This window comes from Oceanimonas sp. CAM02 (genome assembly GCF_032842915.1).
Lineage (GTDB): Bacteria > Pseudomonadota > Gammaproteobacteria > Enterobacterales > Aeromonadaceae > Oceanimonas > Oceanimonas smirnovii.
The window spans coordinates 1-112,587 of sequence record NZ_JAWJBK010000030.1 but is presented as its reverse complement, the minus strand read 5'-3'; the positions used below and the strand labels follow the sequence as shown (position 1 = coordinate 112,587).

Genomic DNA, 112,587 nt, shown 5'->3' with positions numbered 1-112,587 from the left:
CCAGACTTTCCAGCTGCCAGTTATCCAGCCAGGCCCGAAACGGCTTGGCAATAACGCCGGCCTGATGATCAGCACGAACCACATCAGTCCCCCTCGCAAAGCGCTCGGCCGCCCTGTGCTGCTCGCCCCGAGACAGCGCCATGTGCGCCATCCAGATCTGCTGTGCCGCCCAGGGGCTGTCCGGCGTTGCTGTGTTTACAGGCTGCTGCGCCTGACGAAACAAGGTCCACTGCAACCCCAGGGGCTCGCCCCGCTCGTCTTCAAGATTGGCCGTGAGATACCACCACTCAATACGAAACCCTGTGTGCGGGCCGTGATCGGCAGGAAAATTCAGGGACATGCCGGCATGGGCCTGGGTATATCCCTCGCTGGCTGCTCCCAGACCGGCAAAGCCGGCATCATTGGCAGTGGTCTCCCTGCCGGCATCGCAGCCGTTCACAATCAATAACCCGCACAGCAGGAAGAGGGTAGCTGCGGCTTTAGCCGGCAGAGCCTGGGCAACAGGCTTGAAATACTTCATGAGTTTTCTTCCTCCGCCAGCAGCGCCACCAGCACAGCCATCATCAGGGTCACCGCCATTTCGCCGGGAAACAGATGCAGTGGCAGCCGCCAGCCAAAAGCCGCGACATTAATACCCCACACCAGACAAGCGGTAATGGCTATCCCCAGCGGAATAGCCAGCAGCCCGGTAGTCAGCGCCAGGCCGGCAAGCTGGGCCAGCTGAACCGCCAGCAACCGGTGCCGGGACACCCCAAAAGCCTGAATGGTGGCCAGACGCCGGCGCAAGGCCCCTGCCTGGGCCAGCAGGGTGGCCAGCAGTGCCAGTGCCGCCACCGCCAGAGTGAGCGCATTCAGCGCCCTGGTAATGGCAAAAGTGCGCTCAAAAATGGTGGTGGCGGTCTGTTTCACTGCTCGCTGATCCTGCACTGTTACATTAAAACGCTCGCTCAGTTGCCGGCGTGGTGGACCGGCCCGGGCACCGGGCGCAAGCACGATACCCATGGCCTCAGGCGGCACGCCAAACCACTGCTGCACCTGCGCCGTGGTCAGCACCAGCTCACCTCTCGGGTTACCGTAGTCCGGGTAAATGCCTGCCACCGTTACCGTTTTTATACCGCCGGGCACCGCCATGGTCAGCCGGTCGCCGGTTGTAATGCCTTCACGCCGGGCCAGCTGCTCGTTAATAAAGGCCCCTCCCCGTTGCAAACCCTGCCAGGCGGCCTGACGCTGCTCAGGCGACAGCAGAGGCCAGCGGGCCACCAGCACCGGTGCCGGCGGTCACTTCAAGCAATTCGGTCTCGGCACGGGCGGTGGTGAGAATGGTCTGCACCTCGGGCCGCTGGCCAAGCCAGGCATGAATGCGCTCAAACTCCGCTGCCGGCAAGCAGCAGTCCGCCCAGCGTGACACCCATACCGCCCAGCCAGTAATGCCAGGGCAGGCTGAGTCCGGCACTGACATTGGCGTCATACAGACTTTGCAGGGTGGCCGCCACGTCCGGCTGCAGACGGCCGGCCAGCCAGACCCCACTCACCAGCCCTGCCACCGCGCCGAGCAGCCCCAGCAGCAACAGCTCCAGTGCCAGCAGGCCGGTTAAGCTGCGGCAAGGCACCCCCAGCGCCCGCAGGGTGCGCAATAAGCCCAACCGCTGCTCCAGCGCCAGCCCCAGCGCCGCCTGCACAATAAACAGCCCCACCACCAGCGCCAGCAGCGCCATGGCGGTGAGATTAAGATGAAAGCTTTGGGTCAGCTCGCCGGGGCCGGGCCTTGTGATCTGCCTGAAACCGGCCGGTACCTGCTCAAAACGGCCAATCAGGGCGGTAATCTTATCCCCGGCCTGCAGTAACTGCGCCGCAATGGCCATGTCCATCACCGCCATATTGGGCGGCAGCCCGGAGTCCGCGACCATGGGCGGCAACACAGTGCCATTTTGCAGCCTGGCCACCTCACCCAGCTGCACCTGGGTATCTGGTGCCAGCCGCACTTGCCAGGGCGGCGCAATAAAGTTCTGCAACTGCCCCTCTGTGCTGCCAAGGCTGCTGCCGGACGGCAGAGTGAAAGGATCAATACCCACCAGGGTAAGCCGAACGCCGCTGTCGGTGACGCGCTCTCCTTCCAGCAGCGGCGACATCAGCACCCCGGCCCGGCGCAGTGCCACAAAGTCATCATGAGTGAGTGGCGCGCCGTTATCCCGCTCCAGCCGCACCAGACTGCCGCCCAGCAGTGCCTCGGCGCGGGCGTAATTATCCTTCGCCGAGGCGTTAATAGCCTGCACCCCGCTCCACAGCCCCCCCGCTACCCAGAGCCCCAGCAGCAGCATGGCCAGCTGCCCCGGATGACGCCGGTAATGAGACAACAGAGTAGCCAGCACCACTCGAATCATGATGCGGTGCTCCCAGGTACAAGCCTGCCGTGATGCAGGGTTAAACATCTGTTCAGCGGCGCGGCCATTTTAGGGCTGTGAGTCACCATCAGCAGGCTGCTGCCGCTTTCCGCCACCAGCGTCAGCAGCAGCGCCAGCACGGCATCGGCGGTGGTTTCATCCAGATTGCCGGTGGGCTCATCCGCCAGTAACAACGCCGGGCGGGACGCCAGTGCCCGGCCGATAGCCAGCTGCTGCTGCTGACCGCCGGAAAGCTGCTCGGGGTAATCATGCTCGCGCCCGCTCAGCCCCAGACGCGCCAGCAGGTGCGCCGACCAAACCGGATCTACCCTTCCCGCCAGCCGGGCCTGCAGCCGAAGGTTGTCGGCCACGTTCAAACTTGGCACCAGATGAAACTGCTGAAACACCAGCCCCAGACTGGTGCGTCTCAGGGCGGCCCGGCCTGAGTCATGCAGACCGGCCAGCGAAGTGCCGCCAATAACCACCTCGCCCCGATCGGGCACATCCAGCCCCGCCGCCAGATGCAGCAGCGTCGATTTGCCGCTGCCCGACTCCCCCATCAACGCCAGACTTTCGCCGGCGGCAAGGTTCAGATCCACCCCCTGCAACACGGCCAGCGGCCCCTGAGGCGTGGCATAACATTTGTGCACACGGCGAAATTCCAGCATGGCTCCCTCCCTGTGTGGCTTAACATACTGAAAGGACGAACCTGGCCGCCCTTTCAGTTACAATCCTGACTTTACATCATCAAGGAGAACACTGAATGTTGGTCAAGCTGTTACGCAATGGAGTGGGTGGCATTGTTCAGGTGGGTGATCTGCTTACCCGCCCCGCCAAAATGAAGCGCGCCCCCGAGGCGCAGCAAGAAGTAAATGAAGCCTGCCAGCAACTGGCGCTCTATCAGCTGCCCCGCTGCCCGTTCTGTATCAAGGTGCGCCGGAACATGCACAAGCTGAATCTGCCCATTGAAAAACGCAATGTACATCCCGGCTCTCCCCACAGAGACGAACTGCAGGCCGGCGGCGGCCGGGTAAAATCTCCCTGCCTGCGCATTGAGGAAAACGGCGAAACCCAGTGGATGTATGAGTCGAACGACATTATCGCCTATTTGCAGCAGCGCTTTGGGTAAGCTTTCTTGAATCCATGCAAGCTTGCCGGTAGCAGTAGCCTTCTGGGGAAATATCGGACGCATCCAGCCGGCAGTGTTTGCAGATGCCTGGGCGTTTGGGCTGAGTGGGGGCGCTGATTCTGACCGGAGCGACTTGTCTTGGTCTGGCAATGGGCGGGAACTGAGGCGACTGTGGTTGCTGCGGTTGCGGCTTTGGTTTCTGTTGCGGTTGTTGCTGCTGGTATCTTTGACGCAACTCGGCATCGCGCTTTTTTTTCGCCTCCCGCTCCGCTCGCATTTTTTTAGCCCGCGGATGATACAGCCAGTGCAGGCATTTGGGGTGAGTGCTCATGATTTGCAGCAGCCAGCCAATGCTGTTGAGCGAGCCCGGTTTTTCTGCTTTGAACATCAGCGTTGCAAACACCCCATAGTCGACCGCCAGCACGCCGGTACAGCCATAACGCTCGGTATAGTCCGCCAGCCAGGGCGGCGGTGCGGTTGCACAGGTGCCCGCCGGCGGCAGGTAAATGCCAAGCCTGTATCTGGCGTCATTCCCCACCTGATATAGCGCCGTGGGCCCTTCTGCCGGGCCGGATGACGGAACATGGCTCACCGCCAGGGTTTTGCCCGTGCACACCGGCTTGTGAAAATCATCAATGCGCAGCGCCGGCGTGCTGAGCAAGTTAATCCGGTCCAGTTTGTCCAGCAACATCAGGCGAATGCTGGTCTCAAAGGCAAAGGCGCAATCCCGTTCGCTGCCCTTGTGGTGGCTGAAATGATGGGCTTTATGCTGGCCCTTTCGTGCTATCAGCACACCATGGCAACTGGGGCAATGGCACTGGCAACCAAGGCCGCTTTCCACCTCTTCCGCAGAGACGATTTGCTGATCGGCATCCCTGATGGCGAAGGGAATTAAGGTTTTTCCTGACATGGCGGCACTCATCCGTATGCAACAACCGATATGCAGCCAGTGTGGCATGGGTTGGTGCCCATGGCGAACAAGAAGAGTAAGCAAGGTTACCGCTACGCGGCAAGATTTTCTCGCAGTACTCCGTGTGAAAGGAAACATTTCAAGCATTCTTTTTACAAGCTGGTTAGCTTCACGCTTGCAACGTGTACGGAGAGAACGTTGGAGTTTTTTACGCTTGCCAGAAGGAAGAAGATAAGTTTTTCTGAGGTACCAGATCCCGTGTCGGGACAGCATAAGTTGACATAACTCATCAATAAAAATCAGTCGTTTAGTACAAAAATTACACCCATAAGTTGACATAAAATTTACTCATAAACCGACATAAAGTGACATGGATCTCTATACCGCCCACTCTCGAGGTGTAAATTAACCATATCACTCACCTGACGGTTCAGCCTTCATATCAGGTGTTCAGCTGTATAACATGCCTCATGCTGAACATATGTTATTCAGGCGGCTTACTGCACTGACATCAGGGGACTTGTCCGAATGGAAACGTTCCTCTGGCTATCATCAGCGGTCGCTGGTAGAGACGGCAATATCCCGTTACAAACAGCTGGTGAGCCCCGAGCTCAGCCTGCGTAACTACAATGGCTAGGTCGGCGAAATCCTGGCTGGCGTGAAGGTCATGAACAAAGTCATAGGACTCAGTATGCCTGTTCGCCAGCCGGTCAATTAAGGGCGCCAAGCCCGGTAGGGACAGGCTGCTCCGACTCTGATTAACAACGCCGATCAACTGCGCCTATCAGGATACCTGACACAGAGAAATGTAAGCCAATCGACTCAAATTATGGAATAAACAAAGTGTACGTAATTTTTCTACTAGGGATGGGCCCGGTATCCAATATGACAAGTGGTTCTATAACTGTTTCGAGACCTCGGCCACAACCAAATAATTCCGGTATGTACACTGAGCCCCCGCACAGCGTACAAACCTTGTATATCCGAACGTCGCTTTTAGCCCTGATATAAGCATATACCGACCTGACACCTCAAATACCGAGCCCTATCACTCTGTTGCACTATTTAATGAAGCGGACTTGCTCGTAGATTTTTTCTAGCACCGGTTTTTTCTTCTCGTTGAAGCGGGCCTTGTTCTGCTCGAAGATGTTATTGCCCTTGGTGTCGATGGAGATGATCAGCGGGCCGAATTCCTTGACACGATTGACCCACAGCGTTTCCGGCATGCCCAGATCCTGCCATTCAGCACGCTCTATGGCCTCGACCTTGGTGGCCGCCACCACGGCGCAGCCGCCGGGGAACACCGCGTGCACCGCCTTGTGCTCGAGGCAGCCCTGGGCCGTCTCCTCGCCCATGCCGCCCTTGCCGACAATCAGCTTGACGCCGGTCTGCTCGATAAAGGCCTTCTCGAACTTCTCCATGCGCATGCTGGTGGTGGGGCCGATGGACACCATCTCAAAGCCGCCGTCTTCCTTTTCCCGGACGATGGGGCCGGCATGGAAAATGGCGCCGCCCTTCAGATCGACCGGCAGCTCGCGCTTGAGCTCGATCAGCCGCCGGTGCGCCACATCACGGCAGGTTACCAACTGACCGGTCAGGTACACCACGTCGCCCACGTTGAGGGACTCGAGATCTTCGTCTCTGATGGGGGTAGTCAGTACTTTTTTCATAACACAACTCCTTGATGTGACAAGACTTCATACGACAGGTCGGCATTGAAGCGAATGGTGCCGCGACGGTGCGCCCAGCAGCCGGTGGACACCGCCACCCCGATAGTGGAAGGATGGCGAGCGGAGGACTCGATGTTGACCCCCATTACGCTGGTGTTGCCGGTCAGGCCCTGGGGACCGATGCCGATCTCGTTGAGGCCGTCGGTCAGCAGCTCTTCCATCAGCGCGGCGTTGTCGTTGGCGTTCTTGCTGCCCACCGGACGCAGTATGGCCTTCTTGGACAGCCGCGCCGCCGTTTCCACCGAGGTGGACACCCCGACGCCGACCAGCAAGGGCGGGCAGGCATTGATTCCGCGGGAGGTGATCACATCGAACACGAACTCGGCCACGCCTTCATATCCCTGACCGGGCATCAATACCTTGGCAGATCCGGGAAGGGTGCAGCCGCCACCGGCCATATACACTTCAATGGTCGCGCTGTCATCGCCGGGTACGATATCCCAGTCCAGCCAGGGAATCTTGGATCCGGCATTGGTGCCGGTATTCTTTTCATCAAAGGTTTCCACTGCATTGTGCCGTAACGGTCCAATTCGAGTCGCCTCAATGGTGGCATTGCGCAATATGTCTTCGAGTTCACCCAAATAGGGAAACTTGGCGCCGATGGTAAGGAAATATTGAATCACACCGGTATCCTGACAGCTGGGTCTATTCAGCTTGTCGGCGGCATCCTGGTTCTCCGCCATGGTATCGAAAATGGCGATGGCCAGCGGATTGGTTTCTTTCTTTCTCAGCTCGGCCTGCTTTTCTTTTACATCCGTCGGCAGGCGCTTGCCGATATAGCTGGTAAACTTGGCGATGACATCGGTCAATTTACCTACGGCTTCGTCATGATTTAATCTCATTGGGGCAGTCCTCTTCTTGTTCAGAAATAATAACTTCCTGTCGGCTTGTCCAAAATAAAGACAAGAGGCTCGTCGTTTGAATTTATTCCAGGTACAAAGGTAATATGTTCTTTCCGTATCGGTTCCATATTCCTGTTGTTATCCCTTTTCTATTCAAGGGTTGTGCATATGGTACAATTGCATTGTAAGCTGTTAATCAAATGTTGAGGTTGATTAGGGCTCACTTCATTCTTTCCTTGAGGTTAATAATAATGAACCAAGTTTCCGAGCTGGGCTTCTTCGTCCTGCTGGCCAAGGCCGGCAGCCTAGCCGCCGCCGCCCGGGAGATGAACGTCACCCCCTCCGCCGTGACCAAGCGGCTGTCGGGCTTGGAAGACCGGCTGGGGGTGCGGCTGCTGAACCGGACCACCCGCAGGATCAGCCTGACCAACGAAGGCGAGATCTACCTGCACCACGCCCAGCGGATACTGACGGACATCGCGGATATGGAAGGGCTGGTTGCCCACAGCCGCACCACCCCCAGGGGCTTGCTGCGCATCAATGCGCCGCTCGGCTTCGGCCGCTCCTACATCGCCCCGGTGGCCTCCGAATTCATGCAGCGCTATCCCGAGGTGGAAATACAGCTGAAGCTGACCGACAGGCCCATCAACCTGCCCGACGAGGCCATCGACATCGCCATCCGCTTCGGCGAGATCCCCGACTCCCGGCTGATCGCCAGGAAAATCGCCGCCAATCGCCGCCTGTTGTGCGCCGCCCCCGGCTACCTCAAGCAACATGGCCGGCCGGCCACGGCCGCCGAGCTGTCTGGGCACCAGTGCATCGTGCTGCGGCAAAACGACGCCACTTACGGCCTGTGGCGGCTGTCCAAGGACGGCAAGACCGAAAACATCCGGGTCAGCGGCAAGGCCAGCACCAACGACGGCGAAGTGGCGCTCAAGTGGGCCCTGGACGGCCACGGGATCCTGATGCGGGCGGAATGGGATCTGACCCGCTACCTGCGCAGCGGCAGGCTGGAGCTGGTGCTGGAGGACTACGCCACCCCGCCGGCGGACATTTACGCGGTTTACCTGGAAAAACTGAACATCTCGGCCAAGGTCGTGGCCTTTCTCGATTATTTGCAGGAATCCTTCCTGCCGGAAAGGCAGCAGCGGGATGAAACCCCTTCCATCTGGTAGGCAACGAAAAAAGGGCGGCATCCCTTGCCGCCCTTCGTCATTTTATATCACCGGCCCGAAGCTCAGAGCATGCCGCCGAAGATAAGCGGCACCAGGTACGAGATGATGATCACCGAGAACACCACGCCGAGCAGGTTCAGCCATATCCCGGCCCTGACCATGGTACCTATCTTCAGGTAACCGGTCGCGAACACGATGGCGTTGGGCGGCGCGGCAACCGGCGACATAAAGGCGAAGGTCGCCCCCATGCAGGCCGCCACCATCAGGATGATGGGATCCATGCCCAGGGCGGCGGCCCCGGCGGCCACGATGGGATACACCATGGTGGCGGTGGCGGTGTTGGAGGTGAACTCGGTGAGCAGGGTGATCACTCCCACGATCAGTGCTATGGTCAGCCACAGCGGCACCTCGGTGAAGTTGACCAGTTGCCCGCCTATCCACTGATCCAGGCCGGAGCTGGTGATACCGCCGGCAATGGCCAGGCCGCCGCCGAACAGCCACAGTATTCCCCAGGGCAGCTTCTTCACCGTGTCCCAGTCCAGGATATTGCCGACGGCGTTCCTGGCCGGCAGGATAAACAGCACGAAGGCGCCGCACAGGGCGATGATGGTGTCGTCGATGCCAGGGATCAGGGCCTTGAGCACGAAGCTGCGGGTTATCCATGCCAGGGCGACCAGCGAGAACACCGCCAGCACCACGGCTTCCTCGAAGCTCATTTTGCCCAGTTCCTTCTTCTCCTTTTTAATCACTTCCACGCCACCGGGGAGATGCTTGACCTTCATCGGAAAGGCAATCTTGACCAGGTACAGCCAGATCAGCGGGATCAGGATGGCCACCAGCGGAATGCCGAACAGCAGCCACTGGGCAAAGGAGATCTCCACGTCGTACAGCTTCTTGACGGTGGCCGCCAGTATGGTGTTGGCGGGGGCGCCGATCAGGGTACCGAAACCACCGATGGTGGCCGCATAGGCGGTGCCCAGCATCATCGCCGTGCCGAAGGGAAAGTTGCCGGGCGTGGTGTCGGTTCCGGGGCTGTTTTTCTGGATAGAGTCGGCAATGTGTTTGGTGACCGCCAGGCTCATGGGCACCATCATCATGGTGGTGGCGGTGTTGGAAATCCACATCGACAGAAAGGCGGTGGCCGTCATGAACCCGAGGATAATCATGTTCGGGTTGGTGCCGATGAAGGAAATGATGCCGAGCGCGACCCGGCGGTGCAGGTTCCATTTTTCCATGGCCAGCGCCATCATGAAGCTGCCCACGAACAGGAAGATCAACGGATCGCCGTAGGAGGCGGACACCGCGCCCGTCTTCATCACGCCCATCAGCGGGAACAGGATCAGCGGCAGCAGGGAAGTGAGCGGAATGGGAATGGCTTCCGTTATCCACCAGGTCGCCACCCAAGCCACGATGGCCAATACCGCCACCGCCTCGGCCGACATGCCTGCCGGCGCGAAAAAGGCATTGATAATAAAGAACAGGGCCGGCCCCATCAGCAGCCCCATATATTGCGCGTTACTGTAACTCCTCAATCTTTTATTGTCCGAGGCCGAATCCTGATTACCCGGACTCAACCCCAGTGTGAGAATAAACCTCAGCGTTTTTTTGGCCTGATCGTTCCAAGCCCACATTTGATTCCAGAATGTCCTGACGGATGACATGGCCGATAACTCCCTTTTCTGTTTGGGCCGATAAAGCCCTTTCAGCTATTTCCATTGGCATAAAAACAGTGCCCACAGCAACAGCGCCCGTGGGATATAGTGATGACTCCCTATACCTTTCTTACCGTTCACTTTTCACTTCAGCAATAAACCACTGTTAACGGACTGTTAATGTAACTCCCTGTGAGAAGTAATGGATTAACGTGCATTCACTTCACTATTGAAATGAATTCAATAGTTCATGCACTAACCAACAGAAATGTGTTAAGACTGTTTTTACAAGACGAAATATCTTCAGCCAGCTTACTCCGCAGCAGCGTCAGCAATCCGGCCAGGCTCCAGGCAAGGCGTTAGCGTATTCTTTTCTCCCGGTGAACGACGTTGTTTCCTAAATCAGGGAACTATCTGTCGCACCCATGACCTGATCTCCTGACGAACGGACTCGGGAGCAGACAGATGGGCAAAGTACGGCACAACATCAGTAACTGGCGACAGTACAACCGGGCCTTGGTCAATCGCGGTTCACTGACCTTCTGGATGGATGAGCAAGCCATCGAGCAATGGCATTGCCATCAGCATCATGGCCGCCGTGGACGTGGCTTCCACTACAGCGATAGCGCCGTTGAAACGGCGCTATCGCTCAAGGCCTTCTTCGGGTTGCCGTTACGGGCGTTGGATGGGTTCATCAGCTCCATTTTCCAACTGATGGACATACCCCTCGCCCGGTTACAGCAGCATCAGCAAGCGCGTCCAGACGGTGAACGTGAAGTACCGCTTGCCCAGTAAAGGGGCAGTCACCCACCGGGTTATCGACGCCACCGGATTGAAGGTGTTCGGTGAAGGTGAATGGAAACAGCGTCAGCATGGCAAGGATAAACGCCGGGTCTGGCGCAAGTTGCACCTGGCCGTTGATGCCTGTAGTCACGAAGTCATTGCCGCCGAAGTGAGCCTGGAAACGTGGCAGACAGTGAGATCTTGCCGACCTTGCCCAAACCGCTTCGGCGTCGGTTACATCAGGTGTCGGGCGATGGCGCTTACGATACCCGGGAATGTCATCAATTCCTGCTCAAAAAGGCAGCAAAGCGACCATCCCACCCCGTAAGAATGCGGGCTATTGGGAAGAAGGGCATCCGAGAAACGAGGCGGTCACGGCACTGAAATCAGGGGACTTGTCCGAATGGAAACGAGCCTCTGGTTATCATCAGCGGTCGCTGGCAGAAACGGCAATGTCCCGTTACAAACAGCTGGTGAGCCCCAAACTCAGCCTGCGTAACTACAACGGTCAGGTCGGCGAAATTCTGGCCGGCGTGAAGGTAATGAACAAGGTCACCGGGCTCGGTATGTCTGTTCGCCAGCCGGCCTGTTAAGGGCGCAAAGACCAGTAGGGACAGCTTGCTCCGGCTCTGATTTGATCAACAGCGCCCTAGCAAAACGGAAGATATTCTTAATTGAGGAGTGTTTCAACCGACGCCTATACATAGGCAGTACCATCATTTACTGTAATAGTACAATAAAAGTAGGCTATGTCACCTTATGGTACAAATTTTGTCAGCTTAGTGTGAAGATTTGTCAACTTATGGTAAAAGCGACATCAATACGGAATTGGAGGTGGCGCCCGCCAGCCACATCCCGGCACTCGAAGGTCCTTGCCGTGGCTGCTCCCTTCCGGGCCTGACCAGGTAGACAAGGTTTCGATGCGGGAGGACCAACGGGGCCACCATCGAAGCCAAGCCAGTGTAGCAAAACGGCCTTTCAATGCAACCGCCTGTGAACCGACTGCGGTTTTATTCGCCGTTAGAACGGAAAAAACAGCGGTATCAGTACCAGCACACCGGCGCTGTAAAGCAGACTGATGGGCAGTCCGGTTTTAATATAATCGATAACCCGGTAACGGCCCGGCGAATAGACCATCAGGTGGGTCTGATAGCCAAAAGGCACCAGAAAACAGGCGCTGGCTCCAAAAGCTACCGCCATAACAAAGGGCATGGGATCCACACCAAACCCATGAGCAGTCGATAAGCCAATGGGAAACGCCAGGGCCGCAGCGGCATTGTTGGTAACGGTTTCGGTCAGTAACAAAGTAATAAGATACACCCCCACAAACGCGCCCATCACACCATAACCGTTAAACAGAGAGCGCATAACATCTGCTACCAGCTCTGCCGCCCCTGAGCTTTCCAGCGCCTTGGCCACAGTCAGCGCTGAGCCAATCACCATCATCAGCTCAAAAGGAAAACGCCGGCGCAGCTCTGACAGTGTAAGAACCCGGCTCAGCAACAATGCCGCCAGCAGTAACAAAAGACCGTTCAGCAGCGGCAGCAGCCCCAGCGCTGCCAGACCAATGACCAGTCCAAAGCCGCTGAAGGCTAACAGACTCTGCTTCATGCTGAGTTTGGGGCGCTGCAGGCTGTTACTGAGCAGATGAAAGTTACGGTCCAGATTGCGGTGTTGTTTAAAGTCCGGCCCCACCGCCAACAGCATGCTGTCTCCTACCCGCAGCGGAATTTTACCCAGGGTGCCATACAGCCGCCTGCCGCCACGGCGAATACCCACTACACCGGCATTGAACATGGTGCGAAAGTCCACTTCCTGCAGGGTGCGGTTGGCCAGCTCAGACTCGTTGGAAATCACCACCTCCACCAGGTTGGACGCCAGCAGCCGGTCTACGCCGTTGCCAAACAGCTGCAGGCCGGAAAACTGCTGCAGCGCCTGCACTTTTTCCACTTCACCGGTAAATACCAGCACATCATCCGCTTCCAGCACTTCATCGGGAGAAACGGGACTTATCAGCCGGTCATTGCGGGCAATTTCCAGCAAAAATAAACCGTTAAGCCGGCGCAAACCGTTATGCTCAATGCTCATTCCCACCAGCGGCGAGCCGGCTTCCACCCGGGCTTCCAGGAAATAAGAGTGAGTGCATTCACTGCCCTGTTGCTGATGTGACGGTAACAGCCGCCTGCTGAACAGCAGGCCCAGCAGGCACAAGAGCGCTACTGGCAGTCCTACCAGAGTGAATTCAAACATGCCCAATGCCGGCAATCCGGCATTCACCACAAAGGAGTTCACCACCAGGTTGGTGGAGGTGCCAATCAGGGTAGTGATGCCCCCCAGAATCGAAGCAAATGACAGCGGAATAAGCAGGCGCGAGGCGGGAATATGACGCTGGCGGGAAATGACGCCAAGCAAGGATCCCACCACGGCGGTATTGTTCAGAAACGCCGACAAGCCGGCAGTCAGCCCCATCAGCCGCAGGCTGGCCTGCCACTCTCTGCCCTGCAGCAAAGAATCTGACAGCCGCTCCAGCAGTGGCGAACGCTCCAGTGCCAGTGACACCAGCATCAGCACCAGCAGGGTGATCAGCGCTGGGTTGGAAAAGCTGGTCAGCATGGCCTGCTCGCTGATAACACCAAAAATCACATAGCCCACTGCCCAGCCACTGAATAATACAGCCGGCTTGATCCGGCCGTGGATCAGTAACGCCAGCAAGACGCCGACAGATGCTAATACCAAATATGCTGACATATATAACCACTCGCTCTTTAGCAGGGGTATCATTGTACGCATATATCAAATAAACTGGATACATAGAATATCTATAACATTTTGTTATTAGCATAATCCAAAGGCGAGAACAGTATCACTATGAATCTGACGCACCTGCAACGGCTGGAAGCCGAAAGTATTCACATTATGCGGGAAGTGGTGGCCGAGGCCGACAACCCGGTCATGCTTTATTCCATTGGCAAAGACAGCGCCGTGATGCTGCACCTGGCCATGAAGGCGTTTTACCCTTCCGTGCCGCCGTTTCCGTTGCTGCATGTAGACACCCGCTGGAAGTTCCGTGAAATGTACGAGTTTCGCGACTACATGGCCAAAAAACTGGGCATGGATCTGTTGGTGCACGTGAACCCGGAAGCCATTGAAAAAGACATTAATCCCTTTACTCACGGCTCCGCCATTCATACCGACATCACCAAGACCGAAGGTCTGAAACAGGCACTGGACAAATACGGCTTTGATGCCGCCTTTGGTGGTGCCCGCCGCGATGAAGAGAAGTCTCGCGCCAAGGAACGTATTTTCTCCTTCCGCACCGAGCAGCACCGCTGGGACCCGAAAAACCAGCGCCCCGAGCTGTGGAAGCAGTACAACGCCCGCAAGCACAAGGGCGAGTCTATTCGGGTGTTTCCGCTGTCCAACTGGACCGAGCTGGACATCTGGCAATACATTCACCTCGAGAACATTCCCATCGTGCCCCTGTATTACGCCGCCGAGCGCCCGGTGGTGGAGCGCGACGGCACCCTGATCATGGTGGATGACGAGCGCATGCCGCTGAAAGACGGCGAAGTGCCCATGATGAAAAGTGTGCGTTTTCGCACCCTTGGCTGCTACCCGCTCACCGGCGCGGTGGAGTCTACCGCCGCCACCCTGCCCGACATTATTCAGGAAATGCTGCTGACCAAAACGTCCGAGCGTCAGGGCCGCATGATCGACCACGACTCCGCCGCGTCGATGGAGAAGAAAAAACAGGAAGGTTACTTCTGACGCTTCGCGTCAGAAGTAACCTTCAGCTGTAAGCTTTATGCTGTCAGCTGTAAGTAGCCCGACGCTGAATGTAGGCAATGCGTCTAACCTGTATGCATTGCTATAGACCGCAGCTTAGGGGACGTGATGAATTTTGAAAAATTGCAGGTGTGGAAGAAGTCGGCGAGGTTATCCGCTGATTTATATCTGGCATTAAAAGAACTGCGAGATTTTGGGTTTCGCGACCAAATTACGCGTTCGGGCCTGTCCATTCCCAGCAATATTGCCGAAGGCATGTCACGTTTCACCAACAAGGACAAACGCCATTTTTTGGTGATCGCCAGGGGTTCATGCGCCGAGCTGCGCACCCAGGTTTATATCGGCATCGAAATTGGCTATATCAGCGAGCAACAGGGTCGGCAGTGGTTGCAGGAAACCCGTGATATTTCAGCCATGTTGCACGGGCTCATCACCACCCTGAGTGACGAACAAAACGCCGTAAGCTGAGGCTTTGACATACAGCATACAGCTTATGGCATATAGCTCTGAAGGATATATAAGATGCATCAGTCATCTCTGATAGAAAGTAATATCGAACAATACCTCAAACAGCACGAACAGAAGAGTCTGCTGCGCTTTATTACCTGCGGCAGCGTGGATGACGGCAAGAGCACCCTGATTGGGCGTTTGCTGTTTGAGTCCAAAATGCTGTTTGAAGATCAGCTGGCGGCCATGGAGGCCGACTCCAAAAAGTACGGCACTCAGGGGGAAGAGATCGACTTTGCCCTGCTGGTGGACGGCCTGGCCGCCGAGCGCGAGCAGGGCATTACCATTGACGTGGCCTATCGTTTTTTCTCCACCGACAAGCGCAAGTTCATTGTGGCCGACACTCCCGGGCACGAGCAGTACACCCGCAACATGGTGACCGGTGCCTCTACTGCCGATGCCGCCATTCTGATGGTGGACGCGCGTAAAGGCATTCTTACCCAGACCCGCCGTCACAGCTTTCTGATGTCACTGCTGGGCATTCGTCATATTGTGGTGGCCATCAACAAGATGGATCTGGTGAACTACGCGGAAGAGACCTTTAACCGCATCAAGGAAGAGTACGCGCAGTTTGCTGAGCAACTGAACCTTGAGAGCATTACTTATATTCCGCTGTCGGCGTTCAAGGGCGATAACATTGTTGAGCCCAGCCCGAACATGCCCTGGTACCACGGCACCACCCTGATGGGCTACCTGGAAACCGTGGAAGTGGACGACACCCGCATGCAGCGCGCGCCCTTCCGTCTGCCGGTGCAGTGGGTGAACCGCCCCAACCTGGACTTTCGTGGCTTCTCCGGCACCATTGCCAGCGGCGTAATCCAGCCCGGTGACCGCATTCGCGTGCTGCCGTCCGGCAAGGAAAGCACGGTGGCGCGCATTGTGGTGCACGGCGGCGATTTGGAGCAGGCCGTGGCCGGCCAGTCGGTGACCCTGACCCTGGCGGATGAAATTGATATTTCCCGCGGTGATGTGATCTCCACTACCGAGGATCCCATTGCCACCGCCGATCAGTTTGAAACCACCCTGGTGTGGATGCATGAAGACGCCCTGCTGCCCGGCCGCCCCTATCTGCTGAAAATCGGCACCAAAACCGTGACCGCCACCATTACCGATATTAAATATCAGGTGAACGTGAACACTCTGGAGCACATGGCCGCCAAGAAGCTGGATTTAAACGGCATTGCGGTGTGCAATCTTAGCCTGGACCGGGCCATTGCCTTTGATGACTACCAGAGCAACAAGGACACCGGCGGTTTTATTCTGATTGACCGGCTGAGCAACAACACGGTCGCCGCCGGCATGTTGAACTTCTCCCTGCGCCGCAGCCAGAATATTCACATGCAACATGTGGATGTGAACAAAGACGCCCGTGCCCTGAGTAAAAACCAGAAGCCGGCGGTGCTGTGGTTCACCGGCCTGTCCGGTGCCGGCAAGTCCACCATTGCCAACCTGGTGGAGAAAAAGCTGCACGCGCTGGGCAACCACACCTACCTGCTGGACGGCGACAACGTGCGCCACGGCCTGAATAAAGACCTGGGCTTTACCGATGCCGATCGGGTAGAAAACATTCGCCGGGTGGCGGAAGTGTCGAAGCTGATGGTGGACGCCGGCCTGCTGGTGATGACCGCCTTTATCTCGCCGTTCCGCGCCGAGCGTCGTCTGGCCCGGGAAATGCTGGAAGAGGGTGAGTTCATTGAAGTACACGTGGACACCCCGCTGAACGTAGCGGAAGAGCGTGACGTGAAGGGCCTGTATAAAAAAGCCCGCCGCGGCGAGCTGAAGAACTTCACCGGCATCGACTCTGCCTATGAGCAGCCCGAGAACCCGGAAATCCGCCTCGACACCACCGCCATGAGCGCCGATGAGGCAGCGGATGCGGTGATTGAACTGCTGACGGAAAAAGGCATTATCGGCGGCGGTGACTGGTCTATCTAAAAGCCAGCTGTCAGCCATCAGTTGGTAGGTTGGGACGAGTCTCAACATTCCAGCCACGGTTGTGATTACCAGATAAAAAAGGACTCCGGCTTTCACCGGAGTCCTTTCATTTTGAATAATAACCCACAGATACAGCACAGTACTCGCAGACAATGCCGGACGACTTACAGCTGATCGCTTAAAGCTTAAGGCTGTGTATTAAGCCGCTTCTGTCTTGGCCAGCAGTTCGTTCCAGTAATTCAGCACCAGTTTCTGATCGTCATCATTCAGTTCACCGCTGAGAATGGCCTGATTCAGACTGGTTTTTACCCGCGCTTTTACATCGCGTATATGATTGCGACCGGCAATTTCGCTCTGGGCCACGGCCAGAGTAATATGCCCGCGCAAATAGCCGCCGGCGAACAGTTGATCTTCAGTGGCTTCGGCTACCTTGCCATCAATTTCCTGCAGCAGACGCTGTTCAAATTCAAAAATGTTCATTCATTTGCCTCGTATTCCGGGTTTGCTACCCGTACCAGCACTTCATCATGGTAGCCAGTGATCACCCGCATCAGGCCACCCAGTTCGCGGTCCAGATCGGGATCATTGGTATCGACTCGCAGCGGGCGTCCGTTCAGTGAACTGAGTTTGGACTTGGTTGCCAGCAGCCAGATATTGTCGCGCCCCACGGCTCTGATCACCGCCGGGCTAAGCTGCTGATTGCCGCGGCCAAACACATGGCCCTGGCCCCCTATCAGGGTGATCACCAGCTTGCAGTTTTTGTCCCTGATATGTTCATACAAGCCCTGGGCGTCCAGATCCGAGGCAACAAGTTGTTTTTGATAAACCAGATCCACCCCCAGCAGGGTGCTCTCAAGGCCGAGCCGCTCCATCACTGCCGCCACCGTGCTGCCCGAGCCCATAATGAAGTAGCAGTCGTCCTCTTCTTCCATGCGCTCAATCACATCGTCGGCAATGTCGGTGAGCACCAGCTCAACGGATTCTTTGCCGGCCACTTTGACCGCCTGCACATAACTGAGTTCACCGGGAATAAGCATTTCACCATAGCGGCGGGCACGTACCCTGCCCTCACGAAACGCGGCTTCGTCTATGTCCATCACATCGGCTTCCATCAGGCTCACCGGCTCACCGCGCACCAGTCTGGTCAGCAGTCGGCCGGTGCCGGCGGGAGTCACGCCATACACACCGGAATGAATTTTCACCCCGGCGGGAATGCCCAGCACACACAGGCTTTCCGGGGCCACGGCGCAGATATCCCGGGCAGTGCCATCGCCGCCGGCAAACAGCAGCAGATCGATGCCCTGCTCCACCAGGCTGGCCACCGCAGCGCGAGTGTCGTCGGCGGTGGTGGGTTCACACGGCTGATGACAAACCTCAAAGGGCAGCGCCAGGTCACGGCATACTGTCTCGCCCATGTCGCCGGCCACGGTATAAATGCAGAATCTGTCTTTCAGCTCACTCAGCTCGGCCAGCGCCAGGGCGCTGCGCTGCAGGGCTCTGGGCTCGGCTCCTCTGGCCAGTGCTTCGGCGGCCAGGCCGTCGCTGCCCTTAAGGCCCACACTGCCTCCCAGACCCGCCAGCGGATTGATGATAAGACCAATTCTGAACATGATGGCTCCTTATACAAAGTCGGCGGCAGTAAGCGGCTGACGCTGATAGTGCGTTTGCAGCACCGCCATAAACAGCTGCGCCCGGGCCGGAAAACCGGTGTCGAGATACAGCAGCGCCTGATCACGCACTTTTTCACGAAAGGCGTGCCGATCCGGCTCAACCGTGCCTTCCAGGTTGTCGCAGCTCACATTGAAAGGAAAACCGCAGCTTAACGACAGCGCCCATTCAATGGCCTGGGGTTTTACTTCCACCTGCTCAAAGGCCGCCTGGGCCTCGGCATCCCGGCCATCGGCATAATACCAGTAGCCATAATCCACTTGTTGCCGGCGGGCGTCTCCTGCCAGCAGCCAGTGCGCCACTTCGTGCAGGGCGCTGGCAAAGAAACCATGGGCAAACACAATGCGATGATGCTCGCTGTGCTCATTTGCCGGCACATAGATGGGCTCGTCATCACCCCGTTCCAGACGCGTGTTATGGGAAGCGTAAAAAGTCTGATCAAACAGGGAGATCAGGTCCCGGTAACAAAACGACATAAATATATCAAAACGGCCCTTTACAGGGCCGTTATTCTACCCGCTGACTGCAGGCAAACAAGAGGGGTAGCTCACGCCTTGCCCAAAATGGGCACACATCAGCGCAGCTGAGGGGTGCCGGTATTTACACCGGCATTCTGGGCACGGTTCAGCAGCAGATGATCCAGCAGCACCATGGCCATCATGGCCTCGGCAATGGGCACGGCACGAATACCCACACAGGGATCGTGACGGCCGCGGGTCACCATTTCAGTGGCATTGCCGTCTTTATCAATGGTCTTGCCCGGCACCATAATGCTGGAAGTGGGCTTAAGCGCTATGCTGGCCACTATGTCCTGACCGCTGGAGATGCCGCCCAGAATGCCGCCGGCGTGATTGCTGGAAAAGCCTTCCGGGGTCAGCTCGTCGCGGTGCTCTGAGCCTTTTTGCTCCACCACGTCAAAGCCGTCACCGATTTCCACGCCTTTTACCGCATTAATGCCCATCAGCGCATGAGCCAGATCGGCGTCGAGACGGTCAAATACCGGCTCGCCCAGACCCACAGGCACACCAGTGGCCACTACCTGAATCTTGGCACCGATGGAGTTGCCCTCTTTTTTCAGCTCGCGCATGTATTCATCCAGCGCGTCCAGCTTACCGGCGTCGGCAAAAAAGAAGGGGTTGGTTTCAATGACGCTGGCATCAAAAGCCTCGGCCTTGATGGGGCCAAGCTGAGTAAGATGGGCATAAACAGACACGCCAAACTGCGCCAGCACCTTTTTGGCAATGGCACCGGCGGCCACCCGCATGGCGGTTTCCCGGGCGGAAGAGCGGCCGCCGCCGCGATAGTCGCGAATGCCGTATTTCTGATGATAGGTGTAATCGGCATGGCCCGGACGGAACAGGTCTTTAATGGCGGAGTAGTCCTTGGAGCGCTGATCGGTGTTTTCAATCAGCAGGCCAATGGAGGTGCCGGTGGTTTTGCCTTCAAACACGCCACTCAGAATTTTCACCTCATCGGCTTCCCGCCGCTGGGTGGTAAAGCGGGAGGTGCCGGGCTTGCGCCGGTCCAGATCCTGCTGCAGATCCGCCTCGCTCAGTTCAACCCCCGGAGGCACGCCGTCTACCACGGCACCCAGTGCCAGGCCATGGCTTTCGCCAAAGGTGGAGACGCGAAAGAGGGTTCCTATACTATTCCCTGCCATGATTTTTCCTTACAACTTGATAATTAAAACTGATCCCGGTGTGCCAGCAGATCCCGCCGGCTGATCACAAATACACCATGGCCGCCATGCTCAAACTCCACCCAGGACAGGGGCAGCCCGGGAAAAGCCATGTCCATGTGCACCTGGCTGTTACCCACTTCCACCACCAGCACGCCGTCGTCGGTCAGAAAGTCACAGGCCTGGGCCAGCAGGCGGCGGGTAAAGTCGAGGCCGTCAAGGCCGGATGCCAGCGCCAGCTCAGGCTCATGCTGAAACTCGTCAGGCAAGTCGCTCATGTCTTCTTCATCCACATAGGGCGGATTGGCCACGATCAGATCGTATTTGTCACCGGCGGGCAGCGCCGAGAACAAATCCGATTCGATGGGAATCACCTGCTGCTCCAGACCGTGGTTATGAATATTGATTTCCGCCACATCCAGCGCATCCCGGCAAATATCCAGCGCATCCACTTCCGCTTCAGGAAAGGCATGAGCCAGCGCAATGGCAATGCAGCCGGAGCCGGTGCACATGTCCATAATGCGGGCAGGCTCATGGGCCAGCCAGGGCGCAAAACGGGTATCAATCAGCTCGGCAATGGGCGAGCGCGGGATCAATACCCGCTCATCCACATAAAACTCATAGCCCGCAAACCAGGCGGTATTGGTAATATAAGACGTGGGCAGGCGCTCTTGCACCCGGCGACGAATCGCCTCCAGCAAAATACGGCGCTCAGCAGGTACCAGACGGGCATCGCGCACCTGGGGCGGACAGTCGAGAGGCAAGTGCAGCAGCGGCAACACCAGTTGCACCGCATCGTCCCAGGCGTTGTCGGTGCCGTGGCCGTAAAACAGTCCGGCCTGCTGAAAGCGGCTGGCGGCAAATCGCAGCCAGTCACCTGTGGTGTGCAGCTCGTTGAGCGCCTCGTCATTAAAAAGCGTGTCCAAAACCCCTCCGCCTCGTTAAAATGGCTGTTTTTTGAGTAACAAAAGCAAACATGACCGCCTCATCTTCTCCCCCAAACGACGATAAAACGCTGTTCATGGAAGCGGTGCGCGGTGTCCGTAAATTGAAGCAGGATACCATAAGTCCGCACCGTTCGCCGGTCAAGGTGAAAGCCATGCGCACAGCAGAGCGCAAGGACAGGGCGGAAGCCCATCCGTTTTCCGACTTGTATGAACCCTGGCTGGATCAGGACGGCCCCACCCGCTTTCGCGCCGACGATACCTCAGCCTTTGAGCTGAAGCGGCTGCGTCGTGGCGACTATGTGCCTGAGCTGTTTCTGGACTTGCATGGCCTCACCCAGGAAGAAGCCAAGCAGGAGCTCTCTGCACTGCTGCTGGCCGCCCGCCGGCAGAACGTGAATTGTGTATCAGTGATGCACGGCCACGGCAAGCATATTCTCAAACAGCGGCTGCCCATGTGGCTGGCCCAGCATCCTCAGGTGCTTGCCTTTCATCAGGCCACCAAGGAATGGGGCGGCGATGCGGCCTTGCTGGTGTTATTGCAGACTGAACGTTAATAAATGCAAAAAGGCCGGACATGTGCCCGGCCCCTGTATCCCGTGCCTGTATCAGGCGGTGGCTTGCGATGAGTTCAGCTGATTGATCAGACGGTTGATTTCACTGACCGTTTTACGATGTTGAACGTCGGCCTGCTCGGGCATAATCAGCAGACCTTTGGCGTAGTGATAGGCACCACGGCCATGTATGTAGAGCCTTCCCTTGAAAAAGGTTTTTACATGTTTGGCAATCAACAAAGGCTGATAGTTATTAAAGATTCGCATTTTCCACCTCTGCCTTACTTATATCGTGCTCATTTATTGGTTTTTAGTTAACCCATGGAACCGCAAAGCGGCCATGGCCGTGGACGATGGGGGCGAATACTGTGCGGTCCTTCAAGCCAGTTAAATAAGCCGCCATGTCCTTTTTCCAGCGTAATTTTGGCAACACCGGAAGTGACGAAAATCGGTGCCATGGTTGCCGGACACAGACTTTCGACAAGAAATCCAACCAGGGGCATGTGGCTTATGACCAGCAGATTCTGGCTTTGTTCAACATCGGCATAAGCCAGAATGAGACTGGCGGTGATGTCGGCATCAGCATTGGGTATCAGCTCGTCGCAAAAGTCTATCCGGGTTCCCGGAATAAACCGTGACACCTGCTGCCAGGTTTGCCGGCTGCGCACATAAGGGCTGACCAGCACGCGATCAAAGGATGCTACCTGCTGCGCAAGCCACTGTGCCATATGACAAACTTCTTCTTCTCCATGCTCTGTCAGCGGTCTCAGGGCATCGGTGGATGCCTGGGACACTGCCTGGCCATGACGCATGACAAAGATATTCATCTTCACCTCACCTTCAGGCGAACCCGCCTCGTGAAAAGGGCGGGCATCATACCCCTGCAAATCTGGTTGCTCAAGGATCCGGCTCACTTTTTGCGCATGCCATATCTCGCCACCCCGATTAGCACCCTTATAACATATATAGAACAATCTGGTGACAAGATTCATTCATTTAAAGTGCTGCCTGGTTAAAAGTCAGCCGGCAAACAGATTGCAGCAGATCAATGACACTTTGATGACGCCAAAAAAAACTGGCCGGTCAGGGCCAGTTAAACGAGTTCTCATTATTACGAGTGAACAGAAACCAGAATCTGAGATCACCCCGGTGATACTCAGCGTGTTGACGTGGCGCCAACAAAGGCAAGGTTACTGCACCATCATTTGAGGATGTTGATCCTGGTCAACAAAACGTTAACCCTTACGCTTGTCTAGCCACATCAGGATCACACAGGCCACCACCGACACGGCAATAAAGCCAAACAGAAAGATAAGGGGCATGGCGGTATAGCCAAGTACGTTCCAGATGAGTTGTTCCATTGCGCTCATAGGCTTGCTCCGGATAACGAATTTGCCAACAGTGTAGCAGATCAGGCCCTGATCAGGGCATAGCGCGAGCCGCGTGCACTCACCAGAGACCAGCGCCGGCGCGCCATAAACATGGGCAGCACGGCAGGCCCGAGCAAACACCCCAGCATGGCCCAGCGGCGCGGCGGTAATGCACTCTGCAGTGCGGCAATATAAAACAGCAGCCCGCTCAGAGGGGCCAGCAAGAAAACGGCTAACATCATAAAAAACCTCCTGACTGGCTAAAATATTACCACATGCCCTTACCTGCTGTCAGGATATGAAATATCCTCTATCTTCTATGCTTTAGCCAATCTGAACAGAGAAATCATTATGTCCTACCGCCATATTTTGGTTGCACTGGAACTGCATCCCAGAGAGACCCCCTTGCTGCAACGAGCCACGGAGCTGGCGGAATATTATGGTGCCGACCTGCACCTGGTGCACGTTCAGCCGGATTTGAGCGGAGTGTATGTGGGCGGGCTGAACATGAGCCTGCCCCAGCTTAAAATGAAGCTGAGGCTGGAAAGCGGCCATGAACTGATGCGGCTGCTGCAAGAGGCACAAAACCAGGTAACCAGTGTGTCATTGCCTACCGGCGATTTGCATCAGGCAGTGCGCATGGCAGTAAAGGAAACCAAAGCCGGCTTGCTGATTTGCGGTCATCGCCCCCACCACCGCTTTTGGGGTCATCTGTTTTCCAACAGCGTGGGCTTTATGGATATCAGCAACTGTGATCTGCTGGTGGTGAAACTGGCCGCACCTACTTCAGACAAAACCCCTGGCGCTGAAGAAACTCGAACATAAACGGCCGTGCCTCTCTGGCCAGGGTTTCCCCAATCTGCCCGGTCCAGCTGGTGTCTTTCTTGCCACCGGTGCGGGTCTGATAATAGTGACGCACCTGTGCGTCATAATCGGCCATCACAGCATCACTGTGCTCCGGCTGATAGCCATTTTCCATAAACATCATGCTGGCCGGCAATCGCGGCTTTGGCTCAGGATCCTGATCAGGATGCCCCAGGCATAACCCGAATAATGGAATAACCCCTTTGGGCAGCCCCAAAAGCTCACTCAGTGCCACCGGCTCATTGCGCACTGCGCCAATAAAAACACCCCCCAATCCCAGCGACTCGGCCGCTGTCAGGGCATTTTGCCCCATTAACGCGGTATCAATAGCGCCAATCAGCAACTGCTCGGCAAAGCCGGTCCGGGCATTGGGCACCCAATGTAAATGCCGGTGAAAATCGGCACAAAACACCCAGAATTCAGCCGCGCTGCCCACATAGTCCTGATTGCCGCACAGTGCCATTACTTGCTGACGAAGGGCGGTGTCGGTAATGCGAATCACACTGGAGGCCTGCAAAAAGCTGGAGCTGGACGCCGACTGGGCAGCGGCCATAATGGCACTCCGTTGTTCAGGCGTAATGGCTTCCTGAGTAAATTTCCGAATGGATCTGTGTGCCCGCATCAATTCAATCGTGGTTGTCATATTCACCTTTCATTTTCGGTCTGTGTATCATCATGCTCATTGAGGCCGTCTGAATGGAAGCAACCGTGAAGCAAACCCAGCATATTGAACCCATGTCCCGCCGCCATGGTCCTGCCCTGGCTGCTGCTGGCCTTGCCGGCATCATCTTGTTACTTCCCCTGCTCTACTGGTTTAATCACAGCGCTCAGCTGGTGCTGATATTTTTAATGCTGGCTTGTCTGGTCTGTCTGGTACTGGGTCTGCTGAAGCTGCGCGAGCCGGTATACAGCTTTTCCCTCAGCGAAGACAATTTACACTTTCATCATCGCATTGGCGGCTGGAGCCTGCACTGGAGCAATATTGTGCGGGTGGATCAGCCCAGAGTAAACAGCGGCCTGGATTTGGTCGCACTGCCTTATGTGGGCATTAAAATACGCGATTATGATGAGTTTTTACCACTGATGACACCAAGGCTGATTGTGCACCTGCTCACAGATCAGCGCCCTTTGCTGGCCATGGGCGTGCGCTTTGGCACCATAGACAGAGCCAAACTGCACGACTGGCTGATAGAAGATACTCACTACCGTTCGGCAGCGGGCCGTCATTATCAGGGCCTTGCTGCCATGCTGGGGCACCGTATGAGTCATTTACGTGAACTGTACGGCTACGATTTAATGGTGCATGAATCATGTCTGGACAGAGACACCGCCGATTTTGTACAGCTGCTGCGCCGTTATCATGGCACCGGGCCGGTGGCGCTTTAATCGCGGCGTGCCGGCAGGCACAATAACGCTTTTCTCCTTAAGGCGTGCCCATGAAACATCTTGATGCCCTGTATCTGTTTGTAAAGGTGGTGCAACAGGGCGGTTTTTCCCATGCTGCCGCCCAGCTGGCCATGCCGACTGCCACCCTCAGCCGGCGCATTTCCAACCTGGAGCAGGCGCTGGGCTGCAAACTGCTCAGCCGCACCACGCGCAAGCTGCAGCTGACGGAAGAAGGCCGGCGCTACTATGAGCGGCTGAATCCGCTGTTAAGCGAGATGGAACAGGTTACCGGAGATATTCAGGGGCAAACCCAAACCATGAGCGGCCTGATTAAAGTGGCCGCCCCCATCGCCATTTCCAATACCTTTCTGATGGATGGCATTACCGAATTTTGCCTGCAATATCCGCAAATACGCATCGATCTGCTGCAAAGTAACGATTACACCAGCCTGCTGGATACGGATCTGGATGTGGTGTTTTTCAGCGGCGAGCTGCCCGACTCCACCCTGCGCTCACGCCAGCTGGGCGAGGTGCAATATGGCCTGTTTGCCGCCCCCCGTTATCTGGCCGAAAAAGGCGAGCTTAACCATCCGGAAGAGCTGGATCAGCATCATATTATTCAGTGCTGGCCTCATCGCAACTGGCAGCTTACCGACAGCCGGGGCCGGCGCTTTCACCTAAAACCTGTGGCCCGGCTATCGGTTAATCAGATGCAGTCAGCGGTGAAGGCTGCCATCAAGGGGCTGGGTATTGTGAATGTGCCCCGTCATTACGTGGCTCACTATACAGAAGCAGGCTTGTTACAACCGGTGTTACCGGACTGGCTGGGCGGTAAACGACCATTTCATATGGTGTATCACAATCGGGAGCTGGCACCGGTGCGGCTGAATGCGTTTATTGAGTTTATTGATCAACATATGCGATACCGGCTGGCATCAACCTGGGTAACCATGGGGGAAACAAAGCAGGAATAGCAGACAAAAAAATGGGCAGAAAAATCTGCCCGACTCCACTAACAAAAGATCTCTGTAAGCTATGAACACACGGTATCACAGGCCAAGGAGGTTAATTAGCTGTTATTTTGCAAAACGAATTATGTGATTATCCCATTTTTGGAATAATCATTTTGCCAGCTCTGTTTCCCATACCACTGCCTGCCCTTTGGGCCAGCGTTCATCGAGATCAGCATAGGCTTGCTCCAGCAAATGCCGCTTAATTTTAAGGGTGGGCGTTAAGATATCGTTTTCTACGGTCCAGGACTCATCAATCAGCAAAATGCCACCCAGCCGCTGATGGCTTTCAAGCTGGCCGTTAATCCGCCCCAGGCACGCCGACAGCTCACTGGCCAGCTGCTCTTTGCTCTGCGCAGCGGCATGCTCCGACAACTGCACCAGCGCCATGGGCTGCGCCTGACCACTGCCCACCACACACACCTGTTCCACCAGGCTGCTTTCAATCAGCATGGCCTCTATGGGCACCGGCAGCACATATTTGCCCTTGGCGGTTTTAAAGGCATCTTTCAGCCGGCCGGTTATGGTAAGAAAACCTTCATCGTCCAGCTTGCCCCGGTCGCCCGTGTGCAGCCAGCCATCGCGCAATGTTGCCTGGGTTGCTTCTTCATCTTTATAGTAACCGCTCATCATGCCTTCACAGCGGCACAGAATTTCCCCTTCATCGGAAATGCGGATCTCCACGCCCACGCCGGCCTTGCCGACGGTACCGACTTTGTCGGAACGAAACGGATAGTTAAGGGTGGAATAGGCCAGGTTCTCGGTCATGCCCCAGGCTTCGGTGATGGGCATGTCCAGCTTTTCATACCAGCGCAACAACCAGGGTGAAATGGGAGCCGAGCCGCAACCCAGAATACGGGCCTTGTCGAGCCCGAGGCCGGCCTGAATTTTCTTTTTCACCAGACCCGACAACAGCGGAATGCGCAGCAGCAATTTCAGTTTGGCTTCTGGCAGCTTTTCCAGAATGCCGCTGCGAAAGTTGGTCCAGAGCCGGGGCACAGAAATAAACACTGTGGGTGAAATGGTTTTTACGTTATCCACAAAAGTGGGCAGGCTGTGTGCAAAGCCTACCTGCGCACCGGCATAGAGGCTGGAGCCCAGGATATAAACCCGCTCGGTAATATGCGCCAGGGGCAGATAGGAAAAGGCCCTGTCGTCTTTGTTAAGCCCCGTGCTTTCCAGAATGCCCCGGCAGGCTGCGGCATAGGCACCATGGGTTATCATCACGCCCTTGGGCTTGCCGGTGCTGCCGGAGGTGTACACCAGGCTCATGAGGGCACCGGCCTCAGGCACGGGTTTCTCTGCGATGGGATCCTGCACCAGCAGGCTGCTCCAGTGATGATGGGTCTCCATGCTGGTGTCGTAGGGCATGGCAAGGCGCATCACTCCCTCGGGAATGCCCGGCTCCTGAGTGTCGGGGTTGTCGAGCTTGCCGATAAATACCGCTTTACTTTCACTGTGCTCCAGCACATAGCGAACGGTTTCGGCACCGGCAGTAGGATAAATGGGCACACTGATGTAACCGCCCATTTGCAGGGCAAAATCACAGATAAACCATTCGGCACAGTTTTTGGAAAGCAGTGCAATTTTATCGCCCGGCTCAAAGCCCAGCTTGCTCAGGCCGGACACCAGCCGGCCAGCCATTTCCAGGACCGAACTCCAGCTGTGATCATGCCAGCCGTCAGCCCTGGGCTGACGCAGATAAATTGCCTCGGGCTGCTGCTCGGCCCAGTGGTACAACATTTGTAATGGCAATGTGCGATCGGAAGCAGTCATAAGTTTCCTTATTGCTGATGGGAGCCACTGACACAAGTATTGCAAACATTTTACAGAGCGGCAGCTTTTATGTGAGTCAGGTTACTGATTGGCTTAAGAAAAGCTGATCAATGCCGGCTTTTTATAAAGGCGTGAAAATCGGCTTCAAACAGGGGCCGGCTGAACCAGTAGCCCTGAATGGCATCACACCCTTTGTTACGCAAACGTGTCAGCTGCGCTTCGGTTTCCACGCCCTCGGCAATGGTGCTCATGCCCAGGCTCTTTGCCATTTGAATAATGGCATTCACAATGGCCTTGTCTTCATGGTTATCGGTAATATCGTCGATAAAGGACTTATCGATTTTCAGCTTATTCACCGAGAAGCGTTTCAGATAACTCATGGAAGAGTAACCGGTACCGAAATCATCAATGGAAATGCGAAAGCCGGCGGCACTCAGAGTGGCAAGCTGCTCACCGGTGTGCTCCGGATTCAGCATGGCCACAGTTTCGGTCAACTCCAGTTCGAGCCGGCTGGCGGGCACACCGCTGGCGGCAACCCGCTGTTGCAGCCGGGCCACAAAATCGGGCTGCGCCAGCTGTACTGCAGAGACATTAATGGCAATCACGATATTCTCAAAACCTGACTGCTGCAGCCGGTTCAGTTGCTCCAGCACCCGATCCACTATCCACCAGCCAATGTTCACAATCAGGCCGTTCTGCTCGGCCAGCGGAATAAACTCACCCGGTGACACAAAGCCCCACTCAGGATGTTGCCAGCGCAGCAGCGCTTCGGCACCGGTGACACTATCCTGCTGTAAATCCAGCTGGGGCTGAAATGCCAGCGCCAGCTCGCCATTAACCATGGCATTTTTCAGGGCGGTTGCTAATGACAGCGCCCGTTCACTGTTTTTCTGCATGTCGGGCGCATAAAAGCGCAGCCCGTTGCGGCCGTCCTGCTTAACCCGATACATGGCAAGCTCAGCCGCCTGAAACAGATGCTGAGCGCTGTTACCGTCTTCCGGAAAAGTGGCAATGCCCAGAGATGCACTCAGCGACAGAGACGTGCCCGCCGTGGGCACAGGCTGCTCAATGCGCGCCAGCAAGCGTTCTGCCAGCAGTGCCAATGACTTGTGTTCACTGTTTTTTACCGTGAGCACAACACTGTCTCCTTCAGGCCGGCCAACCAGGCTGCCTGGTGCCAGCTCTTCTTGCAGGCGGTTGGCCATTTCCACCAATATTTCATCACCGGTGGCATGCCCCAGGGTATCGTTCACCGCCTTGAAGTTATCAATGTCCAGCCACATCAGCGCCAGCCCCTGCCCCATGGAAGCGGCCGTTTTCATTTGCAGGGCCAGTTGCTGCTCAAAGGCCTGTTTATTCAGCAGGCCGGTCAGCTGATCAAAACGAGACAGCTCACGCAACCGCTCGGCATTGTGTTTTTGCTCGGTAATGTCTTCCTTGTGAGCCACGTAATGAATAACCCGGCCCAGCTCATCGGTAACCGGATAGATGGTGGTACTTTCCGTGTATTCATCACCCTGCCTGCGCCGGTTAATCAGCTCTCCTTTCCAGGTGTGGCCACGCCCCAGCGTGCTCCACATATCCTGATAGACACTGTGAGCCGTTTTACCCGACTTGAACATTTTGGGATTTCGCCCTATCACTTCCGCCGCACTGAACCCGCTCACGGCCATAAAAGCCGGATTCACATACTGCAGCCTGACATCGGCGTCGGTAATAATAACCGGATAGGGGCTTTGCTCCAGCGCCTTGGACAACAGATGGATCACACCGTCTTGCCGGCGCTGGCGCACCCGGCTCCAGATGCTGTCTGCCAGAATCTGCAGACTGTCGGCATCTTGCCGGTGATAACGCCGTTTGCCCAGCACCGTCAGCACCAGTGGCACATGTCCTTTATCAATAACGGGCACACTCATGCCGGTGGCAGCCAGTGACGAATAGGGAGTGTCTTCTGCATCATGCCACTGCACCGTATTATGACGGGCTGCCGCGGTCTGCCAGGGCGAGCTGTCTTGTTCCAGATCTGCCGGGCTGATCCCAAAAGGCACGGCATCTACCGGCAAATATTCGGCATCATGCTCACGGCAGACATGAATAACCGCCGCAGTGCTGACACTGAGCTCCGCTGCCTCTTTAGCACAGGTAAATAACAGCTCGGCCACGCTCGCTTTATGATCCAGATGATTCACCAGTGAAAGGGCATTATTCAGCCGGGTTTCATGCTGAATACGCTGTTCATTGGCCACCTGGCGGGTCACATTCCGCGACATCACCAGAAAGCTGCGCCGGGACTGATTACGTTTGCGCGACACCGACAGCTCCAGATGCTCTCCCGAGCTCAGGGCCATTCTGGTGTGATGGGCAATACCGTATTTATCCGCCTCTTGCAGCGCATGAAAGAAAGCATTGCCCGCCTGTGCCGGCAACCAGTCTTGCTGCTCACTGCCGGCCGGCAAATCTCCCGCGTCTCCGGTGGCATAAACAGACAGCACCCGGCCGTTGTCGTCTACCTCCAGCAGTGCATCGGGCAGCGCGTTTAAGGTTGCCTGCAGCCGGGAGCGGGCGTCACTTAACGACTGATAGGGTTCATAGACAGTTTCACGGAACAGCGCACGATAGAGAAAACCGTAGCTGATAATTTTGTAACCGTGCCCAAGAATATTAAAGGCATCAGTAAATTCGACATAACGGGTAAGAAAGTACTCCGCCATGGCCATAATAATGGCCGAGACGGTTAAATAGAGATAGCCGAGCTGGCCGCTGCGCCGGTAACCTTGCAGCAATCCCAGTGCCGCCAGCAGACAGGCGGCAATCATGCCGTATTCAAACTGTATCTTGAAAGGCGTTAACCCCTCTCCCACCACAAAGGTATCGGGCACAGTGCCGGGAAAGCCAATAAACCAGACCTGACACAGCGCCACCACGCTTAACACAAACATCAGGCCACAGCGGCGCTGCCACCTTGTGGTGGTGCGACTGGAAAGGGAAGGTACAAATGCCATCAACAGCAAGGTGATGGCGGTAAGCGCGCGGGCTGCCAGCCAGAAATTAATGGCTTTTTCCGGAGTATTGTCGGTAATAAAGGCGGGCATGACCCGGTAAGACAGCAGATGGGACAAGTCGAGCAGCGCAACACCCAAAAAGCCCGCGCCAATCACCAGCGCCTGCAAGGAAGGCCGGTATCGCTGGGTTACCCATGCCATGCCAAAGATCATCATGGCAACAGCAAAGGCAAACATCTCAAAGATAATATTCAGCGGCACATAATGAATTAACGACTCAAGCTGCTGCACCACAGGCGGCACCTGGGCCACCATCATCAACAGCGCCAGCACACTCACCCAGACACAACCCTGAACCACTTCCCTGTTGTGCCACATGCCGGCTGGCATTAACCATGCCTTACTCAATATCCACCCCTGATACTTGCTGCTTATTACCGGTATGACACCGGCACATAGCGGCAAAGTCTGTATCAGTTCTGCCGGTGAATCAAGCGGTTAACATCACTCCCGCGTCGCCATTTTTTTGACACATTCGCTTACAGACTCTCTGCAAACAGGATCAGCAATACACTGACCGCCAGCAACACCCACAAACACCGCTCTACCCAGTCTGTTTCCATCGTTCTTTACTCTTGAGTTTTCGCCACTGCCATAAGCTGTGCAAAATAAGAGCCAATAATGTCGGCAACCTGAACAAAAAACCCCGCACATGACTGTGCGGGGTTGTAACAGACTAAAAACCGGCTTTTGCGGCAGCCCTGCCGGAAGCCGGTCCGGCTTTGATGCACCAGCTTCGGTACAGGTGCCAGCTCATCAGTCCGGCCAGCAGATTTCCTGCCATGGCACCCAGCAGCAGCCCGTTCAGGCCATCCAGCATGGAGCCGAGCCACAACAGAGGCAGGTAGCACACCAGCAACCGCAGTGCCGACATCACCAGGGCCAGCCGGGGCATGCCCATGGCATTGCATGCCGATACCAGGATCATGCACACCCCCATGGCACCGTAACTGAGCGGCACCCGCCACAGGTAACCGGAAAGAATGGCAGCAGTGGTGCCGTCGCTGGTAAGCACATGACTCAGAGGCACAGATACCACCACCAGCAGCAGCGCCAGCGCCAGCTGCCATAACAGCACAAAGGTCATTGCGGTACGTACCAGTTGCCGTATCTGCTCCATATCCTTGCTGCCCCTGAGCCGGCCAATCATGGGCGGCATGGCCATGGTCAGGGCCAGCACCACCACGATGGACAGCAGCTCAATACGGCTGCCCAGCCCCCAGGCAGCCACCGCATGCTCGCCATGCACAGCCACCAGCGCTGTGGCCAGCATGGCTGACAAGGGCGGCACCAGCTGGCTAAGGGTGCTGGGCAGCATAAAGGACAACAGGCGAGTCAGCCCGCTCCGGATCCGGGCGGTATGACGTGGCAAGCGGATCAGTCGGCGGCGCAACAGACCGGTAAAAATAACCACACAACCGGCCCCAAAGGCACAGACGGTGGCCCAGGCGGCCCCGGCCAGGCCCATGTCCAGGGTAAAAATGAACAGGGGATCCAGCACCACGTTGATCAGGCTGGTCAGTACCATCACCAGCCCGGGCAACAGGGTTTCGCCGTAGGCGCGGAACAAACTGTAGCCAAAATACAGCATGGCTCCCAGCCAGCAACTGAACAACCAGGGCAGCCAATATTCCCGCACCAGCGGAAGCAGCGACCCGGAGGCCCCCAGACGAAAGACAATCTCTTGCTGCCCGGCCCAGACTAGCAGGCAAAGCAGTAACACCACTCCCCCGCCGGTGGCCAGCACCAAGCTGCCCAGTTGCCTGGCTTCACCTTGTTTGCCGGCTCCGAGCGCAGTAGAAATAATGGTGGTGGTGGCAATGCCCAGACCAACCTGAATGCCGATGATCAGCTGATATACCGGAATGGTAAAGCCCACTGCCGCCAGCGGCTGGGTGCCCAGCTGGCCGATAAAGGCACTGTCGACCATCTGGCTGCTCATGATGGCCAGCACACCAATCAGCATGGGCCAGGTCATGCGGTACAGCTGCCGGCCAAGGGACCCGCCGGTGGATTTTATCATGTCAGTCATTGCCTGGCAGCAACGGCTTATGCAGTGGCATCTGCTGCAGCCAGCGTGGGATAGTCGTTATATCCCTCAGCCCCCTGGGTATAAAAAGTGGCCGGATCCGCTTCGTTCAGTTCGGCACCTGCCTGCATTCGCTCCACCAGATCCGGATTGGCAATAAAAGGCACCCCAAAAGCAATGGCCTGTGCCTGACCAGACTGCACGGCCGCATTGGCTTCCTCGCGATCGTAGCCCATATTCAGGATCAGATTGCCCCGGTAGTGCTCACGGGCAGGCGTTACTACATCCAGCTGCTGCTCACCCAGAAAATCACCGCGCATCAGGTGCAGGTAAGCCAGCTGGCAGTCGTTCAGGCGCTGTGCCAGCCAGGTGGTCAAGCCGACCGGATCGCTGTCTTTCATGCTGTTAAAGCTGTTCAGCGGCGACAACCGCAGCCCCACCCGATCACTGCCCCAGACGCCGATAACGGCATCCAGTACTTCCAGCAACAAACGGGCGCGGTTTTCGATCGGTCCGCCATACGGGCCGGTGCGCAGGTTGCTGCCGTCCCGCAGAAACTGATCCAGCAGATAGCCGTTGGCACCGTGCACTTCCACACCGTCAAAACCGGCACGTTTGGCATTCTCGGCGGCTATTTTAAAGCCCTCGACAATAGCCGGGATCTCGTCATCACGCAGTTCCCGGGGCACTGTGTAGGCCTTTTTTCCTTCCGGCGTATGCGCTTCGTCATTGGTGATGGCTACTGCACTGGGTGCCACCGGCACCCGGCCGTTGTTCAGCAGCGGATGACAGGCCCGGCCCCCGTGAAAGATCTGCAGAAAAATCTTGCCGCCGCGGGCATGCACCGCCTCGGTCACTTTTTTCCAGCCGGCCACCTGGGCCTCTGAGTAGATGCCCGGCTCGCGCCAGAATGCCGAATTGCCTTCCATCGCCATGGTGGCCTCGGCAATCAACAAGCCGGCAGAAGCGCGCTGAGCATAATGCTCAGCAATAAGATCAGTAGGCACATGATCGGCATCGGCGCGAACACGGGTCAGCGGGGCCATCAGCACCCGGTTATTCAGTTCAACGGCACCCAGCCGGACCGGCGTAAAGAGATTGGTCATAAAAATCCTCGTTATGGTGACTGGCAGGAAAGACCTGCCAAAAGCATGAGCCTATTTCGCCAGAACCGGCCATGGCTGTGTAGCTGGTCCGGCTTTGGAACGGTTGTGAATAAAAGTTGAAACCAGACTGGTACCATACCGGTCGTATAATGCACCAAATTTCTGTTGGCTTTTGACTCCCCCAGCGTATTACACCCGGTCAAAACCGTTGATCACTGAGGCCCTATAACCCGATGATTCCCAATCAGCTCAACATCTTTCTTGCCGTGATAAGGCACGGTAACTTTTCTTCTGCGGCCAGGCATCTGGGGGTAACTTCGGCGGCCGTCAGCAAGGCCGTGGCCCAGTTGGAGAAGTCACTGGAATTGCGTTTGTTTCACCGTACCACGCACTCTCTTACCCTCACCGAAGACGGCCATGAACTGCATAAAAGAACCGGCCCTCTGGTGGAGCAGCTGGAAGATCAGATAAGACGCAGCAAAGACAAGAAAAAGCAGCCTCACGGCCGGCTGAAAGTGAACCTGCCCGACAGCTTCGGGCGCATGGTGGTGCTGCCCCTGCTGCCCGCCTTTCTCGAAAAATATCCCGACATTGAGCTGGATCTGCAGTTTGATGACCGCATCGGCGATCTGGTGAAAGAAGGTGCTGATGTGGGCATTGGCGTTATGCTCAATCAGGACAGCCGCCTGATTGCCCGCGACTTTTATCAGCTGCAACCCGTGCTGGTGGCCAGCAGTGGCTACATTGAAAAATTTGGCGAGCCCGCCACCCCAAATGAGCTGTTGCACCATAACTGCATTGCCTACCGCTCCTCCACTACCGGCCGCAAAAAAACCTGGGACTTTCGCGTAAAAGGCGAGCTGATCCAGCACGAGCCTCAGGGTAACCTGACCGTAAACAGCCTGTCGGCCGCCATCAAGGCAGTAGAAATGGGCGTGGGTATTGCTGCCGTGGGCATTGGCCACGCTCAGGCCTGTATTGAACAGGGTTGTTTTCGCCGCGTGCTGCGAGACTATGAGGCCGATCCCATTCAGGTAATGATTTACTACTCGTCGCGCAACTACCTGCCGGCAAAAACCCGGGTGTTTATCGATCACCTGATGGAACACGTTCACGATAAGCGCACTACCGATCTGGACGCCATTATTCATGAGCTTTGAAGCGTTATTACTGCCGTGTTTTATTTTGCTAATGAACAGAATAAACTTAATGGCTTTGTTATGCGCTCACAGCATCTGTTCTGACTTTGGTTTTGGTGTAATTTATTGGCGGATACTCACCGTGATTTTGAAAATACCACCACAAGAATTGCCCTTCTGCACCAAGCAGAGTGTCGCCAAATTTACGGTAGTCACAAAAGGCGATCTCTATTGCCCCGTAATTTCTTATTATCATATTAAATTTCAACGAGTTGGCCTTCGACGTGGCATGTAGGTTTGCGTGTCGAAAATACCTGGATTTGAAACTGGTCTTGGTTTGGCCTATATAAAGGATGCTGCTCTCGCCATTGAGGCGAGGCACGGGTTTTGAGGACAAGAAAAAATAGATTATGTTTTTTGCCTGAGCAGCAGCCTCCGAGCCATAAACATTTTCAAAATTGAACTTTGAAAGCTCATTGATTTGGCCCGGTAGACGCTCAAAATTGCTCACCAGAGATGACAAGTCATGCTTTGTAATCAAACCTACAGCTCCGTACATGAGTGACCTGATAAATGGGTAGCCCCGTCAGGCAACCATTCGATACTCAAGGCACCACCACCAAAACGAATAATCCCTTCTTTTTTCGGCAACTCATTACATTGGCCTCGATATTCAATAAAATCATCAAGAAGCTCAATCGGGTGCAGTTTAAAACCAGGTGCCGTAACCTGATCGAAAACATCGTCTTCAAGTGTCCAAGATGTACCGCTCAAACGGTCTTCACCATCTTCCGCACAGAAAATCACCTCGCCTTTAACTTTCACAGTCTCAGGATACTGCTTGGCAAGCATAGCAAGGCGAGTAGCTTCGAAGTCTTGATCAAAATTTGGCATATTTTTTCCTTTGGCTCGTTATTTTTCAGCTTGTACCATCTAGGCGACAAGTTACGTCGCATAGCCGCATAACGCCAGCCGGGTAATGCAAGTGCTGGAAATACTGGCACCGGCGGTGGAGGTATACAGCATTGACGAAGCTTTTCTGGATCTGAGCGGCATCACCAATGTGGTGGCGCTGGAGCAGTTTGGCCAGCAGATAAAAGCAACAACGGCCCAGTGGGTTGGCATTACGGTTGGAGTGGGCATGGCACCCACCAAAACCCTGGCCAACTATGCCGCCAAAAAGTGGCCGGCAGCTGCAGGCAATGAATATTTGCACAGCGCTGGATCTGGCCGGTATGCCGCCCACGCCGCCGAGAAACTGCGGCAGGAGCAACAATACTGCCGGGTTGTGCTGGTATTTATGCGCACCAGCCCGTTCGCCGGCAATGAACTCAAGTACAGTCATCATGCAGCCGTTACCCTGCCACTGCCCCGGATATTGTAGCGGCGGTAATAAAAGGGCTGGACCTTATCTGGCGGCCCGGCTACCACTATCAGAAAGCTGGGGTCATGCTGCTGGACTTCTGGCCGCCCGGCACCTACCAGCCGGAGCTGTTCGATTCCATTAACGAACGCCCCAAAAGCCAGAAGCTGATGCAGGCCATGGATGCCATTAACCACAGTGGCCGCAGGCGAGTGTTTCTGGCAGCCGAAGGAATAACACAAGAGTGGCAAATGAAGCGGGCGCGGCTGTCGCCCGCTTATACCACCCGGATTAAGAAATTACCGGTAGTCAGGTGATGCTTGGTTTTCAGCTTTTACGTCAAACATTCTTTAATTCACAGCGACTGTGAAAGCATGAAATGCTGAAACGGTTTTACCCAGACCGTTTTAACCCGCCCGGCTGAGATAAGCGTCTGGATCAAGACAAGAGAAGTAAGCCAAAGTATCTGTTGTAAAAAGCAGATACAAAAAAGCCCTTGATAAACAAGGGCTTAAATGTAAATTTGGCGGTGAGGGAGGGATTCGAACCCTCGATACGTTGCCGTATACACACTTTCCAGGCGTGCTCCTTCAGCCACTCGGACACCTCACCAATTTTTGTGCTGTATTTTATTTGAGAGTGTTTAGCTTCACTCAGTGCTGAAGGCCTGTACCTTGTCAGCGGGGCGTATAGTAGGCAAGGCCGGCGTCGGGTGCAACCCTTTTGTTACCATGCCGTTTTGTTTGCGCATTATTGCAGCACTGTTGCTGTAATAATGCCATCACTGCGAGACGGGCGACGATGCGCCACGACTCTGGCATAATGGACGACCGTTTTTTGCAGCAACAGGACCAACTTGATGACGGCAACAACTTCCGCCACTCAGCTACACGAGCGTTTTCGAGGCTATTACCCTGTGGTGATCGACGTGGAAACCGGCGGGTTTAACGCCAAAACCGATGCTCTGCTGGAAATTGCCGCCATCACCCTGAAAATGGACAAGGACGGCTGGTTAAAGCCGGATCAGACCTTTCATTTTCATGTGTCTCCCTTTGAAGGGGCCAATCTGGAGCCAGCGGCGCTGGAGTTTACCGGCATTGACCCCTGGAGTGCCCTGCGCGGTGCCGTGACCGAGCGGGAAGCGCTGGAGCAGATTTTTAAAGGGGTGCGCAAGGGCATTAAGGCCAACAAGTGCCAGCGGGCGGTGATTGTGGCGCACAACGCCTCGTTTGATCATGGTTTTGTAATGGAAGCGGCCGAGCGCGCCGAGCTGAAACGCAATCCGTTTCATCCTTTCGCCACCTTCGACACCGCCAGCCTGGCGGGCCTGGCGCTGGGGCAAACGGTATTGGCCAAGGCCTGCCGCGCCGCGGGCATGAGCTTTGATAACAAGGAAGCCCACAGCGCCCTGTATGATACCCGCAAAACTGCAGAGTTGTTCTGCACCATCGTTAACCGCTGGAAACTGCTGGGCGGCTGGCCCCCTGCCCCGGCAGAAGCGCCTGATTTTGGCAGCGATGAGCCTGCACCGGAATAAAAGCGCCCGCCAGTTGGCGGGCGCGTTACTCAGCCGGTCTGGTTAACCGGCATCGGGGAGGCAAGATGCCCGGTGCGCACCCAAAGCCGAGTGTGGCCAATGGCATTCAGCTCGGGCACCGACATGGGTGCCAGCCGCAACCAGCTGAGTGGCCCCAGGGTTTGTTTGCCGTCGCTTAACTGGCCCGATATCACCAAAATTTCCAGGCCGGCACGGTAGCAGCAGGCAGGAAAACGCCCTCCGTCAGCAAACTCCAGCAAACTGGTGTTCACTCCCCCGTAGCGGTGCAATGACAAGCGCCGAAAGCCGTGCTCTCCGGTTAACCATAACCCCTGCGCTTCCTGTATTACCTTGACTTCGCCGTCGCTTTTATCGAACTGATTGAGCTTGACGAATATCATACAGCCGGAACGGCTGAAGACACTGTGCCGGCTGCCCGGCGGATGACGCACGTAGGTGCCGGCTTCATGATCGCCGTTTTCATCAGAAAAGGTGCCTTCCAGCACCCAGAATTCCTCACCCAAAGGGTGCTCGTGCTCCGCAAATACAGAGCCCGGCTGAAAGCGCACCAGGCTGGTAACATGACCGCTTTCGGCGGCTTCGCGCTCCAGCGGATAACGCCACACGCCGGCCGCCGGCGAGGGCTGCCAGCGATCGGGGTCATAACTGAGGGTGAGAGATTGAGCAAAGTCCATATTCAGCATCGGCACTAACCCGACGAACAAGTGGGATCATTATCCTGACCCCGCTGGCTGAATTGGTCAAGCGTTCTGCAGGGTTTCACAGGGGTAGTGATAACCGCCTTCGCCGTCGGGCACAAAGCTGAGACGATGGCTGATGCAGGAAGGAGCATCGGACTGATGATGGGACACAAACAACAGCTGTGTGCTGCCTTCGGCCACCAGCAGATCAATCCAGCGTTTTACCCAGTGGCGGTTCAGGGTGTCCAGCCCCTGCAATGGTTCATCGAGAATAAGAATGGGCGGATGCTTGACCATGGCGCGGGCAATCAGCAGCAGCCGTTGCTGGCCATAAGATAAGTTGCGGAACGGCTCATTGGCCTGTGCCGTCATGCCCAGCAGCGCCAGCCACTGGTCGGCCAGCTTGAGCTGCGCATCACCGGGCTGCTGATAAACACCGATGGAGTCAAAAAAGCCCGACAGTATCACCGCCCTGGGGGTGGCGGTCACGCGGTAGTCCTGCTGCATGGTGGTGCTGACATACCCGATGTGCTGTTTGATGTCCCAGATGGTTTCGCCACTGCCCCGGCGGCGGCCAAATAAAGTGAGATCGTTGCTGTAGCCTTGTGGGTGATCCCCGGTCACCAGACTGAGCAGGGTCGACTTGCCGGCACCGTTGGGACCCATTATCTGCCAGTGCTCACCGGGGTTTACCTGCCAGTTGAGGCCGTTCAGGATCACCTTGTCACCAAAGCTCACGCGCATGTCGCGCATGATAATGCGCGGCGTGTTCGCATCCAGCTCACGCCGCTCGGCATCGGGATCCGCCGGTGGCAGTGCCTGTGTGCTGGCTTCCAGCGCTGCCAGATGATGCAGCTGCTGCAGTTCGGCAGAGGCTGCCACCTGCTCACGGGGGCCGGCCTGGGCCAGTTCGCATTCTGCCAGCAGCCCAAGATGGGTGGCAAAGTCCGGCAGCTCCTCAAATCGGTTTACAATCAGCACCAGGGGCTGGCCGGCAGCTACCAGTTCGGCCAGCAACGTCATCAGGCTGTTATGGGCGTTTACGTCCAGGCCGTCAAAGGGCTCGTCAAGCACCAGAAGCGCAGGGTGGCTGAGCAGCGCCCGGCACAGCAGCACCTTGCGGGTTTCACCGGTAGACAGATATTTAAAGCCGCGATCCAGCAGCGGGCTGATGCCAAACCGTTCGGCAAGCTCAGCCAGCTCGCCGGCATCATGACCGCCTTCCAGCATGATCTGGCGGGCGCTGTGACCGTCGTCCTGAGCGTCGAGCAAGTCGCTTTCGTCCTGCTCCCACTCCCGGTCTGCCAGCTGCTGCAATTGCTCAAACGACACCCACTCTGTGCTGGCAAAACCATATTCGGCCTCACCTTGCGTGCGCTTCAGCTCACCGGCCAGCGCCCGGGCCAGTGCTGTTTTGCCGCTGCCGTTGGCACCCACAAAGGTCCAGCACTGCCCCTGCTCAAGGTTCAGTTCGGGAATGTGCAGCTGATGGCGTTCACTGATGGTAAAACGGGCGTCCTTGATACAAATGGCGCTCATGAAAGCGGTTCCTTTACAGTTGTGACAAAAATCACATAATCCGCAACCCGGCAGCCGGATGCAAGTGCAATCATGCCGGCATATAAACGCTAATTGTGAGCCATGCCCCAGCCTGCAAGCCGATAACAGGCTAACGTCAAAGGTGTTTTTGCACACTACCCGCACACCAAGGAGTGCCCATGCGTTATCACCCCAAGTTAATGGATGAACTGAATTTATTGCTGCACTTTAATCTGGATACCAATCAACAAGGCATTAAGGTACATCATGATGCCGAGCCGAGCATGATTGATGCAGCCGCCAGTTTGCATGGCAAGGGGCTTATCACTCAGGTTGACGGGGGCTACCTGACGGAACTGGGACGAGAAACCGCCGAGCATGCACAGGCCATGCTGGGGCTGCTGAAAGAGTAAACAAAAAATGCCGGCGCAAGGCCGGCATTTGGGTATTTAACAGTCAGCCATGTTACTTGGCAGACAGATCACCGGCGTGCTCGGTCAGGTATTTGGCAACACCTTCGGGAGAATCTTTCATGCCGGCTTTGCCTTTTTCCCACTGAGCGGGGCACACTTCGCCGTGCTCTTCGTGGAACTGCAGCGCGTCGATCATGCGCAGCATCTCGTCGATGTTACGGCCCAGGGGCAGATCGTTCACAACCTGGTGACGAACCACGCCGTTGGCGTCGATCAGGAAAGAGCCACGGAAAGCAACACCGGCTTCCGGGTGCTCAACGTCATAAGCCTGGCAGATTTCGTGCTTCACGTCAGCGATCAGCGGGTATTTAACCGGACCGATACCGCCGTTCTCAACAGCGGTGTTACGCCAAGCGTTGTGGCTGAACTGGGAGTCGATGGACACGCCAATCACTTCCACGCCGCGCTTTTGGAACTCGTCAAAACGCTGGTCAAAGGCGATCAGCTCAGACGGGCACACAAAGGTGAAGTCCAGCGGGTAGAAAAACACCACGGCGGCTTTGCCCTTGGTGAACTCCTTGAGGTTGAAGTTATCAACGATTTCGCCATTACCCAGAACGGCAGCAGCGGTAAAGTCGGGAGCCTGACGGCCTACCAGTACGCTCATGTTTATCTCCTTGCTGTGTTAACACGCGAAAAATCATCAATCTATCGCGGCGGAACCAACAGTATATGGGCGCGGTTGCACAAACCCAAGGGCGAAGGCAGCGATAACGTGATGCTTGTACAAAGTTCACACAATGTGGTTTTCCCGCTGTTTTGGCAAATAATGCTCGACATTCACGGTTCAATTTGCAAACTAGCCGCTTCGTTTGACGTTATGAACTAAAAGGATATTCCATGAATCCCGTTGTTATCGCCGTGTCGTTGATGCTGGTGCTGAGCCTGCTGCGCATCAACGTGGTGATCTCACTGGCCCTGAGTGCCCTGGTGGGCGGGCTGGTGGGCGGCCTGTCGCTGACCGACACCGCCAAGATTTTTGCCGATGGCCTGGGTGGCGGTGCCACCATTGCATTAAGTTATGCCATGCTGGGGGCCTTTGCCGTGGCCATTTCCCGCTCCGGCATTACCGATCTGCTGGCGGTACGCATCATTCGGGCTCTGGGGCAAAATGCCAGTCAGGGCCGGGTGCTCTGGATTAAATCGGTATTGCTGTGTGCCCTGCTGCTGGCGGCAGTGTCGTCCCAGAACCTGATCCCCATTCATATCGCCTTTATTCCCATTCTGGTGCCGCCACTGCTGCATGTAATGGCCCAGCTCAAGCTGGATCGCCGGGCCGTGACCTGTGTGCTGACCTTTGGTCTGACTGCGACTTATATGATGCTGCCGGTAGGCTTTGGCGGTATTTTTCTGAACAATATTCTGCTGGCCAATCTGGTGGAAAATGGCGTGGAAGCCACCAAGGGCATGCTGCCCATGGCCATGGGTATTCCGGTGGGAGGCATGTTCCTGGGTCTGCTGGTGGCGCTGTTTATCAGCTACCGCAAACCCCGCCAGTACGATGAAAGCAAAATCATTGCAGTGGAGCCGGAGCATATTCAGATTAACCCGCTGCATATTTTTATTGCGGTGATCGCCATTCTCAGCGCGCTCAGCCTGCAGCTGTACAGCGACTCCATTATTCTGGGTGCCATGGTGGGCTTTATTATTTTCACCATGGGCGGGGTTATCAAGTTCCGGGAAAGTCAGGACGCCTTTACCCAGGGTGTGAAAATGATGTCAATGATCGGTTTTATCATGATCTCCGCCGCCGGCTTTGCCGCCGTAATCAAGGCCACCGACGGCATTGGTGCGCTGGTGCAGGCAGTGGCCGATGTGCTGGGTGGTCATAAAGCCCTGGCGGCGCTGGCCATGCTGGTGGTGGGCCTGCTGATCACCATGGGCATTGGCTCATCGTTTTCAACCATTCCGATTATCGCGCCCATTTATGTGCCCTTGTGCATTTCGCTGGGCTTTTCGCCGCTGGCCACCCTGGCCATTATCGGTACCGCCGGTGCCCTGGGTGATGCCGGCTCGCCGGCGTCAGATTCTACCCTCGGCCCGACCTCTGGCCTGAATGCCGACGGTCAGCACGACCATATCTGGGACTCGGTAGTACCTACCTTCCTGCACTACAATATTACGCTGGTAGGCTTTGGCTGGCTGGCAGCCATGGTGCTGTAAACTCAGCTTTCAGCGGTAAGCTGTCAGCTATCAGTTGTGCCGGGTTTTACCCGGCATTTTTGTTTCTGGCATCCATTAAATTACCCGCAGGAGACAGAAACTTAACGGCAACTACGTGCTCGTCAGGAGGGCAATGGGTGTCTGCTTCGCCGTGCCCTTTGCGCCAGGGATGGCGCAACGGAGCCTACATGGAAGTATTCACGGCGTGCCGGCGAAGTAGTGCGCATTGGCCGACGATTTTGCACAGTTTCTACATACCGCTATGTAGTTAAATCAGCGTTCGCAGCAGCGCCCGCAGCCATTGCAGGGCGGGCTGGCGGTCGTGCAGCGGGTGCCAGACGCAGTTGAGGTGATAAGCAGGCAGGTCCGGCGGCAGGGCCACCTGTTTCAGCGGCCAGGCCCCTGCCAGCAACGCCGCCACCTTGCTGGGCAGCACCAGCAGATGATCACTCTGCGCCACTATGGCCGCCGCCGACATATAACTCTGGCTGTTCACCGAAATTTGTCGCTTCAGCCCCTGCTCCGCCAGCCAGGTATCAATGCCGGCTTCACGGGTACCCAGCGGCGAATGAAACACATGGGGCAGCGTGGTGAGCTGCTCAAGAGAAAGTGCCTTTCCTACCGTTCCGTGATCAACAGCCACAATGCCCGCCAGCGGCTCGGTCAGCCAGGTTTGTGAGCACAGCGAAGGCGGAACCTTCATGTATTCATCAAAACCCAGCACCAGATCCACTTCGCCATTAGCCAGACCGGCTTCGGGCAGGGTATCCCGCAGAATTTCAATTTCAATTTGTACCCCGGGGGCCAGCGCTTTGAGCCGGTTAATCAGTGGTGGGATCAGCACGCACTCCACATAATCGGTGGTGCTGATCACAAAGCGCCGGCGCGACGTTGCCGGTTCAAAATGATCACTTCGGCCCAGCTCCTGCTCCAGCAGCGTCAATGCCCGCCGAACTGCCTGATGTAACTCCTGCGCTCGCTGGGTGGGTTGCATGCCGGTGGCCGAGCGCACCAGCAGCGGATCGGCAAAAAACCGCCGCAGCCGGTTCAGGGCATGGCTCATGGCCGGCTGGCTAATAAAGCACTGCTGTGCTGCCTGGGTCACATTGCGCTGGGTCATCAGGGCATCAAAGGCCAGCAGCAGGTTAAGATCAAGCTGGTGCAGCTTCATACAACATTCATACTGTGAATAATAAAATTTATATTATGCATTTGCTGAATGAGCTAACAAGCCGCACACTTCACGTTATTGCTACCGGCAGCCGCAAATGACGCCGGCCTTTTGACCTGATAACTGTTGACCTGATAACTGTTGACCTGATACTAGGAGCCTTGATATGACCATGGTAACCGTAGCCGCCACTCAGATGGCCTGCAGCTGGAACCGGGACGAAAACATTGCCCGTGCCGAAAAACTGGTGCGTGATGCGGCCGGCCAGGGTGCTCAGATCATTCTTATTCAGGAGCTGTTTGAATACCCTTACTTCTGCATTGATCAAAGCCCGGAGCACTTCGCTCTGGCTCAGGAAGTGGACAACAGCCCGCTTATTCAGCACTTTCAGGCTCTGGCCAGGGAGCTGCAGGTGGTGCTGCCGCTGAGCTTTTTTGAGCGTGCCGGCAATGCCTATTACAACTCATTGGTGGTGATCGACGCCGACGGTGCCGTGCTGGATCTGTATCGCAAAACTCATATCCCCAATGGCCCCGGCTATCAGGAAAAGCAGTTCTTTACCCCCGGCGACACCGGTTTCAAGGTGTGGCAGACCCGCTATGCCAAAATTGGTGTGGGCATCTGCTGGGATCAGTGGTTTCCGGAAACCGCCCGCAGCCTGGCACTGATGGGGGCTGAACTTATCTTCTTCCCCACCGCCATTGGCTCTGAGCCGCAGGATCCGACCATCAACAGCCAGCCGCACTGGACCCGCACTCAGCAGGGCCATGCTGCTGCCAACCTGGTACCGGTGATTGCGTCCAACCGCATCGGCACCGAGCAAAGCAAATATGAAGACGCTCTGGAAACCACTTTCTACGGCAGCTCTTTTATTGCCGATCAGTTTGGCGAGCTGGTACAACAGGCAGATAAAACCAGCGAGTGTGTGTTGGTACACAGCTTTGACCTGGCCGAAATTGCCAAAACCCGCGCCAGCTGGGGTCTGTTCCGGGATCGTCGCCCGGCCATGTATCAGACTCTGCTCACCTCCGACGGCAAACAGCACGGAGGTCGCTGATGGACGCACTCAAGGGCTTTTATATGCCTGCCGAGTGGGCACCCCAGCAGGCGGTATGGATGATCTGGCCGCACCGGCCCGATAACTGGCGGGAACAGGGTGCGCCGGCTCAGGCTACTTTTGCCCGGCTGGCCGAGGCTATCGCTGTGGTGACGCCGGTTTATATGGCAGTGCCGGCAGCAGAAATGAATAAGGCACGCGCTACCATGCCGGCAGCGGTAACCCTGGTGGAAATAGACAGCGACGACGCCTGGGCCAGAGACACGGGCCCCACTGTGGTAGTAAACGACAAGGGCGATATTAAAGGGCTGGACTGGCGCTTTAACGCCTGGGGCGGTGACCAGGGCGGACTTTACTCACCCTGGGACCAGGATCAGGCCATGGCGCAAGCCATGCTGGCCCAGCATGGCATTGACGCAATAGAAAGCCCGCTGGTGCTGGAAGGCGGCTCCATTCATGTGGACGGCGAAGGCACCTTGCTTACTACCAAAGAATGCCTGCTCAACGCCAACCGTAATCCTGCTCTCAGCCAGGAAGAAATAGAGCAGCATCTGCGCAACACTCTTGGGGTCACCACCTTTATCTGGCTGGATCAAGGGGTGTACATGGATGAGACCGATGGTCATATCGACAACATGGCCTGTTTTGCCCGCCCGGGTGAAGTGATTCTGCACGGTTGCGAAGACCCGCAGGATCCGCAATATGTGCGCACTCAGGCCGCCTTTGAGGTGTTAAGCTCGGCCACCGATGCCAGGGGCCGCAAGCTCAAGGTGTGGCTGCTACCCCAGCCAGGCCCGCTGTATATCAGCGAGGAAGAAGCTGCCGGCATTGCCACCGGCAGCGGCGTGCCCCGCCCCGCCGGCGAGCGTATGGCGGCTTCTTACGTGAATTTTTTAATCACCAATGGCCGCCTGCTGTTTCCGCTGCTGGACGCAAGCACCGATGACGTGGCCAAAGCGCGGCTGCAGGAAATCTTTCCGGAGCTGGACGTGGTGGGCATACCGGCGCGGGAAATTCTGCTGGGTGGCGGTAATATTCACTGCATTACCCAGCAGATCCCGGCGGTGTAAACGCCATCAGACGTATTAAAAACCGGGGTTCACAGACCCCGGTTTTTTTATGCGCCGAAACGGCTTAAAGCAAAGGGGCTGAGATCAAAGCTCGGCTCACCATCCAGCATCCAATGGGAAAACACCTCACCCAATACACCGGCAAACTTGAAGCCGTGCCCTGAACAGGCACTGGCATAAAACACCCGTTCAAACTCGGGATGTCTGTCCAGCAAAAAATGCTCGTCCGGCGTACGAATGTAGTGGCACACCTTGCCCTCCAGACACTCCCCCACCTCCGGCAGATAGGTCCGCACAAAGGCGTCCAGCTCCGCTCTGTCTTCTTCAAAAAAGCCAAAGGGAGCCAGGGGTTCTCCCGGTGCCAATGGCTGGCCGGCATCATGTCGCCCTATTTTGAGTCCTTCTCCGTTCAGGGCAGGGAAACCGTAGTAGATAGCGTCAGCAAGATCGGCTGAAAAACCAGGAAATGCCGCAGGACCGTAACGCCCGACCTCGGCACGGTACCAGGCAAAGGTTTTGCGTACTCGCTGTAACGGCAACGACAGCCCCAGTGATGCCATCAAGGGTGCCACCCGCTGACCGGCACACACCAGCACTTGTGCCGCAGTCAGCCGGGTACCGTCGGCAAGCTCTGCCTCCACTCCGCCTGAAAACGCCCGCAAGCCGATCACGGTGCGCCCGCCAAGTAATTGTGCTCCCCGCTCGGTACCAAGCCGGTGCCAGGCCTTCAGCGCCCGTTCGCAATAAAGCACACCCGCATCGGGTTCAAAGCCACCCGTAACCCCGGCAGGCACATGCCAGCCAGGCCAGCGGGCTTCAATGCCGGAAGCGCTTTCCATTTCCAATGCCAGCCCATACTCAGCGGCACTACGTTCGACCTGAGCAAGAAAGGGACTGCCGGAAACCCCGAGATTGAGCACACCCGTGGGCTCAAACACCCGCTCGCCGCTCAGTTGCTCCAGCTCGGACCACAAGGTTCTGGCTCGCAGCAACAGCGGAATATAGGCCGCCCCTTCACCATAGGCGGTACGGGTCAGCCGGGTGCTGCCATGATGGGAACCCAAGACATGGGGCGGATGCCCTTCATCGAGCAGGATCACCCGGGCCCCATGGCGAACCGCATGAAAGCCCGCTGCCATACCGACCGAGCCGGCACCGATAATGAGAATGTCTGTATCCATGAGGGAATGGCCGTGTTGATAAACAGGACTGGTAAATGGCGGGCCGGGCGAGTCCTGATATTCCGGCAAATCATTCGGCCCCCAGACACCAGTCAAAAAGATGCCGGCTCAGGGCCGGCATGACTGCATTAGTTTTCAAAGATCAGGCTTGCGCCTGCTTTTTGAAATCAGGCCTGTTCAGGCTTGGGATGTTTGGCGGCAGTGTCCTTGATCAGGGTCTGCAGCTCGCCCTGCTGGAACATCTCAATGATGATGTCGCAGCCGCCGATCAGCTCTCCTTCCACCCACAGCTGGGGAAAGGTGGGCCAGTTGGCGTATTTGGGCAGCTCGGCACGAATTTCCGGATTCTGCAGAATATCTACATAGGCAAACGGCTCGCCGCAGTTCATCAGTGCCTGGGAAGCCTGAGCGGAAAAACCACAGCTGGGAAACTTGGGAGAGCCCTTCATATACAGCAGAATGGGGTTTTCACCGATTTGGGATTTGATTTTTTCAATGGTGTCCATGACCACCTCGGACCAGAGTGTGTAAAAATTCCATTCTACTGTATCCCCTGTCGGTCTCAAGGGCCGGAACCGATAAATTACCGGCCCAGTTACCCGCACAAAAGCTGTTGTTGTTTAGCCTGCGGGCAAACTGTTACAATCTATTCAGCAATTTAGCGGTGTGCGACTAAGCTGTATGAGGTCGTCACTGTCATCAGCAAGAAGCAGCAATGTCTTCGCCGGTTCACCCGGCGCATAATAATGGAGAATTGAACATGGCTTTTGAACTTCCCGCACTGCCTTATGCCAAGAACGCCCTGGAACCGCATATCTCCCAGGAGACCCTGGAATATCACTACGGCAAGCACCACAACACCTATGTGGTTAACCTGAACAACCTGGTTCCGGGCACCGAGTTCGAAGGCAAGTCTCTGGAAGACATCATCAAGACTTCTACCGGTGGTGTATTCAACAACGCCGCTCAGGTATGGAACCACACCTTCTACTGGAACTGCCTGTCTCCCAACGGTGGCGGCGAGCCTACCGGTGCCCTGGCCGATGCCATCAAGGCCGCTTTCGGCTCTTTCGATGCCTTTAAAGAAGAGTTCACCAAGTCTGCCGTGACCAACTTCGGCTCAGGCTGGACCTGGCTGGTGAAAAAGGCCGACGGCACCGTAGGCCTGGTAAACACCTCCAACGCCGGCTGCCCGCTGACCGAAGACGGCATCACTCCCCTGCTGACCTGTGACGTATGGGAGCACGCTTACTACATCGATTACCGTAACGTGCGTCCTGACTACGTAAAAGCCTTCTGGGCCCTGGTTAACTGGGACTTCGCTGCCGAAAACTTCTCCAAGTAAGTTTTCTTGTGCGCAAAACACCCCGGCCTGCCGGGGTGTTTTTGTTATTGGGGCTTTTTTAATCAGTCCTTTCCCGTGTAAAATGCGCCCTTTCTTATATCAGTACTTCAAAGTGAGTCCAATCTAGTGAGTATGTCTGTTCCCCGTATTGGCTTTGTGTCTCTCGGCTGCCCGAAAAACCTGGTCGACTCCGAGCGTATTCTGACCCAGCTGCGTATCGAAGGTTATGACGTAGTGCCTTCTTACGATGATGCCGATATGGTGATCGTCAATACCTGTGGTTTTATCGACAGTGCCGTTCAGGAATCCCTGGAAGCCATTGGCGAAGCCCTGAACGAAAACGGCAAGGTCATCGTTACCGGTTGCCTGGGTGCCAAGGAAGATCAAATTCGTGAAGTGCACCCCAAGGTGCTGGAAATTACCGGCCCTCATTCCTACGAGCAGGTGCTGGAGCATGTGCACCGCTATGTGCCCCGTCCGGAATACAACCCCTTTGTGAACCTGGTGCCGGAGCAGGGAGTAAAACTCACGCCCAAGCACTATGCCTATCTGAAAATTTCCGAAGGCTGCAACCACAAGTGCACTTTCTGCATTATTCCGTCCATGCGCGGCGATCTGGACAGCCGCCCCATCGGGGATGTGCTGGCCGAAGCCGGCCGGCTGGCGGATGCCGGCGTCAAGGAGCTGCTGGTGATCTCCCAGGACACCTCCGCCTATGGCGTAGACGTGAAGCACAAAACCGGTTTTGCCAGCGGCACCCCGGTCAAGACCCATATTCAGGCCCTGTGTGAAGAGCTGGGTAAAATGGGCGTCTGGGTGCGACTGCACTATGTGTACCCCTACCCGCACGTGGACGACCTTATTCCGCTGATGCGCGACGGCAAGATCCTGCCCTACCTGGATATTCCGCTGCAGCACGCCAGCCCGCGCATTCTCAAGTTAATGAAGCGCCCGGGCGCGGTAGAGCGCACCCTCGAGCGTATTCGCCGCTGGCGCGAAATCTGCCCCGAGCTTACTATTCGCTCCACCTTTATTGTGGGCTTCCCCGGCGAGACCGAGGAAGACTTTCAAATGCTGCTCGACTTTATTGAACAGGCCGAGCTGGATCGCGTGGGTTGCTTTACCTACAGCCCGGTGGAAGGTGCCCGCGCCAACGAGCTGGCGGATCCGGTGCCGGAAGAGGTTAAACAGGAACGCTATGAGCGCTTTATGGCGCTGCAGCAGCAGATTTCCACTCGTCGCCTGGCACAAAAGGTGGGCAAAACCATCAAGGTGCTGATTGATGAGGTGGACGAAGAAGGTGCCATTGGTCGCTCCAGCGCCGATGCACCGGAAATTGACGGCATGGTCTATCTGAACGGCGAAACCAGCCTCAAGCCCGGTGATATGGTGACCGTCACCGTGACCCATTCCGACGAATACGATCTCTGGGCCGAGCTGGCCTGAAAAGAGTGGTGAATAACAGCCCCGGTTAACGGGGCTTTTTTATAATCGTGTGTTGTTAATTCATTTCATTTGTTGTTTAACTACAGTTTTATTGGTTTATTTTTCAGCATCCGTCTGATTTTTGCCTGAAATTATCATACTTTGGTATATCAGGCCTCTCGCGCCGAGTCCTTGTCCTGTATAGTGGTTATCGATATTTTGTGTCATTCAGGTGGGGCACCGCCCGCCTTACTGAGCCGGAAGTTCAGATGAATACATTGGAAAAAATTACCAAAAATCTCGACAGTTTCAGCAAGTCTGAGCGCAAAGTAGCCGAAGTCATTCTGGCTTCTCCCCAGACCGCCATTCACTCCAGTATTGCCGCTCTGGCCAAGCTGGCCGACGTAAGCGAGCCCACGGTAAACCGCTTCTGCCGCCGGCTCGACACCAAAGGCTTTCCTGACTTCAAACTGCACCTTGCCCAGAGCCTGGCCAATGGCACACCTTATGTAAATCGTCATGTAGAAGAAGACGACGGCCCCGAGTCGTATACCGCCAAGATTTTTGAATCCAGCATGGCCTGCCTCGACTCGGCCCGCCAAAGCCTGGATCCTCAGGCGGTCAACCGCTGTGTAGACATCATGACCCAGGCCCGCAAGCTGTCTTTTTTTGGGCTGGGCGCGTCTTCTGCGGTAGCACACGATGCCATGAATAAATTCTTTCGTTTTAATGTGCCGGTGCAATGCTTTGATGATGTGGTGATGATGCGCATGAGCTGCATTGCCAGCACCGAAGGCGATGTGGTGGTACTGATTTCCCATACTGGTCGCACCAAGGCACTGGTGGAAGTAGCCCAGCTGGCCAGACAGAATGACGCCGTGGTGATTGGCCTGACCGCCAAGGACTCTCCCCTGGCCCGGGAATGTAATGTGGTGCTGTCGATGGATGTGCCGGAAGACACAGACGTCTATCTGCCCATGGCGTCACGGCTGGCACAGATGGTACTGATCGACGTACTTGCCACCGGCTTTATTCTGCGCCGGGGTGCCCGTTTTCGCGAAAACCTGAAAAAGGTAAAAGAAGGCATTAAAAACTCCCGCTTTGACAGCCCTCATCTATAACCATGATAAAGGCGGCGTGGTTCTGCATGCTGCCTGTGTTTGCCCTGCCCTGCTGTTGTTTTTGTTAACCAGCGGTGAAAATGTTACAAGCAATCAGACACAAAAATCGCATTATTCTGCATACTCATTTCGCTCAGATTGTATCATAAACCATTCACAACCCTCCCTTCCCCTTGTATCGATTTAATTGTTTATTTTAAAAATCATTAACTTGTCATCATTCATACATCTGCTTATGCTGCCACTCAACGCGAACTTTGACCTGCATCAAGGTCTTTTCAAAACCTCAGCATTTTTGTGATCTCGTCTACACTTTTGCTATCGCTTCAGTTATCATCGGTAACAATTACATAAACCAAGGATGAAGCGTCAGACTGTGAGCACACCATGGCCTTATCATCAATCGTCAGCTCCGGCTCAGGATGAAGCCGTCTCTCCTGCTACTGGCGATAGTTTCCGGACCTTTTCACAACCGGGCGCTTTCACTCTGAAATACAATTCTGTTTTACCTGTCGTATTCATTTTTTCTTCCAATTGGAGTCTCTCATGTTAAGACGCACCAAGATTGTTACCACTCTGGGTCCTGCTACTGATCGCGATAATAACCTTGAAGGTATTATTGCCGCCGGTGCTAACGTGGTTCGCATGAACTTTTCTCACGGTACCCCGGAAGATCATATGAACCGTGCCAACCAGGTGCGGGAAATTGCCAAAAAACTGGGCAAGCACGTGGCCATTCTGGGTGACCTGCAGGGTCCCAAGATCCGTGTTTCCACCTTTAAAGACGGTAAAATTCAGCTGAATATCGGCGACAAGTTCGTTCTCGACGCCGATCTGCCCAAGGGCGAAGGTAACCAGCAGGCCGTGGGCATTGACTATAAAGAGCTGCCCAAAGACGTTAAAAACGGCGACATTCTGCTGCTTGACGACGGCCGCGTACAGCTCCGTGTTGAAGGCGTGGAAGGCAACAAGGTACTGACCGAAGTGACCGTGGCCGGCCCCTTGTCCAATAACAAGGGCATCAACAAGAAAGGCGGCGGCCTGTCTGCTCCGGCCCTGACCGACAAAGATAAAGAAGACATCAAAACCGCGGCCAAAATTGGCGTGGACTATCTGGCCGTTTCCTTCCCCCGCACCGGTGAAGACATGCGTATTGCCCGTGAACTGGCACGCGCTGCTGGCAGTAATGCCAAACTGGTGGCCAAGGTAGAGCGCGCCGAAGCGGTAGCAACCGATGCCGCCATGGAAGACGTGGTGCTGGCGTCCGACGCCGTCATGGTAGCCCGTGGTGATCTGGGCGTGGAAATCGGCGACCCCGAGCTGGTGGGCGTGCAGAAAAAACTGATCCGCACCAGCCGCCGCCTGAACCGGGTGGTGATTACTGCGACTCAGATGATGGAGTCGATGATCACAGCGCCGCTTCCTACTCGTGCCGAAGTGATGGACGTGGCCAACGCCGTGCTGGACGGCACTGATGCCGTTATGCTGTCTGCGGAAACCGCTGCCGGTGACTTTCCGGTAGAAACCGTAAAAGCCATGGCCGAAGTGTGCCTGGGTGCCGAAAAGCACCCCAGCATCAATGTCTCCAACCACCGCATGAACTTTACCTTTACGTCGGTGGAAGAAACCGTGGCCATGTCCACCATGTATGCCGCCAACCACCTGCAGGGTGTAAAGGCCATTGTGGCACTGACTCATTCCGGTACTACGCCGCTGCTGCTGTCCCGCATCAGCTCCGGTCTGCCGATTTTTGCCCTGTCTCAGGAAGAAAAAACCCTGTCCTGGGCCAACCTGTTCCGTGGTGTTACCCCGGTTTACTTCAAGGCTGACGAGACCAAAAATATCTCTGAAACCTGCCGTAATGCCATTGCCATTCTGAAAGAAGCCGGCCATGTAAACAGCGGTGACCTGGTATTGCTGACCCACGGTGACATGATGGAAGTGGTGGGCAGCACCAATACCTGCAAAATTCTGACGGTAGAATAAGCGAGATACCGTCACTCCGGGCCTGACCCGGAGTCCATAACAGAGTGGATGCCGGCCTTCGCCGGGATGACAATATAAAAAAGGCCGGACGTGTAGTCCGGCCTTTTTACTGGCTTAACGCCACCGCCTGCCGCACGCGCCGGGCAACTTCCTGCCAGTTTTCTGCCTTGATAAGCTCCGGCGAGGCCAGCCAGGAGCCGCCGCACGCCAGCACTTGTGGTATGGCCAGATAATCTCCGAGGTTATTGGTATCAATCCCCCCTGTGGGCAGTACACTAAGCTGACCAAAAGGTCCGAGCAGGGCGCTCAGCATGGCAACGCCTCCCGACGGCTCGGCCGGAAAAAACTTGAGTGTAGTCAGGCCCATTTCCAGCGCTGCCTCTATGGTGCTGGCATTATTAACCCCGGGAATAATGGGAATATCCAGCTCCCGGCAGGCCGTCACTGTATTGGGGTTAAACCCGGGGGACACCATAAAATCGGCACCGGCTGTTTTGGCAGCCAGTGCCTGTTGCCGGTTAAGGATGGTACCGGCACCAATCAGCATATGCGGATGGTGCCGGCGCAGCAACGCAATGGCATCGGCTGCTGCTGGGGTACGAAAGGTAATTTCCGCTACCGGCAGGCCGTTATCTTCCAGCACTCTGCCAAGGGACAGCACAGATGCCGGCTGCTCCAGAGTGATCAATGGCAGCAACCGCCGGCTGCCAAGTTGCTGGATAATATCACTCATGGATCAGGCTGCATTTTCTTTTTTCACCTGCTGCTGACGGCTGAGCACACCGGGCGCGAAACTGTCTACCGCTATGGCCTTGCGGCGCAGCTCGTCGGCCTGTTGCAGCCGGCAGGCCTCACCCTCGGTAATAATGCCCGCCTGCTGTGCCTGCTCCAGCAGTGGCCTGAGCGCCAGCTTACGCGGCAAGGTGCCGTCTTTCTGCGCCTTGGCAATTTTTTTGTCCAGACTGGCGACCGCCACCATGGCTTCAAAGGCCGCTTCCAGTTCACCCAGGCCGGGCTCACTGGCGGCTGGCCGGTAACACAGTGCCGACAGCCGGTCTCGTATGCCACCTGGTTTCATCAGCTGCTTACAGATACCGTGCACATAACGGTCTGAGGGCATGCGATAACGGTTACCCAACGGGAATACCAGCGCTTTAAGGGTAAAAGCCACTGCCCTGTTAGGGAAGTTCTGCAAAAATCCGCTCAGGGCTTCACCTATCAGGTGCAGGTTGCGGCTGACCGCATAATGCACAAAAGGCAGATCTTGTGACTGACGGCCATTATCCTCAAAGTATTTCAGGGTGGCACTGGCCAGATAAAGGTGGCTGAGCACATCTCCCAGCCGGGCCGAGAGCATTTCTTTACGCTTGAGATCGCCCCCCAGCATCAGCATGGACACATCGGCACACAATGCCAGCGCCCGGCTCATACGACTGAGCTGGCGATAATACACCGCCGTTTCACCGGACACCGGTGAGTTGTTAAAGCGGGCCCCGGTCAGCCCCTGCCACAGAGCCCCGGCCGCATTACCGGTGGCAAAGCGAATATGACTGAACAACAGCTTGTCAAACTGCTCCAGCGCCGCTTTTTCATCGGGATTGGCAGCAGCTTCCATTTCTTTCAGCACATAGGGGTGACAGCGGGTGGCCCCCTGACCAAAGATCATCAGGTTGCGGGTGAGAATATTGGCCCCTTCTACGGTAATGGCAATGGGCATGCCCATGTAATTGTGGGCCAGGTAGTTTTTGGGACCCATCTGAATGGCCTTGCCCGCGTGCACGTCCATGGCGTCGTTCATCACGGTGCGGGCCATTTCGGTCATGTGATATTTGGATATGGCCGTTACGATGGCCGGACTTTCACCGGAGTCCAGCGCTCTGGTAGTGAGCCGGCGGGCCGCTTCCAGCTGGTAGGTCAGACCGCCGATACGGGCCATGGCCTCCTGAACGCCTTCAAAACGGCCGATAGACAGACCAAACTGTTTACGCACTACCGAATAGGCACTGGTACTGAGGGTCGCCAGATGGCCACTGGCCGCGCCCAGTGCCGGCAACGAAATACCCCGTCCTGCCGACAGGCACTCCACCAGCATACGCCAGCCACGGCCGGCATAGTCAGGGCCGCCGATAATCCAGTCGATGGGAATAAATACATCTTTGCCACGGGTGGTGCCGTTTAAAAACGCCAGTCCCATGGGCAGGTGCCGGTCGCCGGTTTCCACGCCCGGGTGTGAAGTAGGAATAAGTGCACAGGTAATGCCCGGCTCCTTGTTGTCGCCCAGTAAGCCGTCGGGATCGTACAGTTTGAACGCCAGCCCCAGCACGGTCGCGCGGGGAGCCAGTGTAATGTAGCGCTTGTCCCAGTTCAGGCGCAGGCCCAGCACCTCCTTGCCGTCATATTCGCCCATGCACACCACGCCACTGTCGGGAATGGCACCGGCGTCAGAGCCGGCTTCGGGGCCGGTAAGCGCAAAACAGGGAATTTCGGTGCCATTGGCAAGGCCGGGCAGCCAGCGGTTTTTCTGGGCTTCGGTGCCGTAATGGGTTAACAGCTCGCCGGGACCTAGCGAATTGGGCACCATCACGGTAACAGAAGCACTGGTACTGCGACTGGCAATACGGGCCACTATGGTGGAATTGGCAAACGCAGAAAATTCCAGCCCACCATAAGACTCAGGAATGATCAGAGAGAAAAAGCCATTGCTGCGCAGATAGTCCCATACCGACTCGGGTAACTCCCGCTCTTCGCTGACAATCTGATAATCATCCAGCATGGCCAGCAGGGTTTCCACTTCGTTATCAAGAAATGACTGTTCCCGCTCGCTGAGTTCGGACGGGCCATAGGCCATTAGCTTTGACCAGTCGGGCCGGCCGCTGAACAGCTCACCGTCCCACCAGACCGAGCCGGCTTCCATGGCTTCACGCTCGGTTGCCGACAGCGGCGGTAATACCTTTTTAAAAGTATTGAATGCCGGTGCACTTATCCACTTTCTGCGTAAACTCATTATGACCTCCTCAACCCCTTGGTTGTGTCAATCGATACGGGCTTCCATGCCGCTTGCCAGATAAGGAATTACCTTTCGAACCAGGCCTTCCACGTCAATATTCTCATTAAAATCGTTACGGGCTATATCACGCAGAGCGTCACCGGATGCCATGGTAAATACCACGGTACCCAGGGTGAAGTGCAGCCGCCAGAACAAGTCTGCCGACGACAGGCCCGGAATCGCCCGCCTGATACAACGGGAGAAGTTGTCCAGCACTTCACCATATTGGTTAACGATAAACCAGCGCAAAAAGCCCTGGTTATCCATATAGCCTCCCCCCAGCAGCTGGAGGAAAATCTCGGGACCGCGCCGGCGTATACGGGTCAGCCCCATCAGCGGACTGACAAAGCACTCAAACACCTGCTGGACTTTTATCTCGTTCTGATTCAGCAGCTGCCGCAGGCTATTATTCACCTCGGGCATAAACTGACTGAGATAACGGTTCATTACCGCCTTGATCAGATCCTTGCGCGAGCCAAAGTGATAATTGACCGAGGCCAGGTTCACATCTGCCGCACTGGTGATCAGCCTGAGTGACGTGTCGCTGAAGCCCTGCTCGGCAAACAACACTTCGGCGGCATCGAGTATTTTTTGTTTGGTATTGTTACGCGCCACCGGACACCCTCAACAAGTTTTAAACACTTGTTTAAAATCTATGTTTGACACGTCCGGCTGTCAAGCAATCCGCTGTGAATATTTTTTATGCAGTCTTTTTGCAAATGTTCGGGAACCTTTGTTCCCGGAAGGGCTCCTACAAGATGCCACTGCAATTAAGCACTAAGTCTTAGCCCAGCATTCACTGCTGGGCGTTTTTTTATTTTTGATAAGTGAACGTTGAAACATGAGCCTGAAAGACGCACCCGCACACATACAGCTGGCGGTAGACTTGATTGAATTACTTGAAGTAAACCAGGTCGATCCAGAGCTGGCACTCAAGGCGCTGGCCATTGTGACTCAGGATCTTGAGCGTAAACTGCATGAGCAGCCTGCAGACCAATAACAAACGCCCCTTTCGGGGCGTTGATGTTATTGCTCTTCTTCCAGATAGGCGTAGCCTTCAAGCCCGGCAGAAAGCTCTTTCAGCAACAGCGCCCGGGTTTCCTCATCCAGATCGGGATGGCTTGCCTGCAACTCATACTGGGCATTGATGACGGTCGGGTCAATGTCCACATAACGCAGCAGCTCGGCCACATTGCTGCCTTCCTTGATATTGGTGATGTGCGCCTTGCCCTGCTCATCCAGCACCACCTCGGCACTGTGAGTGTCACCAAACAAATTATGCATATCGCCCAGAATTTCCTGATAGGCGCCCACCAGGAAGAAGCCCAGATACTGGGGCTGTCCGGGCACAAACTCCGGCATGGGCAGTGTGGTTTCCACACCCTGACCATCTACATACTGATCAATGGCACCGTCAGAGTCGCAGGTAATGTCCAGGATCACCGCACGCCGCGCCGGCGCTCTGTCGAGGCCGTCGAGGGGCAGCACCGGAAAGATCTGATCAATCCCCCAGGCGTCGGGCAACGACTGGAACAGCGAAAAGTTTACAAAGCACTTGTCTGCCAGCTTTTCATTCAGCTCATCCATAATGGGCCTGTGTGCCCGGTTTACCGGATCCAGCTTTTGCTTGATGGCCAGACAAATATTCAGGTGTACTTCTTCTGCCCAGGCTCTGTCTTCCAGGGTGAGCATGCCCATATTGTACTGACCATGCACATCGGCAAGCTCTGCTACTGTGTCGTGATAGATTTCCAGCAGGGGCGGATCGTCCCGGCACAGATCATTCCAGGTTTCCCACATATTTTTCAGCAAAAAGGGGGCATCTTCTGCCGGCGCTGCCGGTCGCGTGCTCTGAGCCGACTCAATACTGATCACATTGGCCACCAGCATGGCATGGTGAGCAGTAATGGCCCGGCCAGACTCGCTGATAATACGCGGATGCGGCAGCTCATACTCCCGGCAGACATTGCCGATGCCCCACACCACATTGTTGGCATATTCGCGCAGATTATAGTTGGCCGAACAGTAGCTTTGTGAGCGGGTGCCTTCATAGTCCACGCCCAGACCACCGCCCACATCCACAATGTTGACCGGCACATTCAGCCGGCGCAGCTCGGCATAAAAGCGGCCGCACTCGCGAATGCCCTTCTGAATATCACGAATGTTGGCAATCTGAGATCCCAGATGAAAATGCAGCAACTGCAGCCAGTCAATGCAGCCGGCATCTTTCAGCTGATTGACCAGGCTCAGCACCTGAGTGGCACTGAGGCCGAACTTGGACTTCTCGCCGCCGCTCGACTGCCATTTTCCTGCGCCCTGAGACGCCAGCCGGGCCCGCACACCAAGACGCGGCGACACCTTAAGCTTGGCGGCTTCTTCCATTACCAGGGACAGCTCAGACAGCTTTTCAATCACAATGTAAACCTGATGGCCCATTTTGGTGCCAAGCAGCGCCAGGCGCACGTATTCCTTGTCTTTGTAGCCGTTGCAGACAATCACCGACTCGGTTTCATGAGTATGGGCCAGCACCGCCAGCAGCTCCGGCTTTGAGCCGGCTTCCAGCCCCAGCCGGGGTTTGTCTTTGTAGGCCTTGGTGACGGCATCCAGTACGCCGCGCTGCTGGTTCACCTTAATCGGATACACAGTCAGGTAATCGCCTTCATAGCCATAGTCTTCAATGGCACCGTTAAAGGCATGAAACAACGCATCAATGCGGCTTTTGATAATATCCGGAAAACGCAGCAGGACAGGCGCAGCATAGCCTTCAGCCTTGAGTTGCTCCACCACATCTGCCAGCACCACTCTGGCATCGGGGCGGGTTTTATCAGGAGTGACATAGACACGCCCCTGTTCATCGAGATGGAAAAAACCCGCGCCCCAGTAAGGCAGGTTGTAGATTTTGAGTGCGTCGCTTGCGGACCATTCAGCCATGCGTTTTGTCCCCTTTTTGGTTCAGGGTCACAGAAAATCCGGGCATTGCGCTGCCCGGCATGAGTATGAGTCGGTTTAACAGTAAGCCGTTCACGGCCATGATAAAAACCGGGGCCGCGAGTGTACAGTCCGGTTGTGCCGCTGACCAGACGAAACCTGATAAAAAACCCGCATTCATCCCCTCCATCATGTTATCTTTTCGCCATATTTCAGCAAAAACTGCTGGCCGCAACGAAAACCCAGTTGGTAATCCTGCTCAAGCTGTTGCCTGCCTGAACCAAGCACACGGCTTTGCAACGGCACGGGCGGTGCAATTTCCAGGACATTTGTCGAATCTGGCGGCTGTTCGATAAAACGACAGGCATCGTGACAGCAATGCTGATGAGCACGAATAATTCCCAGCAGCTCGCCGATACGCTCCTTGCCAGCCAGACTTTCCAGCCGGTGCAACCAGCTGAGGTTGATGCGCTGAGCCGCCGGTTGTGTGCGGATCACGACGATCACACCCGCCCCTCTGCGCCAGGCTTCACGCACCGGAATGGCATCGGCCACGCCGCCGTCAAGATAGCGCTCTCCCTGCCATTCCACGCCTTTACGGTAAAACAGCGGTATGGCACTGGACGCTTTCAGCCCCAGCAGCCAGTCAGTACTGTCCGGGTGGAAGTAACAAGCCTGATAATCCCGCGCCCGGGTACTGCAAAACAACAGCTCACGCTGTCCCAGCCGCAGACGGCCGCCTGCAACATCCAGCGGCAGCTGATGGCGCAGTACCTCAAAGTACCAGTCAAGATCCACCAAATCGCCTCCCCGGGCAAAATGCAGCGGCCGGAAAAAATCCGATCGGGTGGTGTAGTCCATGATCACTTCCCGGGCATAACCCGGGCTGTGACAGACAAAACTGGATATATTCTGGGCACCGGCAGAAGAGCCGATAAATAACTGAAAGGGATCGAACGAATCAGCCATAAAGGCGTCGAGCACACCGGCAGTGAAAATACCCCGCTGACCGCCGCCTTCACACACCAGCGCCAGCTTGGCAGATGCACCGGCAAGCTCAATACCGTTATGATGATATGGTTGGGTGTGCAGCCTTAACATAGACAGCCCTGTCTTAGCGTTCTGATGGCAGCATAAACATTATTTTTTCTAAGTTTAGCCGCAAAGCTCAGCACACAGTGACAGAGTTGTCAGCGATCGCTGTGGCCCAGGTCGCGCTCCGGGGCAATCTGGTCCCGAATGCGCTGCTTTATTTCCTTGGCGTCGGGAAAGCCGTTATCGGCCACCCGGCACCAGATAAGCTCGCCGTTTACCAAAATCTGAAACTGTCCCTTGTCACCCGGGATCAGGGCTACCTCGCCGAGATCATCAGCAAACGTGGACAGCATTTCCTGGGCAAGCCAGCCCGAACGCAACAACCAGCGGCACAGACTGCAATAGCGAATTTCCACTCTGGGCTTCATGCTCAGCGCACCACACCGCTCAGAAACTCCTGACGGGTTTCCTGCCGGCTTTTGAAAATTCCCCCCAGAGAGGTGGTGGTAGTCGTACTGGTGGCATCCATCACACCGCGGGCCTTGACGCAATAATGGGTAGCCGTCATGCTCACTGCCACATCCTCCGACTCCAGCAGGGTCTGCAATGCGACCAGTATCTGTTGGGTCAGCCGCTCCTGTACCTGAGGCCGGCGGGCAAAAAACTGCACAATGCGGTTAATTTTGGACAAGCCAATCACCTTGCTGCGCGGAATGTAAGCCACGGTAGCAGTGCCGTCTATAGTGACAAAATGGTGCTCGCAGGTACTCGTCATGGTGATATTGCGCACCTGTACCATTTCGTCGACCTTCATTTTGTTATCGATCAGGGTAATTTTGGGGAACTGACTATAATCCAGCCCGGAGAAGATCTCACGCACATACATTTTAGCGATGCGCTGGGGGGTTTCTGCCAGACTGTCGTCTTCCAGATCCAGCCCGAGCACATCCATTACCTGGGTCATCAGGCCGGTGATCTGCTCTTGCTGTTGATCCCGGCTCAGGGGGTTATGGCGCATCGGGGTTTCCAGACCCCGGGCTTCCAGGGCCGAGCGGACCCGAATGGCTTCGTCGCTCAGTGCGGTCATCATCTTCTCCGTGGGATTTACAAGCAGAGGGCATGTTAGTGCATTTGACACTGGCTGTGAATGACGGATTAGCGCTCATTTTGATGACACCGTCATGACAATCACTGCCCGGGTCTGGAATAATGTAGTCAATCAACACCATTCAGGGAGCCGGATTATGGCCATTCAGGATTGTTGCAGTCAGCCGGGCCTTCGCCCTTTTGCAGATGCCAAAGCCGATATGCTGGGGCAGCTGGATACCCTTGACACTAACGAGCTGGTGCCGCTGGAGCAGGCTCTGAACCGAATTCTTGCAGAAGAGGTGACGTCACCGCTGGATGTGCCCGCTTTTACCAATTCGGCCATGGACGGCTATGCCCTGCAGGCTGCCGATGCCACTGCCGGACAGGGGCTGGCATTAATTGGTACCAGCCTGGCGGGCCATCCGTTCACCGGCCGGGTAGAAAGCGGCCAGTGTGTGCGCATCATGACAGGTGCGGCCCTGCCACTGGGGGCCGACAGTGTGGAAATGCAGGAAAACTGCACCTCTGCCAACAACCGTGTGACCTTTGCCCAGGCAGTACGCCCGGGTCAGAACGTGCGTCAGGCGGCAGAAGATGTGGCTCAGGGCGAAGTGGTGTTTAAGGCCGGCATGCGTATTAATGCCCGCGTGCTGTCGGTGCTGGCCTCACTGGGGCTGGAGCAGGTGCCGGTGCGCCGGCCGCTGCGGGTGGCGCTCTTGTCTACCGGTGATGAGCTGAAGCGCCCCGGCGAGCTGCTGGCACCGGGCGAAATTTACGACTCCAACCGCACTGGTCTGGCGGCCATGCTGGGCCGGCTGGGAGTGGAGATCACCGATTATGGCATTATTGCTGATGATCCCACGCTGATCCGCCAGACGTTTTTAAAAGCCGCATCCAGCCACGATGCCATTGTGACCTCGGGCGGCGTGTCGGTGGGCGATGCCGACCACACCAAGGCCGTGCTGGAAGAAGTGGGCCGCATTGGCTTCTGGAAGCTGGCGGTCAAACCGGGCAAACCTTTTGCCTTTGGCCATATCGACCAATGCGCCTTTTTCGGTTTGCCGGGCAATCCGGTGTCGGCGGCGGTTACCTTTCACCTGCTGGTGCGCCCTGCCCTGGCAAAACTGGCCGGCGAGCAGCTCTTTCCTGCCATCACTCTGCAGGCCACGGCACTGATGCCGTTCAGAAAATCACCGGGACGAATGGACTTTCAGCGCGGCTGGGTGGAAACACAGGCCGACGGCTCCCTAGGCGTGGTGCCCGCAGGCTCACAGAGCTCGGCGGTGTTCAGCGCCATGGCCGAAGCCAACTGCCTGCTGCACCTGGAGCAGGACAGAGGCCATGTGGAAAAAGGCGACACCGTCACCCTGGAATTGATTGACGGCCTGTATTGGTAAACCCCACCCTGCTATATGAAGCAGCAGTGCGGTTGCACTCCGCCGACACGCTTCGGGCCCCTCCATGGGACGCTCGAAAATGCCATCCGTGGCATTTTATGGTCGGCTTCGGCAATCCCCACTGCTGCTTCATGCACCATCGGTAGCGTCTGCTCGCTGCCAGCTTACATAGGTTTATTTGCAGACATCATGCCTGCCAGTTACACCACTGATAGCTGATAGCTTACAGCTTCAAGCTTCAAGCTCCCGAAGGGTCACCACTTGCTCGCCGCATCGGTGTCGCTGCGTTTGGCATCCACCCAGCGTTCGCCATCTGTGGTGCGTTCCTTTTTCCAGAAGGGAGCGCGGGTTTTCAGGTAATCCATTATAAAATGGCAGGCCTCGAACGCCGCTTCTCTGTGCTGGCTGGCTACCCCTACAAACACGATTTGATCGCCAAGCTCCAGTGCGCCCACCCGATGAATAACCCGGCACGCCAGCAACGGCCAGCGGCTGTTGGCCTCGGCCACAATTTGCTCAAGCGCGTGCTCTGTCATGCCCGGATAGTGCTCCAGGGTCATGCCGCTGACCGCATCCCCCTGGTTCATCTCCCGTACCTTGCCCACAAAGGTAACCACGGCACCGGTTTGATGAGACTGACTCATGGCCTCATATTCGGTGGCCAGGCAGAAGTCCTCGGTCTGCACCCGTATCATATTAACCTCCGGTTACCGGCGGAAAAAACGCTACTTCGTCGCCGTCTTTCAGGGGCGTTGCCGGATTGGCCATTTCATGATTGACCGCCACCAGCAGGCTGTTGTCGGCCAGTACCTGCGCCCAGGTATCGTTGCGCGCCGCCAGATGCTCACGCAGGGCGTTCACATTGGCAAACTCTGTCTCGAGCGACAGCTCGTCTTCACCCAGCTGCTCCCGCACGCGGGCAAAAAATACCACCTTAATCATCAGCTCTGAACTCCCCGGACTTGCCGCCCTTTTTCTCCAGCAGACGTACGCCCTCTATCAGCATGTCTTTCTGTACCGCCTTGCACATGTCGTAAATGGTGAGCGCCGCCACCGATGCGGCGGTGAGCGCTTCCATCTCCACGCCGGTCTGACCGGCCAGCTTGCAGTAGCTCTCTATGCGCACGCCGCCGCGCTCGCGGCATGGCTCAAGCTTGACCTCCACTTTCGACAGCGCCAGCGGATGGCACAACGGAATAAGATCAGAGGTTTTTTTGGCCGCCATAATGCCAGCAATGCGGGCGGTGGCAAACACATCACCCTTGTGATGCCGGCCCTCTACAATCAGCGCCAGGGTCTCGGGAGCCATCAGCACCCAGGCTTCGGCCCGGGCTTCCCGGCTGGTCACTGCCTTATCGCTCACATCCACCATGTTGGCCTCACCGGAGGCATTAATATGAGTAAGCCGGCTCATAGGCTCACCAGATGCTGCACAAAATTACAGGGCTTGTGCCGGGCATCCAGCTGCTCGGCCAGAATGCCGTTCCAGCCGGTGCGGCAGGCACCGGTGGAGCCCGGCAGGCAGAACACCGCCGTGCGGTTGGCCAGGCCGCCAAGCGCGCGGCTTTGCACGGTAGAGGTGCCCAGCTCCTGATAGGTGATATGACGGAACAGCTCGCCAAAGCCGTCAATCTGCACATCCAGCAGCGGGGCCACCGCTTCCGGTGTGGTATCACGACCGGTAAAGCCGGTGCCGCCGGTGATGATCACCACCTGCACTTGCGGGCTGGCTATCCAGCGGGAAATCAGCGCACGAATCTCGTATTTGTCATCCTTGAGAATGACTTTTTCTGCCAGCCGGTGGCCGGCCGCGGTAAGCGCCTCTACCAGAAAACGACCGGAGGTATCGCTTTCTTCGGTACGGGTATCAGACACCGTCAGCACCGCGATATTGAGCGGCACCAGCTCCTGACTTGCATGACTCATGATGTCACCTTAATTATTTTCACATAAAATTAACTTACCGGCATTGTTCCCGCTGCCCGGCAGCAGGTCAAGCCAAAAAAAAGCCTGTGGCCATATTGCCACAGGCGTTGCCTTGCTGCATGACCGAGATCAGAAACCGGCCACTCCGCTCATGTCCGGCAGCTGATGCGCTATGCCTTTATGGCAGTCGATACAGGTTTTTTCACCGCTGGCCAGTGAGGTGGAATGAGCCTGAGCGGCGCGATTGCCCTGCACACTGAAGTCCATAAAGTCAAAGTTATGACAGTTGCGGCACTCCCGGGAGTCAGTCTCCTTCATGCGCTGCCATTCCCGCTCGGCCATGTGCCGGCGATGGGCCTCAAACTTTTCCGGGGTGTCAATAATGCCGGTAATCTTGCCCCACACTTCCTTGGAAGCGGCAATTTTACGCACTATCTTGTGGGTCCATTCATGCGGCACATGACAGTCGGGACAACTGGCGCGCACCCCGGAACGGTTGGCATAATGAATGGTATCTCTGTATTCCAGATAGACGTTATCGCGCATCTCGTGGCAGCTGATGCAAAAGCTCTCGGTGTTGGTCATTTCCAGGGCAGTGTTAAAGCCCCCCCAGAAAATCACCCCGCCAATAAAGCCCAGCAACAGCACCACCCCTGCCGCCACACGTGCCGGCGAGCGGAACACGCGCCACAAGCCGCGCAGCAGTCCGTTTTTCTTTGCCATAATGCCTCCTCAGCGCAGTGATTCAACTGGCGTAAAGACGTTATCCACCAGCGGCTCTGCCCCGGTTTGCGGCACATGACACTGCAGACAAAAATAACGCCGCGGGCTGATGTCTCCCAGGGTCAGGCCATCCCGGTTTTCATAATGAGTGGGGCTTACTCTGGGCGCGTTGCGTTCGGCGGCATTTTTCCAGCCATGGCAGGACAGACACTGGTTTACCTTGAGATCCACCTCATAGCCACGCACCTGATGAGGTACCAGCGGTGGCTGATGAATATAAACCCTGTCCTGTATGCCCTGATCTTTCAACGGATCGGCAATACGAGAAGGAGCCGGATCCTTGTCCAGGGACATTTTTCCCCGCAGGGATTCCATGTTACCCGCATCGGGGGCAGCCGTTGCCAGTCCGGCCAGCACCAGCAACAAAGGTGCCAGCAGATGTTTTGCGGTGATGCTCATATGCGATTCTCCACCTTGCTCACATTGACGTGGGTTATGCCTTGGTCACCTTGACGGCGCACTTTTTATAATCCGTTTCCTTGGACAGCGGGCAGGTCGCATCCAGGGTCAGGCGGTTAATCAGCTGACTTTCATCAAACCAGGGCACAAATACCAGGCCTTTGGGCGGCCGGTTGCGGCCCCGGGTTTCCAGCCGGGTTTTCATTTCGCCCCGGCGCGAGCTCATTAATACCTCATCGCCCCGGCGCAGGCCCCGGGCCCTGGCGTCATCAGGGTGCATAAACACCTGAGCGGTAGGATAAGACTTGTGCAGCTCGGGCACTCGGCGGGTCATGGTGCCCGAGTGCCAGTGCTCCAGCACCCGGCCGGTAGACAGCCAGAGGTCAAACTCGTCATCGGGCTCTTCCGCCGCCGGCTCGTAAGGCAATGCAAAAATCACCGCCCTGTTATCTTTATGACCATAAAACTGCACACCGGCCCCCTCTTCTACATAAGGGTCATAGCCTTCCCGGTAGCGCCACAGGGTTTCCTGGCCGTTCACCACCGGCCAGCGCAGCCCCCGCTCTTCATGGTATCTGTCGTAGGGGGCCAGATCGTGAGCATGGCCGCGACCAAACTCCGCATATTCTTCAAACAGGCCCTTCTGCACATAAAAACCGAAGTGGTCCCGCTCGTCATTGAACTCGTTTTTGCAGTCTTCCGCCGGAAAGCGATCGACCTGACCGTTGGTAAAGAGCACGTCATACAGGCTTTTGCTACGGTATTCGGGCATCTGGGTCAGCAGCTCCTCAGGCCAGATCTCTTCCATGGTGAAGCGTTTGGAAAACTCCATCAGCTGCCACAGATCCGAGCGCGCCCCTTCCGGCGCTTTTACCTGCTGATACCACACCTGAGTGCGGCGCTCGGCATTGCCGTAGCCTCCTTCCTTCTCTACCCACATGGCGGTGGGCAGCACCAGATCCGCCGCCTGAGCGGTCACTGTGGGATACGGGTCGGAGACCACCACAAAGTTCTCCGGGTTACGATAGCCGGGCAGGCTTTCTTCGTTCATATTGGCCGCCGCCTGCATATTGTTGTTACACATCACCCAATAGGCATTGAGCTTGCCGTCTTTGAGCATGCGGTTTTGCAGCACGGCGTGATAACCGGGCTCAGGGTTGATGGTGCCGGCGGGCAGTTTCCAGATTTTTTCGGCCACGGCTCTGTGGTCCGGATTGGTTACTACCATGTCGGCAGGCAGACGGTGAGAAAAAGTGCCCACTTCCCGGGCGGTGCCACAGGCAGACGGCTGGCCGGTCAGTGAAAACGGGCTGTTGCCCGGCTCGGAGATTTTGCCGGTCAGCAGATGTATGTTGTAAACCATGTTATTGGCCCAGGTGCCCCGGGTATGCTGGTTAAAGCCCATGGTCCAGAACGACACCACCTTGGTATTGGGATCGGCATAGGCTTTGGCCAGCGCTTCCAGCCGCCATGCCGGAACCCCGGACAGATCTGCAACTGTGTTTACATCGTAGTCGGCGACAAAGGCGGCAAACTCATCAAAGTTCATGGGCGTGGAAGCACCGGAGTCCGGGTGCGCAGCCGCCGCCTGGCGCGGATGGGTGGGCCGCAGGCCATAACCGATATCGGTTTCACCCCGTGCAAAGCGTACATGACGCTCCACAAAGTCCTGATTTACATGACCGTTCTCAATAATGTAGTGGGCAATGTAATTAAGAATGGCCAGATCGGTCTGGGGCTTGAATACCATGCCATTATCCGCCAGCTCAAAGCTGCGGTGCTCATAGGTAGAAAGCACATGCACCCGCACATGAGGCGCGCTCAGCCGGCGATCGGTCAGGCGGGACCACAAAATAGGGTGCATTTCCGCCATATTGGAGCCCCACAGCACAAAGCTGTCGGTGGCTTCAATGTCGTCATAGCAGCCCATGGGTTCGTCCATGCCAAAGGTGCGCATAAAGCCGGCCACCGCCGACGCCATGCAATGGCGGGCATTGGGATCCAGGTTATTGGAGCGAAAACCCGCCTTGAAAAGCTTGGCGGCAGCATAGCCTTCCATGATGGTCCACTGACCGGAGCCGAACATGCCCACTGCTTCCGGCCCTTTGGTCCTGAGCGCGGCTTTCCACTTTTCAGCCATGATATCAAAGGCCTGATCCCAGCTGACGGGCGTGAATTCGCCATTTTTGTCGTATTGACCGTTACTCATGCGCAGCAGCGGCGTGGTCAGCCGGTCTTTGCCGTACATGATTTTTGACAGAAAATACCCTTTAACGCAGTTCAGCCCCCGGTTTACCGGTGCCTTGGGATCACCCTGAGTGGCCACTACCTTGCCGTTTTGTGAGCCCACCAGTACCGAGCAGCCGGTGCCACAAAAACGGCAGGGTGCCTTGTCCCACTTAATGGCAGTCTGATCCCGGCTGGTGATGAGGTTGGTCGCCATGGCCGGCACGGCCAGACCGGCCGCTGCTGCTGCCGCCGCCACCGCATTGGCTTTCATAAAATCACGACGATTCAGTTTCATGCTTGCTCCTCACCGGCTTCCTGGCCGGCAAACTCATGATAAATGAGAGTGGTCGATATCACGCCGTCCAGGGGCGCTATGCGGTCAATATTGGCCACGATGGCACTCTGGTCGGGTCCTTCAAGGGACACCACCAGCTTGCCCTGCTCACCAAACACCGGCACTTCGGCACCGGGCATGGCGTTAATGGTGGTGATCACCGCTGCCATTTGTTCAGGCTTGCAATACACCACCAGGCTGGCCACATGCCATTCCTGCTCCGTCATGCTGCTCCTCCCTCTTTAACAATGCTGATGGCACTCACCGGACAGGCCGCCACACAGCCGCCGCAACCGGTGCAAGCATCCTGCTCCAGCTCGGGCACCGATACGCCCCCCAGCCGGGGCCGAAAGCGAATGGCCCGGGGCTCGCAGCTATCTTCACAACTGCGGCAATGCACACCCTGATGAGCCAGGCAGGCATGACTGAAAGCAGCCACTTGCTGCCAGGGGGCCTGTTCGGTGGAATAAAACAGAGGCTCGCCGCAGGCACTGACACAGTCGGTGCAGAAAGTGCATTCACCTTTACTGAAATCGATGGCCGGAAAGCCGCCGTCGGCCACCACAATAATCTGCTCGGGGCAGGCTTGAATGCAGTCGCCACAGCGGGTGCATTGGGCGGTAAATGCTGGCCAGTCCAGTGCCCAGGGCAGAGGCTGAACATGATGCTGAGACGTCAATCCTCCCTTCAGCCAGCGCCGGCGGGATAAATCGGGTGCGGTATCCATATTGCTCCCATTATTAGTAACAGCCTGAAATGTAGCACAAGTGTGACAAGCTGAGTTTAAATGAGTATTTACAGAGTATAGAAAGGGAGTAGCGATAGAAACCCTGAATACGGGGTATTCAGGGATATATTGATGCAGATCAGTATCGGGCGATGACACCAGCCACCACCCTGCATTGTTATGAAACTATTAACCGCCGATGGATGCCAAATGCGGTGTCATGCCGCTGATGCCTTCATGCAGAAAGTGGGTCGCTTTTTTATCGGCCAGGGCGTTACGCAAGCGCCGTTGCAGCGCCGCCTGTTGTTCTTCATGCTGCAGCAGCTCACGCAGATCTACACCATATTCACCAAACAGGCACAAATGCAACTTACCCAGCGCCGACACCCGCAGGCGGTTGCAACTGGCACAGAAGTCTTTGGCATAAGGCATGATAAGGCCAATTTCGCCCACATAGTCCGAATGCCAGAATACTTCCGCCGGACCATCATTATGCGCCCGTACTTTTTGCTGCCAGCCGGCTTCCAGCAACTTTTCCTTGATGGCCGCCCCACGCACGTGATGACGGTCAAACAGCTCGTCCATTTCACCGGTTTGCATCAGCTCGATAAAACGCAACTGAATGGGATTGGACTTTATCCAGGCCAGAAAGTTACCCAGCTCACCGTCATTGAGCCCGCGCATCAGTACTGTATTCACCTTCACCTGCTCAAAACCGGCCGCAAAGGCGGCATCAATGCCCGCCATCACCTCATGAAAACGGTTCTGACCGGTGATCTGGTGAAACATGCGCGGATCCAGGCTGTCAACGCTGACGTTGATAGCGCCCAGCCCGGCACTGCGCCAGTCTGCTACCTGCTCCGCCATACGATAGCCGTTGGTAGTGGTAGCCACCTTGCGAATGCCGGGCGTAGATGCCACCGTTTCGATGATATCGGTAAAGTCCCGGCGCATGGAGGGCTCACCACCGGTAATGCGCACCTTGTTGGTGCCCATGGCGGCAAAAGCACGAGTGATGTGACGGATCTCACTCAGGGTAAGAAAAGACTTGCGGCCGTCGGGACGATAACCGTCAGGCAAACAGTATTGACAGCGAAAGTTGCAGACGTCGGTCACCGACAGCCGCAAATAATGAAATTTGCGCGCGAACGCGTCTTGTAGTTCCAGCATAAACACCTTTCCAAAACGGGAGGCGGCATCATTTCTGATAACACCCTTACGAGCCCGAAGGCCCGAGCGGTCCGCACACCTTATTGAGAACCCAACTTAGGCGATGACGAACTCGGAGTTTGTAAACCAATGTTCTCACCTCACCTTAGGTGTAAACATAGCTTTAGATCAAGAAATATTTGGCTGCCGGCAAGAGAATATGGACTGTATCGGTATTTATTTGCTTTGTCAGAGGGAGATAGAAGGGAAATTGCATTACGCAACAAACACCTGTCGCACAATGCGACATTCCGCAATTTGGGTTGGTCGGTATTTATTCAAATACACTGGAAAGCCAGCAATGACGGGGATTTGAAAAGTTGGCACGATACTTTCATATACTTAAGCAGTCGTTTTTATCCCGTGCTCTCTTCAGCTCCCGCTGAAGTTCGGTCAACCCATTGGGTTGGCCATTTTTTTTGCCTGCTTAACGGCTTTCTCTGTGTAATTGAACCGCTTCAAGGGTATCACTCAGCGCCTGTTGCCAGGCTGCCATCAGTAACGACACCTGATCAGTCTGTTGCTGACGACAAGCCTGTTCCAGCTTTTCTGCCAGGAACTGACAGCGTAAAGCACCGTAACTGCCACAGGCTGATTTAAGACTATGGCACCATAGTGCCATGCCTTCATGATTTCCTTCATTAAACGCCTGCTCCAGCGCTTCTCCCTGCTGTATGCCGTCTTCCGCAAACAAGATCAGCAGACGGCCCAGTGCATCCTGCCCAAGATCTTTGACCAGTTGTTCCAGTCGTGCCGGATCCAACAGCGGCAGACGAGGGTAAAGTGTTTGCCAGTCAGCCATTATCATCTCCCCAGCTTTGCAGCTTACGATAAATCGTTGACGGGCTGACCTCGAGCATGGCTGCAGCCCGGGAGATGTTGCCATCACAATGAGCAATAGTGCGTTCTATGGCTTTTCGTTCAACCACTGCCAGCGGTAATATGGGCTGAGATGCCGCTGCTCCGTCATGATCGGCCGTTGTCGCTCCGGTTGTAATGCTATCAAGTGGTGCCGGCAGCATATCAACTTCAATCCACTCTCCCTGATGCAGCACCACTGCATTACGGATCACGTTTTGCAGCTGGCGCACATTGCCGGGCCAGTGATATGCCTGCAAACGATTTTTGGTTGCCTCAGACAGCCCCACAAAATCTTTGCCTTCTTCCCGTGACGCCTGACGCACCAGGGTGGTGGCAATATTAATCACATCTCCTCCCCGCTCGCGCAGTGGCGGAAGATGTACCGGGATCACATGCAAGCGGTAGTAGAGATCTTCCCGAAAACGGCCCTGCTCTACTTCAACAAGCGGATCCCGGTTGGTGGCACACACAATGCGCACATCAACTTTCACATGATTGGAGCTGCCCACCGGCTGGATCAGGCCGGTCTGTAAAAAGCGCAGCAGCTTGCTCTGCAGCTCCAGATCCATTTCACAGATTTCATCCATAAACAGAGTGCCGCCGTTGGCACGGATAACAGCGCCGTCTCTGTCTTGCAGTGCACCGGTAAAGGCACCCTTGATATGGCCGAACAGCTCACTTTCCATCAAATCACGTGGAATAGCGGCACAGTTCAGTGCAATAAAAGGCCCGTCAGCGCGGCCACTGAGCTGATGAATAGCTTCAGCACATACTTCCTTGCCAGTGCCGCTTTCACCGGTAATAAAGACGGTAGCGGTGCTGGGAGCGGCATTCTCAATCAGCCGGTAAACTTTTTGCATCGGCAGACTTTCACCGATAAACCCTTGAAAACGCTTTCTGTCGATCTCATGGCGATACTGATTGACCAGCTGATTGAGCCGGCGAAATTTCATGGTGTTATGCAGGGTCACCTTGAGCCGTTCGGCTTCTACCGGTTTGCTGATAAAGTCATGAGCCCCCAGACGCATGGCGTCTACCGCGACATCCACAGAGCCGTGAGCCGTCATCACTATGGTAGTAATATTCAGCTGCTCTTCATGCAGCCACTGCAAAATATCCATACCCGGCATATCGGGCAGGATTAAATCCAGCAGCAAAATATCAGGAGGCTCGCGCTTAATATGCTCCAGTGCCTGCTGGCCGTTGCTGACTGTCGTCAGCACCAAAGGCTCATCCTGCAAAAACATCTGATACATGGCTGCCAATGACGGCGTGTCTTCCACCATCAGGACAGTTAGCCTTTTATCTACCATCATACTTCTCTCATTGAATTCATTGTCATTTTTCTTTGGGCCTGAAGAAATGACTTGCCTTCAGATAACCGGATGTTAACATATATCCAACATAGAAAATGACTCATACGTTACCCATTCACCGTGCTTGTTCACTGCGCTCAGCAGGACAAACAATATTGTTGCCTTCGTGGCTGCTGCGAAACCAGGGTGGTTATCCTCCCTGGTCTTTTTTATGCCGGATTGTCGATATCTACAAATTCCACGGTGATCCCATGGTTGGCTGCCAGCCACTCTCCCAGTGCCTTAACGCCGTAGCGCTCGGTGGCATGATGGCCGGCAGCAAAGAAGTGAATGCCCAGCTCACGGGCTGAGTGAACCGTCTGCTCGGAAACTTCACCACTGATAAAGGCATCCATGCCCTGCTCTGCCGCCAGATCGATATAGCCCTGACCACCACCGGTGCACCAGCCAATTTTGCGAATTTGCGCCGGCCCTGTGTCACCCACATGCAGCACGCCTCGGCCCAGCGTCTGCTCAATGCGGCTGGCCAGTTCGCTCCCGGTCATTGCCGTGCTCAGCTCACCACGCATGGCCACCGACAACTCATTGCCCGGCTCAAGCGGACCGGCCATCTCAATGCCGAGTAACGCCGCCAGCTGAGCGTTATTACCAAGCTCAGGAGCAATATCCAGTGGCAGATGATAGGCATAAAGGTTGACATCATTCGCCAGCAGGGCTTTCAGCCGGTTGCGCTTCATGCCTGTTACCGGCTGCGATTCTCCTTTCCAAAAATAACCGTGATGCACCAGAATGGCATCGGCGCGACGGGCAATGGCCTCGTCAATTAATGCCTGGCTGGCGGTCACACCGGTAACAATATGGCGAATGTCGGCGCGCCCTTCCACTTGCAGTCCGTTGGGGCAATAATCACGAATAGCCTGAGTATTCAGCTGCTTGTTTAACAGTTGCTCGAGCTGGATGTTGTTCACGCTGGCTCCCCTTGTTGATGGGTTGAATAGGCAATATTGTAAAGCAAAAGAGGATGATTTGATGCGCCTTTTACCAACGCAGCCATTCACTCATTATCGCCATAATGAAGTGCGGGATCTGGCCTGGGCCATTGGTAGCCCGGGTTTATTGCCCGGAGTCTCTATGGCACCGGACGATAGCTGGTATGCTCACCTGCTGAAAGCATATCAGCCACGCCTGCAACAACTGGATAGAAATCCCGCCCTGCTGCTGCATCACTGTCGTCACTGCCGCCGGCTGGGGCAGTACTTTGAGGCCCTGTGGCACTTCTTTTTACTGGACTATCCGGGTTTTCAGGTACTGGGCTTTAATCGCCAGCAGGTAGTGGCAGGACGGACCATGGGTGCCTTTGATTTTCTGCTGTGGGACCACCATCGCCAGCGTATCGAACACTGGGAGCTGGCGGTGAAATTTTATCTGATCACTGATATGAGCGCTCCGCAAGACAGTGCCTTGGGTATTAACCCCTGCGACAGACTCAGACGCAAACTGGATCATATGCAACAGCATCAGCTGCAGTTGAGTGAACATGCTGAAGTCCGTGCAGCACTGAAAGCCGAAGGCCTGTTGCCGGTAAAAAAGCGGCTGCTGTTGAAAGGACGTTTATTTTATCCCGAAGGATCCATGCTGCCGAAGCAGCCAGGCCATGACTACGGACGCTGGGGCTATGAGCTGCCGGGGCCGGGTTTTATGCCCCAGCAAAAACTGGGCTGGATGACGGGCGGACGTGTTACCACCGAATTGCGGGATCGGCAGAACTACCAGAATGAAGATGGCAGCTGGTATGTTCGAGTAGATGAAAACTGGAATAGGGAGAAGTAGTGGAGGCGCGTTCCGGAGTCGAACCGGACTAAACGGATTTGCAATCCGCTGCATAACCGCTTTGCTAACGCGCCTTTGCAGGGTGTTGATTGGAGCGGGAAACGAGATTCGAACTCGCGACCCCAACCTTGGCAAGGTTGTGCTCTACCAGCTGAGCTATTCCCGCATACAAATCAAAATACAAAAAATCATCAACAGCCGGGCTGCTGATGGAGTTGCATTATAGGCAGGCGCACCTGCAATACAAGTCATTTTTCTGTCGCCAGCATCATTTGCTTTTATTTTCAGCACCTTGGGTGTTTTTTGGCTGGTTTTACCTTTGCATGCTGCTAAGCTGAGGTACCTTGTTTGCTCAGGAGCCCTGTTATGCCCCTGTTTCTTATTTTTTTACTCTGGTGGTCTCCCGCTTATGCCGACAGCCGTGCTACACCTGAAGCCGCCACCGGCTGGCAAAACAAGCCGCTGGTGCAGACACAGCAGGCGATGGTGGTGACGGCCAATTCTCATGCCAGCCGGGCAGCGCAACAAATGCTGGAACGGGGTGGCAGTGCGGTAGATGCCATGATAGCCGCCCAGATGGTACTGACGCTGGTGGAACCACAGTCATCCGGACTTGGCGGCGGCGGTTTTCTGGTGCATTGGCAGCAAGAGAAACAGCAGGTAACAACGCTGGACGGTCGGGAAACCGCCCCGCTGGCTGCTTCACCTGAATTGTTTATTGATGAACAGGGTAAGCCTCTTGAGTTTATGGACGCCGTGATCGGCGGCCGCTCAGTAGGCACACCGGGCACGGTAATGCTGATGTGGCAGGCCCATCAGCGTTTTGGCTCCCTGCCCTGGCAGGACCTGTTCACTCCCGCTATTTCTCTTTCTTTGAATGGTTTTGAAGTATCGCCCAGACTGGCACAACTGATTACTAAAAACCGTGACAGTCTGCAGCAGGATCCTCAGGCCAGGGACTATTTCTTTAACGAAAAGGGCGAACCGCTTACTGCCGGACATCATCTGGTTAACCCATTACTCGCCGCCATACTGACGCGGCTCAGCATAGAGGGACCTTCTGCTTTTTATGAAGGAAAAATTGCCGGTCTGATGGTCGACAAGGTCTCAGCTGCCAGCAACCCGGGCCCCCTGACGCTTGAAGACCTGGCCCAGTACCGTGTTCAGGAACGTCCGGCGCTGTGTTTTCCTTATCGTCAATACAAATTATGTGGCATGGGTCCACCCGGCTCCGGAACGCTTGCGCTGGGGCAAATTCTGGGCATGCTGTCTCACTTTGAGCTGAGCAAGATGGGGCCGGCCTCACCTGCGGCCTGGCGGCTGATTGCCGATGCTTCCCGCCTGGCGTTTGCCGACAGAGCACGTTATGCCGCCGACAGTGACTTTGTGCCCGTGCCGGTTGAGGCACTGCTGAGTGCAGACTACCTTGCTGATCGAGCCGGGTTATTAAAGGCATCAGCACAGGCGCTGTCTGAGGTAAAGGCCGGCCAGCCAACAATACAGCCGGCTCCGCCGGCAGATACCTCACCGGAACTGCCATCGACGACCCAGATAAGCATTATTGACGCCAAGGGTAATGCCGTTTCCCTCACCTCTACCATTGAAAACGCCTTTGGCTCCCGGCTGATGGTACAGGGATTTCTGCTTAACAATGAACTCACCGACTTTGCCTTTGTACCCGAGCAAAATGGTGTGCCGCTGGCCAACCGTCTGGAGCCGGGCAAACGTCCTCGCTCCTCCATGAGCCCCACCCTGGTGTTTGATCAACATAACAAACTGCTGATGGTGCTCGGCTCTCCCGGAGGCAGCAGCATTATCGGCTATGTTCTGCACACCCTGATCAGTGTACTCGACTGGGGGATGGATATTCGTGAAGCAGTACACCAACCTCATGTATTACACAGAGGAGGACAGCTGGAAATGGAACCATTTGGCCGTAACCGGGCACTGCAGCCGGCCATGGCAGCATTGGGCTATAAGCCCCGTTTTAACGAGCTTAACTCGGGCCTGCATGTGATTATGCGACAGGGTAACCAGCTGCAAGGCGTGGCGGATCCTCGTCGGGAAGGCACTGCCATACCCGCAAATCTGCTGCCTGAGCCAGGTGTGTCAGCCGGCCCTTAACGTCTGAGCCAGTAAAGAAGTCAGTGCTGTTTTTTATTTAAGAACTGGCTCGCTATGCCGATAAGTAACTAACAAAATGCGACAAATATATTAAGCATCCTAATGAACAGAAGAAATCAGCACGTTATCGATGAAGAAGTAACCTACAGCGAGCAGGAGCAGCTGGTATCTACCACCGATAAACGCGGTGTGATTACCTACGCCAATGACATTTTCTGCAAAGTGGCCGGCTTTACTGCTGAAGAGTTGCAAGGGAAAAACCATAATATTGTACGCCATCCTGACATGCCCAAAGCTGCCTTCAAGGACCTGTGGGATCGTATGGAACAGGGACAGGCCTGGCGCGGAGCCGTTAAAAACCGCTGCAAGGATGGCCGCTATTACTGGGTGGATGCCTATGTGACTCCTATTTACGAAAACGGCAAGGTCACCGGCTATCAGTCGGTGCGTACCAGGCTGGATCCGGCAGTGCGTGCCCGTGCCGAGAAAGCCTATGCCAGTCTGCTGGCTGCGGAAAAAAGTAAGCGCAAAAAACCGGCCGTCAAGCTGACTGCCCTGAGGCCCTGGATAAGCAGTGCCGTTATGCTGGGCCTGTTGGGCGGTGCCTGGCATTATGGCGGCTTGTCCGGTCTGGTATGGAGCCTGCTGCCTCTGGCCTGGCTGGTGCTGAACACCCGCAACCAGCTGTTTTCCAGCACGCGTTTCTTTCAAAATCTGCACAAGGAATATGACAGCCTGTCCCGGCTGGTTTATTCCGGCAACGAGCCTCATTCCATTGCTGATTACCACCTTGGCCTGTGGCAGGCGCGCTCCCGCACTATTTTAGGCCGGGTGGATGATGCGACCGGCTCCCTCAAATCTCTGGCTACCAGCATGATGCAGGCCATGAGCAGTGCCCGTAACGATCTCAGCCGCCAGGACAGCGATACCCATCAGATTGCTGCCGCTATTGATGAGATGTCGGCCACGGCCAATGAAATTACTCAAAATACTCATAAAGCCGCCCAAAATGCCGAAGAGGCTCAGAATCAATGCTATCTGACTCAAAACCAGCTGGAGCAGACACGACAGAAGATAGTAGAGCTGGCCCGGGAGGCGGAGCAGGCTGCTGAGGCCACAGTGGCACTGTCAGAAGAGTCCAATCGCATTGGTACCTTGATGACAGAAATTCAGGGTATTGCTGATCAGACCAACCTGCTGGCACTGAATGCCGCCATTGAAGCGGCCCGTGCCGGTGAGCATGGCCGTGGCTTTGCGGTGGTGGCCGAAGAAGTGCGTGCCCTCTCCACACGCACCCATGGTGCCACCGAACAAATTCAGACCAGCATCAGCCAGATCCAGCAAACTCTGGCCAACTGGCGCACCATGATGGATACCAACCGGGCACACAGCCAGGAATGTGTGAATGCGGCTGAAGCCGGCACTGAAAGTCTGGGGCGTGTGGTTCAGGAAATTGACAATATCGCCGGCTTCACCGTGGAAATTTCAACTGCGGCAGGCCAGCAGCAACAGGTGGCAGAAGAGATCAGCCGTAATGTCCATCAAATATCCGAGACCTCCTCAGCCAATCTCAACACCATTACTCAGGTAGAAGACTCCAGCCGGGAACTGCTGGCGCGCTCTCAGGGGCTGAATAATCTGAGCCGCACCTTTTCCTGATATGAGCATGACCGGCAAGCAGGCCATATTATCGGTGCTGGCACTGGTTCCTGCCGGTTATGTGGTCAGTTATGGTCAGCTCGCAGATCTGGCCGGTCTGCCCGGACGGGCACGGCTGGCCGGCACTGTGCTGCGCCGGGCCGATACCTCTGCCCTGCCCTGGCACAGGGTAGTGGCGTCTTCGGGGCATATCAGCCTGCCGGCGGACAGCCGGGAAGCGCGTGAACAAAAAGAGCGGCTGCTTACGGAAGGTGTTGTCTTCAGGGGCAATAAGGTTGATATGAAACAGCACCAGTGGCGACCCGATCTGGGTGCGCTGCTGGTGCTGCTTGATCAATAAGGTTACTCAGCTCTTTCAAGCAAATCGCTTACATGTACCTGAAAGGGAATGGTCTCGTCTTCCCGCTGCAGCAATACCACCTCATTGTTTACATCCACCTCCAGTACATAGCCCGACCCTTCGGTGGTGTAACAAATCATGCCCGGCCTTACTTCACGAATATCCATATTCACTCCTGTTCAGGCAGTGCCTGAGATGATTGCACCCAACTCCTTGTGCGAAACATACGAACAACAGGCGGCCTTGGGGTTACTTTTTACCTTTCTGATGTTGCTGCCACTTGCCATCCACATAATGCGCAGTCCAGCCGGTCGCTTTTTTATTGACCTCTGTCATCACATATTGTTCCTTGTTTTTACGGCTGAAGCGCACCACCGCCTTGTTACCATCCGGATCTTCGACAGGTGCCTCGGCCAGATAAAGGAACTTGGATGGCAGCCGGTCTTTAAAGCGTACCAGCTCTTCCACCAAAGGCGCACGGGTTTCCCGGGATTTGGGAAAATTACTGGCGGCCATAAAAATGCCGGCGGCACCGTCGCGCAGCACAAAGTAGGCGTCAGACTGAGTGCAGGGCAGCTCGGGCAGGTGCACCGGATCTTCCTTGGGCGGCGCTACTTCACCGTTTTTCAGGATCTTGCGAGTATTTTTGCACTCGTCATTGGTACAGGCCATGTACTTACCGAAGCGGCCGGTTTTAAGCTGCATTTCACTGCCGCAGCGATCACAGTCAATGACCGGGCCTTCATAGCCCTTGAGTTTAAACTGGCCCTGTTCCAGCTCATAACCGTCACAGTCCGGATTTTGACCACACACATGCAGCTTGCGCTTGTCATCAATCAGATATGAATCCATGGCAGTACCGCACTTGCCACAGCGGCGCTTGGCACGCAGCGCATCGGTTTCTGCCTCTTCATCGTTGGCCAGCACAAATTCGTCACCGGGAACCAGATTAATAGTCTGCTTGCAGCGTTCCTTGGGCGGCAGCGCATAGCCGGAACAGCCCAGGAACACGCCGGTGGTGGCAGTGCGAATACCCATTTTGCGGCCGCAGGTAGGGCAGTCGATATCGGTCAGTACCATTTCATTGGCACGCATACCGCCTTCTTCTGCCGGCTGTTCGGCCTTTTCCAGCTCTTCACTGAACTCGGCATAAAAGGCATCAAGCACCTGGGTCCAGTTCAGTTTGCCGCCGGCAATTTCATCCAGCTTGCTTTCCATCTGGGCGGTAAAGTCGTAGTTCATCAGCTCGGCAAAACTTTCCTGCAGCCTGTCGGCCACAATCTCGCCCATTTTTTCAGCATAGAAACGACGGCTTTCCACTTTGACATAGCCTCTGTCCTGAATGGTAGAGATGATGGAGGCATAGGTAGACGGACGGCCAATGCCACGCTTTTCCAGCTCCCGCACCAGGGCCGCTTCGGTAAAACGTGCCGGCGGCTTGGTAAAGTGCTGTTTTGGCGTCAGCTCATTCAGGGTGAGGGTTTCACCCTGCTGCACCGCCGGCAGCTCGGTATCTTCACCTTTGCGGCTTTGGGGCGTGAGCACGCGGGTCCAGCCGGCGAAGCGCAGAATACGTCCCCGGGCTTTCAGCTCATAGTCACCGGAGGTGACCGTAATGGTGCTGCTGTCGTATTTCGCCGGCGTCATCTGACAGGCCACAAACTGACGCCAGATAAGATCGTAAAGTCGCTTGGCATCAGCCTCCATGCCATCGAGCTGCTCCGCAGACAGAGTGACGTCGGACGGACGAATGGCTTCGTGGGCTTCCTGGGCGTTAGCCTTGGCACCGTAGACATTGGGTGACTCGGGCAGATAATCCCTGCCGTGCTGCTGCTCAATAAAATCACGCACCGAGGCCACCGCTTCCTGACTCAGGTTGGTGGAGTCGGTACGCATATAGGTGATGTAACCGGCTTCATACAGGCGCTGGGCCAGCATCATGGTGCGCTTGACACCGTAGCTTAGCCGAGTGCTGGCTGCCTGCTGCAAAGTTGACGTAATAAAGGGGGCCGGCGGCTTGCTCTGGGTGGGTCTGTCTTCCCGGCTGGCCACGGTAAAGGTACCCGCACGCAGCGCATCCACCGCTGCCATGGCGTCGGCCTCATTGGTGGGCCGAAACTCCTTGCCCTGGTATTTGGCGACCATCATGGACAACGCCAGCTTTTGTTCATTGCTCAGCGCAGCCTGAATATCCCAGTATTCTTCAGGCACAAAAGCCTTGATTTCCCGTTCTTTTTCCACAATCAGCCGCACCGCTACCGACTGCACCCGGCCGGCCGACAAGCCTCTGGCAACCTTTTTCCACAACAGTGGCGATACCATATAGCCCACGACCCGATCGAGAAAACGACGGGCCTGCTGAGCATTTACCCGGTTCAGGTTCAGCTCCGACGGCTGGCTGAAAGCATCCTGAATGGCAGATTTGGTGATCTCATTGAACACCACCCGCTTGAAGCGGCTGTCATCACCACCAATCAGCTCCTTCAGGTGCCAGGCAATGGCTTCTCCTTCGCGGTCCAAATCCGTTGCAAGGTAGATGGTGTCAGCCTTTTCGGCCAGTGCCTGAAGCTCATTGACCACCTTTTCCTTACCCGGCAATACCTGATAGTTGGCCTGCCAGCCGTGCTCAGGATCAACCCCCATACGGGCGATCAGCGCCTTGTGATCCTTTTCCTTTTTCAGTCGGGCCTTTTCTTCCGGGCTCAGACTTTTGGTATCGGTTTTGCGCGCGGCCGGCTTTTTACCATTGGCTGAACCGGCGGTCGGCAAGTCCCGAACATGGCCGACACTGGATTTGACCACATAGTTCCTGCCCAGGTACTTGTTGATGGTCTTGGCTTTGGCGGGCGATTCCACAATAACGAGAGATTTGCTCATAAAGCGCGTTAAAATCCTTAAGGTTCGGCCCCGGTCGGGCGGGTCTGTGGCACGGTAATGACGGCTGTATAAGTGATATCGTCATAAAAAGCAAACCAGCCGGGCGCGGGCCTGAAAAAAATTCAGTGAATTTATATTTATTTATTAACGCCCTCATAGAGACAGGAATCAACTGCTTTTTTATTCAGGTCGCCTGTTCGCCCGCTTTTTATGCATCATTATTCCTGCCCCTGGTGGCTTTGTCACATTTGAGTTACAACCTTGATAAAAATCTAAATATAATGGCAGTGCGCAGCATCTTTTATTGGTCAACGCCAGGATTTCAAGGAGATTATCATGATTGAACAGGAAGCGAACTTCGATGGTCTGGTAGGTCCCACTCATAACTATGCCGGACTTTCATGGGGTAATGTGGCATCCAATCGTCATGCTAAAAGCATGTCGCATCCGCGGGAGGCCGCCCTGCAGGGACTGAGCAAAATGAAGGCCCTGGCCGACATGGGGCTGGTGCAGGGAGTGCTGGCTCCGCAGGCCCGCCCCGACACAGACACACTGCGCCGGCTGGGCTTTGCCGGCACTGATGCACAAGTACTGGACAGCGCCTTTCGTGAGGCCCCCCATTTGCTGGCGGCCTGCAGCTCCGCATCAGCCATGTGGACCGCCAACGCCGCCACCGTTTCACCCGGTGCCGATACACTTGATGGCCGCGTGCACTTTACTCCTGCCAATCTGGTTAACAAGTTTCACCGCTCCATTGAGCATGAGGTGACTGGCCGTATATTGCGCAGTGTGTTTGCCGACGAAGCCCATTTTTGTCATCACCAGGCCCTGCCCGCCCATGACGACTTCGGTGACGAAGGCGCTGCAAACCACACCCGGCTGCATAATGAGCAGGGCCACGGGCTTGAACTATTTGTCTATGGCCGCCGGGCCCATCAGCCCGGGGCACCGGCACCGCGCCGCTTTCCTGCCCGCCAGACACTGGAAGCCTCACGGGCCGTGGCCCGCCTGCATGGGCTGAGTGAGTGCAAGACGGTTTTTATTCAGCAAAACCCTGCAGTGATTGATCAGGGTGTGTTTCATAATGACGTCATTGCCGTGGGTAACGGCAATGTGCTGTTTTACCATCAGCAGGCTTTTCTTGATACTCAGGGCATGCAGGCAGAAGTGCGGCGCAAACTGCCCGATACTGAGCTGCATTTTATTGAAGTAAAAAATGACGAGGTGCCGGTGGCAGATGCGGTAAAAAGCTACCTGTTCAATACGCAGCTGGTTACCCTGAAGCCAGGCCATATGGCGCTGATTGCGCCCACAGAGTGCGCCGGCACGCCCAGCGTAAACGCCTATCTTAAGCGGTTGCTGGCCATGAATACCCCCATACGGGAAGTGCGCTTTATGGACGTAAAACAAAGCATGCAAAACGGGGGCGGCCCTGCCTGCCTGCGCCTGCGGGTGGCCATGAACCGGGCCCAGCTGAATGCGGTAAATCCCGCCTGCCTGATGAATGATCGCCTGTATGGCCGCCTTACCGGCTGGGTACAGCGCCATTACCGCGACAGGCTGCACCCGAACGATCTGCGCGATCCGGCGCTGCTGGAGGAATCCCGCGCGGCTCTGGATGAACTCACCCAAATTCTTGAACTGGGATCCGTGTACCCGTTTCAACGGTAAACTGCAGGGAATAGGGAATGGCCACTAATCCCTATTCCCTGAATTAAATCAGCTGAAGGGCCGCTGCCCCGCCTCATAGAGCTTCATCAGTGCCCGGCTGACACCCATTTCTGCCGCCTTGCCAAACTTGTCCTTCAGGCTTTGTTTGGGCTTAAAGTTCAGACTGATAATGCGTTTATCGCTACTTTGCGCCAGCAGGTAATCGCTGCTGGTTTGCAATGAGTCCACCAGCCCCAGTGCCTGGGCATCGCTGGCCAGCCAGTGTTCGCCGGTCGCCACCCGATCCAGATCCAGCTTGGGACGGTTGTCGGCAATAAAGGCCTTAAAACGCTGATGGATTACTTCCAGCTCTTCACGGAACTTGGCCCGGCCATGATCATCGTTTTCACCGAACAGTGTCAGGGTGCGCTTGTATTCGCCGGCCGTGTGCAGCTCTACGTCTATATCCCGGTTTTTCAGAAATTTGTTAAAGTTGGGCATTTGCGCCACCACACCAATGGAGCCCACAATGGCAAAGGGAGCGGCAATAATACGCTCGGCCACACAGGCCATCATATAACCGCCGCTGGCAGCAACCTTGTCTACCGCCACCGTCAGCTTAAGGCCATGGCCCTTCAGTCGCTGCAACTCTGCAGCACCCAGGCCGTAACCGTGCACCACGCCGCCACCAGACTCAAGCCGCACCAGCACTTCGTCTCCGGGATCTGCCAGCTGCAGCAATGCCGACACTTCCTCGCTCAGCCATTTCACTTCATGAGCATCCATACTGCCCTTGAAGTCGAGCACATAGAGCCGCCGACGCTGATCGCCCTGCTTCTTTTCGGTTTTATCCGCCTTTTGATATTCCTGTTTCAGGGCCTTGCGTTCGGCATCGGTGACGGCGGTTTCCATGCGCAGGCGACGGGCCTGCCGGCGTAATGCTGCGCTCACATCTTTAATGTTCACACCGTCGCTGCTCTGCTTTTGCCTGGCTGCCGCCGCCAGCGCAATCACAACCCCCAGAGCAGCCACCCAGGTCAGAGCCTTGGCTGCGAACAGACCATATTCGTATAAAAATTCCACATTACTCTCCTTATGCAGCTGAATGGCGTTATTCTGACAGCCCCAAACAAGAACACCAATCGGCTTTTTTGCTTTCCGTGCTGGCATCAGGATGCAGAGTCTGGTTTGATCGGCACACACTGAATTTCTGTACAGAGAACAAGGTCCATGCTTGATTATCAACCCTCACCCGATTTGCTCAAGAACAAGGTCATTCTGGTGACCGGTGCCGGCGACGGCATAGGCCGGCAGGCAGCACTCAGCTATGGTGCCCACGGGGCCACCGTCATATTGCTGGGCAAAACCGTCAAAAAGCTGGAAGCCGTTTATGATGAGCTGCTGGCTCAGGGCAGTCCGGAGCCCGCTATCATTCCTCTGGATCTGCAGGGGGCAACCAAACAGAACTATCAGGACATGACCGCCACTGTGCGCCAGCAGTTTGGCCGCCTTGACGGTGTGCTGTTTAATGCCGGCCAGCTGGGTGCCCTGGGTCCTTTTGAAATGATTGGCGAGGATGAATGGGACCAGGTAATGCAGGTAAACCTCAAGTCTCAGTTTCTGATGACCCAGGCACTGCTGCCACTGCTGAAAGACAGCAAGCCTGCTTCCATCGTGTTTACCAGCTCAGGGGTAGGCAGACAGGGCCGGGCCTACTGGGGCAGCTATGCCATTTCCAAATTTGCCACCGAAGGCATGATGCAGGTGCTGGCTGCTGAGCTTGCGGATACCGGCGTGCGCGCCAACTGTATTAATCCGGGAGCAACCCGCACGCACATGCGGGCGCGCGCCTTTCCCGCCGAAGCGCCGTCTAGCCTGCGCTCGCCTGCCGACATTATGGGGCCTTACCTTTATCTGATGGGCAGCGACAGTGAGACAGTGAACGGCCGGTCTCTGGATGCGCAGACCGACAGAGTGTCCGGCCAGCCCAGAGCCTGACATACCTGTTCCGCTGCTGCTACACTGACTCTGGCATAGGTTCATTCCGAACAGGACTATCATTAACGCTGAGGCCATGGTTCGGCCTCATGATGGCAATGCCAAGGCAGGCATTATTATGTATCGTCCCAAAAGCACAGTTGAGCAATGGCGTATTTTTCAGGCGGTGGTTGACCACGGTGGTTACGCCCAGGCCGCCGAAAAACTGAATAAAAGCCAGTCATCTCTGAACCATGCGGTGGCAAAATTGCAGCAGGCGCTTGGTCTTTCTTTGCTGGAAGTTCGCGGTCGCAAGGCCTGCCTTACTCCCCAGGGTGAGGTATTTCTGCGCCGCTCGCGCAAGCTGACCCAGGATGTAGAAAGCCTGGAGCGACTGGCCGATATACTGGCAAGCGGCTGGGAGCCGGTGCTGCGTATTGTGGTAGAAGCGTCTTTGCCCCGCGCTCCCTTGTATCAGGCCCTGGCTGAATTTCGTACTCAGTCACGGGGCTGCCGCATTCATCTGGTGGAAACCCAGCCTTCTGGCTGTCAGACCGTGATCAGACAGCAAGCAGCCCATATGGTATTTGCCTCCAGAGCTTATCCGAATCTCACCTCCCTCCCTCTGGCCACCACCGTTTATGTGCCCGTCGCCGCCCCCAATCATCCGCTGGCAAATATCAAGGGCGTGGGCCAGACCGAGATGGAGCAACAACTGGAGCTGATGCTGGCCGATGGCAGTGAACAGGAAGAAGGCTGGGCCAGGGGTGAGCAGCGCTGGATTATTCATCATTTACACGATGCGCTTTCACTGCTGCGCCGGGGAGTCGGCTTTGCCTGGCTTCCTTCGGATGTGGTGCAGCCCATGGTGAATGACGGCATTCTGGTACAACTGCACATGGCCAATCAGGCATTGCGCAAACGTTTTACACACCTGGTACTGCCCGGTACTGTTCCTCCCGGCCCCGCTGCCAGCCTGCTGCTGGGTCTTATTCGCAAACATTACGATGATCAGGCCCAACCTGAGGATGTGCTCTGATTGTTGCCAGCACGCGCCGGCTTCCTTATGCTCTTGGACTCGCAGTAGACAAGGAAACCTCATGTTTGATTTCGATCAGTGGATAGACCGCCGCCCTACCCGTGCGCTCAAGTGGCTGAAATATGAAGGCACCGATATTTTGCCCATGTGGGTTGCCGACACCGAGTTCAAGGCACCACCTGCCGTGATAGACGCGCTGAATGAGCGGGTAGAACACGGTATTTTTGGCTATAGCCGCCCTACTCCGGCGCTGACCGAACTGATTATCGAGCGCTGCCGCGAGCGCTATGGCTGGAACATTCAGGCCGACTGGCTGGTCTATATGCCCGGCGTGGTACCGGCACTGAATCTGGCCTGTCAGACCTTCAGCGAGCCTGGCAGCAACATTCTGATGCCCAAGCCCATTTACTACCCCTTTTTACATGCTCCCGGCTTTCATGGCCGAAAGGCGGCGCACGTCGAAATGGTGGAAAAAGACGGCCGCTGGCTGTTGGATCTCGACTCGCTCGAGCGTCAGGCCAAAGACAGCGAGTTGCTGCTGTTCTGTAACCCGCACAACCCGGGCGGTACCATTTACACCACCGAAGAGCTTGAAGCCATCAACGACATTGCCAAACGGCATGATCTGATCGTCTGCTCTGATGAAATTCACTGTGACCTGTTGCTTGATGAAGGCAAGTCTCACGTGCCTTATGCTGCCATCAGTGAGGACGCCGCCGATCGCAGCGTGATCCTGATGGCACCGAGCAAAACCTTTAACATTGCCGGCCTGTGCTGCTCTTTTGCGGTGGTGCCCAATGCCGAGCTGCGCACCCGCTTCACCCGCGCCGCCCGGGGTATTATGGCCGATGTTAACCTGCTGGGCTTTGTGGCCGCCGAAGCCGCCTATGCCGACGGCGAAGACTGGTTGCAGGCACAGCTGGAATATTTGCGTAAAAACCGGGATCTGCTGGTGGAGCGCCTGAACGACGTGCCCGGTGTGAAGGTACTGTCACCGGAAGCCACTTATCTGGCCTGGGTGGATATCAGCGCCCTGCAGCTGGACGATCCTATCGGTTTCTTTGAGCAGGCCGGCGTGGGCCTGTCTCCCGGCGGCCAGTTCGGCGGCAGTGACTTTGTGCGGCTGAACTTTGGCTGCCCCCGGGCCATGCTTGACGAGGCCTTGCACCGTATGATTGCAGCCATTAATAATCGTTAACTCAAAGGCCGGCTTGAGTCCTTCTTTTATCTCGCCTTTTCATACAATTTTTTGCTATCTTTGAATAGCTTAGCTAAACATTCAAGCACGACCATTGAATCCAAAGACAAGGAAAGGAACTATGTCGATTAAAAAAACCATCAGTGGCGCGGCCGCGGTCATGACCCTGGGGCTGGGTGCCGGTGTATCCGGTGCTATGGCAGCCGACCAGAGTTTTATCACCATTGGTACCGGTGGTGTTACCGGCGTTTACTATCCTACCGGCGGTGCGATTTGCCGTCTGGTAAACCAGGGCCGTGCCGAGCACGGTATTCGCTGCTCAGTAGAAAGCACCGGCGGCTCCGGCTATAACCTCAACTCGCTGCGCTCCGGCGAGCTGGAAGTGGGTGTGGCCCAGTCGGATCTGGAATATCAGGCACTGAACGGCGAAGGCCCCTTCAGCGAGCAGGGCGCGTATGAGGATTTGCGCTCTGTGTTTGCCCTGCATGGTGAAGCCCTCACCATAGTGGCCCGCCAGGATGCCAACATTAAGAACTTTGAAGATCTCAAAGGCAAGCGGGTCAACATAGGTAACCCGGGCTCCGGCCAGCGCGATACCATGGAAGTATTGCTGAAAGCCTATGGCTGGACTCACGATGACTTCAGCCTGGTGTCCGAGCTGCGCCCCGCCGAACACGGCCAGGCCCTGTGTGACAACCGTATTGATGCTTTTGTGTATGTAGTAGGTCACCCGAACGGCTCCATCAAGGAAGCCACCACCGCCTGTGAAGCCAACCTGGTATCCGTGAGCGGTGAGGTGGTCGACAAGCTGGTCAGCGACAACGCCTATTACCGTTACATTACCATTCCCGGTGGCGAATACACCGGCTCCGATGAAGACGTAAAAACCTTTGGTGTGGGTGCCAACCTGGTCACCAGTGCCAAGGTGCCGGAAGCGCAAATCTACCAGCTGACCAAAGCCGTGTTTGACAACTTTGATCAGTTTGTGCGCCTGCACCCCGCCTTTGCCAACCTCAAGAAAGAGGAAATGGTGAAAGATGGTCTGAGTGCCGAGCTGCACCCAGGCGCCCAGAAATACTACAAGGAAGCAGGTCTGATCGACTAAATCAGCCTTGTACCGGGGAAGCCTGCTTCCCTGTTCTGGTCAGGAAACCACCGGGGCGGCAAGCCAAGTTCTTGCCGCCCCGGTTTGCTGTTTACCCTGACATTCGGAGGAAAACACATGTCTCAACCACCTCAGGATAACACTCAGCAAACGCTGGATGAGATGCTGGCTCAGGCCGATACCGGCGGTCGGCATCCTACCGGTGCGGGTCACTGGACCCTGCTGCTGGTACCGCTCTGCTGGGCACTGTTTCAGCTGTGGTACGTATCACCCCTGCCCTTTATGTTTAATATCGGTATTTTCAACGATACCGAAGCCCGCTCCATTCATCTGGCCTTTGCGGTGTTCTTGTCCTTTACTGCCTTTCCGGCCTTAAAGCATTCTCCGCGAGACAGAATTCCCCTGCACGACTGGCTGCTGGGTCTGGCCGGTGCCTTTTGTGCCGCCTATCTGTTTTTGTTTTATCGTGAGCTGGCCAGCCGGCCGGGCCTGCCCATTATGCAGGATCTGGTCGTGGCCTGCACTGGCATGCTGCTGCTGCTGGAAGCCACCCGCCGGGCCCTGGGTCCGCCACTGATGGTGGTGGCCGCCATCTTTCTGTTCTACACCTTTGCCGGCCCCATGATGCCGGACGTGATCGCCCACCGCGGTGCCAGCCTGGCGCGCACCGTGACTCACCAGTGGCTGACTACCGAAGGGGTGTTTGGGGTGGCGCTGGGAGTCTCTACCTCCTTTGTGTTTATGTTTGTATTGTTTGGCTCTTTGCTGGAGCGGGCCGGAGCCGGCAACTACTTTATCAAGCTGGCCTTTTCCATGCTGGGGCACCTGCGCGGCGGTCCGGCCAAGGCAGCAGTGGTGTCGTCGGGTCTGTCCGGGCTGGTATCAGGCTCATCCATTGCCAACGTGGTCACCACCGGCACCTTTACCATACCGCTGATGAAGCGGGTGGGCTTTCCGGCCACCAAAGCCGGTGCGGTGGAAGTGGCCGCTTCTACCAATGGTCAGCTGACCCCGCCCATTATGGGGGCCGCCGCCTTTCTGATGGTGGAGTATGTGGGTATCTCCTATATAGAAGTGATCAAGGCGGCGATTTTGCCGGCACTCATTTCCTATGCCGCCCTGATTTACATCGTGCATCTGGAAGCGGTAAAAGCCGGTATGCAACCGCTGCAGCAACGCCGCAAGGTTACTATCGCCCAGCGTCTGTTCGGCTTTATGACCATTACCGTAGGCATGCTGCTGCTTTCTGCCGGCATCTATTATGGTATTGGCTGGACCAAAACCCTGTTTGGCCCGCTGGCCACCTGGGTGCTGAGCGCAGTGGCACTGGTGACCTATATTGCGCTGGTGGCCTGGTCTGCCCGACTGCCGGATCTGGCCATTGACGACCCGGACAGCCCGGACATTCATATGCCTGAGCCCGGCCCTACCTTTAAGTCGGGCATGTATTATCTGCTGCCCATCGTCGTGCTGGTGTGGTGTTTAACGGTAGAGCGGTTATCTCCGGGGCTGTCGGCATTCTGGGCCACCCTGTTTATGATGTTTATTGTGGTCACGCACAAGCCGCTCAAGGCCCTGTTCCGCAAGCAACAAACAGAAGGTCTGCTCAAGGAAGGCAGCTTTGATCTGTTTATGGGACTGGTCACCGGTGCCCGCAACATGATTGGCATTGGGGTAGCCACCGCTGCTGCCGGTATCGTGGTCGGCACAGTCACCCTTACCGGCATTGGTCTGGTGATGACGGAGTTTGTGGAGTTCATCTCGGGCGGCAGCCTGCTCCTGATGCTGATCTTCACGGCGGTCATCAGCCTGCTGCTGGGCATGGGGCTGCCTACCACAGCCAACTACATCGTCGTATCTACCCTGATGGCACCGGTGATCGTGAATCTGGGCGCTCAGCATGGACTGATAGTGCCGCTCATTGCCGTGCATCTGTTTGTGTTCTACTTCGGCATACTGGCAGACGATACACCGCCGGTAGGGCTGGCCGCCTTTGCTGCCGCCGCCATTGCCAAATCCGATCCGATAAAAACCGGTATACAGGGCTTTACCTACGATATTCGTACCGCCATTCTGCCCTTTATGTTTATTTTTAATACTCAACTGCTGCTGCTGGGGATTGAAAGCTGGGGCGGATTACTGCTGACCATTATCAGTGCGCTGGCCGCCATGTTGTTGTTTGCCGCCGCCACGCAAGGGTTCTGGCTGGTTAAAAGCCGCAGGTGGGAAACCCTGGCGCTGCTGCTGGTGGCCTTTACCCTGTTCCGGCCGGGTTTTTTCTGGGACAAACTGTTTCCGCCCATGGCGCAATATAACGCCAGTCAGTGGGAGCAAGTGGTGGAAAGCCTGCCGGCGAACGAGTCCATTATTCTGCAGCTGGGAGGAAACAACCTGTTTGGCGAGCCGGTCAACAAAATGGTGAAACTCAATTTTGATGCAGATCTCACCAGTGCCAGTGAACGTCTGGCCAGCACCGGTATCAGCAGCCTGCGCACCGAAGGTGACAAAATACTGATTGATATGGTGGATTTTGGCAGCCAGGCAGAGCGTCTGGGGGTAGATTTTGATCTGGAAGTGGTGTCGTTACAGCGTCCGTCCGACCGCCCCGACAAGGAATGGATGTTTGTGCCGGCACTCTTGCTGGCAGGCCTGGTGGCCTGGACTCAGCGCCGCCGCCAGAAAGCATAATCACAGCAATAATAACGCCGGCCACTGGCCGGCGTTTGATTTACAGAGGTGCCTTGTTAACCGCGCTGAGCGCTTCATTTACAGCAAATATCCGACCTCGAATGCCGGTAACTCCTGCCTCTTCAAGGCGGGCTGTATGCTTTTTCAGATATTGCTGCGCGCTGACTTCATTCTCAAACAGATAAACTCCTCCGGCTTGCTCATGAGCCGCATTTTCTGTCCATATTTTCCAGATAAAACCAGGCTCTTCATTAATGGAGTGCGCCAGTCCTGCCATGGCCTGAGCCATCTCCTGGTCAAAAGGCCCGCTAAAAGGAAAATCAACCTGCAGTATGGTTTTCATCTAACCCGCTCCCACGCATATAAAAGAAACCACTAATATAATACGTTTCTGCCAGAATAGCGTCAGCAACAACAAAAAAGCCCGCTGCTAATGCAGCGGGCTTTTTAATGTGGCGGAGGAGGTGGGATTTGAACCCACGGTAGGCTATTAACCTACGCCGGTTTTCAAGACCGGTGCATTCAACCACTCTGCCACCCCTCCAGTGCTGCGGATCATACTGTGATCCGCTTCGTGCTGTAAAGGGCTTGGTAATCAATTGCTTTCTAAATCATCACTTTGCATACTTTTTGAGACGTTTTCTGCGCGTTGGTTTAAAAAGTAATCTCGCAGGAACTGCTCATCCAGCGGAGACAAGTCAAAGTGCCGGCTGGCTGCGGCAATCGATTCTTTATTGATTGCCGGTTGCCCGGTCAGCCAGTGCAGCGCCTTGCGCAGCGACTCATGTTCACTCATCCCTGCTCTCCTTCATAAGTTATGCACTTTTTTCATGGATGATGACTTTTATTTTTTATGCATTACAAATACAATTTAGTAGCTTGCTTTATAAGCATATCTTATAAAAACGATACAAATCACGAGGTCTCCATGCATTTGAAACACCGCTTGCGTGACGCAACCCTGGCCGGTGCAGCAGCTTTTGTTGCCGTTATCTGCCTGAGCTACCTGAAGGACTGGACTCACTTCATGGTGCTGAGTGCCCCCATGGGTGCCACCCTGGTGTTATTATTATTGTTGCCTTCAGCGCCGCTGTCGCGTCCCAAGCATGTGATTCTGGGTCACCTTTTAACCACCTGCATTACCGTGGCTGGCCTTGAGTTTATTCCTGATCCCACCCTTGGTCTTGGCATTTGCTTTGGACTGAGCATTACCATGATGGTGCTTACCGACACCCTGCATCCCCCTGCCGGTGCCAACCCCATTCTAATTTACCTGTCTGCGGCTCACCTGACCCCCATGGACTTTATTCTGCCCACTCTGGCCGGCACCCTGTTTATGGTAGGTTTTGCCAGTGTCTATCATTATGTGTTTACCCATCGCCGCTATCCGTTTGGTCCCAAGACGATTTACCCGAAAAATCATGTGGTTAAGGAGCAGCAGCAGACTGCCAAGGAATCACAGGCCACCGAGCCGGCAGTAAAAACCGACTAGTCCCAAAGAAGCCGCAAGGCTTCTTTTTTATAACCTGATGGCGGAACTTGGATTTTAAGTAAAGAATCTTCACATGGAGATTTTAAGTCGTATTGTGATCATGATCACACAACATATTGTTAACCGAATGTAACATCCTGCTGTGCCTGATGACGCCAGAAAAACGGCACTTTGTATTTTCATTTTTCAGTAATACGGACACAAAGGAACAGGATGTTATGATACAAAAATCCCTGCTTGGCTTATTGATTGCTGCCAGCTGCGTGCCGGCCATGGCCGCCGACTGGAGCACCACAGAGCTGCAATATCAGATAGGAAACCTCAAGCAACAGCCCTTTGGACCTGATGCCGATGATAAATCCACTACCAGCATTTATACCCTGCAACACGCCAGTGGCTGGAAGTACGGCGACAACTTCTTTTTTATTGATTATTCCGACTGGAAAGACGACCAGCGCCGACGTGACTGGTATGGTGAAGGTTATTTTAACTTCAGCCTGGGCAAGATCAGTGGCCGGGATTTAAGCCTGGGCCCCGTGAAGGACATTGGTCTGGTGATGGGGGTCAACGCCGGTGGTGACAGCAAGGTACGTAAATATCTGCCGGGGGTACAACTGGCGCTGGATGTGCCCGGTGCCGCTTTTTTTAATACCCTGATCACCGCCTATATTGATGACAGCACAGGCGTGGCCGGCGGCGGCGCGCCCAAGGAAAGCAACAGCTGGATGCTGGACACCGCCTGGGCCTTTCCCTTCAGTGCCGGCAGCCACGACTTCAGCCTGGAAGGTCATCTTGAATATATCGGCAGTCGGGAAAATGAATTCGGCGACAAGGTAAAAGCCCATGTGCTGGCTCAGCCGCAGCTGCGTTACGATCTGGGTAAAACCCTGTTCAATGATCCTCAGCGGCTGTTTGTGGGCATTGAATATCAGTACTGGCACAACAAATACGGCAGCTCGGTTACCGAGAGCGCAGTACAGGGCCTGGCTGTCTGGCGGTTTTAACCACAGCAAATGCAAAAAGAGCGCCGTGGCGCTCTTTTTTACAGGGACTTGTGTTTATACAGCGGCTTAGAAATGCCATTCCAGCTGGAAGGTCGGGGCGTGAGTATCTACACCAGCTATGCCATTATTACCAAACTTGTTGTTCCAGTATTCATAACCCACACCGGCCCAAAGAGTGTTGCTCTTGTTAAAGGCCAGATCACCCACATCCACCATCAGGGAAGGACGGGCCAGAATTTCATAGTCGGTACCCTGCCCTTTAGGGGTATTGTAGTTGGCAAACCCCTGGAACTTCATGGGTACAGGACCGGCATTAAAGGGCAGACCCCAGGCCAAATTGTACACTGTATAATCGTTATACGTAATATCTTGGTTAGTGGTACGCTTACCATTGTGATTGCGCTCATGAGCATACAGTATGCTGAAGTCCAGGAAACCCTTGGGCACGGCAAACTTTAACGTCGGACCCACCACCAGCATCTGTTTACGGGGAGCAACTTCAGTGTTTTTGGTATTCAGATCAAAGCCTGCGGTCAGTGCCACTTCCTTTACCGGACCAAAACTGAAATCCTGATCAAAAATCTTGCCCAGATGCAGCTGATGGCGGTAGGTCAGATAGGCCTCGGTGGCACCGTCACCTTCACCTGGGGCGTCGCCCTGAGCCGGATCATTTTCATCAGACTGCAGCAAATCCACGTTCAGAAAGTTCTGGCCATAGGCATAACCGCTGGCATGAGTGAATTGCAGAATGTGTTTGGTCACATCTTTTTTATTAAAAGGCTCGGTAAACTCGGTACCGTAACGATAACCGATATAGGTATCGGACCAGGTGGCGGCGCTCACCTGAGGAGCAGCAGAAACGGCCAGGGCCAGGGCAGACAGAGTGAAAACGCGCTTGCAGGTTTGCTTCATAACCGTGATTCCTTCACATGGTTCAAAAGGTGAATTCTGATGTGAATACAAAGTAATATTTTTTTGTGTTTTTTGCATTCCACCTTTCAGCACCTGAATGATTACACAGGCCGACACCAAAAATCTACATTTTGTTCACAAAAGTATAATGAGCATCAAAGAAACGGCTTTCAGTCACTATCTCAGAGGTAAGGTAAACGAAGATACCGGTACTACCATCAAGGCTGCACGTTGTCCGCATGCCACACCGGCATTGGGAAACACCACGGCTTCCCGCTCCTGCTGAACATGCCACTGCTGCTGCTGATCAGTCGCCAGCAAGACACCTTGTTCAAACTCGGTGAAATTGGATACATCATTGTTGAAACAAAGGGCAAAGTCATCGGTGTTTTTAACAATTTCCTGACTCACGGCAAACACGTCCAGATGCTCTGGTGTGAGTGGTGGTGGCTGCCAGCCAGGCTCAGAGATCAATGCTTCAAGGCATTGATTAAGTGCGGTCAGCTGGGTCAGATCATTGTCACCAAAAGGCATTACCTTGCCCAGCTCAAGGGTAAAGGCATGGGCATTGAACCGGTGCGCACTGAAATAGCTGAAGGTGGTGGTAGGCTCGTGAGCCAGTAGTACCGTATTAATGCCGGCAGCCTGCAACAACGCCAGCTGAGCCCGACTGTAAGGTGCGCCATGCAAATAAGGATACACGGCAAACTTTTCCCGCTGTGAAGGCCGAATGGCAGTATGCAAGTCGTAATGCAGCCGCTCTGCATGCTCTCGCACCGAAAAAAAGCGGGTCACATAGCTTTCCAGCAACGCAGCCCGTTTACGCTCCTGATTCACCTCATTGCCCTCGGCATGAGCGCCGGAAAACAGCCGGTTCAGGTTTTCATCCAGCTCACGTACCGCGGCATTCATCGCTGCCGGATTGCCAAAAATAAACAGCACTCGCTGGCGGCAGGTCAGCTCGCCACTGATCAGCCTGTGCAGCAACGCCTCGCACAGCTCAATGGGCGCGGTTTCATTACCGTGAATGCCGCAGGAAATAATCAAATCACGACCAGCCGGGTTTTCCGGCTCCAGACACAGGACGCCGGTATCCCAGATCTGGGCTGCAGTGCCGCAAGGCAGCGAATATACTGAAGGGGATAAATACCAGGGGTGCTGTCTGCTGAGGGCAAGAAAGTCATCAAGAGCATGAGTCACAGATACCTCCAAAAATCCATTTTATTGCCAGACATCTTAATGCAATAAAACACGATTTCAGTATCAATGTCTAAGGATTTAGGGGTCTACCCCACATAATAAAGTCAAAAGCCGGCGCTGATCAGCGCCGGCTGCAAATTTATACGCCAGCCTGAGCAAACACCTCACTCACCAAAGCCCGTGCTTCGGTGATCAGCTGATCCAGGTGAGCTTCACTGCGAAAGCTCTCGGCATAAATTTTATATACCTGCTCGGTACCACTGGGGCGGGCAGCAAACCAGCCCTGCTCAGTGACCACCTTTAAACCACCAATGGCTGCCCCGTTACCCGGCGCACTCGTCAGGCGGGCAATAATGGCATCGCCGGCCAGGGTGTCGGCCTGCACGTTTTTCGGCTGAAGCGCACTGAGCACTTTCTTTTGGGCATGGTTTGCAGGCGCATCCACCCGCCGGTAATGTGGCCGGCCCAGCTCGTCGGTCAGCATGGCATAATACTGGTGGGGTGTTTTACCGGTTACCGCCAGTATTTCTGCCGCCAGCAGTGACGGAATAAAACCGTCTTTATCCGTGGTCCAGACATCGCCGTTTTTACGCAAGAAAGAGGCACCGGCACTTTCTTCCCCCACAAAGGCCAGCTTGCCGGCCATCAGGTGTTCTACATACCATTTAAAGCCGACCGGCACTTCCATCAGCGGACGCTGCAGACTGGCTGCCACCCGGTCGATAATGGATGAAGACACCAGCGTCTTGCCCACCGCCAGACTGGCGGACCACTCGGGTCTGTGAGTAAACAGATAGTGTATGCACACCGCCAGAAAATGGTTCGGGTTCATCAGACCATCGGCATCCACTATGCCATGGCGGTCATAATCAGGATCATTACCACAGGCAATATCAAACTCATCTTTCAGCGCCAGCAAACGGGTCATGCTGAAGGGGCTGGAGCAGTCCATACGGATTTTGCCGTCATGATCCAGCGGCATAAAGCCAAAGTCGGCATCCTGGCGCTCATTTACCAGAGTAATATTCAGGCCAAAACGTTTGGCAATGTGCGGCCAGTAAGCCAGACCCGAGCCACCCAGCGGATCCACGCCAATACGAATGCCGGCCCGGCGAATGGCCTCCATATCAATGACCTGATCCAGCTGTGCCACATAGGCATTCACATAATCATGAGGCACCGCCTGCTGCCGCGCCTGCTCACAGGGCTGGCGAGTGACGCCGGCATTGCCTTCGGCCAGCAGCGCATTGGCTCTTTGCTCAATGGCACCGGTGGCCTCGGCACTGGCAGGACCACCGTCGGGGCCATTATATTTAATGCCGCCATCCTGCGGCGGATTATGGGACGGTGTGATCACTATGCCGTCGGCAAGCGCCCCGCCTGCGCGGTTAAATTCCAGAATGGCATGAGAAATCACCGGTGTAGGGGTATAACCGCCGCCCTGCTGCACCCTGACTTCAACGCCGTTGGCGGTTAATACTTCCAGTGCTGCGCCAAAGGCTGCTTCCGATAACGCATGGGTGTCCATGCCCAGAAACAGCGGCCCGCTTATACCCTGCGCCCGGCGATACTCTGCCACCGCCTGACAAATGGCGTAAATATGCGCCTGATTAAAACTGGCATCCAAAGAAGAACCACGATGGCCGGAAGTACCAAAGGCCACACGTTGTCCCGGCTGGCTGACATCAGGGGTACGCTGATAAAACGCGGCCATCAGTTTGGGAATATTAACCAGATCCGCAGGCTGTGCAGGCTGGCCTGCGCGAGGGTGCGTGCTCATGTTGATTACTGTCCTTGATATGTTCAGATGCTTTGGCTGACCCGCTCAATCAGGCCGTGGGCATAGCCCATAGCGGCCATCAGCTGAGTCACGATATTGCGTTTGCGGCCGGTGTTGGTATTGGTTATCACCCAATAAGGGCTGCCATCAATGGCTCTGGGCTTGGTCGTGTTGCCCGCCGCCAGCAAGGCAGCTTCCGAGTCGGCAAAATAGATACGTTTGCGCCCCTTGATATCTGAGGCCTGAGCAAAGGCAGCCGGATTATCCCGGTACAATACCGACAAAATCGTCATAAAACGTTCAATAGCAGAATCTTGCGCAGCCAGAGTGCCGGCGTCGAGCATACGGCGTACGCCCTCTCCCTGCACACCCGCCGGGGCCGGCTCCGCGCTGGGTTCGGTTTTTTGGCTTTCCAGTTTCAGTAAACGGCGCAATATGTCCGAGGCGCTCTCTCCGATATGCCGGGTATTACTGGCAATGTAACGGTAAAGCTCTTCATCCACCTCAATGGTTTTCATCATTTTTTCAGGCATATCCACTCCCAGTGAAGAGTGGCTGATTATACATGTTGCAAGGGTCCGGCCCAAGCGGGTTGCGCCCATGCCCGGCTCGGGCAACAATATTGCCCTCTTTTGACGCAACAAGGCGCACGCTTCATGCAACTGAATTATCGACGCCAGGGCAGCGGTATGCCGGTGATACTGGTACATGGCCTGTTTGGCAGCCTTGACAATTTAAATGGTCTGAGCCGGGCACTGACACCACATTTCGATGTTATCTCCGTCGATCTGCGTAACCATGGGCTGTCACCCCGCAGTGGAGAAATGACCTACTCCGCCATGGCGGAAGATCTGCTGGAACTGAGCGCACAGCTGCAGCTGGATACGCCTGCCATGGTGGGGCATTCCATGGGCGGCAAGGCCGTGATGATGGCCGCCGGACTGGCACCGGAACAGGTACGCGGTCTGGTGGTGGCCGACATGGCACCGGTGGCCTACCGTCAGGCCCGCCATCAGGAAGTATTTGCCGGTCTGCAGGCGGTAATGAACGCCGGCTGCCAGACCCGCAAGGAAGCCGATGCGGTACTGGCGCAGCATGTCAGCATTGCCGGCGTACGCCAGTTTTTACTGAAGTCGTTCAGCAATGACGAACACACCTGGCGCTTTAATGTTACCGCCCTGCACAACGCCTACGCCAATATTATGGGCTGGCCCGGCCTGCCAACACCCTTTGAGGCACCAGTACTGTTCATTAAAGGCAGTGAGTCGGATTATCTGCTGCCCGAGCATCAGTCCGACGTTCAGGCTCAGTTTCCTCAGGCTCAGGCCCGGGTCATTCAGGGTGCGGGCCACTGGCTGCATGCGGAAAAACCCGATTTATTCAATCGCCTGGTGCAGGATTTCCTGCTTGCTCTCAGTTAACAGGCTTTCAGGCTTTGTGCTATAGTGGCGCCCATTCTTAACGGTCGGTCAACTTTATGTCTTTGGATCAAATCGAGCTGCTGGAAAGCCTTGGGCTGAAACTCTTTTTTGTGGCCATTTTTCTGCTGATCGGGCTGGCTATTCAGGATGTTCTGAAACGGGGCAATGTGCCCAAATTTGGCCGTTTTATCGTTTGGCTGGTGCTGTTTCTCGGTTGTGCCGGCTTTATTGCCAAAGGCATTATTGAAGCAGCATGGGAAAGTGGTGGTGTGGGCTGAGCCATGGCCAAGCAAGAGGCAGACAGAACCACGCTGGATCTGTTCGCCGACGAACGTCGGCCCGGCAGACCCAAAACCAATCCCCTGCCCCGGCAGGTTCAGCTTAAACTCAACAAGCGTAATCAGCTCAAACGGGATCGTGAACGCGGTCTTCGCCGAATAGAGCTCAAGGTAGATGAGCAACTGTTCAGCAAACTTAACGTTCTGGCCAATGAGCGCCGGCTCAGCCGAGCCGAGCTGATTCAGGCCTTGCTGTTGCAACAACTGGCACAGCAAGAGCAGGAATAGCGCCAGGTTTTACAACACCATTCTCAACAGGTACGGCATAATTATGGCAAGTGTAGGTCTGTTTTTTGGAAGTGATACCGGCAACACCGAAGCCGTGGCAAAGATGATCCAGAAAGAACTGGGTAAGCATCTGATTGAAGTTCACGACATTGCCAAGAGCACCAAAGAAGACATCGCCGGATTTGATTTGCTGCTGCTGGGCATTCCCACCTGGTATTACGGCGAATCTCAGGCCGACTGGGATGACTTTTTTCCCGAGCTTGAGCAAATCGACTTTAACGACAAGCTGGTTGCCATTTTTGGCTGCGGCGATCAGGAAGACTATGCCGAGTATTTCCTGGATGCCATGGGCACCCTGAAAGACATTATCGAACCCCGTGGTGCTATTATCATTGGTCACTGGCCCACCGAAGGCTATGATTTTGAAGCCTCTCGCGCCCTGGTGGACGATGCTCACTTTGTAGGACTTGGCATTGACGAAGACCGTCAGCCCGAGCTGACCCAGGAGCGGGTCAAGGGCTGGTGTAAACAGGTATATGAAGAAATGTGCCTGAAAGAGCTGGAAGGTTAACGCGACAGCTCGGGTCTTTAAGGGATGCGCCGGGCGCATCCCTTTTTTGTTCAACAAGGGTATGATCCCGGTACACATCACAGTAAGAGAATTACGTCATGAAACTGTTTAGTGCCATTCTGCTCAGTATGCTGCTGCCTTTCACGGCAGCACAGGCGGCAGTACGTCCGCTTCCTCTGCCTGCCGATAAGGGGCAGCCCGTGGGGCAAATTCTTATTCATACCACTCAGGAGGGTGACACGCTGGCCGGGCTGGCCCGCTATTACGGCGTGAGTCCTATTCTGATGATGGCTGCCAACCCTGATCAGGATCTGCTGCTGCTGCGCCCCGGTGACAAAGTGGTGATCCCCAATCAGATGCTGCTGCCCAGAGCCGAAACGCAAGGGATTGTGATCAATCTGGCGGAGCTGCGCCTGTATTATTATCCGGAAAACGAAGATCAGGTCTATGTGTTCCCCATCGGTATTGGCCGGGTGGGCCGCGCCACGCCTGAAATGGTGACCTCTATTTCCCAGATGCGGGAAAACCCGACCTGGACCCCGACCGCCAATACCCGCAAGGAGTATGCCGCCAAAGGAATCCCTTTGCCGGCTGTGGTTCCTGCCGGCCCCGATAACCCACTGGGTGAATATGCCATGCGCCTTTCTTATGGCAGCGGTGAATATCTGATCCACGGTACCAATGATCCGCTGGATGTGGGTCTGCGCTCCAGCGCCGGCTGCATTCGTATGTATCCGGAGCATGTCGAGTGGCTGTTTGCTCAGGTCGATAAAGGCACGCGCGTACAGATTGTGAATCAGTCACTCAAGATAAGCACCGATGAATACGGCCAGACTTTTGTGGAGTCTCACGAGCCGCTTACTCCGGAAGGACACAAAGATACACGCCCGGTAGATATCAGCGTACTGGAGCCCTTACTGGAAAATGGCCTCGACAGAGCAACACTGGAGCAAATTATCGGTCAGCAGCAAGCGACGCCTCAGTTGGTTGGACAAAGCCTGTATTGATATAACGGGCAGCCAGTCTGCCCGTTAAGGCATTACCAATAAAAAAGGCCTGACTTACGTCAGGCCTTTTAAATATTCGCAGGGTAATGTTACTTGGTGTAACGACCCATCTGATCCAGACGAGAGTTGGCGCGGTCGGCAGAAGCGCGGGCTTCGGCAACGTCGGCAGCCAGACGGTCAATCTTGGCAGCGTTAGACTGCTGACCCTGTTGAACAGCCTGTACGTCCTGAGACAGCATGTCCAGTTTCTCTTCCAGAGCAGTAGTGGAGCTACAACCAGCCAGCATCAGGGCACCAACAACACCACCAACCATCATCATTTTATTACGCATTACATGCTCCTTGTTTTTAATGGGAGTCAAAAAGACCACTAAGCAAGCTAAGTATGAACGAAGTTCACCACTAACCGCAAATTATTTTATAGACCATGACATTAGGAAATTTTGCTTAACATCATGATTCAGCGTTTGTTTGCCGCTTTTTTACGCACGTAGAGGGTACGCTCTACTTCGGCAACCAGTTCTCCGCTTTCATTGACAATATTAATACGAAACTCCGGAAAATACTTACCACCGCCCGCCGTGCTACGTCGGATTTCGTCGAGTCTGTCACGATTCAGATAAACTTCTGCATAAACACGACCTCGTCCGGGCTTTAAAAACGTAATACGAGACGCCCTGTCCCATACCTGATAACCAGGCCCCAGCGTGGCCATCAGCATCATGGAGTACAGCGGATCTGTCATCGAAAACAGACTGCCGCCATACTGAGTCCCGTTGGCATTTTTATTCCACCAGCGTAAAACCAGTGACGCACGGCAGTAACTGTAGTCACGACTGATATGCTCAAGCCGAATGCCCGCCCCCCAAAAAGGGGGCCACAGATTCATTAAGCGGCGCAATAGCCAGGGCCGGGAAAGGATAACCGTTACCATTTACTGTTACTCCGCGCCGTAAAAGTACTCAAATGATAACCCTTACATGACGGTTTTGTCACCGCCCGGGAATTCGGGTTGCCTTTGAAGGCAGGAAGACGCAGAATTAACACTAATACCCAAATGAAATGTGAATCGTTGATTTTATGGCCGATAACAATCAAGCACTGAAGAAAGCAGGACTCAAGGTCACACTCCCCCGGATCAAGATTCTGGAGTTGTTACAGCAACCGGATACCCAGCATGTCAGTGCGGAAGAACTCTACAAATTGCTCATCGACCAGGGCGAAGAAATTGGTCTGGCTACCGTTTATCGGGTACTGAACCAGTTTGACGATGCCGGCATCGTTACTCGGCATCATTTTGAGGGTGGCAAGTCTGTTTTTGAGCTGGCTACCCAGGAACATCACGATCATCTGGTCTGCCTTGACTGCGGCAAGGTTATTGAATTTCATGATGAAGTCATTGAAGAACGGCAGCGCGTTATTGCCGGCCAGTTTAATATCAAGCTGACCAATCACAGCCTGTATTTATATGGTCACTGCAATAATGACGAATGTAACCATAACGATGAATAATTAAAAAAAGCCGCAGTGACTGCGGCTTTTTTTGTTGTTATGCGCCTTCCTTGCTACCCCAGGAATCACGCAATGCAACAGTCAGGTTAAATACCAGCGCGTCAGACTCGCTGTCACGGCAGAAGTACCCTTCACGCTCAAACTGATACGCATGTTCGGCACTGGCACTGGCCAGAGAGGCTTCAACCACAGCGTGTTTGAGCACCTGCAACGAGTCCGGATTGAGAGCTGCCTCAAAAGACTCAGCGGCTCCGGGGTTGGGAATGCTGAACAAACGATCGTACAGGCGAACCTCCGCCGGTACACCGCGAGCAGCAGAAACCCAGTGGATCACGCCTTTGACCTTTCGCCCGTCTGCCGGATCCTTGCCCAGAGTATCGGGATCGTAGCTGCAGTAAATGGTGGTGATGTTACCGTTGTTGTCTTTTTCCACACGTTCGGCCTTGATCACATAGGCATTGCGCAGACGCACTTCCTTGCCCAGTACCAGCCGTTTGTATTTCTTGTTGGCCTCTTCACGAAAGTCTGCCTCATCAATGAAGATTTCACGAGTAAACGCCAGCTCACGCTCCCCCATTTCAGGTTTGCTGGGATGATTGGGGGCTTTCAGTGTTTCTTCATGGCCTTCAGGCAGATTTTCAATGATTAATCGTACCGGACGCAGCACTGCCATGGCACGAGGTGCATTTTCATTGAGATCATCACGAATACAGGCCTCAAGCATCCCCATCTCTACCGTATTGTCTTGTTTGGTCACGCCAATACGACGACAAAACTCACGAATGGCAGCGGGTGTGTAACCGCGGCGGCGCAGACCGGAAATGGTGGGCATACGCGGATCATTCCAGCCTTCCACATGGCCGTCGGTCACCAGCTGGTTAAGCTTTCGCTTGGACATGACGGTGTATTCCAGATTAAGCCGGGAAAACTCATACTGGCGCGGATGACAGTCAATGCTGATGTTATCGAGCACCCAGTCATAGAGGCGGCGGTTGTCCTGAAACTCAAGGGTACAAAGAGAGTGGGTAATGCCTTCCAGCGCATCGGAAATGCAGTGGGTGAAGTCGTACATGGGGTAAATGCACCACTGCTCACCGGTCTGGTGGTGGTGGGCAAAACGCACCCGGTAGATGACGGGATCACGCATCACCATAAAGGAAGACGCCATATCGATTTTGGCCCGCAGGCAGGCAGTGCCTTCCTTGAACTCACCGTTGCGCATACGCGCGAACAACGCCAGGTTTTCTGCTACCGGCCGGTCCCGGTACGGGCTGTTGCGGCCCGAGCTGGTCAGGGTGCCACGGTATTCGCGGATCTGCTCGGGGGTAAGCTCATCCACATAGGCCAGGCCTTTTTCAATCAGCTCAACGGCATAACAATACAATTTTTCAAAGTAGTCGGAGGAGTAACGAATATCGCCGCTCCACTCAAAACCCAGCCATTGTACGTCGCGCTTGATGGACTCAACATATTCCACGCTTTCCTTTTCGGGGTTGGTATCATCAAAGCGCAGATTACATTTGCCCTGATAGTCTTTGGCAATGCCAAAGTTCAGACAAATGGATTTCGCATGGCCAATGTGCAGATAGCCGTTGGGCTCCGGTGGAAAACGGGTCTGCACCGCCTGATGCTTGCCGCTGGCCAGATCTTCATCAATGATCTGACGAATGAAATTGCTGGGACTGTGGTCCGCCTGACTCATTCAATGCACCTCGAAAGTGGAAAATGGTGAAATAGCGTAAAGTCTCCATGATCCATGATTCCGGCACAGTGCTCAATAGCACCGCCACTATATTGCTGCCAAAAGTAAAAAAGCCGCTCGAAAGCGGCGTTAACTGATGATAAAGCAGACAGACGTTATTCTTCTACCGGCAGCGTTTGCTGTACATAGCGGCCCGGTGCCGGCATCAGCGGCGGGCATTCCTCATTGCCAATATCACGGGCCGGCACCGGTTTGCCCAGATGCGGGGTGACCCACTGCTGCCAATGCGGCCACCAGGAGCCACTTTCCCGTCGGGCCGCAGCCAGCCATTGATCAGCAGACTCAAAACACTGCTCGTTTAGCCAGTAGCCGTACTTATTCCTGTCAGGCGGGTTAACCACACCGGCCACATGACCAGACTCACCCAATATCAGAGTTTTGTCTCCGCCCAGCAGACCAGCGCCTTTAAAGGTAGCATCCCACAGCGCAATATGATCGTCTTTGGTAGACAGAAAATAACTGGGCGTCTCAACCTTGGACAAGTCTACGCCAAAGTTACCGACTTTTACTTCACCCTTGCCGAGCTTGTTATCAAGATAGAGATCCCGCAGCAGAAAACTGGCACAGGTAGCACTGAGGTTGGTGCTGTCACTGTTCCAGTACAGAATATCAAACTCGGTGGGCTCTTCGCCTTTCAGATAGTTATCAATGTAATAGTTCCAGTAGAGACTGTTTTCTCGCAGCAAACTGAAGGTCACTGCCATCTGGCGACCGTCAAAATATCCCTGAGCATCGTTCATCTGCTCCATGGCACTGACCACGGGGTCGTTAATGAAAACCCCTACTTCTCCCGGCTGAGTAAAGTCGAGCAGTGTGGTCAGGAAGGTAGCACTTTTGACTCTGGGCTTCATGCGCCGGGCTGCATACAGCGCCATGGTGCTGGCCAGCAGAGTACCGCCAATACAATAACCGATAGCATTGACTTCCTTTTCGCCAGTGATGCGCTCCATTACCCGTATGGCTTCCATGGTGCCTGAATTGATCAGGTCCTGAAAACCAATACTGGCCTGCTCTTTGCCCGGATTTCGCCAGGACATCAGGAAGACCGTATGCCCCTGATCCCGCAACCAGCGCACAAAGGAATTTTGCTCTCGCAAATCAAGAATATAGAACTTGTTGATAAAGGGCGGTATCACCAGCAAGGGGGTTTTGTGCACCTGACTGGTCGTGGCCTGATACTGGATCAGTTCGAAAATATCGTTACGAAATACCACCTCACCGGGTGTGGTGGCCAGATCCTTGCCAAGCTCAAACGCCGACTGACGGGTCATGCGAATTTTAAGCAGGTTGGCACTATTGGCCAGATCTTCCTGAAACAGATGAATCCCCTTGACCAGGTTGGCACCTTTTTCCTCCAGGGTACGGTGCAGCAACTCCGGGTTACTCCAGATAAAGTTGCTGGGTGACAAGGCGTTAATGGTCTGGCGGAAAAAGAAGATAAGACGCTGGCGCACCGGATCAGGCAGTCCTTCCACTACCTCCAGGGTCTGCATTAATGAATTGGAAAAATGCAGATATGACTGGCGCAGAAAATCAAAATTAGGATCTTCCTTCCAGCCCGCATATTTAAAACGGCGATCGCCGGGCGGATCGGCAATCACACTGTCGGCGCTGCGGTCAATCGCCCGTACCATGCTGTTCTGACAGATGGCCAGCTGGCCCTGCCACCACTGCATCTGCATTTCCATCAGCCGTACAGGGTTACTGGCCACCACATCATAAAAAACCTTCAGATCCTCTGCGTTCACCCGGGACAGCGCCTGAGTAACAAGGTTATCTCCCAGGCTGGACTTCTGAATATCGGACCAGACAGTTTCGTTCCAGGCAAAAAACTGACGAACCGGATCACTGCCTTCAAATATATTCTGCTGCATTATTTCCTCTCCCTGCATGAAAAAGCCACAGCCGTATTGTACAAACAGAAAGGGGCCGCAATGGCCCCTTTCCCTTGTTAAACAAGCACGGTCAAGATAGGGCTCAGGCTTTGTTGGCCTTGGCAACCAGTTCATCCAGACCCGCTTTAAACTCCTGGGCCAGCTCAGACAGCTTTTTACCGTCTTCCATCATTTGCTGACTGATGCGGGTCATGGTTTCCAGCTGTTTGGCACCGCAGGTAACCAGGCCCTGAACGTCTTTAATCTGGCTGTTAATCTGCAACTGCGCCAGACCAATGTCAGCATACTGACGAGCGGCTTCCAGCTGCAGGTTGGTAAGCGCAGTGAAGTTTTTGGCGACCAGCTGATTGTACTGATACAGAGGACCAAAGGTTTTTTCGGTCTGATCGTTAAAGGTTTTGAAAATGTCCGTGTACATAATGATGTCCTTATTAAGAAACTGACTTCAGAATTACCGCTGTACCCATGCCGCCGCCCACGCAAAGGGACGCCAGCCCCAACTTGCTGTTGCTGCGCTGCAGCTCATACAGCAGAGTGACCATAATACGGTTGCCGGAGGCTCCCAGCGGGTGACCCAATGCAATGGCACCACCGTTCTTATTGGTTTTTTCAAGCAGCACCTGCTCGGCGATGTCGTGGCGGGCTGACAGCTGACGCACCACGCCCAGTGCCTGACCGGCAAAGGCTTCGTTAAGTTCAAAACGCTCAATGTCAGCCAGCTTAAGGCCGGCTTTGTCCAGCGCCTGAGCAATGGCAGGCACCGGGCCCAATCCCATGATCTCGGGATCGATACCACCCTGGCCGTAACTGACAACCTCTGCCAGTGGCGTCAGGCCCAGGCGCTCAACAGCAGACTTGCTGGCCACGATAATGGCACTGCCGCCGTCATTGATGCCGGACGCATTACCGGCGGTGACCGAGCCACCATCACGCTTGAATGCCGGGCGCAGCTTGGCCAGCGCGTCGGTGGTTGTGCCGGCCTTGGGATATTCATCGGTATCAATGCTCAGCACTTCTTTACGGGTTTTCACTTCCACCGGCACAATTTCATCTTTAAAGAAGCCTGCTTCAATGGCTGCTACCGCTTTTGACTGGCTGGCAGCGGCCAGTGCGTCCTGCTGTTCACGGCTGATATTTTCCTGTGCCACCACATTTTCGGCGGTGACTCCCATATGATACTGATTGAATACGTCGGTCAGACCGTCGCTCAGCAACAGATCGGACAGTGTCATGTCACCCATCTTCTGACCATTGCGCAGATCGCCTTTCACTACATGAGGAATCTGCGACATGTTTTCACAGCCGGCAGCCACCACCACCTCAGCGTCACCGGCTTTAATATGAGCACAGGCATCCATCAGGGTTTTCATGCCGCTGCCACACACCATGTTCAGGGTGTAGGCAGGAATACCGGCGGGAATGCCCGCTGCCATGGCAGCCTGACGTCCGACCCCCATGCCCTGACCTGCGCTAATCACGTTGCCAACGATTACTTCATTAACATCATTACCGGACAGCTGCGCCTGCTCCAGCGCACCTTTAATGGCGGCCGCTGCCAGATCGGCAGGAGAGACGGTTTTAAGTGAGCCCAAAAAGGCACCGATGGGCGTGCGCTTGGCGGCAACAATATATACTGGTTCAGACATGACTTTTTCTCCGTAAATAAAAATACAGCATTACTGCATGTACAGGCCGCCGTTAACAGACAGGGTTTCACCGGTAACATAACCGCCATATTCGCCAGCCAGATAAAGTACAGCCCCGGCCACTTCTTCGGTGGTGGCAAGACGTTTAAGCGGAATAGTGGCTTTAATGGAGTCCAGTACGTCTTCACGAATGGCAGTTACCATGGGCGTGGCAGTATAACCGGGGGCCACGGCATTAACGGTCACACCAAAACGGGCTCCCTCAGCGGCAAGCGCCTTGGTAAAGCCGATCATGCCGGCCTTGGCCGCAGAATAGTTGGCCTGACCAAACTGACCTTTAAGACCATTTACAGAAGAAATATTAATAATGCGGCCACTGCCTTGTTCGCACATATTGTTGAAAATTGGCTGTGTTACGCTGAACAGACTGTTCAGGTTAGTGTCCATTACCTCTTTCCATTGATCCCACGACATTCTCTTGAAGGTGGCATCACGGGTAATGCCGGCATTGTTGACCAGCACATCAATGTGACCCATTTCGCGTAAGGTATCAGCAAGTACTGTCGCTGTGGCTTCATGATCGGCCACATTCAGCGCCAGCAACTTGATATCCTGACCGGCCAGGCCTTCATCCTGCAGCCATGCAGCAGCTTGCTGCTCTTTGCCCGGACGGTGAGTAGCCAGTACTTTATAGTCATTATTTAAAAATAAACGACATACTTCTGTACCAATTCCGCCAGCTGCACCGGTTACCAACGCGATTTTTTTGTCGGTCATGAACACTCTACTCCATGTATATACAATAAAAAGAAAGCAAAAATTAAAATTGTGTACATTAACGGTCAGCTTTGCCGACAATGACATCAACACATTCGTTTTCCAGGTACCGCACCTGAACCAGCTCCATGCTCAGGTATTCACACTATACCCTTATTGTTATGACAAATGCATTAAAATAATGGCTGCCAGCAAATGCAATCAGCAAAAAGGATAAGTCACAGCGGCAAGTTTATCTGCAGGCATAAAATTTATAACTTTAAAGTCAGAATAATAAAACGTTAAATAGATGCATGATGATTTTTATGACAATTTTATTACTCACTGCCTGTCAGGCCGGTTATTTTCTGGTTTTTTTTATTTATTAAAACAGGAATGTAAAATTTACATAAATTTTACATTCAAAAGGTTCGCAGCGTTAATACTCTCTTCCGGGCCTGCCGCCTGGCGCTGCCAAGCCGCCTGTTTGGCCTGCTTTAAACTCGAACAACCATTGCCCCACGCCGTTGACTTTTAAGCCGTTTCGATCACATTTTCAGCAAACAAACTGATTACTCAGGGAAATTGCGTTTCGGTGTTGACAGCTTTCAGAGCAGCCTTTAACATGCGCCTCGCATTGAAGAGATGCCTCTTCCCCCTTAGTTCAGTCGGTAGAACGGCGGACTGTTAATCCGTATGTCGCTGGTTCAAGTCCAGCAGGGGGAGCCAGTTTCAAAAAGCCGGCCTTGTGCCGGCTTTTTTGTATCTAATCTTCTCTTGTCCCGTTATTGCCTTGTGGCCAGTCTTGTTATTGCTGCGCGCTTGAATCATGATAGTAATCAAGTATGTAGCATCAGCTACTGGTTCCGTTTAACAAGGATGCCAATCATGCGGGGAACCCCTTCCTTTACTACTGCCCTGCTGTCTGTCGCTGTGGTGTTAATCCTGCTGAGCTTCATATTGCCATGGCAATGGGCCCACTGGTCTCTGGCTCAGCAATTGCCCTATCCCTGGCTGATGATAGCAGTGCCGTTCGCTTTGCTCAGTTTGTTGTCTTGTGGCTGGCTGTATATTCGCTACCGCCGGCAACAACACGCATTTCAGCAACATGTGCAGTCATTGCTGCATGCTCCTGAAGAGATCATGCCTGATAGTACTGAGCTGCTGGCTCAGGATGTGCTGGCGCTTTTTCAGCGACTGCAGGCGCAACAGACAGAGCTTCAGCAAAAATTGGAAGAAGCCAGACTACAGAGCCAGCGCGACAGCCTGACCACCCTGGGAAATCGCTTTGCGTTCCGACACCAGCTAAGTGAGCTGCTGGCCAGTGATAACCGTCTGGCGACGACAACATTAATGCTGATCCGTGCCAGCGCACTTCAGGATATCAACAGCCGTCATGGCTTTCAGGCCGGTGATCAATACCTGCAGGATATCTCCCGGCTGATCCGTAAAGTCATTCAGTCGCGCATGGGTGCGCAGGCTTATCGTATCAGTGGCAGTGATATCGCTGTGCTTGTTCCCGGACAGTGTGAGCCCCTGGCCCATACCATGGGCAATGAGTTACGCCAGGAGCTGTTCCACTATCAGGATGTACATGAGCTGGACTGTGTCGCTTATATTGGCTTTACTCAGCTGTTGCCGGGTCAGTCTCCGGAAAGCATTCTCATTCGTGCCGACTCCGCGCTGGCGCAGGCGCAAAGCGGTGAACCCAATAGCTGGCGTATGGTGCTGAAAAACAGTGACGACGAAGACATGGGTGAAAGTCAGTGGCGACAGCGTCTGCAGAGCATGCTGGATAACGATCGCATTCTGCTGGTGGTACAGCCGGCCAGACTGTTGAAACCGGCGCTGCCTGGTTATAACGAAATTTTTACCCACTTTCCAAATGAAAGTGGTGGTGTCTATCCGGCTTCTACCGTCTTTGCCATGTTACAGCGACTGGGCATGTCCATGCTGTTTGAACAAAAAATCATTGAGATGATTCTGGATCAGGTAGCAAAATGCGATCTTTCCGGACAACGCTGGGCCATTAATCTGACACCCGCAAGCCTGCAACAGGGTGCTTTTATCATCTGGCTGGAACGAGTATTGATGCGTCATCAGCACATCACCGCCAACCTGGTTTTTGAGCTGGATGAACATGTACTGGAACATCAGTTGGGCAATGGCAAGCGGCTGCTTGAAATGATCCGTCGCAGTGGGGCCCGCTCGGCCATCAGCCGTTTCGGTCATGGCTATGGCTCTTTCCGGCTGTTAAAAGACATTAAGCCTGACTATGTCAAACTGGATCCGGAGCTGGTACGTCAGCTGAAAGATGACAATGCCAACCAGCAATTCGTGCGAATGATCATCGATCTGGCTCAGCGACTGGGCTGCCATGTGGTGGCAGAAGGGGTAGAAACCGAAGAGCAGAAGCAGATCCTGGAAACCATGTATGTAGACGGAGTTCAGGGCTACCTGGTAAGCAAGCCCCTGCCCCTTGCAGAGTTTAAAGGTCTGGTGTCTTCAGTTTAAGCAGGTAATTAATCAGCTCACCCAAATGACGGTAGCGGGTGAGCTCTTCTGCACTGTAGCGAGTAGACATGGTAGACGGATTATTGCGGTGTTTCAGGTAACGCATTATTTGCAGGCGGTTAAAACCACCTACTTTATATACCAACTGTAACAACTCCTGTACCTGTTCACTATCAAGTCCGCTCAGGGTGCCATAACCCTGCTCCAGCGGCGTATGAACTGTCACCTCCACTTCCTTCAGCTGGCCCTGCTCCTGCAGATAGTCCAGCCATTGCTCCACATCCATGGGCTTGGCACCGGAAAGCAGCTCAAAGTGCCCGCGCCCGCTACGGCAATCGGACAGCAGCATCACGGCCAGCGCGTCATTATCGGCGCTGAATGTCACCTCACCCTGTTCGCTCCAGTCCAACGCCTGTATACGAATATGGGCTTGATGACCCTCGCCGTCCCTGACCTTAAAATTAAACACGCCGTCTCCGCCGGTTGCCTTAAAACATCAATCTTGGCGTAATAGCCTGTGTGAGTCAAAGCCGGACTTCACAGCCCGCCGCCATGGGTGTAAGGTTCGCCGCTCAGACTTGTTTTTATGTTGTAGCAGGAGTTGTCATGATGCCCAATAAGGAAGTTACCTACACTATCTCCGAGCTGGCTGACGAGTTTGATATCACCCCCCGTACTCTTCGTCATTATGAAGAACTGGGCCTGATTATGCCCAAGCGCAAAGGTAATACCCGCATATACAGTCATAAGGATCGTATTCGTCTCACTCTGACTCTGCGCGGCCGGCGTTTGGGCTTCAGTCTGGCGGAAATGGGTGAGTTGTTTGAACTCTATGATGCCGAGCACAGTACCCGGCCCCAGCTGCATTCCATGGTGGCCATGATCGCAGAAAAACGCATTATGCTGCAGCAACAGCAGGACGATATTGAAAAGGTGCTGGCCGAGCTCGACGCCGCCGATATCAAGGCCAAGGAAGCGCTGGAGAAAATGAAACACCACTAACTAAAAGACAGCTGTAAGCTGTAAGCCATCAGTGGTGTGGTTTGAAGGTACTGAGCCGTATTTGCAGGTAAAACTTCGCACGTGCAGGCAACGTGTGGAGTGGCCCCGATAAAGTAGACACTTAAATTAAGCGGCAGCTGCGTAGGCATTGGGAGTTATTCCTCCCAGCGCCATGTGGCGCCGCACTTTCGGGTAATACTCGTCCGTATAATACCGGACTTCATCTGCCATTT

The 112,587-nt window shown here is 55.2% G+C and carries 113 protein-coding genes, 5 tRNA genes, 1 other RNA gene, 2 pseudogenes and 1 riboswitch (1 of these 122 only partly in view); of the genes and pseudogenes, 47 read left to right on the top strand and 74 right to left on the bottom strand.

From position 1 onward, the window contains the following. The 5 genes in view from R0I78_RS11810 to R0I78_RS11790 are tightly spaced (each overlapping or abutting the next) and all read right to left on the bottom strand, a layout consistent with a single transcriptional unit that may run on beyond the window. On the bottom strand, window positions 1-520 hold the beginning of the coding sequence (locus tag R0I78_RS11810) for a lipocalin-like domain-containing protein (protein ID WP_317075448.1). The gene continues 659 nt to the left of window position 1, outside the view; only the first 520 of its 1,179 coding nucleotides appear in the window; its start codon is at window positions 518-520; its stop codon lies beyond the left edge, outside the window. Further along, window positions 517-1,260 (bottom strand): ABC transporter permease, encoded by a 744-nt coding sequence (locus R0I78_RS11805; protein WP_317075447.1) that lies wholly within the window; start codon window positions 1,258-1,260, stop codon window positions 517-519. Before R0I78_RS11805 ends, R0I78_RS11810 begins: the two co-directional genes overlap by 4 nt. Continuing rightward, complete coding sequence (locus R0I78_RS11800; protein ID WP_317075446.1) at window positions 1,232-1,384, bottom strand: hypothetical protein; 153 nt, start codon at window positions 1,382-1,384, stop codon at window positions 1,232-1,234. Before R0I78_RS11800 ends, R0I78_RS11805 begins: the two co-directional genes overlap by 29 nt. Then, entirely contained in the window at window positions 1,365-2,381 is a 1,017-nt protein-coding gene (locus R0I78_RS11795; protein ID WP_317075445.1) for an FtsX-like permease family protein, read from the bottom strand. The genes R0I78_RS11800 and R0I78_RS11795 overlap by 20 nt, the downstream gene beginning before the upstream one ends. Beyond that, window positions 2,378-3,049 carry an ABC transporter ATP-binding protein gene (locus tag R0I78_RS11790; RefSeq protein ID WP_317075444.1) on the bottom strand — a complete coding sequence of 224 codons (672 nt, stop codon included), beginning with the start codon at window positions 3,047-3,049 and terminating at the stop codon, window positions 2,378-2,380. Before R0I78_RS11790 ends, R0I78_RS11795 begins: the two co-directional genes overlap by 4 nt. A 95-nt stretch (window positions 3,050-3,144) precedes the next feature. On the opposite strand from R0I78_RS11790, the gene R0I78_RS11785 reads away from it, so the two are divergent. Beyond that, entirely contained in the window at window positions 3,145-3,510 is a 366-nt protein-coding gene (locus tag R0I78_RS11785) for a glutathione S-transferase N-terminal domain-containing protein (RefSeq protein WP_019935422.1), read from the top strand. Here R0I78_RS11785 and R0I78_RS11780 read toward each other — a convergent pair. After that, complete coding sequence (locus R0I78_RS11780) at window positions 3,479-4,420, bottom strand: competence protein CoiA family protein (RefSeq protein WP_317075443.1); 942 nt, start codon at window positions 4,418-4,420, stop codon at window positions 3,479-3,481. The two genes, R0I78_RS11785 and R0I78_RS11780, sit on opposite strands and share 32 nt — an antisense overlap. Window positions 4,421-4,922: 502 nt before the next feature. Between R0I78_RS11780 and R0I78_RS11775 the strand changes: the two are divergent. Further along, window positions 4,923-5,138, top strand: a pseudogene (locus R0I78_RS11775) (IS5/IS1182 family transposase); the annotation flags it as partial. Window positions 5,139-5,481: 343 nt separating this feature from the next. Here the strand turns inward: R0I78_RS11775 and ttdB are convergent. After that, window positions 5,482-6,090 carry a L(+)-tartrate dehydratase subunit beta gene (gene ttdB / locus R0I78_RS11770; protein WP_094038452.1) on the bottom strand — a complete coding sequence of 203 codons (609 nt, stop codon included), beginning with the start codon at window positions 6,088-6,090 and terminating at the stop codon, window positions 5,482-5,484. Next, window positions 6,087-6,992: a L(+)-tartrate dehydratase subunit alpha gene (ttdA, locus tag R0I78_RS11765; protein ID WP_317075442.1), complete on the bottom strand. Its 906-nt coding sequence runs from the start codon at window positions 6,990-6,992 to the stop codon at window positions 6,087-6,089. The genes ttdB and ttdA overlap by 4 nt, the downstream gene beginning before the upstream one ends. A 251-nt stretch (window positions 6,993-7,243) precedes the next feature. Here ttdA and R0I78_RS11760 point away from each other — a divergent pair, with 251 nt between their 5' ends. Beyond that, the gene (locus R0I78_RS11760) at window positions 7,244-8,167 is read left to right on the top strand and encodes a LysR substrate-binding domain-containing protein (RefSeq protein WP_317075441.1); all 924 of its coding nucleotides are present in this window, start codon (window positions 7,244-7,246) and stop codon (window positions 8,165-8,167) included. A gap of 62 nt (window positions 8,168-8,229) precedes the next feature. Here the strand turns inward: R0I78_RS11760 and R0I78_RS11755 are convergent, their stop codons facing one another. After that, entirely contained in the window at window positions 8,230-9,828 is a 1,599-nt protein-coding gene (locus tag R0I78_RS11755) for a DASS family sodium-coupled anion symporter (RefSeq protein WP_317075440.1), read from the bottom strand. A gap of 456 nt (window positions 9,829-10,284) precedes the next feature. Between R0I78_RS11755 and R0I78_RS11750 the strand changes: the two are divergent. Next, window positions 10,285-10,986: pseudogene (locus R0I78_RS11750) on the top strand (IS5 family transposase). Between the two features lie 68 nt (window positions 10,987-11,054). Next, on the top strand, window positions 11,055-11,195 hold the full coding sequence (locus R0I78_RS14935; protein ID WP_395545928.1) for a hypothetical protein: 141 nt from the start codon (window positions 11,055-11,057) through the stop codon (window positions 11,193-11,195). Between the two features lie 246 nt (window positions 11,196-11,441). Here the strand turns inward: R0I78_RS14935 and ffs are convergent. Beyond that, window positions 11,442-11,539: signal recognition particle sRNA small type (ffs, locus tag R0I78_RS11745), an RNA gene on the bottom strand. An 83-nt stretch (window positions 11,540-11,622) separates the two neighbouring features. Further along, window positions 11,623-13,350 carry an SLC13 family permease gene (locus tag R0I78_RS11740; protein WP_317075439.1) on the bottom strand — a complete coding sequence of 576 codons (1,728 nt, stop codon included), beginning with the start codon at window positions 13,348-13,350 and terminating at the stop codon, window positions 11,623-11,625. A gap of 114 nt (window positions 13,351-13,464) precedes the next feature. Here R0I78_RS11740 and cysD point away from each other — a divergent pair, with 114 nt between their 5' ends. From cysD to cysN, 3 genes are all read left to right on the top strand, one after another. Then, window positions 13,465-14,370: a sulfate adenylyltransferase subunit CysD gene (cysD, locus tag R0I78_RS11735; RefSeq protein WP_395535868.1), complete on the top strand. Its 906-nt coding sequence runs from the start codon at window positions 13,465-13,467 to the stop codon at window positions 14,368-14,370. A 126-nt stretch (window positions 14,371-14,496) separates the two neighbouring features. Beyond that, window positions 14,497-14,856, top strand: a complete 360-nt coding sequence (locus tag R0I78_RS11730) for a four helix bundle protein (protein WP_317075437.1) — start codon at window positions 14,497-14,499, stop codon at window positions 14,854-14,856. Between the two features lie 54 nt (window positions 14,857-14,910). After that, window positions 14,911-16,830 carry a sulfate adenylyltransferase subunit CysN gene (cysN, locus tag R0I78_RS11725; protein WP_317075436.1) on the top strand — a complete coding sequence of 640 codons (1,920 nt, stop codon included), beginning with the start codon at window positions 14,911-14,913 and terminating at the stop codon, window positions 16,828-16,830. Between the two features lie 198 nt (window positions 16,831-17,028). On the opposite strand, the gene R0I78_RS11720 is transcribed toward cysN, so the two are convergent. From R0I78_RS11720 to prmB, 5 genes are all read right to left on the bottom strand, one after another. Next, entirely contained in the window at window positions 17,029-17,310 is a 282-nt protein-coding gene (locus R0I78_RS11720) for a YfcL family protein (RefSeq protein ID WP_019935792.1), read from the bottom strand. Then, window positions 17,307-18,440, bottom strand: coding sequence for an ATP-NAD kinase family protein (locus tag R0I78_RS11715; protein ID WP_317075435.1), 1,134 nt, complete (start codon window positions 18,438-18,440; stop codon window positions 17,307-17,309). The genes R0I78_RS11720 and R0I78_RS11715 overlap by 4 nt, the downstream gene beginning before the upstream one ends. A gap of 9 nt (window positions 18,441-18,449) precedes the next feature. Beyond that, the gene (locus tag R0I78_RS11710; protein WP_317075434.1) at window positions 18,450-18,974 is read right to left on the bottom strand and encodes an elongation factor P hydroxylase; all 525 of its coding nucleotides are present in this window, start codon (window positions 18,972-18,974) and stop codon (window positions 18,450-18,452) included. A 98-nt stretch (window positions 18,975-19,072) separates the two neighbouring features. Then, window positions 19,073-20,158 carry a chorismate synthase gene (gene aroC / locus R0I78_RS11705; protein ID WP_317075433.1) on the bottom strand — a complete coding sequence of 362 codons (1,086 nt, stop codon included), beginning with the start codon at window positions 20,156-20,158 and terminating at the stop codon, window positions 19,073-19,075. Window positions 20,159-20,181: 23 nt separating this feature from the next. After that, complete coding sequence (prmB, locus tag R0I78_RS11700; RefSeq protein WP_317075432.1) at window positions 20,182-21,102, bottom strand: 50S ribosomal protein L3 N(5)-glutamine methyltransferase; 921 nt, start codon at window positions 21,100-21,102, stop codon at window positions 20,182-20,184. A 50-nt stretch (window positions 21,103-21,152) separates the two neighbouring features. On the opposite strand from prmB, the gene smrB reads away from it, so the two are divergent. After that, entirely contained in the window at window positions 21,153-21,677 is a 525-nt protein-coding gene (gene smrB, locus R0I78_RS11695) for an endonuclease SmrB (RefSeq protein WP_019935787.1), read from the top strand. Window positions 21,678-21,728: 51 nt separating this feature from the next. On the opposite strand, the gene R0I78_RS11690 is transcribed toward smrB, so the two are convergent. The 4 genes from R0I78_RS11690 to R0I78_RS11675 all read right to left on the bottom strand — a co-directional run bounded on the left by R0I78_RS11690 (window position 21,729) and on the right by R0I78_RS11675 (window position 23,286). Next, window positions 21,729-21,941, bottom strand: coding sequence for a DUF1107 domain-containing protein (locus R0I78_RS11690; protein WP_019935786.1), 213 nt, complete (start codon window positions 21,939-21,941; stop codon window positions 21,729-21,731). A gap of 47 nt (window positions 21,942-21,988) precedes the next feature. Continuing rightward, window positions 21,989-22,666: a phosphohistidine phosphatase SixA gene (gene sixA / locus R0I78_RS11685; RefSeq protein WP_317075431.1), complete on the bottom strand. Its 678-nt coding sequence runs from the start codon at window positions 22,664-22,666 to the stop codon at window positions 21,989-21,991. A 243-nt stretch (window positions 22,667-22,909) separates the two neighbouring features. Then, window positions 22,910-23,044: a TIGR02808 family protein gene (locus R0I78_RS11680; protein WP_019935784.1), complete on the bottom strand. Its 135-nt coding sequence runs from the start codon at window positions 23,042-23,044 to the stop codon at window positions 22,910-22,912. A gap of 41 nt (window positions 23,045-23,085) precedes the next feature. Beyond that, complete coding sequence (locus R0I78_RS11675) at window positions 23,086-23,286, bottom strand: hypothetical protein (protein WP_019935783.1); 201 nt, start codon at window positions 23,284-23,286, stop codon at window positions 23,086-23,088. 109 nt (window positions 23,287-23,395) lie between these two features. Between R0I78_RS11675 and R0I78_RS11670 the strand changes: the two genes are divergently transcribed. After that, the gene (locus R0I78_RS11670; protein ID WP_317075430.1) at window positions 23,396-23,869 is read left to right on the top strand and encodes a universal stress protein; all 474 of its coding nucleotides are present in this window, start codon (window positions 23,396-23,398) and stop codon (window positions 23,867-23,869) included. Here the strand turns inward: R0I78_RS11670 and nfsA are convergent. Continuing rightward, the gene (gene nfsA / locus R0I78_RS11665) at window positions 23,826-24,551 is read right to left on the bottom strand and encodes an oxygen-insensitive NADPH nitroreductase (protein ID WP_317075429.1); all 726 of its coding nucleotides are present in this window, start codon (window positions 24,549-24,551) and stop codon (window positions 23,826-23,828) included. The two genes, R0I78_RS11670 and nfsA, sit on opposite strands and share 44 nt — an antisense overlap. A 53-nt stretch (window positions 24,552-24,604) precedes the next feature. On the opposite strand from nfsA, the gene R0I78_RS11660 reads away from it, so the two are divergent. Beyond that, window positions 24,605-25,294 (top strand): DUF2982 domain-containing protein, encoded by a 690-nt coding sequence (locus R0I78_RS11660; protein WP_317075428.1) that lies wholly within the window; start codon window positions 24,605-24,607, stop codon window positions 25,292-25,294. Between the two features lie 50 nt (window positions 25,295-25,344). Then, window positions 25,345-26,268: a LysR family transcriptional regulator gene (locus R0I78_RS11655; protein ID WP_317075427.1), complete on the top strand. Its 924-nt coding sequence runs from the start codon at window positions 25,345-25,347 to the stop codon at window positions 26,266-26,268. Window positions 26,269-26,415: 147 nt separating this feature from the next. Here R0I78_RS11655 and R0I78_RS11650 read toward each other — a convergent pair whose 3' ends face one another. The 4 genes from R0I78_RS11650 to R0I78_RS11635 all read right to left on the bottom strand — a co-directional run bounded on the left by R0I78_RS11650 (window position 26,416) and on the right by R0I78_RS11635 (window position 34,277). Next, window positions 26,416-28,080, bottom strand: a complete 1,665-nt coding sequence (locus tag R0I78_RS11650) for an AMP-binding protein (protein ID WP_317075426.1) — start codon at window positions 28,078-28,080, stop codon at window positions 26,416-26,418. 107 nt (window positions 28,081-28,187) lie between these two features. Then, window positions 28,188-31,472 carry an EAL domain-containing protein gene (locus tag R0I78_RS11645; RefSeq protein WP_317075425.1) on the bottom strand — a complete coding sequence of 1,095 codons (3,285 nt, stop codon included), beginning with the start codon at window positions 31,470-31,472 and terminating at the stop codon, window positions 28,188-28,190. Window positions 31,473-31,818: 346 nt separating this feature from the next. Continuing rightward, complete coding sequence (locus R0I78_RS11640) at window positions 31,819-33,165, bottom strand: MATE family efflux transporter (protein ID WP_317075424.1); 1,347 nt, start codon at window positions 33,163-33,165, stop codon at window positions 31,819-31,821. Window positions 33,166-33,191: 26 nt separating this feature from the next. After that, window positions 33,192-34,277, bottom strand: a complete 1,086-nt coding sequence (locus R0I78_RS11635; protein WP_317075423.1) for an alkene reductase — start codon at window positions 34,275-34,277, stop codon at window positions 33,192-33,194. Between the two features lie 233 nt (window positions 34,278-34,510). Here R0I78_RS11635 and R0I78_RS11630 point away from each other — a divergent pair, with 233 nt between their 5' ends. After that, entirely contained in the window at window positions 34,511-35,437 is a 927-nt protein-coding gene (locus tag R0I78_RS11630; RefSeq protein ID WP_317075422.1) for a LysR family transcriptional regulator, read from the top strand. Window positions 35,438-35,495: 58 nt separating this feature from the next. Here R0I78_RS11630 and R0I78_RS11625 read toward each other — a convergent pair whose 3' ends face one another. Both R0I78_RS11625 and R0I78_RS11620 read right to left on the bottom strand, forming a co-directional pair. Next, the gene (locus R0I78_RS11625; RefSeq protein WP_317075421.1) at window positions 35,496-35,975 is read right to left on the bottom strand and encodes a hypothetical protein; all 480 of its coding nucleotides are present in this window, start codon (window positions 35,973-35,975) and stop codon (window positions 35,496-35,498) included. Continuing rightward, a complete protein-coding gene (locus tag R0I78_RS11620; protein WP_317075420.1) occupies window positions 35,960-36,310 on the bottom strand; it encodes a hypothetical protein in 351 nt (116 codons plus the stop codon). Before R0I78_RS11620 ends, R0I78_RS11625 begins: the two co-directional genes overlap by 16 nt. An 85-nt stretch (window positions 36,311-36,395) precedes the next feature. Here R0I78_RS11620 and R0I78_RS11615 point away from each other — a divergent pair, with 85 nt between their 5' ends. Then, window positions 36,396-36,800 (top strand): hypothetical protein, encoded by a 405-nt coding sequence (locus R0I78_RS11615; protein ID WP_317075419.1) that lies wholly within the window; start codon window positions 36,396-36,398, stop codon window positions 36,798-36,800. A 65-nt stretch (window positions 36,801-36,865) separates the two neighbouring features. Further along, entirely contained in the window at window positions 36,866-37,096 is a 231-nt protein-coding gene (locus tag R0I78_RS11610; RefSeq protein ID WP_317075418.1) for a DUF4113 domain-containing protein, read from the top strand. 207 nt (window positions 37,097-37,303) lie between these two features. Here R0I78_RS11610 and R0I78_RS11605 read toward each other — a convergent pair. Then, window positions 37,304-37,391: transfer RNA gene (locus R0I78_RS11605), tRNA-Ser, on the bottom strand. A gap of 247 nt (window positions 37,392-37,638) precedes the next feature. On the opposite strand from R0I78_RS11605, the gene rnt reads away from it, so the two are divergent. Continuing rightward, window positions 37,639-38,316 (top strand): ribonuclease T, encoded by a 678-nt coding sequence (gene rnt / locus R0I78_RS11600; protein ID WP_317075417.1) that lies wholly within the window; start codon window positions 37,639-37,641, stop codon window positions 38,314-38,316. A gap of 29 nt (window positions 38,317-38,345) precedes the next feature. Here rnt and R0I78_RS11595 read toward each other — a convergent pair whose 3' ends face one another. Together R0I78_RS11595 and modF are read right to left on the bottom strand one after the other, a co-directional pair. Next, window positions 38,346-39,041 carry a cupin domain-containing protein gene (locus tag R0I78_RS11595; RefSeq protein ID WP_317075416.1) on the bottom strand — a complete coding sequence of 232 codons (696 nt, stop codon included), beginning with the start codon at window positions 39,039-39,041 and terminating at the stop codon, window positions 38,346-38,348. Window positions 39,042-39,077: 36 nt separating this feature from the next. Further along, a complete protein-coding gene (modF, locus tag R0I78_RS11590) occupies window positions 39,078-40,556 on the bottom strand; it encodes a molybdate ABC transporter ATP-binding protein ModF (RefSeq protein ID WP_317075415.1) in 1,479 nt (492 codons plus the stop codon). Window positions 40,557-40,735: 179 nt separating this feature from the next. Here modF and R0I78_RS11585 point away from each other — a divergent pair, with 179 nt between their 5' ends. Further along, entirely contained in the window at window positions 40,736-40,969 is a 234-nt protein-coding gene (locus R0I78_RS11585; protein ID WP_317075414.1) for a TIGR02647 family protein, read from the top strand. Between the two features lie 52 nt (window positions 40,970-41,021). On the opposite strand, the gene R0I78_RS11580 is transcribed toward R0I78_RS11585, so the two are convergent. Further along, the gene (locus R0I78_RS11580; protein ID WP_317075413.1) at window positions 41,022-41,636 is read right to left on the bottom strand and encodes a peroxiredoxin C; all 615 of its coding nucleotides are present in this window, start codon (window positions 41,634-41,636) and stop codon (window positions 41,022-41,024) included. Window positions 41,637-41,869: 233 nt separating this feature from the next. Here R0I78_RS11580 and R0I78_RS11575 point away from each other — a divergent pair, with 233 nt between their 5' ends. After that, window positions 41,870-43,192: a Na+/H+ antiporter family protein gene (locus R0I78_RS11575; RefSeq protein WP_317075412.1), complete on the top strand. Its 1,323-nt coding sequence runs from the start codon at window positions 41,870-41,872 to the stop codon at window positions 43,190-43,192. Between the two features lie 268 nt (window positions 43,193-43,460). On the opposite strand, the gene R0I78_RS11570 is transcribed toward R0I78_RS11575, so the two are convergent. Then, complete coding sequence (locus R0I78_RS11570; protein WP_317075411.1) at window positions 43,461-44,363, bottom strand: LysR family transcriptional regulator; 903 nt, start codon at window positions 44,361-44,363, stop codon at window positions 43,461-43,463. Between the two features lie 166 nt (window positions 44,364-44,529). Between R0I78_RS11570 and aguB the strand changes: the two genes are divergently transcribed. Further along, window positions 44,530-45,420 carry an N-carbamoylputrescine amidase gene (aguB, locus tag R0I78_RS11565; protein ID WP_317075410.1) on the top strand — a complete coding sequence of 297 codons (891 nt, stop codon included), beginning with the start codon at window positions 44,530-44,532 and terminating at the stop codon, window positions 45,418-45,420. After that, a complete protein-coding gene (aguA, locus tag R0I78_RS11560) occupies window positions 45,420-46,490 on the top strand; it encodes an agmatine deiminase (protein ID WP_317075409.1) in 1,071 nt (356 codons plus the stop codon). The genes aguB and aguA overlap by 1 nt, the downstream gene beginning before the upstream one ends. A 47-nt stretch (window positions 46,491-46,537) precedes the next feature. Here aguA and solA read toward each other — a convergent pair whose 3' ends face one another. Continuing rightward, complete coding sequence (gene solA / locus R0I78_RS11555) at window positions 46,538-47,671, bottom strand: N-methyl-L-tryptophan oxidase (RefSeq protein WP_317075408.1); 1,134 nt, start codon at window positions 47,669-47,671, stop codon at window positions 46,538-46,540. A gap of 167 nt (window positions 47,672-47,838) precedes the next feature. Beyond that, window positions 47,839-48,177 (bottom strand): Grx4 family monothiol glutaredoxin, encoded by a 339-nt coding sequence (locus R0I78_RS11550; protein WP_317075407.1) that lies wholly within the window; start codon window positions 48,175-48,177, stop codon window positions 47,839-47,841. A 254-nt stretch (window positions 48,178-48,431) separates the two neighbouring features. On the opposite strand from R0I78_RS11550, the gene sodB reads away from it, so the two are divergent. The 4 genes from sodB (at window position 48,432) to pyk (ending at window position 53,548) form a co-directional block, all read left to right on the top strand. Next, entirely contained in the window at window positions 48,432-49,016 is a 585-nt protein-coding gene (gene sodB, locus R0I78_RS11545) for a superoxide dismutase [Fe] (RefSeq protein WP_019935760.1), read from the top strand. 132 nt (window positions 49,017-49,148) lie between these two features. Then, a complete protein-coding gene (gene rimO / locus R0I78_RS11540) occupies window positions 49,149-50,462 on the top strand; it encodes a 30S ribosomal protein S12 methylthiotransferase RimO (RefSeq protein WP_317075406.1) in 1,314 nt (437 codons plus the stop codon). Between the two features lie 248 nt (window positions 50,463-50,710). Continuing rightward, window positions 50,711-51,562: a MurR/RpiR family transcriptional regulator gene (locus R0I78_RS11535; protein ID WP_317075405.1), complete on the top strand. Its 852-nt coding sequence runs from the start codon at window positions 50,711-50,713 to the stop codon at window positions 51,560-51,562. A gap of 546 nt (window positions 51,563-52,108) precedes the next feature. Then, on the top strand, window positions 52,109-53,548 hold the full coding sequence (gene pyk, locus R0I78_RS11530) for a pyruvate kinase (RefSeq protein ID WP_019935757.1): 1,440 nt from the start codon (window positions 52,109-52,111) through the stop codon (window positions 53,546-53,548). A 106-nt stretch (window positions 53,549-53,654) separates the two neighbouring features. Here pyk and R0I78_RS11525 read toward each other — a convergent pair whose 3' ends face one another. The 3 genes from R0I78_RS11525 to R0I78_RS11515 are packed head-to-tail and all read right to left on the bottom strand — an operon-like array spanning window position 53,655 to window position 57,209. Continuing rightward, window positions 53,655-54,281, bottom strand: coding sequence for a bifunctional 4-hydroxy-2-oxoglutarate aldolase/2-dehydro-3-deoxy-phosphogluconate aldolase (locus R0I78_RS11525; protein ID WP_019935756.1), 627 nt, complete (start codon window positions 54,279-54,281; stop codon window positions 53,655-53,657). A gap of 3 nt (window positions 54,282-54,284) precedes the next feature. Beyond that, window positions 54,285-56,552: an acyl-CoA dehydrogenase gene (locus R0I78_RS11520; protein WP_317075404.1), complete on the bottom strand. Its 2,268-nt coding sequence runs from the start codon at window positions 56,550-56,552 to the stop codon at window positions 54,285-54,287. 27 nt (window positions 56,553-56,579) lie between these two features. Then, complete coding sequence (locus R0I78_RS11515) at window positions 56,580-57,209, bottom strand: TetR/AcrR family transcriptional regulator (protein ID WP_317075403.1); 630 nt, start codon at window positions 57,207-57,209, stop codon at window positions 56,580-56,582. A gap of 226 nt (window positions 57,210-57,435) precedes the next feature. Between R0I78_RS11515 and R0I78_RS11510 the strand changes: the two genes are divergently transcribed. Further along, window positions 57,436-57,594: a DUF2496 domain-containing protein gene (locus R0I78_RS11510; protein WP_019935753.1), complete on the top strand. Its 159-nt coding sequence runs from the start codon at window positions 57,436-57,438 to the stop codon at window positions 57,592-57,594. A gap of 26 nt (window positions 57,595-57,620) precedes the next feature. On the opposite strand, the gene speA is transcribed toward R0I78_RS11510, so the two are convergent. From speA to folE, 4 genes are all read right to left on the bottom strand, one after another. Beyond that, complete coding sequence (speA, locus tag R0I78_RS11505; RefSeq protein WP_019935752.1) at window positions 57,621-59,525, bottom strand: biosynthetic arginine decarboxylase; 1,905 nt, start codon at window positions 59,523-59,525, stop codon at window positions 57,621-57,623. Between the two features lie 186 nt (window positions 59,526-59,711). Continuing rightward, window positions 59,712-60,623, bottom strand: coding sequence for a patatin family protein (locus R0I78_RS11500; protein WP_317075402.1), 912 nt, complete (start codon window positions 60,621-60,623; stop codon window positions 59,712-59,714). Between the two features lie 89 nt (window positions 60,624-60,712). Next, complete coding sequence (locus R0I78_RS11495) at window positions 60,713-60,985, bottom strand: SelT/SelW/SelH family protein (RefSeq protein WP_019935749.1); 273 nt, start codon at window positions 60,983-60,985, stop codon at window positions 60,713-60,715. A gap of 2 nt (window positions 60,986-60,987) precedes the next feature. Continuing rightward, window positions 60,988-61,644: a GTP cyclohydrolase I FolE gene (gene folE, locus R0I78_RS11490; RefSeq protein WP_019935748.1), complete on the bottom strand. Its 657-nt coding sequence runs from the start codon at window positions 61,642-61,644 to the stop codon at window positions 60,988-60,990. Between the two features lie 157 nt (window positions 61,645-61,801). Here folE and glp point away from each other — a divergent pair, with 157 nt between their 5' ends. Beyond that, a complete protein-coding gene (gene glp / locus R0I78_RS11485) occupies window positions 61,802-63,043 on the top strand; it encodes a gephyrin-like molybdotransferase Glp (protein WP_317075401.1) in 1,242 nt (413 codons plus the stop codon). A 254-nt stretch (window positions 63,044-63,297) separates the two neighbouring features. Here glp and moaE read toward each other — a convergent pair whose 3' ends face one another. The 13 genes from moaE to R0I78_RS11420 all read right to left on the bottom strand — a co-directional run bounded on the left by moaE (window position 63,298) and on the right by R0I78_RS11420 (window position 73,795). Further along, complete coding sequence (gene moaE, locus R0I78_RS11480) at window positions 63,298-63,738, bottom strand: molybdopterin synthase catalytic subunit MoaE (protein ID WP_317075400.1); 441 nt, start codon at window positions 63,736-63,738, stop codon at window positions 63,298-63,300. A 1-nt stretch (window position 63,739) separates the two neighbouring features. Then, window positions 63,740-63,985, bottom strand: a complete 246-nt coding sequence (gene moaD, locus R0I78_RS11475; RefSeq protein ID WP_317075399.1) for a molybdopterin synthase sulfur carrier subunit — start codon at window positions 63,983-63,985, stop codon at window positions 63,740-63,742. Continuing rightward, a complete protein-coding gene (moaC, locus tag R0I78_RS11470; protein WP_019935744.1) occupies window positions 63,978-64,457 on the bottom strand; it encodes a cyclic pyranopterin monophosphate synthase MoaC in 480 nt (159 codons plus the stop codon). The genes moaD and moaC overlap by 8 nt, the downstream gene beginning before the upstream one ends. Next, window positions 64,454-64,969, bottom strand: a complete 516-nt coding sequence (moaB, locus tag R0I78_RS11465; RefSeq protein WP_019935743.1) for a molybdenum cofactor biosynthesis protein B — start codon at window positions 64,967-64,969, stop codon at window positions 64,454-64,456. The genes moaC and moaB overlap by 4 nt, the downstream gene beginning before the upstream one ends. 129 nt (window positions 64,970-65,098) lie before the next feature. Continuing rightward, window positions 65,099-65,692 (bottom strand): cytochrome c3 family protein, encoded by a 594-nt coding sequence (locus R0I78_RS11460; protein WP_019935742.1) that lies wholly within the window; start codon window positions 65,690-65,692, stop codon window positions 65,099-65,101. 9 nt (window positions 65,693-65,701) lie between these two features. Continuing rightward, window positions 65,702-66,151: a nitrate reductase cytochrome c-type subunit gene (locus R0I78_RS11455; protein WP_317075398.1), complete on the bottom strand. Its 450-nt coding sequence runs from the start codon at window positions 66,149-66,151 to the stop codon at window positions 65,702-65,704. Between the two features lie 34 nt (window positions 66,152-66,185). Continuing rightward, window positions 66,186-68,675, bottom strand: coding sequence for a nitrate reductase catalytic subunit NapA (gene napA, locus R0I78_RS11450; RefSeq protein WP_317075397.1), 2,490 nt, complete (start codon window positions 68,673-68,675; stop codon window positions 66,186-66,188). Further along, on the bottom strand, window positions 68,672-68,941 hold the full coding sequence (locus tag R0I78_RS11445) for a chaperone NapD (RefSeq protein WP_317075396.1): 270 nt from the start codon (window positions 68,939-68,941) through the stop codon (window positions 68,672-68,674). Before R0I78_RS11445 ends, napA begins: the two co-directional genes overlap by 4 nt. Next, window positions 68,938-69,441 carry a ferredoxin-type protein NapF gene (napF, locus tag R0I78_RS11440; protein ID WP_317075395.1) on the bottom strand — a complete coding sequence of 168 codons (504 nt, stop codon included), beginning with the start codon at window positions 69,439-69,441 and terminating at the stop codon, window positions 68,938-68,940. The genes R0I78_RS11445 and napF overlap by 4 nt, the downstream gene beginning before the upstream one ends. Window positions 69,442-69,630: 189 nt before the next feature. Continuing rightward, complete coding sequence (moaA, locus tag R0I78_RS11435; protein WP_317075394.1) at window positions 69,631-70,611, bottom strand: GTP 3',8-cyclase MoaA; 981 nt, start codon at window positions 70,609-70,611, stop codon at window positions 69,631-69,633. After that, window positions 70,599-70,741: riboswitch (molybdenum cofactor riboswitch) on the bottom strand. (Overlaps the previous gene by 13 nt.) A 336-nt stretch (window positions 70,742-71,077) precedes the next feature. Next, window positions 71,078-71,452: an Hpt domain-containing protein gene (locus R0I78_RS11430; protein ID WP_019935736.1), complete on the bottom strand. Its 375-nt coding sequence runs from the start codon at window positions 71,450-71,452 to the stop codon at window positions 71,078-71,080. After that, window positions 71,445-72,824 (bottom strand): sigma-54-dependent transcriptional regulator, encoded by a 1,380-nt coding sequence (locus R0I78_RS11425; protein WP_026344921.1) that lies wholly within the window; start codon window positions 72,822-72,824, stop codon window positions 71,445-71,447. Before R0I78_RS11425 ends, R0I78_RS11430 begins: the two co-directional genes overlap by 8 nt. A 212-nt stretch (window positions 72,825-73,036) precedes the next feature. Continuing rightward, complete coding sequence (locus R0I78_RS11420; RefSeq protein WP_317075393.1) at window positions 73,037-73,795, bottom strand: Nif3-like dinuclear metal center hexameric protein; 759 nt, start codon at window positions 73,793-73,795, stop codon at window positions 73,037-73,039. 61 nt (window positions 73,796-73,856) lie between these two features. Between R0I78_RS11420 and R0I78_RS11415 the strand changes: the two genes are divergently transcribed. Further along, window positions 73,857-74,657: a DUF1853 family protein gene (locus R0I78_RS11415; RefSeq protein WP_317075392.1), complete on the top strand. Its 801-nt coding sequence runs from the start codon at window positions 73,857-73,859 to the stop codon at window positions 74,655-74,657. On the opposite strand, the gene R0I78_RS11410 is transcribed toward R0I78_RS11415, so the two are convergent. Further along, window positions 74,658-74,731: transfer RNA gene (locus R0I78_RS11410), tRNA-Cys, on the bottom strand. 16 nt (window positions 74,732-74,747) lie between these two features. After that, window positions 74,748-74,823: transfer RNA gene (locus tag R0I78_RS11405), tRNA-Gly, on the bottom strand. Window positions 74,824-75,023: 200 nt separating this feature from the next. On the opposite strand from R0I78_RS11405, the gene ggt reads away from it, so the two are divergent. The 3 genes from ggt (at window position 75,024) to R0I78_RS11390 (ending at window position 78,780) form a co-directional block, all read left to right on the top strand. Beyond that, complete coding sequence (gene ggt, locus R0I78_RS11400) at window positions 75,024-76,781, top strand: gamma-glutamyltransferase (protein WP_317075391.1); 1,758 nt, start codon at window positions 75,024-75,026, stop codon at window positions 76,779-76,781. A 102-nt stretch (window positions 76,782-76,883) separates the two neighbouring features. Then, a complete protein-coding gene (locus R0I78_RS11395; protein ID WP_317075390.1) occupies window positions 76,884-78,440 on the top strand; it encodes a PAS domain-containing methyl-accepting chemotaxis protein in 1,557 nt (518 codons plus the stop codon). Between the two features lies 1 nt (window position 78,441). Continuing rightward, window positions 78,442-78,780, top strand: coding sequence for an MGMT family protein (locus R0I78_RS11390; RefSeq protein ID WP_317075389.1), 339 nt, complete (start codon window positions 78,442-78,444; stop codon window positions 78,778-78,780). 2 nt (window positions 78,781-78,782) lie between these two features. Here the strand turns inward: R0I78_RS11390 and R0I78_RS11385 are convergent, their stop codons facing one another. Continuing rightward, window positions 78,783-78,947, bottom strand: coding sequence for a hypothetical protein (locus R0I78_RS11385; RefSeq protein ID WP_019935729.1), 165 nt, complete (start codon window positions 78,945-78,947; stop codon window positions 78,783-78,785). Window positions 78,948-79,029: 82 nt separating this feature from the next. After that, window positions 79,030-81,657, bottom strand: a complete 2,628-nt coding sequence (gene topA / locus R0I78_RS11380) for a type I DNA topoisomerase (protein WP_317075388.1) — start codon at window positions 81,655-81,657, stop codon at window positions 79,030-79,032. 336 nt (window positions 81,658-81,993) lie between these two features. On the opposite strand from topA, the gene astB reads away from it, so the two are divergent. Continuing rightward, a complete protein-coding gene (astB, locus tag R0I78_RS11375) occupies window positions 81,994-83,328 on the top strand; it encodes an N-succinylarginine dihydrolase (protein WP_317075387.1) in 1,335 nt (444 codons plus the stop codon). Window positions 83,329-83,376: 48 nt separating this feature from the next. Here astB and sohB read toward each other — a convergent pair whose 3' ends face one another. Further along, window positions 83,377-84,390, bottom strand: coding sequence for a protease SohB (gene sohB, locus R0I78_RS11370; RefSeq protein ID WP_317075386.1), 1,014 nt, complete (start codon window positions 84,388-84,390; stop codon window positions 83,377-83,379). 147 nt (window positions 84,391-84,537) lie between these two features. Between sohB and R0I78_RS11365 the strand changes: the two genes are divergently transcribed. The 5 genes from R0I78_RS11365 to R0I78_RS11345 all read left to right on the top strand — a co-directional run bounded on the left by R0I78_RS11365 (window position 84,538) and on the right by R0I78_RS11345 (window position 91,314). Beyond that, window positions 84,538-85,305: a YciK family oxidoreductase gene (locus tag R0I78_RS11365; protein ID WP_019935725.1), complete on the top strand. Its 768-nt coding sequence runs from the start codon at window positions 84,538-84,540 to the stop codon at window positions 85,303-85,305. A gap of 76 nt (window positions 85,306-85,381) precedes the next feature. Next, window positions 85,382-86,323 carry a LysR family transcriptional regulator gene (locus R0I78_RS11360; protein WP_019935724.1) on the top strand — a complete coding sequence of 314 codons (942 nt, stop codon included), beginning with the start codon at window positions 85,382-85,384 and terminating at the stop codon, window positions 86,321-86,323. A 61-nt stretch (window positions 86,324-86,384) separates the two neighbouring features. Further along, entirely contained in the window at window positions 86,385-87,521 is a 1,137-nt protein-coding gene (locus R0I78_RS11355) for a MalY/PatB family protein (RefSeq protein WP_317075385.1), read from the top strand. A gap of 121 nt (window positions 87,522-87,642) precedes the next feature. Further along, the gene (locus R0I78_RS11350) at window positions 87,643-88,626 is read left to right on the top strand and encodes a TAXI family TRAP transporter solute-binding subunit (RefSeq protein ID WP_317075384.1); all 984 of its coding nucleotides are present in this window, start codon (window positions 87,643-87,645) and stop codon (window positions 88,624-88,626) included. A gap of 117 nt (window positions 88,627-88,743) precedes the next feature. Next, complete coding sequence (locus R0I78_RS11345) at window positions 88,744-91,314, top strand: TRAP transporter permease (protein WP_317075383.1); 2,571 nt, start codon at window positions 88,744-88,746, stop codon at window positions 91,312-91,314. Window positions 91,315-91,354: 40 nt separating this feature from the next. Here R0I78_RS11345 and R0I78_RS11340 read toward each other — a convergent pair whose 3' ends face one another. The 3 genes from R0I78_RS11340 to R0I78_RS11330 form a co-directional block, all read right to left on the bottom strand. Beyond that, on the bottom strand, window positions 91,355-91,657 hold the full coding sequence (locus R0I78_RS11340) for a monooxygenase (protein WP_317075382.1): 303 nt from the start codon (window positions 91,655-91,657) through the stop codon (window positions 91,355-91,357). 110 nt (window positions 91,658-91,767) lie between these two features. Next, window positions 91,768-91,858: transfer RNA gene (locus R0I78_RS11335), tRNA-Ser, on the bottom strand. Window positions 91,859-91,909: 51 nt separating this feature from the next. Beyond that, on the bottom strand, window positions 91,910-92,110 hold the full coding sequence (locus R0I78_RS11330; RefSeq protein WP_019935719.1) for a hypothetical protein: 201 nt from the start codon (window positions 92,108-92,110) through the stop codon (window positions 91,910-91,912). 132 nt (window positions 92,111-92,242) lie between these two features. Between R0I78_RS11330 and R0I78_RS11325 the strand changes: the two genes are divergently transcribed. After that, the gene (locus tag R0I78_RS11325; RefSeq protein WP_019935718.1) at window positions 92,243-92,806 is read left to right on the top strand and encodes an HPP family protein; all 564 of its coding nucleotides are present in this window, start codon (window positions 92,243-92,245) and stop codon (window positions 92,804-92,806) included. 218 nt (window positions 92,807-93,024) lie between these two features. After that, the gene (locus tag R0I78_RS11320) at window positions 93,025-93,810 is read left to right on the top strand and encodes a nucleoside-binding protein (RefSeq protein WP_317075381.1); all 786 of its coding nucleotides are present in this window, start codon (window positions 93,025-93,027) and stop codon (window positions 93,808-93,810) included. A 66-nt stretch (window positions 93,811-93,876) separates the two neighbouring features. On the opposite strand, the gene R0I78_RS11315 is transcribed toward R0I78_RS11320, so the two are convergent. The 4 genes from R0I78_RS11315 to R0I78_RS11300 form a co-directional block, all read right to left on the bottom strand. After that, window positions 93,877-94,722, bottom strand: coding sequence for a hypothetical protein (locus R0I78_RS11315; RefSeq protein ID WP_317075380.1), 846 nt, complete (start codon window positions 94,720-94,722; stop codon window positions 93,877-93,879). A gap of 177 nt (window positions 94,723-94,899) precedes the next feature. Beyond that, the gene (gene astE / locus R0I78_RS11310) at window positions 94,900-95,922 is read right to left on the bottom strand and encodes a succinylglutamate desuccinylase (RefSeq protein ID WP_317075379.1); all 1,023 of its coding nucleotides are present in this window, start codon (window positions 95,920-95,922) and stop codon (window positions 94,900-94,902) included. 139 nt (window positions 95,923-96,061) lie between these two features. Next, the gene (gene pgm, locus R0I78_RS11305; RefSeq protein ID WP_317075378.1) at window positions 96,062-97,702 is read right to left on the bottom strand and encodes a phosphoglucomutase (alpha-D-glucose-1,6-bisphosphate-dependent); all 1,641 of its coding nucleotides are present in this window, start codon (window positions 97,700-97,702) and stop codon (window positions 96,062-96,064) included. A 23-nt stretch (window positions 97,703-97,725) separates the two neighbouring features. Continuing rightward, a complete protein-coding gene (locus R0I78_RS11300; protein ID WP_019935713.1) occupies window positions 97,726-98,235 on the bottom strand; it encodes a replication initiation negative regulator SeqA in 510 nt (169 codons plus the stop codon). A 123-nt stretch (window positions 98,236-98,358) separates the two neighbouring features. Between R0I78_RS11300 and R0I78_RS11295 the strand changes: the two genes are divergently transcribed. From R0I78_RS11295 to R0I78_RS11275, 5 genes are all read left to right on the top strand, one after another. Beyond that, window positions 98,359-99,123 (top strand): alpha/beta fold hydrolase, encoded by a 765-nt coding sequence (locus R0I78_RS11295; RefSeq protein WP_317075377.1) that lies wholly within the window; start codon window positions 98,359-98,361, stop codon window positions 99,121-99,123. Between the two features lie 56 nt (window positions 99,124-99,179). Continuing rightward, window positions 99,180-99,401, top strand: a complete 222-nt coding sequence (locus tag R0I78_RS11290) for a DUF2788 domain-containing protein (protein ID WP_317075376.1) — start codon at window positions 99,180-99,182, stop codon at window positions 99,399-99,401. 3 nt (window positions 99,402-99,404) lie between these two features. Then, entirely contained in the window at window positions 99,405-99,689 is a 285-nt protein-coding gene (gene ybfE / locus R0I78_RS11285; protein WP_019935710.1) for a LexA regulated protein, read from the top strand. 43 nt (window positions 99,690-99,732) lie between these two features. Beyond that, window positions 99,733-100,260, top strand: coding sequence for a flavodoxin FldA (gene fldA / locus R0I78_RS11280; RefSeq protein ID WP_019935709.1), 528 nt, complete (start codon window positions 99,733-99,735; stop codon window positions 100,258-100,260). Window positions 100,261-100,358: 98 nt separating this feature from the next. Continuing rightward, window positions 100,359-101,267 carry a L,D-transpeptidase family protein gene (locus tag R0I78_RS11275; RefSeq protein WP_019935708.1) on the top strand — a complete coding sequence of 303 codons (909 nt, stop codon included), beginning with the start codon at window positions 100,359-100,361 and terminating at the stop codon, window positions 101,265-101,267. An 89-nt stretch (window positions 101,268-101,356) separates the two neighbouring features. Here the strand turns inward: R0I78_RS11275 and R0I78_RS11270 are convergent, their stop codons facing one another. Further along, window positions 101,357-101,599 (bottom strand): LPP leucine zipper domain-containing protein, encoded by a 243-nt coding sequence (locus tag R0I78_RS11270; protein WP_019935707.1) that lies wholly within the window; start codon window positions 101,597-101,599, stop codon window positions 101,357-101,359. A gap of 128 nt (window positions 101,600-101,727) precedes the next feature. Further along, window positions 101,728-102,201, bottom strand: coding sequence for a DUF4442 domain-containing protein (locus tag R0I78_RS11265; protein WP_026344918.1), 474 nt, complete (start codon window positions 102,199-102,201; stop codon window positions 101,728-101,730). Between the two features lie 146 nt (window positions 102,202-102,347). Here R0I78_RS11265 and fur point away from each other — a divergent pair, with 146 nt between their 5' ends. Continuing rightward, window positions 102,348-102,779: a ferric iron uptake transcriptional regulator gene (gene fur, locus R0I78_RS11260; RefSeq protein WP_019935705.1), complete on the top strand. Its 432-nt coding sequence runs from the start codon at window positions 102,348-102,350 to the stop codon at window positions 102,777-102,779. 37 nt (window positions 102,780-102,816) lie between these two features. Here the strand turns inward: fur and glnS are convergent, their stop codons facing one another. The 5 genes from glnS to phbB all read right to left on the bottom strand — a co-directional run bounded on the left by glnS (window position 102,817) and on the right by phbB (window position 108,859). After that, entirely contained in the window at window positions 102,817-104,481 is a 1,665-nt protein-coding gene (gene glnS / locus R0I78_RS11255) for a glutamine--tRNA ligase (protein WP_317075375.1), read from the bottom strand. Window positions 104,482-104,636: 155 nt separating this feature from the next. Next, on the bottom strand, window positions 104,637-106,415 hold the full coding sequence (phaC, locus tag R0I78_RS11250) for a class I poly(R)-hydroxyalkanoic acid synthase (protein ID WP_317075374.1): 1,779 nt from the start codon (window positions 106,413-106,415) through the stop codon (window positions 104,637-104,639). Between the two features lie 103 nt (window positions 106,416-106,518). After that, a complete protein-coding gene (locus R0I78_RS11245) occupies window positions 106,519-106,854 on the bottom strand; it encodes a phasin family protein (RefSeq protein ID WP_317075373.1) in 336 nt (111 codons plus the stop codon). 13 nt (window positions 106,855-106,867) lie between these two features. Next, the gene (locus R0I78_RS11240; protein WP_317075372.1) at window positions 106,868-108,082 is read right to left on the bottom strand and encodes an acetyl-CoA C-acetyltransferase; all 1,215 of its coding nucleotides are present in this window, start codon (window positions 108,080-108,082) and stop codon (window positions 106,868-106,870) included. 30 nt (window positions 108,083-108,112) lie between these two features. Then, window positions 108,113-108,859, bottom strand: coding sequence for an acetoacetyl-CoA reductase (gene phbB / locus R0I78_RS11235; protein WP_019935700.1), 747 nt, complete (start codon window positions 108,857-108,859; stop codon window positions 108,113-108,115). Window positions 108,860-109,491: 632 nt separating this feature from the next. Here phbB and R0I78_RS11230 point away from each other — a divergent pair. Then, window positions 109,492-109,567, top strand: a tRNA-Asn gene (locus R0I78_RS11230). Between the two features lie 159 nt (window positions 109,568-109,726). Continuing rightward, window positions 109,727-111,352 carry an EAL domain-containing protein gene (locus tag R0I78_RS11225; protein WP_019933918.1) on the top strand — a complete coding sequence of 542 codons (1,626 nt, stop codon included), beginning with the start codon at window positions 109,727-109,729 and terminating at the stop codon, window positions 111,350-111,352. Here R0I78_RS11225 and R0I78_RS11220 read toward each other — a convergent pair. After that, on the bottom strand, window positions 111,327-111,821 hold the full coding sequence (locus R0I78_RS11220) for a hypothetical protein (protein WP_019933919.1): 495 nt from the start codon (window positions 111,819-111,821) through the stop codon (window positions 111,327-111,329). The two genes, R0I78_RS11225 and R0I78_RS11220, sit on opposite strands and share 26 nt — an antisense overlap. A 137-nt stretch (window positions 111,822-111,958) precedes the next feature. Between R0I78_RS11220 and R0I78_RS11215 the strand changes: the two genes are divergently transcribed. After that, window positions 111,959-112,354 (top strand): MerR family transcriptional regulator, encoded by a 396-nt coding sequence (locus tag R0I78_RS11215; protein WP_019933920.1) that lies wholly within the window; start codon window positions 111,959-111,961, stop codon window positions 112,352-112,354. The last annotated feature ends 233 nt before the right edge of the window (window positions 112,355-112,587 follow it).

Coding starts and splice junctions, on each gene's coding strand:
- R0I78_RS11360 (WP_019935724.1), top strand. CDS start 85,382: ATGGTTCGGCCTCATGATGGCAATGCCAAGGCAGGCATTATTATGTAT.
- topA (WP_317075388.1), bottom strand. CDS start 81,657: ATGAGCAAATCTCTCGTTATTGTGGAATCGCCCGCCAAAGCCAAGACC.
- R0I78_RS11635 (WP_317075423.1), bottom strand. CDS start 34,277: ATGACCAATCTCTTTACGCCGGTCCGGCTGGGTGCCGTTGAACTGAAT.
- R0I78_RS11660 (WP_317075428.1), top strand. CDS start 24,605: ATGGAAGCAACCGTGAAGCAAACCCAGCATATTGAACCCATGTCCCGC.
- R0I78_RS11550 (WP_317075407.1), bottom strand. CDS start 48,177: ATGGACACCATTGAAAAAATCAAATCCCAAATCGGTGAAAACCCCATT.
- R0I78_RS11570 (WP_317075411.1), bottom strand. CDS start 44,363: ATGAAGCTGCACCAGCTTGATCTTAACCTGCTGCTGGCCTTTGATGCC.
- napA (WP_317075397.1), bottom strand. CDS start 68,675: ATGAAACTGAATCGTCGTGATTTTATGAAAGCCAATGCGGTGGCGGCG.
- aroC (WP_317075433.1), bottom strand. CDS start 20,158: ATGGCAGGGAATAGTATAGGAACCCTCTTTCGCGTCTCCACCTTTGGC.
- R0I78_RS11415 (WP_317075392.1), top strand. CDS start 73,857: ATGCGCCTTTTACCAACGCAGCCATTCACTCATTATCGCCATAATGAA.
- ggt (WP_317075391.1), top strand. CDS start 75,024: ATGCCCCTGTTTCTTATTTTTTTACTCTGGTGGTCTCCCGCTTATGCC.
- R0I78_RS11315 (WP_317075380.1), bottom strand. CDS start 94,722: ATGAAGCAAACCTGCAAGCGCGTTTTCACTCTGTCTGCCCTGGCCCTG.
- R0I78_RS11445 (WP_317075396.1), bottom strand. CDS start 68,941: ATGACGGAGCAGGAATGGCATGTGGCCAGCCTGGTGGTGTATTGCAAG.
- ttdB (WP_094038452.1), bottom strand. CDS start 6,090: ATGAAAAAAGTACTGACTACCCCCATCAGAGACGAAGATCTCGAGTCC.
- R0I78_RS11655 (WP_317075427.1), top strand. CDS start 25,345: ATGAAACATCTTGATGCCCTGTATCTGTTTGTAAAGGTGGTGCAACAG.
- aguA (WP_317075409.1), top strand. CDS start 45,420: ATGGACGCACTCAAGGGCTTTTATATGCCTGCCGAGTGGGCACCCCAG.
- R0I78_RS11265 (WP_026344918.1), bottom strand. CDS start 102,201: ATGGTAACGGTTATCCTTTCCCGGCCCTGGCTATTGCGCCGCTTAATG.
- R0I78_RS11670 (WP_317075430.1), top strand. CDS start 23,396: ATGTCCTACCGCCATATTTTGGTTGCACTGGAACTGCATCCCAGAGAG.
- speA (WP_019935752.1), bottom strand. CDS start 59,525: ATGGCTGAATGGTCCGCAAGCGACGCACTCAAAATCTACAACCTGCCT.
- moaC (WP_019935744.1), bottom strand. CDS start 64,457: ATGAGCCGGCTTACTCATATTAATGCCTCCGGTGAGGCCAACATGGTG.
- glp (WP_317075401.1), top strand. CDS start 61,802: ATGGCCATTCAGGATTGTTGCAGTCAGCCGGGCCTTCGCCCTTTTGCA.
- cysN (WP_317075436.1), top strand. CDS start 14,911: ATGCATCAGTCATCTCTGATAGAAAGTAATATCGAACAATACCTCAAA.
- R0I78_RS11455 (WP_317075398.1), bottom strand. CDS start 66,151: ATGAGCATCACCGCAAAACATCTGCTGGCACCTTTGTTGCTGGTGCTG.
- R0I78_RS11290 (WP_317075376.1), top strand. CDS start 99,180: ATGTCTTTGGATCAAATCGAGCTGCTGGAAAGCCTTGGGCTGAAACTC.
- R0I78_RS11525 (WP_019935756.1), bottom strand. CDS start 54,281: ATGAGTGATATTATCCAGCAACTTGGCAGCCGGCGGTTGCTGCCATTG.
- R0I78_RS11790 (WP_317075444.1), bottom strand. CDS start 3,049: ATGCTGGAATTTCGCCGTGTGCACAAATGTTATGCCACGCCTCAGGGG.
- R0I78_RS11580 (WP_317075413.1), bottom strand. CDS start 41,636: ATGAGCGTACTGGTAGGCCGTCAGGCTCCCGACTTTACCGCTGCTGCC.
- ttdA (WP_317075442.1), bottom strand. CDS start 6,992: ATGAGATTAAATCATGACGAAGCCGTAGGTAAATTGACCGATGTCATC.
- glnS (WP_317075375.1), bottom strand. CDS start 104,481: ATGAGTCAGGCGGACCACAGTCCCAGCAATTTCATTCGTCAGATCATT.
- R0I78_RS11390 (WP_317075389.1), top strand. CDS start 78,442: ATGAGCATGACCGGCAAGCAGGCCATATTATCGGTGCTGGCACTGGTT.
- R0I78_RS11740 (WP_317075439.1), bottom strand. CDS start 13,350: ATGTCAGCATATTTGGTATTAGCATCTGTCGGCGTCTTGCTGGCGTTA.
- R0I78_RS11385 (WP_019935729.1), bottom strand. CDS start 78,947: ATGGATATTCGTGAAGTAAGGCCGGGCATGATTTGTTACACCACCGAA.
- fur (WP_019935705.1), top strand. CDS start 102,348: ATGGCCGATAACAATCAAGCACTGAAGAAAGCAGGACTCAAGGTCACA.
- R0I78_RS11430 (WP_019935736.1), bottom strand. CDS start 71,452: ATGGCTGACTGGCAAACACTTTACCCTCGTCTGCCGCTGTTGGATCCG.
- R0I78_RS11795 (WP_317075445.1), bottom strand. CDS start 2,381: ATGATTCGAGTGGTGCTGGCTACTCTGTTGTCTCATTACCGGCGTCAT.
- R0I78_RS11760 (WP_317075441.1), top strand. CDS start 7,244: ATGAACCAAGTTTCCGAGCTGGGCTTCTTCGTCCTGCTGGCCAAGGCC.
- sodB (WP_019935760.1), top strand. CDS start 48,432: ATGGCTTTTGAACTTCCCGCACTGCCTTATGCCAAGAACGCCCTGGAA.
- R0I78_RS11215 (WP_019933920.1), top strand. CDS start 111,959: ATGATGCCCAATAAGGAAGTTACCTACACTATCTCCGAGCTGGCTGAC.
- R0I78_RS11245 (WP_317075373.1), bottom strand. CDS start 106,854: ATGTACACGGACATTTTCAAAACCTTTAACGATCAGACCGAAAAAACC.
- R0I78_RS11325 (WP_019935718.1), top strand. CDS start 92,243: ATGCATTTGAAACACCGCTTGCGTGACGCAACCCTGGCCGGTGCAGCA.
- R0I78_RS11630 (WP_317075422.1), top strand. CDS start 34,511: ATGATTCCCAATCAGCTCAACATCTTTCTTGCCGTGATAAGGCACGGT.
- modF (WP_317075415.1), bottom strand. CDS start 40,556: ATGAGCGCCATTTGTATCAAGGACGCCCGTTTTACCATCAGTGAACGC.
- R0I78_RS11460 (WP_019935742.1), bottom strand. CDS start 65,692: ATGGCAAAGAAAAACGGACTGCTGCGCGGCTTGTGGCGCGTGTTCCGC.
- R0I78_RS11275 (WP_019935708.1), top strand. CDS start 100,359: ATGAAACTGTTTAGTGCCATTCTGCTCAGTATGCTGCTGCCTTTCACG.
- R0I78_RS11495 (WP_019935749.1), bottom strand. CDS start 60,985: ATGAAGCCCAGAGTGGAAATTCGCTATTGCAGTCTGTGCCGCTGGTTG.
- R0I78_RS11225 (WP_019933918.1), top strand. CDS start 109,727: ATGCGGGGAACCCCTTCCTTTACTACTGCCCTGCTGTCTGTCGCTGTG.
- R0I78_RS14935 (WP_395545928.1), top strand. CDS start 11,055: ATGTCCCGTTACAAACAGCTGGTGAGCCCCAAACTCAGCCTGCGTAAC.
- R0I78_RS11500 (WP_317075402.1), bottom strand. CDS start 60,623: ATGTTAAGGCTGCACACCCAACCATATCATCATAACGGTATTGAGCTT.
- R0I78_RS11715 (WP_317075435.1), bottom strand. CDS start 18,440: ATGTTCAGAATTGGTCTTATCATCAATCCGCTGGCGGGTCTGGGAGGC.
- pyk (WP_019935757.1), top strand. CDS start 52,109: ATGTTAAGACGCACCAAGATTGTTACCACTCTGGGTCCTGCTACTGAT.
- R0I78_RS11640 (WP_317075424.1), bottom strand. CDS start 33,165: ATGATAAAATCCACCGGCGGGTCCCTTGGCCGGCAGCTGTACCGCATG.
- R0I78_RS11320 (WP_317075381.1), top strand. CDS start 93,025: ATGATACAAAAATCCCTGCTTGGCTTATTGATTGCTGCCAGCTGCGTG.
- R0I78_RS11270 (WP_019935707.1), bottom strand. CDS start 101,599: ATGCGTAATAAAATGATGATGGTTGGTGGTGTTGTTGGTGCCCTGATG.
- rnt (WP_317075417.1), top strand. CDS start 37,639: ATGACGGCAACAACTTCCGCCACTCAGCTACACGAGCGTTTTCGAGGC.
- aguB (WP_317075410.1), top strand. CDS start 44,530: ATGACCATGGTAACCGTAGCCGCCACTCAGATGGCCTGCAGCTGGAAC.
- pgm (WP_317075378.1), bottom strand. CDS start 97,702: ATGAGCACGCACCCTCGCGCAGGCCAGCCTGCACAGCCTGCGGATCTG.
- R0I78_RS11345 (WP_317075383.1), top strand. CDS start 88,744: ATGTCTCAACCACCTCAGGATAACACTCAGCAAACGCTGGATGAGATG.
- R0I78_RS11365 (WP_019935725.1), top strand. CDS start 84,538: ATGCTTGATTATCAACCCTCACCCGATTTGCTCAAGAACAAGGTCATT.
- R0I78_RS11625 (WP_317075421.1), bottom strand. CDS start 35,975: ATGTACGGAGCTGTAGGTTTGATTACAAAGCATGACTTGTCATCTCTG.
- R0I78_RS11645 (WP_317075425.1), bottom strand. CDS start 31,472: ATGCCAGCCGGCATGTGGCACAACAGGGAAGTGGTTCAGGGTTGTGTC.
- R0I78_RS11785 (WP_019935422.1), top strand. CDS start 3,145: ATGTTGGTCAAGCTGTTACGCAATGGAGTGGGTGGCATTGTTCAGGTG.
- R0I78_RS11615 (WP_317075419.1), top strand. CDS start 36,396: ATGCAAGTGCTGGAAATACTGGCACCGGCGGTGGAGGTATACAGCATT.
- nfsA (WP_317075429.1), bottom strand. CDS start 24,551: ATGACAACCACGATTGAATTGATGCGGGCACACAGATCCATTCGGAAA.
- rimO (WP_317075406.1), top strand. CDS start 49,149: ATGTCTGTTCCCCGTATTGGCTTTGTGTCTCTCGGCTGCCCGAAAAAC.
- moaB (WP_019935743.1), bottom strand. CDS start 64,969: ATGAGTCATGCAAGTCAGGAGCTGGTGCCGCTCAATATCGCGGTGCTG.
- R0I78_RS11330 (WP_019935719.1), bottom strand. CDS start 92,110: ATGAGTGAACATGAGTCGCTGCGCAAGGCGCTGCACTGGCTGACCGGG.
- R0I78_RS11425 (WP_026344921.1), bottom strand. CDS start 72,824: ATGGTAGATAAAAGGCTAACTGTCCTGATGGTGGAAGACACGCCGTCA.
- R0I78_RS11350 (WP_317075384.1), top strand. CDS start 87,643: ATGTCGATTAAAAAAACCATCAGTGGCGCGGCCGCGGTCATGACCCTG.
- phbB (WP_019935700.1), bottom strand. CDS start 108,859: ATGACCGACAAAAAAATCGCGTTGGTAACCGGTGCAGCTGGCGGAATT.
- R0I78_RS11680 (WP_019935784.1), bottom strand. CDS start 23,044: ATGAGCGCAATGGAACAACTCATCTGGAACGTACTTGGCTATACCGCC.
- R0I78_RS11340 (WP_317075382.1), bottom strand. CDS start 91,657: ATGAAAACCATACTGCAGGTTGATTTTCCTTTTAGCGGGCCTTTTGAC.
- R0I78_RS11300 (WP_019935713.1), bottom strand. CDS start 98,235: ATGCCTGAAAAAATGATGAAAACCATTGAGGTGGATGAAGAGCTTTAC.
- moaD (WP_317075399.1), bottom strand. CDS start 63,985: ATGATTAAGGTGGTATTTTTTGCCCGCGTGCGGGAGCAGCTGGGTGAA.
- fldA (WP_019935709.1), top strand. CDS start 99,733: ATGGCAAGTGTAGGTCTGTTTTTTGGAAGTGATACCGGCAACACCGAA.
- R0I78_RS11240 (WP_317075372.1), bottom strand. CDS start 108,082: ATGTCTGAACCAGTATATATTGTTGCCGCCAAGCGCACGCCCATCGGT.
- R0I78_RS11675 (WP_019935783.1), bottom strand. CDS start 23,286: ATGATGTTAGCCGTTTTCTTGCTGGCCCCTCTGAGCGGGCTGCTGTTT.
- R0I78_RS11710 (WP_317075434.1), bottom strand. CDS start 18,974: ATGTCGTTTTGTTACCGGGACCTGATCTCCCTGTTTGATCAGACTTTT.
- R0I78_RS11610 (WP_317075418.1), top strand. CDS start 36,866: ATGCTGCTGGACTTCTGGCCGCCCGGCACCTACCAGCCGGAGCTGTTC.
- moaA (WP_317075394.1), bottom strand. CDS start 70,611: ATGCTGGAACTACAAGACGCGTTCGCGCGCAAATTTCATTATTTGCGG.
- napF (WP_317075395.1), bottom strand. CDS start 69,441: ATGGATACCGCACCCGATTTATCCCGCCGGCGCTGGCTGAAGGGAGGA.
- R0I78_RS11690 (WP_019935786.1), bottom strand. CDS start 21,941: ATGCGAATCTTTAATAACTATCAGCCTTTGTTGATTGCCAAACATGTA.
- R0I78_RS11780 (WP_317075443.1), bottom strand. CDS start 4,420: ATGTCAGGAAAAACCTTAATTCCCTTCGCCATCAGGGATGCCGATCAG.
- R0I78_RS11755 (WP_317075440.1), bottom strand. CDS start 9,828: ATGTCATCCGTCAGGACATTCTGGAATCAAATGTGGGCTTGGAACGAT.
- sixA (WP_317075431.1), bottom strand. CDS start 22,666: ATGAATCTTGTCACCAGATTGTTCTATATATGTTATAAGGGTGCTAAT.
- R0I78_RS11575 (WP_317075412.1), top strand. CDS start 41,870: ATGAATCCCGTTGTTATCGCCGTGTCGTTGATGCTGGTGCTGAGCCTG.
- moaE (WP_317075400.1), bottom strand. CDS start 63,738: ATGATACGGGTGCAGACCGAGGACTTCTGCCTGGCCACCGAATATGAG.
- R0I78_RS11520 (WP_317075404.1), bottom strand. CDS start 56,552: ATGAGTTTACGCAGAAAGTGGATAAGTGCACCGGCATTCAATACTTTT.
- astB (WP_317075387.1), top strand. CDS start 81,994: ATGATTGAACAGGAAGCGAACTTCGATGGTCTGGTAGGTCCCACTCAT.
- R0I78_RS11355 (WP_317075385.1), top strand. CDS start 86,385: ATGTTTGATTTCGATCAGTGGATAGACCGCCGCCCTACCCGTGCGCTC.
- R0I78_RS11585 (WP_317075414.1), top strand. CDS start 40,736: ATGCGTTATCACCCCAAGTTAATGGATGAACTGAATTTATTGCTGCAC.
- R0I78_RS11650 (WP_317075426.1), bottom strand. CDS start 28,080: ATGACTGCTTCCGATCGCACATTGCCATTACAAATGTTGTACCACTGG.
- R0I78_RS11510 (WP_019935753.1), top strand. CDS start 57,436: ATGAGCCTGAAAGACGCACCCGCACACATACAGCTGGCGGTAGACTTG.
- R0I78_RS11730 (WP_317075437.1), top strand. CDS start 14,497: ATGAATTTTGAAAAATTGCAGGTGTGGAAGAAGTCGGCGAGGTTATCC.
- R0I78_RS11535 (WP_317075405.1), top strand. CDS start 50,711: ATGAATACATTGGAAAAAATTACCAAAAATCTCGACAGTTTCAGCAAG.
- solA (WP_317075408.1), bottom strand. CDS start 47,671: ATGGATACAGACATTCTCATTATCGGTGCCGGCTCGGTCGGTATGGCA.
- R0I78_RS11720 (WP_019935792.1), bottom strand. CDS start 17,310: ATGAACATTTTTGAATTTGAACAGCGTCTGCTGCAGGAAATTGATGGC.
- R0I78_RS11395 (WP_317075390.1), top strand. CDS start 76,884: ATGAACAGAAGAAATCAGCACGTTATCGATGAAGAAGTAACCTACAGC.
- phaC (WP_317075374.1), bottom strand. CDS start 106,415: ATGCAGCAGAATATATTTGAAGGCAGTGATCCGGTTCGTCAGTTTTTT.
- R0I78_RS11295 (WP_317075377.1), top strand. CDS start 98,359: ATGCAACTGAATTATCGACGCCAGGGCAGCGGTATGCCGGTGATACTG.
- smrB (WP_019935787.1), top strand. CDS start 21,153: ATGACCGCCTCATCTTCTCCCCCAAACGACGATAAAACGCTGTTCATG.
- ybfE (WP_019935710.1), top strand. CDS start 99,405: ATGGCCAAGCAAGAGGCAGACAGAACCACGCTGGATCTGTTCGCCGAC.
- folE (WP_019935748.1), bottom strand. CDS start 61,644: ATGACCGCACTGAGCGACGAAGCCATTCGGGTCCGCTCGGCCCTGGAA.
- R0I78_RS11620 (WP_317075420.1), bottom strand. CDS start 36,310: ATGCCAAATTTTGATCAAGACTTCGAAGCTACTCGCCTTGCTATGCTT.